This is a genomic window from Sphingomonas olei, assembly GCF_045369765.1.
Classification (GTDB): Bacteria; Pseudomonadota; Alphaproteobacteria; order Sphingomonadales; family Sphingomonadaceae; genus Sphingomonas; species Sphingomonas panaciterrae.
The window spans coordinates 1-109,782 of record NZ_JBIQEU010000008.1 but is presented as its reverse complement, the minus strand read 5'-3'; the positions used below and the strand labels follow the sequence as shown (position 1 = coordinate 109,782).

Here is a 109,782-nt window from a genome sequence, read left to right as displayed (position 1 = left end):
GGTGCCGATGAAGTTCTGCACGTCCTTGTTGAAGAAGCCGACCGAGATGTAGCTTTCGCGGTTGTAATACCACTCGGCCGACACATCGATATTCTTCGACTTGAACGGGATCAGGTTCGGGTTGCCGTTGGTGCCGGTGCCGCCGCCGATGCGCGGGTTCGACGCCAGCTCAAGCCCGCCCTGCAGCACGCCATAGTCGGGACGCGTGATGGTGTGGCTGTACGACGCACGCAGCTTCACGTTGCGGATTGGCTCCATGTCGAAGTCGATCGCTGGCAACCAGTTCTGGTAGCTGCCCTTGGACGTGATGAACGAGCGCTCCGGCGCATAGACCAGCGCGAATTCGTTCGCTGCCGTCCAGCGGGTTCCCGTCGGCACCTGCACCAGCGCGTTGGAGGTAACGGTGGTCTGGTCGTAGCGTACACCAGCGATGATGTGCGCCGAGCCGGCCAGCAGGTCGAAGCTCGAGTTCACCTGGACGTATGGCGAGATCGTCTTTTCGCGCAGGCGACGGTCCGTGGTGAAGTCGGCAAGGCAGGTACCCGGCTGGGCCGTACCAACCTGCGGCGCACCGCAGATGTTGTACTGGCCACGCAGCAGCTCTGCCATGCGTTCGAAGTTGAAGCCCAGGATTTGCTGCGGCAGCGCCGCGTCGCCGGCGCCCGGCACGCCGCGGAACTTGTCCGGCAGGCTGATCAGGCTGAACAGATCGTCCGGCGTCGCTGCCGCACCGAAGCTGGCGCCGCGCGGGTCGATGCCGCCCCAGGTGTCGTTCTGGATGAAGCCATAGGCCGACCGCACTTCGTTATCGATGTACGAGAAGCCGAAGTCGACCGAGTCGAGGAACGCGCCCTCATGCTCGTACCGGCCCTTCAGCTGGAACTGGTTGATCTCGTCACGGAAATACGCGTTGCGGAACGAATTGCCGGTCGGCGTGACCAAAGATGCGTTCAGCGGGTCGATGCCGGGCTGCATCGAATAGGAAATGATCGGCAGCGCGTTGCGGAAATCGATCGTCTGGCGCGCCACACCGAACACGGCGCTGCCAATGTTGGTGCTGGTGCCATAACCGTTCGTCGGGCGCGATTCCGCGGTCGAGTGATGCGCGTCGAACGACACGGTGACGCCACCCGGCGCTTCCCAGTTCAGGTTGAAGCCGAGCGACTTGTTCTCGCTGACATTGGCGCTCAGCGCGCCGCTGTACGACAGGTCCTTACCCGGGCCGAAAGCCTCGCTGTAGAACACCGGACCGGCGACCGGGCCGTCGGTCCACTCGCTCGACACGTCGCCGAAGTTGAACCACACGCCAACGCTGTTGGAGCGCACTTCAACCTTGTTGCGCGAATAGGTGAAGTCGGCCGTCGCGGTCAGCGTGTCGGTCGGCTTGATCTGCAAGACGGCCTGGCCGTTGATACGCTCACGGTCGATGTCGCGGACGTTGTACGATGCTTCCTGGGGAATCTCGTAGACGTCATTGCCGGAGGGGCGGTTCACCTGCGCCGGATTACGCGGCAGCGAGCCCCAGTCGTCCTGCGAGCCGAGGAAGCCGTCGCGGAAGCCGACGAACGCCTCGTTCGCGCTCGCCTTGCGGCGCTGGTACACGCCGTTGACCATGATGCCGATGCGATCGTCAGCGAAGGTGGTGGAGAAGATGCCGGAAACTTCCGGCAGGATCTGGTTCTTGCCGTTCTGCGAGGAGTCTAGAACGCCGCGCGCGGCAATGCTGCCACGCATGCCCGGCTTGTCGAGTGGGCGCGGGGTGCGGATGTTGATCGACGAACCGATGCCGCCCGACGGAACAGCCGCGCGGCCGGTCTTGTACACCTCGACGCCAGCGATGCCCTCGGAGGCGAGGTTCGCAAAGTCGAACGAACGCGAGGCCGGCGCGCTGGCACCATCGCCCAGCGTCGACGTCGGCATCTGACGGCCGTTCAGCGTGACGAGATTATATTCCGGGCCGAAGCCACGGACGGTGACGAACGAACCTTCACCGTTCGACCGATCGATCGACACGCCGGTGATGCGCTGAAGCGACTCGGCGAGGTTGGTGTCCGGGAACTTGCCGATGTCCTCGGCCGAGATCGCATCAACGACGCCCTGTGCGTCGCGCTTGATGTCGATCGCCTGGCGCAGCGAGGCACGGATGCCGGTGACGACGATATCGTCCTCGCCCTGCGTCGGCTCGGAAGCCGTGGCGGGCGTTTCGGCAGGGCCGGTGCTGCCGACCGTTGCTGCCGCGTCCTGCGCCCAGGCCATGCCCGGGGCGGTCGCCAGTGCCGCAACCGATGCGCCAATCACCAGGCGCGAAAGCGAGCGAGCCGCAAAGCTCCCCATCAGAAAGTCCTCCCCTGTACCCTGCGTACGTCGAACGGTCCGCAAAATGCGGACTGTGAACGTTCACTTCTACCGCGCTCCATGCGGTGTCAAGAAGTCGCGGCCGAAACTTGTGAACGTTCCCAAATTGTGTTGTTGGCGTGCCACAAGGGGCCTTTCCGGACAGCATCAGGGGGATATCGACATGTTCAGGAACAAGCGTACTTGGCTCGGCGCCTCCGCTATCGCGATGCTGGCTCTTCAGCCGCTTGCCGCGCAGAGCGGAACGCCCAAGGCGGGCAGTGCGCGATCCACGAGCACTGCCGATGCGCGGCAGCGAGCGCAGTCGATCGTTGATCGCATGACGCTCGATGAGAAGATCCAGCTGCTGCACAGCCTGTTCCCGCCGATGGCCGCGGGCAAGACCACCAACGAACTGATCCCGTCAGCCGGCCATATCGATGGCATTCCGCGCCTCGGCGTGCCGCTGGTTCGTGAAAGCGATGCGTCGCTCGGCGTCGCCAATCAGGTCGAACAGCGCAAGGGCGATGTCGCCACCGCCCTTCCCTCCGCACTCGCCACCGCCGCCAGCTTTTCAACCGATATTGCGCGGGCGGGCGGCGCGATGATCGGCGCCGAGGCGCGGGCGAAGCGGTTCAACGTCCTTCTCGCCGGTGGCGTCAATTTGACGCGCGACCCGTGGAACGGCCGGAACTTCGAATATCTCGGTGAGGACCCCCTCGTGTCGGGCCTGCTGGGCGGCGCGCATATTGCTGGCGTCCAGTCGAACAAGATCGTGTCGACGGTGAAGCATTTCGCGCTCAACTCGCAGGAAACCGGGCGCATGATCCTCGACGCGCGGATCGCGGAGGCCCCGCTGCGCATGAGCGACCTCCTCGCCTTCCAGATCGCCATCGAACAGGGCAAGCCGGGCTCCGTCATGTGCGCCTATAACAAGGTCAATGGCGACTGGGCGTGCGAGAACGACTTCCTGCTCAACAAGGTGCTGAAGCAGGACTGGGGCTATCGTGGCTGGGTGATGAGCGACTGGGGCGGCGTACACTCGACCGTGAAGGCGGCCAACGCCGGCCTCGACCAGCAATCGGGCCAGGAACTCGACAAGGCGATCTTCTTCGGGGAGCCGCTGAAGGAAGCGGTGCAGGAGAACGCCGTGTCGCAGGCGCGCGTCGACGACATGGTCGTCCGGTACCTGACCGGCCTGATCGAAACCGGCACCTATGATGCATCGATGCCTGCGACCGCACAGACGCCGCCGTACAGCCGCAACGCGGACGTGGCGCAGCGCACTGCCGAGGCGGGGATCGTCCTGCTGAAGAACGACCGCGACGTCCTGCCGATTGCCCGGACTGCGAAGAAAATCGTCGTCATCGGCGGGGCGGCTGATCTCGGCGTCCTGTCGGGCGGGGGGTCCAGTCAGGTGCGCTCCGTCGGCGGTGCACCGATCGAAATCCCGCTATCCGAAGGACCTGCTTCGTCGTTCGTCCGCATCACCTACCATGCGTCCTCACCGCTGGCGGCACTGCGCAAGGCGCTGCCGGGGGCGCAGATCTCGTTCCTCGACGGCCGTAACCACAATGCCAACATTGCTGCGGCAAAGCAGGCCGACCTCGCCATCGTGTTCGCCACCCAATGGACAACCGAGGCGGAGGACGTGCCCAACATCAAGCTGCCCGACAATCAGGACGCGCTGATCGCCACCGTTGCCGACGCGAACCCGAACACGGTGGTGGTGCTCGAAACAGGCGGCCCGGTGCTGATGCCGTGGATCGACAAGGTGCCCGCCGTCGTCGAGGCCTGGTACCCGGGCCAGCGCGGCGGCGAGGCGATTGCTGCCATCCTGACGGGAGCCGTTAACCCGTCCGGGCGCCTGCCCATCACCTTCCCGGCCTCGATCGGCCAGCCGCCGCGGCCCGCGCCGGTGGGCCTCGACATGTTCAATGCGGCGGAGCTTGCCGCCGCGGCCAATTCAGCAGCGACGCCGGTGCCGGCGCCAAAGAGCTTCCCGGTCGATTATCAGGAAGGCGCAGACGTCGGCTACCGCTGGTACGAGAAGAAGGGATTGAAGCCGCTCTTCCCGTTCGGACACGGGCTCAGCTACACCAGCTTTGCCTATCGCAACCCGGTGGTCAGCGGTGGTGACACGTTGCGCGTGACCGTCGACGTCGTGAACACCGGCAAGCGCGCCGGCGCCGACGTGCCGCAACTGTACGTCGCGCGCGAAGGTGCGGGGCCGATGCGCCTCGCCGCGTTCCAGCGGGTCGAGCTGAAGCCTGGTGAGATGCGTCGAGTCACCCTGACGGCGGAGCCGCGCGTGGTGGCCGATTATGACACCAAGTTGCCGGGCTGGCGCATCGCTGCCGGCACCTATCGCGTGGCGATCGCACGCGACGCGACCGATCGCACGCTGGTCCGCACCACCACGCTGAACGCCCGTACGATGCGGCCCTGATCAGCTGCCCTCCCTCTCCCCGCGGCGCGGGGAGAGGGAAGTAGCGATTATCCCGCCATGCGGTGCATCGCACACAGCTTGTTGCCGTCCGGATCGCGCAGATAGGCAAGGTAGAGGTTGGCAAAGCCACCCTCGCGAACGCCGGGTGCGTCCTCGATCGCGGTGCCACCATTTTCGACACCCGCCTGGTGCCATGCGTTCGCCTGCTCCGGCGATTCCATCGCGAACCCGATCGTGCCGCCATTGGCGTGCGTCGCGGGCTGCCCATCGATCGGCTTGGTGACCAGGAACAGGCCGCCATTGTGCATGTAGATCAGGCGGCCCTTGTCGTCCTGCATCGCCGGCTTGCCGCCGACCGCGCCGAACAGCGCGTCATAGAATTTTTTCGACCGATCAATGTCGTTCGATCCCACCATCATGTGGCTGTACATTCACCCTCTCCCCTAGAACGCCGGTCATGCGCCGGCACGAACCCCATAGTCCGCGCCGGCGCCAGCGTCATCCCGGCTCAGTAAACCACGACGCTGCGGATGCTCTCGCCCGCATGCATCAGGTCGAAGCCCTTGTTGATCTCGTCCAGCGTCAGGCGGTGCGTGATCATCGGATCGATCTCGATCAGGCCATTCATATACCAGTCGACGATCTTCGGCACGTCGGTACGGCCGCGTGCGCCGCCGAATGCCGTGCCCTTCCAGACGCGTCCAGTAACAAGCTGGAACGGCCGCGTCGCGATCTCCTTACCGGCCTCGGCGACGCCGATGATGATCGATTCGCCCCAGCCGCGGTGCGCCGCCTCCAGCGCCTGGCGCATCACCACCGTGTTGCCGGTGCAGTCGAACGTATAGTCGCCGCCACCATCGGTCATGGCGATCAGGTGCTGGACGATATCGCCGACGTCCTTCGGGTTCACGAAGTCGGTCATGCCGAACTTGCGGCCCCATTCCTCACGATCGGGGTTGATGTCGACGCCGACGATACGCGCGGCGCCAGCGAATTTCGCACCCTGGATCACGTTGAGGCCGATGCCGCCCAGGCCGAATACGATCACCGTCGCGCCCGGCTCCACCTTCGCGGTGTTCACCACCGCGCCAACGCCGGTAGTGACGCCGCAACCGATGTAGCAGCTGGTGTCGAACGGCGCGTCGGGACGGATCTTGGCGACCGCAATTTCCGGCAGGACGGTGAAGTTCGAGAAGGTCGAGCACCCCATGTAATGGAAGATCTGCTGGCCCTTGTAGCTGAAGCGGCTGGTACCGTCGGGCATCAGCCCCTTGCCCTGCGTTGCGCGGATCGCGGTGCACAGGTTGGTCTTCTGGCTGAGGCACGACTTACACTGGCGGCATTCCGGCGTGTACAGCGGGATGACGTGATCGTCGGGCGCGACGCTGGTGACGCCGGGGCCGACCTCGCGCACGATGCCGCAGCCCTCGTGGCCGAGGATCGAGGGGAAGATGCCCTCACCGTCCAGGCCGTCCAGTGTATAGGCGTCGGTATGGCAGATGCCGGTCGCCATGATCTCGACCAGGACTTCGCCGGCCTTGGGCCCTTCGAGATCGAGCTCGACGATCTCCAGCGGTTTCTTCGCCTCGAACGCGACGGCGGCACGGGTCTTCATGGAGCGCTCCTTTGCTGATGCGCCGCCCTTTAGAGAAAAGCCCTAGCCCCCGTCACCCCGCGACAGCCGCAATCCAATGTACGATCAGGCGAGCGCCGCGCGAAGGACGGCGCGGGTGCCGCGATGGGCGACGTCATATTCCACCGTCGTCTGCAGGCTCTGCGCCATCGCGCGGATCAGCTTGGTGCCAACGCCCGTGCCGCCCGGCGAAATTCCGCCCGACATGCCGACGCCGTCATCCTCCACCGCCAGCAGAAATACGTCGTCGCCGTCACGATGGAGCGCCACGCGCACCTCGCCGCTGCCGCTGGGATAGGCATATTTGCAGGCGTTGCTGACCAATTCGGTCACGATCACACCGAGCGATACCGCGCGATCGGTGGGCAGCTGGATCGGATCAGCGACGAGGCGCAGCGCGCGCGGCTGTTCCGCGGTTGACCAGGTCTGGCCCAGTTCGTCGACCAGCGCGCCGAGATATTCGCGCATGTCGACATGCTCGACATCGCCGCCGGTATAGAGGCGTCGGTGGACCTGGGCGATCGCGCTGATTCGCCGCTGCGTGTCTTCGAGGGCCGCGCGGGCGGCCGGATCGGAGAGCGCGCCGGCCTGCAACCGGACCATGGCGGAGACCAGCTGGAGAGAATTGGCCACGCGGTGATTGACCTCGGCCAGCAACGCCTCGAGCCGGCGATTGGACAGGCGCAGCTCCTCTTCGGCCGCCGCCTTCTGCCGTTCGAGCTGCGCGCGGGCGACCACCGCCTTGAACGACGCGTCGAGCAGATCGAAGAAATCGTCGCCGACCGACTTCACGACATATTCCGACGCGCCGGCGCGCAGCGCGGCGACGGCAACGCGCTGTTCCTCCGAGCCGGTCACATAGACGACGCTGGGCGGGTCGGGCAGCTCGCGCAGACGGGCGAGAGTTTCCAGCCCGTCGATGCCGGGCATGTAGTGATCGACCGCGACCAGATTGAACTTCTGCTCGGCAGCGAGGCGCACGCCGAGCTCACCGCCATCGGCGGTCGTCACGTCCCATCCACGACGCGCAAGGGCACGCGACGCCAGCCGCCGAATGCCCTCGTCATCGTCGATGTAGAGAATCCGGTTCATCAGTCGGCGACGTCGGGAACCTGGATCACCGACAGGAACAGGCCGAGCTGACGGATCGCCTGGGCGAAGCTCTCATAGTTCACCGGCTTAGTGATATAGACGTTGGCGCCCAGATCGTAGCAGCGCTGGATCTCGCGGCTGTCGTCCGTGGTGGTCAGCACCACCACCGGCGTGCGCTTCACCGGGCCGTCGGAGCCCTTGATCTTCGCCAGGATGTCGGTCCCGCTCATGTCGGGCAGGTTGAGATCGAGCAGCACCAGCGCCGGGCCGTTCAGCATCGGCCCCTCGGGCGAGTTGAACAGATAGTCGAGCGCCGACGTGCCATCGAGGAAATGCTTGATGTCATTGAGGATGCCGGCACGACGGATGTTCTTTTCGATCAGCCGGGCGTGACCCTCATCGTCCTCGATCATCACGATGCTGACGGATTGATGTGCGTTCATGGTTTTTCCTGCAGGGTCAGCGTCTTTGGAAGCGATACGCGGAAGGTGGCCCCTTCGCCAAGCGCGGACCGCAAGGTGATCGTGCCGCCCAGGCGATAGGCCAGGGCGCGGACATGTGCCAGACCAATGCCCTCGCCGGGCTGATCCTGGATGCCGGAGCGCCGGAAGAGATCGAACACGCGTTCATGGTCGCGCGGGTCGATGCCGCGGCCATTGTCCGCGACCTCGATCCAGATCCGGTCGCCAACCGTCCCGCCGCTGACGTCGACCTCAACGGGTCGATCGGGGCTGCGGTACTTCACGGCGTTTTCGATCAGGTTGGACAGGATCTGCTCCACCGCCACCCGGTCGCAGACGATGCTGGGCAAGGTGCCGCGGATCGTCAGCGTCGCACCGGTTTCATCCAACTTGTGCGCCATCGAATCGCGGATGCTGTCCACCAGCCGCGTCAGATCGAGCGGCTCGGGCGCGAGGACGCGGCGCCCCTGACGAGACAGCGCCAGGATCGCATTGATCAGGCGATCCATCTTCTGCGTCGAGGTGCGGATGAAGTTGATCGATTCCGGCAGATCCTCGCGCGCGGCGAGCCTTGCGTCCTCGGTCAGAAGCTCGGGCGCCTCGGCCTCCACGCTGTCGACCAGCGCGCCCAGCGCAGTGGTGGCCGCCTCCAGCTCCGAGGTGAAGCCCATGACGTTGACCAACGGCGAGCGCAGGTCGTGGCTGACGATATAGGCGAACCGCTGAATCTCGTCGTTCGCGCGCGAAAGGTCCGCCGTGCGATCGACCACGATCGCCTCCAGGCTTTCGTTCAGCTGCTGAAGCTGTTCGCGCGACTGCGTCAGATCACTGGTATAGCGGACGACGACCAGCAGCGAGGCGATCGCAACGGCCAGCAACAGCAACCCGGCGACGGTGAGCACCGAGTAGAACAGGTTGATGCCGCGTTCCTGCTGGCGATCACGCTCAATCAGGAGGACGCGTTCCTCCTTCGACATGGTGTCGAAGATGTCGCGTATTTCGCGCAGCCGTGCCGCGCTCATCTCCTCGCGGAATTCCGCGTTCGCCTGCGCGACCTCGCCATTGGCGACCAGATCGACCGAGCGTGCGCGCAGATCGAGCAGCTGCGACAACTCGCCTTCCAGGCGCGTGATGTTCGCCTGCTGCTTGGGATTGTCATAGGTCAGCTGGCGCAGCCGCTTCGCGGACCTCGGCAGCGCATTGGCAGCCTCGCGATAGGCCTGCAGGAAGCCGGGGGTCTCGGGCGCCAGGATATAGCCGCGACGGGTGGTTTCCCCCTGCTCGATCAGCCGCCGCATGTCAGCGATCGCCAGTTCCACCTCATAGGTGTGCGACACGGCCGCGCTGTGCCGGGAGAATTCGCGCGTCATCCAGGCGGCGGCAATGCCCGCGGCGATCAGCGCAACGAAGCCCACCGCCATGAAGGCGATGAGCACGCGTCCGATCCGCCCTTCGCCGACGGCGAAGCCTTGCCCCTTTTCCGCTACCATCGTTGATGCGTCTAGGGACGTGCCGCCAGGAACACCAGAGCCGCTGCCCTATGATGGATCAAAGAAGGAGGTCCTGCGCGCTCATCCGACCGACCATCCCGCCGCCCCGGCGCCGCGCCAGTTCGGTTTCCGCGGTGAAGCGGACATCGGGATCGCGATCGGTGAGGAACTTCACGAGGCTTTCCTCCTCGATCTCGTTCCACGGCTTGCCGCGATCGGCACCGAAGCGAACGCGCGGCAGGAGCGCGGGGATGCTCGACCATTCGATCAGCTGGGCAACGCTCGTCTCGTTCAGCTGATCGCGCAGATGATGGGCGGTGACATAGGCGTCGGGAAAGGCACGGTGCGCCGGCAGCCCGCGTTCATGCTCCAGCCCGTCGGGCTTGCGCCAATAGCGCAGCACCTGGTTGGAGAAACTGGGGCTGTCGGGCCACAGACGCAGCGCGCATTTCCAGGTGCAGATCCATTGTGCGCCGTGAGTCATCGCCGGGGTGCAGAATTGCTGTTCGAAATCCGCCCGGTGCGCCGCCAGCGCGACGCGCCGGGGATAGGGATCAAGCACCGCGCGCGCGACATCGTGCCACCAGGGCGCGTCGGCGACATCCTCGTCACGGATATGGTGGATCGCCTGGGTGATCGGGGGCATCGAGCGGCCCGGATTGACCAGCCGGCTGCCGCCCTCCCCGTACAATTCCCAGCGGCCGTCGGCGCCCAGCGCGACATCCTGCCAGCCGATCTCGCACACGCCATGGGTGGGTGGGGCGTTGCCGGTGGTCTCCAGGTCGATGACGCGAATGATGCTGGGTTGCTGACGCATGGACCCCATGTGGAGATTGCGAGGGTTCCTGTCATCACCTGCGTGTCAGCCGCGCCGACGCCGGGCCGGGCGGCGCGCCCTGCGGCGTCACGCTGTGAGGCGGTGCGGGGCTGAACTCAGGCGCGCGACACGCCGCTTTGCGCCAGTTGCGCGTCGATCGCCGCGATCAGTCGGCCGAGCGCCTCCTCGTCGCGTGCCTCGGCCCGCGCGGTCAGCATCGCCTGGGTATTGGAGGCACGCAGCAGCCACCATCCGTCCGGCGTCGTCACGCGTGCGCCATCGGTGCGGTCGACCTGCGCGCCTGCGGCGGCGAGCCGGGCAAGTACCTCCTCGACGACCGCCTCGCGGCGATCCTCCGCCACCGGGAAGCGCAGTTCCGGGGTGGAGACAAGATCGGGCAAGGCATCGCGCATCGCGCTGAGCGACACGCCGCTTTCGGCGACGGCGCCGATCAGCGCGACTGCCGCGTAGAGCGCATCGTCATGCCCGCCCAGTTCGGCGAAGAAGATATGCCCGCTCATCTCCCCGGCGAGCGGGGCGCCGACCTCATGCATCATGGTCTTGATGTTGCTGTGGCCGCTTTTCCACATCACCGGCCGGCCACCGAGTTCGGCAATCCGGTCGAACACCGTCGCACTGGCCTTTACATCGGCGACGATCGGCGCGCCGGGCGCGGTGCGCAGTACCGATTCCGCCAGGATCGACAGCAATTGGTCGCCCGCGATCACCCGCCCGTGCCCGTCCACCACGCCGATGCGATCACCGTCGCCATCAAAGGCGAGGCCGACGTCGAGGCCCTTGTCCGCCACCAGCGCGCGCAGGGCGGCGAGGTTTTCCTCCTCCGTCGGGTCGGGATGATGATGGGGGAAGCGGCCATCGACGGCGGTGAACAGCAGATGATGCTCGCCCGGCAGTGCCGCCGTCAGCCGCTCGATCGCCGGCCCGGCCGCGCCATTGCCCGCGTCCCAGCCGATGCGGAACGACGGCAGGTCGCGGCCGCGGGCCAGCAGGATCGCGACATAATCGTCCAGCACGTCGGCCTCATCGACCGTGCCGCTGCCGCTCGCCAAGTCACCCTCCGCCGACAGAAGCGCCAGCGCCTCGATATCGCGGCCGAAAAAGGGGCGATGGCCGAGGACCATCTTGAAACCATTGTCGTCGCCGGGATTGTGGCTGCCCGTCACCTGAATGCCGCCGTCGACCGCGGCGTGGCGCTCTGCATGATAGAGCATCGGTGACGGGCCGATGCCGATGCGCAGCACATGGATGCCGCTTTGCGTCAGGCCACGGACCAGGGCCTCCTCGAGCATGGGGGAGGACAATCGGCCGTCGCGCCCGACCGCGATGCGGGTGCCGCCGCGCTGGGCGACGATCGTTCCGAACGCCCGGCCGATCGCGGCTGCATCGTCGGCGCCGAGATTGCGGCCGACCGTGCCCCGGATGTCATATTCCCGCAGGATGGAGGGGCACAGGCGATGGTTCATCGCGCCAGCCTAGAGAGGGGCGACCCGGACCGCCATGGCCCGTCGCCACGGACGGTCCCAAGATTGGGCACGTTCCGGCGCGCCGGCGTCAAGGCGCGCCACATGGGGGCCGGGCGGGCGGGCATTTCGCTATGCCGCCCGGCGGGGGTGTCCGGCGCGACCTGCACGCCGGCCCTTCCCTTATCGGCCGGTCTGCTTCTGCGCAGCCGGATCGACCGACGGCGCGCCGCTTGCCGGCGTCGCGGCATTGGCGATGTCACCGGTTTCGCCGCGCACGTCGGTGGCGACCGCGTCGACCGCATTGGCCGCTTCCGGCGCAGCGCCGCCAGCGCCCTCGACCGCATTGCCGCCGTCGGTGGCCGGTGCCTCGCCCGCCGCCGGTGCTGCCGGCAGCGGCAGGTTCGAGCCCTGCTGGTTCATGTACAGGATCAGATTGGCGCGATCCTGCGGGTTCGACAGGCCGGCAAAGGTCATCTTGGTGCCCGGCGCGAACTTACGCGGGCTGGTGAGCCACGCGTTCATCTTGTCGAAGTCCCAGTTGCCGCCGACCTTCTTCAGCGCATCGGTGAAGGCAAAGCCGCCGCGGCCATGCGCGACCGGATCGCCCATGATGGCGTACAGGTTCGGCCCGATGCCGTTGGCGCCACCCTGGTTGATGGTGTGGCAGGCAGCGCACTTCTTGAAAACGTCGGCGCCCTTGGCGGCATCCGCGCTCGCCAGCAGGGTCGCGATCGGAACCTCGGCCGCGCCGCCGCCGCCAGCCTCCTCGGCTGCTTCGATCGGGTAGCCCTGCTTCTCCACTTCGCCCGAATGGAAGATCATGCCACCGGCGATCGACAGCCCCAGCGCGGCGCCACAGGCAGCAAGAACCCAGCCTGCAATCGTGTTGGTGCGATCATCCATTGTCTAAGGTCACCCCTCCAAAGTCGTGCGTCCATAGAAAAGCCCTTGGCGAACGGCAAGCGCTTGAGACGAACAAGATCGTCGCTTAGCGGTCAGAACGATGGAAAACTTCGCAGCGCCAGCCCGTCCGATCGTCGCCAGCATGATCGCGGCCGCCGAAAACGCGCCCGAACGAACGGTGGCTTTTCAGGGAGCTCCGGGCGCAAACAGCCATGTCGCGGTGCGCGAAGCCTTTCCCGACGCGCTGCCGCTGCCGTGCTTTTCGTTCGAGGATGCGATCGACGCGGTGAAGCGCGGGATCGCCGATCGCGCGATGATCCCGATCGAGAATTCGCTGCACGGGCGCGTCGCGGACATCCACTTCCTGCTGCCCGAATCCGGGCTGGTCATCACGGGCGAGCATTTCCTGCCGATTCGCCACGCGCTGATGGGGGTGGGCGAGCGGGCCGATGTGCGCGAGGCGATGAGCCATCCGCAGGCGCTGGGGCAATGCCGCCACTGGCTGAAGGCGCATGATATCCGCCCCGTGGCCTATCCGGATACGGCGGGCGCCGCCGCCGAGGTGGCGGAGCGCAACGTGCCGTCGATCGCCGCGCTCGCCCCGCCCGCGGCCGCCGACATCTACGGGCTGAACCTCCTCGCCACCGACATTGCCGACGCGGATCACAACATGACCCGTTTCGTGGTGCTGGCGCGTGGCGGCAAGCCGCCGGTCGGCGACGGGCCGTGGATGACGACGTTCATCTTCGAGGTGAAGAACGTGCCTGCCGCGCTCTACAAGGCGCTGGGCGGCTTTGCCACCAACGGCGTCAACATGACCAAGCTGGAAAGCTACCAGCGCGGCGGGACCTTTGCCGCGTCGGATTTCTACGCCGATGTGGAAGGGAAGCCCGGTGACCTGAACTTCGACCGCGCGATGGAGGAACTGGGCTTCCACACCAAATGGGTGCGCGTGCTGGGCACCTATCGGCAGGCGCGCAAGCGCGGCTGAGCCGGGCGGCTTGCGTCCTGCCGCGCCTGTCGTATCACAAGCAACGACATGGCGTGGGGGTTGATGATGCGGAAGATGTTGCTTGCTGGCGTGGCCTTCACTGTGGCGGCCAGCGCCGCTGCGCAGATGCCGGCCCCGCCGCGGCCGGCGAAGAAGCCGCATCAGGTCACCTCGCCCAATGGCACGCGGACCGACGAATATTACTGGCTGCGCGACGACACCCGGAAGAACCCGGAAATGCTCGCCTATCTGAACGCCGAGAACGGCTACACCGATGCCGCGCTCGCGTCGCTGAAGCCGCTGCAGGACCGGTTGTACCAGGAGACGGTCAGCCACATCAAACAGGACGACAGCAGCGTCCCCTATCGCAAGAACGGCTATTGGTATCAGACGCGGTTCGAGACCGGTGCCAATTACCCGATCATCGAGCGCCGCAAGGGCGAGAAGACGGCGCCGGCCGAGATCCTGTTCGACCAGCCGGCGATGGCGAAGGACCGCAGCTTCTTCGCGCTGAGCGACTGGCAGGTCAGCCCGGACAATCGCCTGGTCGCCTATGCCGAAGATACCGTCGGCCGCCGTCAGTACACGCTGAAGGTGAAGGACCTCGCCACCGGGCAATTGCTCAGCGACACGATCACCAACGCGGAGCCCAACATCGTCTGGGCCGGTGACAATCGCACGATCCTGTATGTCGCCAAGGTTCCGACCACGCTGCGCGGCTACAAGGTGATGGCGCACGTCCTGGGCACGCCGGTGGCGCAGGACAGGCTGCTCTACGAGGAGAAGGACGACACGTTCCAGATGGGCATCGGCCGCACCACGGACGATCGCTTCATCTGCGTCTTCGTCCAGTCGACCGTCAGCAACGAGCAGCGTTGCGCGCCCGCTGCGACCGCGCCGGCCAGTTTCCAGACGATCGCGCCGCGCAAGCGCGATCTGCGCTATTCGGCCGATCACATGGACGGCCGCTGGATCATCCGCACCAACCTCAACCACAAGAATTATACGCTGATGACGGTGGCCGACGATGCGGTCGCCGGCGGAACGGCGGCGTGGAAGGCGCTGACGCCGGCCAGCGACACCGTCTTCATCGAGGATTTCAAGCCGTTCGCCGGCTTCATCGCGATCAACCAGCGCGAGGGCGGCAACCGAATGATCCGCCTGCTCGATGCCGCGGGCACCTCAATCCCGGTCAAGGCGGACGAACCCGCCTATCGCATGACGCTGGACGTCAATGAGGAGCCGGACACGCCGTGGGTGCGCTACACCTACGGATCGCTCGTCACACCGACGACCACCTATGAGGTGAATGCGAAGACGGGCGAGCGCCGCGTGCTGAAGGTAGCGCCCGTTCCCGGCTATGATCCGGCCAATTATGTCACCGAGCGGGTCTGGGCGACGGCGCGGGACGGCACCAAGATCCCGGTCAGCCTGGTGTACAAGAAGGGCGTGAAGCGCGACGGCACCGCCCCGCTCTTCCAATATGCCTATGGCAGCTACGGATCCTCGACCGATCCGTCGGTCGATCCGGGCCGCATCGGCCTGCTCGATCGCGGTGTCGTCTATGCCATCGCGCACATCCGCGGCGGGCAGGAAAAGGGCCGCCAATGGTATGACGACGGCCATCTGCTGAAGAAAAAGAACAGCTTCACCGACTTCATCGACGTGACGCGCCATCTCGTCGCGCAGAAATATGCCGCCAAGGACCGTGTCGCGGCGATGGGTGGTTCGGCCGGCGGCCTGCTGATGGGCGCGGTCGCGAACATGGCGCCCGAGGATTACAAGGTGATCGTCGCTCAGGTGCCGTTCGTCGACGTGGTGACGACGATGCTCGACGCCTCGATCCCGCTCACCACCTTCGAATATGACGAATGGGGCAATCCGGCGCAGAAGCAATATTACGATTATATGCTGAGCTATTCGCCCTATGATCAGGTGGCGGCGAAGAATTATCCGTCGATGTACGTCGGCACCGGGCTGTGGGACAGCCAGGTGCAATATTACGAGCCGGCCAAATGGGTCGCCCGCCTGCGCGAGAAGAAGACCGACAGCAATCCGTTGCTGTTCCGCGTCAACATGGAGGCGGGCCACGGCGGCAAGTCCGGCCGCTTCGAACGCTATCGCCAGAACGCCGAATGGGGCGCGTTCGTGCTGCAGCAGCTGGGCGCCGCGGAATAACGGCGCCGTTCCTGCCATCATCCCGGGCCAGCCCCGGGGTGATGGCCGGGCATCATCCCTACGCTGCCCAGCGGGTCAGCAGCGTATGGGCGATCGCGTAGTTCGGCGGCGCCACGAACGGTCCGTCGCCGGCAAGCGCGGCGCGCACCTCGTCACGGGTGAACCATCCCGCCGTTTCCAGCTCATTGTCGTCCAGCGTGATCGCGTCATCGTCGGCGATCCCGATGCAGGCGATCATCAGCTGTGAGGGGAAGGGCCAAGGCTGGCTGGCGACATAGCGCACGCCGGAGACGCTGACGCCGGCCTCCTCCTGAATCTCGCGCGCGACCGCTTCCTCGATCGATTCGCCCGGTTCGAGAAAGCCCGCCAGCGCCGAATAGCGCCCTGCCGGCCAGCTCGGCTGGCGCCCCAGCAGCGCGCGGCCGTCATGTTCCGCGATCATGATCACCACCGGGTCGACGCGCGGGAAATGCTCGGTCGCGCAATTGCCGCACTTGCGCCCCCAGCCGGCGCGGAAGGATTCGGTCAGCGTGCCGCAATTGGCGCAGAAGCGATGCCGCGCGTTCCAGTCGAGCACCGAACGCGCCATGGCATAGGTCGCGGCCTCACCCGCCTCCAGTTGGTCGAGCGCGCGGAACAGCGCGGGGGAGCGGAGCGGCGGCGCCGGCACGCCCTCGGGCGCGGCGGCAAAGCGCGGCCGGCCCTCGTCGAAGCCGAGAAGCACGATATGGGCGTCGTCGGGCGCCTCGGTCACCATCGTCCAGCCGAGGCGGCCATCCTCGGTGATCTCCGGGTCGTAACCATCGAGCTTCAGCAGCCGCGCGCGCCAGTCGCCCATCGCGGCGGCGAATGCCTCGGCGTCGTTGCGATGGTCGGCGACTCGGCTCAGCGTGCCGCCGGTAAAGCCCGGCATTGCCTGTGCCCCGCTCACTTCGCGCGCATCCGCATCGTGTCGCGGGCAAGCGCCGCAGGGATGCTCTGCCGCAGGCCCCATTTCTCGGCCGGAAAATATTGCACCATCACCGTGCCGCGCATCTTTCGCGCCGGATCGACCCAGGCGATCGTGCCCGCCGCGCCGCCCCAGCCGTAGGTGCCCTTCGACGGACCACCGTTGGGCGCGTCCTCCAGATAGACCGATCCGCCAGCGCCAAAGCCCATCTTGGCCGACATGGCGCCGCCGGTGCCGCCGCCGATGCCACCAAAGGCAACGCCCGCCGGCAACAGGTTGGACATCGCCAGCGCCGCCGTCTCCTGCTTCATCACCTGCTTGCCGTCCAGCGTGCCGTCGTTGCTGAGCATGTGGAGGAAGCGGTCATAATCGCGCGCGCTCGATACCAGGCCCGCGCCGCCATAGGGAAAGCTCGGCGGCTGGAGGTAGACCGAGGTCGCACCCGGATCGATCGGGGTGCGATTGTCGCCAACGAACACGTAATTGGTCGACAACCGCCCCATCTCGCTCGCCGGCACGCTCCAATAGGTGGAGGTCATGCCGAGCGGATCGAGCAGCCGCGTCTGGACGAAGCGGTCGAACGGCATGCCGCTCGCTTTCTCGATCACCGCGCCCATCACGTCGAGGCCGATCGAATAGACCCATTTGGTGCCCGGCTCCGCGATCAGTGGCACGCTGGCGACGCGGTTCGCGAACTCCGCCAGCGTGGCGGGGCGCGTGGTGCGTGCCTTCGCCTCCAGCTGCGTGTTCACCTGCGCCGGCAGGATGCCGAGCCGCTCATATTCCTTCAGCAGCGGGCCCTTGGCCGAGATATTGTAGCCGAGGCCCGCCGTGTGGGTGAGGAGGTTGCGGATCAGGATCGGGTTCTTTGCCGGCACGCTGTCCAGCGACGTGTCGGGGCTGGTCAGCACCCGCATGTTGGCAAAGCCGGGAATGTATTTGCTGACCGGATCGTCTAGGCTGATCTTGCCGTCCTCCACCAGCAGCGTCGCGGCGATGCCGGTGATCGGCTTCGTCATCGAATAGATGCGCCACAGGCTGTCCGGGCCGGCGGCGGGCGCATTGGCGCCGTCCGCGATCTTCCCGGCTGAGACGAACTGCGTGGGGAAATCACCAATGCCGAACGCGCCGACGATGCCGGGCATCTTGTTCGATTGGACCAGGCCATCGAACAGCGCCTGCGTTTCGGTCAGCAGCGGATTGCCGCGCTGTGCGCCGGTTGCGGGTGCGGGTTGCGGGCTGGGCTGCGGGGCAGGCTGGGCTTGCCGGGCGGAGCCGACTCCCGCCGCCAGCGCCACTGCCGCCACTGTTCCGAACAGCCACTTGCCCCTCATCATTCCCTCCCTATCGCCGCCGCCGCTTTGGCGAACACCGTCGGCAATCCAGCGCCGGCGAGTTCATCCACCGGCCACCATTCGCCATCGGCCGACGCTGAATGCGCGTCCAGCCGCGCGACGGCAAGCGCGAGTTCCAACGTGAAGTGGGTGAATCCATGGGCGACACTTTGGTTCAGCATCACCCAATCGGTCGCCGCCGGCGCACCGTTGAGCCCGGGCTGGCTGTCCTCCCACGGCCCGGTCGGCAGCGCCCGCATGCCGCCGAGCAGGCCCTTGGCCGGGCGGCGCACCAGCAACACCTCGCGGCTGCCGCCTGCGCCCTCGCGCTCCAGCCAGAAGATCGTGCCGAACCGCGCCGGTCGCGCCTTCTTCGCCGGCTTCACCGGGAACGCTTCTTCCTCGCCCGCGGCATGGGCGGCGCAATCCGTCGCCAGCGGGCAGAGCAGGCATTTCGGGCGCCTGGGCGTGCAGATCGCCGAGCCGAGGTCCATCATGGCCTGCGCGAAATCACCCGCCCGGGCGTCTGGCGTCACCGTCTCCGCCGCGGCGCGCACGGCGGGCTTCCCGGCGGTGCGGAACAGCCGCGCCACCACCCGTTCGACATTGGCGTCCACCACCACCGCGCGGCGGCCAAAAGCGATCGCCGCCACCGCCGCCGCGGTATAATCGCCCAGCCCCGGCAGCGCGCGCAGCGCCTCCTCGGTATCGGGCAGCGCGCCGCCATGATCGGTCGCGATCGCGCGGGCCGCACGCACCAGGTTGCGGGCGCGGGCATAATAGCCGAGCCCCGCCCAGGCGGCCATCACCTCCGCCTCGTCCGCCGCCGCGAGGCTCGCCGCATCCGGCCAGCGCGCCACCCACGCCTCGAATCGCGGGCGCACCGTTGCCACCGTCGTCTGCTGCAGCATCACTTCGGACAGCCACACGCGATAAGGGTCGGGCCGCTCGCCCGGCGCCGCGCGCCACGGCAGCGTGCGGCGATGACGATCGTACCAATCGAGCAACTTGTCGGCGATCGAGCGCTTGGCGTCCACGTACCGGCTATGGCATGGGACGCGGGATGAGCAAGCGGGTCCGCGCCTCCGAAGCCGAACCGGCACGATCCAACCGTTCGCGCCAGGTTTCCGAACTGCTGCCCGCCGTCGGCGGCGCGGCGTTCCGTCGCTTCGGCTTCGTCCAGTCGTCGATCGTCACGCGGTGGCCGGAAATCGTCGGCGAGAAGCTGGCCGCGGCAAGCGCCCCCGAATCGATCAAATTCCCCGTCGGCAAGAAGCAGGACGGCACACTGACGCTGGTGGCGCGCAGCGCCCATGCGGTGATGATCCAGCACGTGACCCCCGAAATCATGGAGCGGGTGAACCTATTCTTCGGCTATCCCGCCGTTGCCAAGGTCGCGATCCGCCAGGGCGACGTGGCCGCCCGGCCGAAGCCGCGCGCGGTGCCCGAACCGCGGCCGGTGCCGGCGGAACTGGGCAACAGCCTGAAGACGATCGAAGATCCTGAATTGAAGGCCGTACTGGAGGCGCTTGCCGCCGGGATCGGCGCCACTAGTGGATTGCCCAGCATCAGATGAAGAAGCTTGCCCTGCTCGCCGCCATCGCCGTCACCGCGCCCCTTTCCGCCGCCACCCAGCGCCCTTGGGCCAATGTGGCCACCCCGGCGCCGCAGGGAAGCTATGTGATCGGCAATCCCGCCGCGAAGGTGAAGCTGATCGAATATGTCAGCTACACCTGCCCGCATTGCGGCCATTTCACCCGCGGTTCGGCCAAGGTGCTGAAGGGGCAGATGATCGCATCCGGCTCCACCAGCGTGGAGATCCGCAGTTCGGTGCATGATCGCTACGATCTGGTCGCCGCGACGCTGGCGCGCTGTTCGGGCCCCCGGCTGTTCCCCAAGATGCACGAGATGCTGTTCGACCGGCAGGAGGAATGGCTGAACAAGGCGGTCTCCTTCGATCCGGTCGGCGGGCAGAATCCGACCGGCAACACGCAGGGCGAAAAGATGCGCACCCTGGCCAAGGGCGCCGGGCTGATCGACATCGCCAAGGCGGCCGGGATGACCGATCCTGCGATCAACGCCTGTTTCAGCAACGAGGCGAACGTCAACGCCACGCTGAAGGTGGCGCAGGCGATGCAGGGCAAGATCAAGGGCACGCCGACCTTTGAACTGAACGGCAAGCTGATCGAGAACGCCGATTGGGCGGCGCTCGAACCGATGCTGCGCAAAGCGGGCGCCAAGTGACGCCCGACACCCGAACCATCTGTTCAACGGAGTAAAAGCATGAACCTGCGTCTTGCCGCCACCGCGCCGATCATGGGCGCCATGCTGGCGCTGCTCGCTGCCTGTGGCGACGGCAACACCACCAACACCGCAGCGCCCAATTCGATCGCCGCCGCGCCGGCGCCGGCCGGGCAGGACTGGACCCAGACGGTGTCGAAGACGGCGGACGGCGGCTATGTGATGGGCAATCCCAACGCGCCGCTGAAGCTGGTCGAATATGGTTCGCGTACCTGCCCGACCTGCGGCAATTTCGGCCGGACCGCGACTCGCCCGCTGGAAGACAATTACATCAAGAGCGGCAAGGTTTCGTACGAGTTCCGCGACTTCCTGGTCCATGCGCCGGACCTTGGCGTCGCGCTGCTCGGCCAGTGCGCCGGCCCGGCACCGTTCTTCGGCATGCTGGAGCAGATGTTCGTCGACCAGGACCAGTTCCTGTCCAAGCTGGAAAGCGTGCCGCAGGACTTCCAGCAGCGCCTGCAGAGCATGACGCCGGCGCAGCAGGCCGCGGCCTGGGTCGAGCATCTCGGCTATCTCGATTTCGTGAAGCAGCGCGGGCTGACCGAGGCGCAGGCGCGCCAGTGCCTGGCCGACACCAAGGGGATCGAGGATCTGGCCAAGGTTTCCGAAGTCGCGATGCGCGACAAGCAGGTCACCGGCACGCCGACCTTCTTCCTGAACGGCGAGAAGATCGACGGCGCGTCCTGGCCGCAGGTCGAGCAGGCGCTGAAGGCCGCCGGCGCTTAACCCATCATCGCTCCCGCTGCCGCCCGCGGGGCGGCGGCGGGATCAGATGCGCGCCCAGGCGTCGATCTCGTCCGCCCGGCGCTCCGTGACGATCAGGTCGCGTGCGCGGCCGTCCTCTACCGTCACCGACCCCGACCATTCGAAGGTCGCATTGCCGCTGAGCGTGACCATGCCGTCCGCCGAGGCGGAGGCGCGGACCAGCCCGCCGCGGTTGCGCACGGTGATCGGCTGGTCGAACGGCAGACGACCGGTGAGCCCCGCGACAAAGGTCGACGCGCCCATCGCGCTGCCGCAGGCGTTGGTGAGGCCGACGCCGCGTTCGAAGGTGCGAACGTAAACTTCCCGATCATTGCGCATGTGAACGAACGAGACGTTGGCGCGGTTGGGCAGCCAGTCGGGCGCGGCCTCGCAGATCGCGCCGATACGGACCAGCTCCGCCTCGTCCACCTCGTCGACGAAGGCGATGAGGTGCGGATTGGGGATGGCGACGGCGGTGAAGGCGAGCGTCGGCGACAGGCGCGTGATGGGGCGGTCGATGATCTGTTCCCCCTCGCCATGAAGCGGCCAATCCGCCACGGCGAGCGTCGCGGGGCCGGCGGTTTCGCGCACGGTATAGACGCCGGGCGCCAGATCGGCGTCGCGCGCGACCTCGGCCTCGCTGGTCTTCAGACGGACGGTCGCCGTATCCAGCCCAAGCGCTTCCAGCCCCGCACGCGCGACGCAGCGCAGGCCGTTGAGGCAGGTTTCGGGCTCCGACCCGTCAGCGTTGAAGATCCGCATGCCGAAGGCAGCCGCGCCGGCGCCGTCGGTCAGCAGGAGGATACCGTCGCCGCCGACCGGCCCCGCGCGATCGGCGAGCGCACGGGCGACATCCGCCCAGGCGGTGTCGGGGAGGTCCAGGCCACGCGCGTCGATCAACGCGAAATCGTTACCCGAGCCGTGGCATTTGATGATGTCGAAGCGCATGGCGGCGGCATATCGGCCGCCTGCTTCCGGTACGCAAGCAGCGGCGGGGGACACACCGCAGGTGCCGGGCGCTGCGACTATGGCAGCCGATAATGATCGGCGAGGCGATCGAGCGCCATGGTGAGCACCAGCCGGCCCGAGCGCGCCGGCCAGCCGAGCGCCTTTTCGGCGACCGGCAGCCCCTCGCCTGCGCACACCACCCGCCACAGCACGTCGGAGAGGCCGCGTCCGACGCCGGCCATCGCCGCATCGAACCGCCCGCGCGCGGCGAGATGCGCGCTGGTCGGATCGAGCCCCGTCCCTGCCCCGCCATCGACGCGCGCGGACCAGCGCATGGTGACCGATGGCGCGATCGCAGCCCGCTCATAATCAGTGCGCAACCGCTCCCCCGCCTCCACCTGCCGCGCATCGACGAGGCCGCGCGCGCTGAGCCAGGACAGCGGCGATTCGGCGACATTGACGGTGACGCTTCGCCCGCCGCGGCGCCGCGCCAACAGCCGCCCGTCCGGCGCGATCCCGCGCTCCTCCAGCATCCGCATCGGCAATGTTCTCCTTGTGTTCCGCACAAGCTCGTGCCACGGGGCGGCGCCTGTAGGACAGCGGAGACGATCGGCGCACGCGATACGCCGGGAACGGCGTCAGGCGTGGCGGCGCAGCCGCAGCCAGGAACCCAGCGCCCACCAGGCGAGCGCCCACAGCGCGCCCGCGCCCCATCCGGCCAGCACGTCGCTGGGCCAGTGCACCCCCAGATAGACGCGGCTGAACCCGATCAGGCCGACGAGCAGGATCGCGGCGCCAAAGATGTACCAGCGCGCGGCCGGGCGCGAGACGATCTGCATCACCATCAGCGCAATGGTGAAATAGACGATCGCGCTGTTCCCGGCATGGCCGCTGGGGAAGCTGGCGGAGGCGACCTCCACCAGATGATCGACCAGCGCCGGCCGGTCGCGCCCGACCACTGCCTTACCGAGCGAGATGGCGAGCGAGCCCGAGATGGTGCCGCCCAGGACGAGCGCGGCGGTGAGGAAATGGCGGCAGGCGAGGAGCAAGCCGATGGTGAGCGCTACAAGCAACGTCAGCACCGTGCCGCCGCCCAGCGCCGTGATGTCGATCATCGACCCCTGCAGCCACGACGGGCCGATCGGAATTGACTGGTCGCCCGCGGTACGCAGCGCGAGCATGATCGCATGGTCGAAATCGAACTGCGTGCCGCGCGCGATCGTCCCGCCGAGCAGCGCGACGATCAGCACCGCCCCCGCCAGCGCCGCAAGCGCGATAAAGGCATAGGGTGGATGGGTGATCCCCTGCGGCGCGGTCTGATCCGGCGTGGCGGGCGTGTCGGCAAGATGCGCGAGCGGGGATTCGGGAGCCATGCCGGGGGGTGTAGCAGGGAAAGGCGGGTGCGCAGTCCCCTTGTTAGGGGGGCGGGCGGCGGCGGGTCGTTGAGCCTTGGGCGGCGTGTTGCTATATTGGTATAGCAGGAGGCTCAGATGCTGGCAGTACGATTGCCCGACGAAACTGAACGGCGGCTCGAAGCGCTGGCGCGGCGGACTGGCCGAACCAAGACCTTCTATGCGCGCGAGGCGATCGAGGCGCACCTGGATGACCTCGAGGATTTCTACCTCGCCGAGGAGCGGATGAAGGATTTCCGTTCTGCCGACGCGATTCCGCTCGCTGCGCTGAAGGCCGAGCTTGGCCTGGACGATTGAGTTCGTTCCGGCCGCGGCAAAGGAACTCAAGGCGCTCGACCGGCAGGCCGCCCGGCGGATTGTCAAAACGCTGGAAGAGCGGATCGCGGCCGCCGACGATCCCCGCACGATCGGCAGCGCATTGGTTGGGGAGCACGCGGGCTATTGGCGGTGGCGGGTCGGTGACTATCGCGTGATCGCGCAGATCGAGGATGAGCGGGTGACGATCCTCGTCGTGCGGGTGGCGCATCGCCGGGAGGTTTATCGGTGAGGCAAGTGACCCCGCCTGCGACGGTCGAGCCATTCTGCGAGATTTGATGTATCTGCTGAAACGGCGACGATCGGCGGGGGCTGGGACGCGTCAATGTGCTGATCAAGGAATGCCAGCGTGACGTGTTTCGCGGCACCGGGAAGCCCGAGCCGCTCGGCGGGAACCTGACCGGCTGGTGGTCCCGCCGGATCAATCGCGAACATCGGCTGGTGTACCGGGTGAGCGGCAGTGGCGACGCGCAGACGCTGGAGATCGCGCAGTGCCGGTATCATTATTGAGGATGGCGCGGGGCCGCGGCGCGGGCAGCGGCCCTTCTGCACCTCCGATCGGCAGACAGCTGGCGTCTTATTCGACGTAGATGCCGGCGACCTTCCAGGTCCCGCCTTCGCGATTGAGCGCAACCGTTTCGATGGCGCCTTTCCTGTTGGCGAAATCGGTGCGGAACTGGACGGTGCGATTGCCATTGGGCGGCGCGGGCGTGTCGATATCGCTGATCAAGGTGCGGGACACGACCTTGCCGAGCGGCAGGCGCACCTTCTGCGCGGCGGATTGCCAGTTTTCGAGTGTGTTGGCGGTGCGGAAGGACTGGGCGGTGGCGGCATAGCTGTCCCGCCAGTTGGCAGCGTCACCAAGCTCCAGCCATTCCCGTGCGGCCTTCGCGCCCTCGCTTTCGGTCAGGGGCACGGTGGCGGCTGACGGGGATTGGTCGGCGGGCTGGGTGATGGGACTGGTCAAGGCCAGCAGGGCAGCGGCGATGGTGATCATGGCAACTCCTCCGATCGCCCAGCCAGTCGCTCGCGACGATCGCGGCGTTGGTGGGGATAGAGGCTCATGGTGTTGATCGTGGCCGGGCTGCGCACCCCGTAATCCGGTGTCCCCGAGGATTTCGGGGGTCGTGCCTTCCGCCTCGCGGAGCAGCCGTGCGGCTTCCTTGCTGCTGGAGACGGCGAGCTTTCGGCGTGCGTCGCGCAACCGCTCGTTGATCGTATGGACCGACAGATCGAAGTGCCGCGCCATCGACTTGGCGTCGTGCCCGACGAGGAGCAGGCGAAGCGTCTCCTTCTCCTTTTCCGTCAGCGCCTCAACTCCGGGAGCCATCAAACCTCACGCTGTCCCACCTGATCCTGACACTGAGGCTAGCGGAGCGACCGGCAAGCGTGACCCCCAAAACGATTGTACCCGCGGCTGGTGGGCCGCGGGTGCGGGAGAAACAATCGCGCGTGCGGCGTCAGTCGTGTTCGCGGTCACCGGCGCCCATGTAGAGCTCGCGGCCGGTTTCCTCGTAGACGCCGCTCATCTTGACCATGCCGGCTTCCGCCTCTTCGGTGGCGATGAAGCCTTCGCTGCCCTGGTTCTGCAGCCGGGCGAAATCGCGCACTTCCTGCGTGATCTTCATCGAGCAGAACTTGGGCCCGCACATCGAGCAGAAATGCGCGGTCTTGGCGCCTTCGGCCGGCAGCGTCTGATCGTGATACTTTTCCGCGGTGTCGGGATCGAGGCTCAAGTTGAACTGATCGCGCCAGCGGAATTCGAAGCGCGCGCGCGACAGGGCATCGTCGCGCATCTTGGCCGCGGGATGCCCCTTGGCGAGATCGGCGGCGTGGGCGGCGAGCTTGTAGGTGACGACGCCGACCTTCACGTCGTCGCGATCCGGCAGGCCGAGATGCTCCTTGGGCGTGACGTAGCAGAGCATCGCCGTGCCGTACCAACCGATCATCGCCGCGCCGATGCCGCTGGTGATATGGTCGTAGCCCGGCGCGATGTCGGTGGTGAGCGGCCCGAGCGTGTAGAAGGGTGCCTCACCGCACGCCTCCAGCTGCTTGTCCATATTCTCCTTGATCTTGTGCATCGGCACGTGGCCGGGCCCCTCGATCATCACCTGAACGTCCTGCGCCCAGGCGCGCTTGGTCAGTTCGCCCAGCGTGTAGAGTTCGGCGAACTGCGCCTCGTCATTGGCGTCGGCGATCGAGCCGGGGCGCAGGCCATCGCCCAGCGAATAGGCGATGTCATAGGCCTTCATGATCTCGGTGATCTCGTCGAAGCGCTCGTAGAGGAAGCTCTCCTTGTGGTGCGCGAGGCACCATTTCGCCATGATCGAGCCGCCGCGGCTGACGATGCCGGTGACGCGCTTGGCGGTGAGCGGCACGTAGGGCAGGCGGACGCCGGCGTGGATGGTGAAATAGTCGACCCCCTGCTCGGCCTGCTCGATCAGCGTGTCGCGGAAGATCTCCCATGTCAGATCCTCGGCGATGCCGCCGACCTTCTCCAGCGCCTGGTAGATCGGCACGGTGCCGATCGGCACGGGCGAGTTGCGGATGATCCATTCGCGCGTGTCGTGGATGTTGCGCCCAGTGCTGAGGTCCATCACCGTGTCCGCGCCCCAGCGGATCGCCCAGACGAGCTTGTCGACCTCGGTCGCCACGTTGCTGGCGACGGCGCTGTTGCCGATGTTGGCGTTGATCTTGACCAGGAAGTTGCGGCCGATCGCCATCGGCTCGGATTCGGGATGGTTGATGTTGTTGGGAATGATCGCGCGGCCGCGGGCGACCTCGTCACGGACGAACTCGGGCGTCACGTAATCGGGGATCGCGGCGCCGAAGCTCTCGCCGTCGCGGTGGTACTCACGCAGCATCTCGCGGCCGAGATTCTCGCGGGTGGCGACATATTCCATCTCGGGCGTGATGATGCCGCGGCGGGCGTAGTGCATCTGGCTGACGTTCTGGCCGGGCTTTGCGCGCAGCGGGCGCTTCACGACGTTGGGGAAGGGCTGGACCCCGCCCGAGCGGTCGGGCCCGAGCTGGCCGTTATCCTCCGGGCGGATCTCGCGCGCCTCATAGGCCTCGACGTCGCCGCGGGCCATGATCCACTCGCGGCGCAGCGGCGCGAGGCCGGCGTTGATGTCGATGCGGACGGTCGGGTCGGTGTAGGGGCCCGACGTGTCATAGACGTTGAGCGGGGGTTCCCCGCAGCCCGGCTCCAGATCGATCGCGCGCATCGCGACCTGCACCTTCGGGTTTCCGGGGACCGCAACGTGGATCTTGCGGCTGCCGCGGATCGGGCCGGTGGTGACGCCGATGGCGCCGCGTGCTGCTTCGATGGGGGAATCTACGTCGGCCATGTCTCACTCTCCAATAGCCGAAGAGCGAAAGACGGATTGCCGGTGGTGGCGCGCCGCTCCCTCCCTCCGCCGGTGTCAACCGGATCAGGTTCAGCGGGTCGGGGGCTCGTGCCCCCCTCTCAACCGCCGTCAGCGGTCCCCCGGGGATATGGCCGTTCTACGCGCCTGCGCCGGCGCGGTAAAGCCGGGCGCGATCGGTGCCGCGCCCGGGAGCAGGTCAATTGGCCGCGCTGGTCTTCACGTCGCCGTTCAGCCCGGCGGGGAAGAAGCCGCCCGACGAGACCGCGGCCTTGTTGAGGTAGAGCACGTTCAGCACCTGCGGCGCCGAGCGGCTGAAGGTGATGCCGTTGCCGTCCGCCGGCGTGATGTTCGCCGCGCCGTTCGCGCCGACCACGCCCTGGTCGAGATCGGCCCCGCCATCGAGCGAGTCGCGATAGTTGCTGAGCGTCACGGTCTGTGCGCGGATCGCGGGCCGTTCGTAGATCGCGGTGCGGATGAAGCCGGCATGATAGGCCTGCGCGCCGGCGATTCCCGTGAACGCCTCACGCGTGGCGTTGAGGTTGGCGAGCGCGACCAGCCCCTTGTAGGCGGTGACGATCACGTCCTGCAGGAAGAAGGCGCCGAGGAGGAAATTGTCCTCATTGGCATAAGGGTTGAACAGCTCCCCTGCGCCGACCGTGGTGGCATTGCGCGCCGCGGTGGTGAAGGCGCCGTCGGCAGCGCCGGAAATGTTGATCGCCGGCTGAGCAACCCCCTCCGCCGCGATCAGGGTGCGCAGCGCCACGACGCGGGCGCGGGCATCCTGGGCGATCTCGCGCGCGCAGGCGGCGATCACGGCATCGGTGAAGGGCACGGTCGACCCGCCGGTGACGGCGCCCGGCGTGCCGGTGCCGGTCAGCAGCGCCGCATCAAGGCCCGCCCCGGTGGTCGCATAGGAGAAATATTGCGCCTGGAGATATTCGAGCTGCAGCGCGAAGTTTAGCGCGGCGCGATCGGCGTTGCTGGTCGGGGTCGGCGTCGGGCTGGGCGACGGATTGGGCGCGGGGCCGTTGTCGTCGTCGTCATCGCCGCCGCAGGCCGACAGCAGCGCAAGCCCGCCTGCGGCGATCGACGCGCCCCCGGCAAGCTGGAGGAAACGGCGGCGTTCGGCGCGGCGCGCGGCGGCAGCGTCGAACAGCGGGGGAATGGTGTCCTGATCGGTCATGGCGATGGGATCCTGGAATCGAATACAGACGGGCGCGGCGCGCGCGGCCTCAGCCAGCGGTCGGCGAGGCCGAGGGCGTCGGGGTCGGAGTCGGGGTCGGCGCGGCCGTCGTCTTGATCGTGCCGTTCAGCCCGGCCGGGAAGAACCCGCCGGTGGAGATCGACGTGGCGGCGTTGAGATACAGGATGTTGAGCACCTGCGACGGGGTGCGCACAAACACCTGCCCCTTGCCGTTGAGCGGCGCCACATTGGCAACCGTCGCGCCGGAGGCGTTGGTGGTCGGGCGGACTCCCTGGTCGAAATCGCTGGTCGTGCCGTCCAGCGTGTCGCGATAATTGGAGATCGCCTCCGTCGCGTCGATCAGCGACGGCAGCGTCAGCCCGCGACGATAAAGGGCGAGGCGCACGGTGGCGGCATGTTCCGCCTCCACCTGCAGGATGCCGGCCACTGCCTCCGCCGTGGTCGGGGTGCCGAGGAAGCCGAGCACGCCGGCATAAGCGGTGACGCTGACGTCCTTCAGCATGTAGAGGCCGAGCAGGAAATCATTGTCGGTGCCATAGGGATCGAAGCCTGCCCCGGCGCCGACGAGGCCGGCCGCGCGCGCGAGCGTGCTGAACGCGCTGGTCGCCCCGGTGCCAAGGTCGATCGCCGGCTGCGCGACGGCATAGACCGTGCTGGCCTGCGCGCGCAGGAATTTCACATGCGCCAGCGCATCGGCGGCCATTTCCTGCGCGATGGAGCCGAGCGCGGGATCGGCAAAGGTCTTCTGCCGGCCGCCGTTCGCGGCGCCCGCCGTGCCGGTGCCCGAGGTATCGGCCGCCACCAGCGTCTTGCCGGTGGTGGCGACGGAGAGGAAATTGGCCTGCAGATATTCGAGGTTCAGCGCAAAGTTGACCGGATCGACCTCTCCCAGCGACTGGGCGCTCGCCTTGGTGCCGAGCGCCAGCGCGCCCGCCCCGACCGCGGCGGCGCCGGCCACGGCAGTGAAGAAACCGCGGCGGTGCACCCCCGCAGCGCCGGACGCCTGCGGCGCCTCAATCAACGGATCGGTCTGCGACATCGCGGCTTCCTTCTTCCTGTGCGCGCGCACCGGCAGGCGCGTCACCGCCGGTGCGTAACTTCGTTCGCTGTCGGGTTCCTGAACGGATCGACAGCTTATCCTGTATCGCTAGCGGGAAACGCGGCGGAGGGGAATGACTTACGCATCGACCGGGCGCGTCCGCGCGCCCGCTACGGCTGGCCAGATGGCGCGATCAGGCGTCGGCCCAGCGGCGCAGCAGGTTGTGATAGACGCCGGTCAGCTGAATCACCGCCGGGTCCCCCTGCCCCCGGTCGGCCCCGATCGTCTGCACCGCGCGGTCGAGATCGAACAGGATCCGCCGGTCGCCATCGTCGCGCACCATGGATTGCAGCCAGAAGAAGGACGCGACCCGCGTGCCGCGCGTGACCGGCGTCACGTGATGGAGGCTGGACGAGGGATAGACCACCGCATGGCCGGCGGGCAGCTTCACCCGCTGCACCCCGAACAGATCCTCGATCACCAGCTCGCCGCCGTCATAGTCGGCCGGATCCGCCAGGAAGAGGGTGCAGGAAATGTCGGCGCGGATGCGGAAATCGGTGCCGCGCTGAATACGAATCGCATTGTCGACATGCGTGCCGAACGTCTGGCCGATGCCGTAGCGGTTGAACAGCGGCGGAAATACTTTCAGCGGCAGCGTCGCAGCGAAGAACAAGGGCGAGCGGCCGAGCGCGTCGAGCACCATCTGCCCGGCCTCGCGCGCCGCCGCGCTGTCCTCCGGCAATTGCTCGTTGCGCTTGGCCAGCGCCGACTGATGGCCTGACGTCACATTGCCATCGACCCATTGCGCGGCGTCGATGATGCCGCGCAGCCGCGCGACCGCGGCGGCATCGAGCAGGTCGGGGATCGCGATCAGCATGGCGTGGCGTTCATCCTTGGCGGTCGGCGGGCGGAGGAAGGACGCGCCCTCCCCCCGCCCGCGCGATCAATAGCGGTAGGCGACGGTCAGCACCGCCGAGCGCGCGTCGCCCGGCGTCGCCCAGCCATTGTTGCGGATCCGCGTGAAATACAGTTCGTCACCAATGTTCTTCACGTTCAGCTGCGCGGTCAGCCTGGGCGAGATGTCATAGGCCAGATAGCCGTTGTGCACCCAATAATCGTCCGAGCGATAGATCGTCGGCGCGGTCGCGGTCGGCAGGTTGAACGCGAACGTCCCCTGATAGGTGACGCCATAGCCGATCGTCAGCCCGAACGGCAGGCGATAGGTGGTGAACAGGCTGCCCGAATGATCGGGCGTGTTCTGCAGCGGCGCACCGCGCGCAGGGTCGGGATTGGCGGGCGTGTTGCCACATGCCGCGCCGGGATTGGCAAGGCAGTAATCGGACACCGACTGGAGCAGCTTGGGCTTCAGATAGGTGTAATTGGCGGTGATATCCCAGGCGGGCGTGATCTTGCCGGTCGCACCGAGCGCGATACCATCGACGCGTGAGCGGCCGTCCAGCGCCTGATCGGGTACGGTCGGATCGTTGGAGGCGACACGATATTTGTCGCGTTCGTTGCGGAACGCCGCCGCGGTCAGCAGCAGCCGGCCGCCGAACAGCTCCGCCTTGGCGCCGATCTCGTAATTCTTGGCGGTTTCGGGATCGACGTTGCAGGTCGCGATGGTGCAGGCGCCGTTCACGGCGTTCTGCGACGGCGTCATCGCATTGCCATAAGCGGCGTAAAGGCTGACCGCCTCGACCGGCTTGTACACCAGCCCGACGCGATAGGAGAACAAGGTCGCATTGTTGGTGAGGCGCGGGCCGGGGATGATCGGCCCTTGCGGTGTCGTCGCCGTTGCGCCGGTGTTCGCGGCCAGCGCGTCGGTCCGGTAATTGCCGCGATTGTCCTCCAGCCGCAGCCCGCCGTTCAGCTCGACCTTGCCGAGCTTCATCGTGTCGAAGAGGTAGACCGCCCAGTTGCTGAGCTCACCCCGCTGGCGGCCCGATTCCAGCCGATTGATCGGACCGGTATAGACGTTGCTGCCGTATACGCGGCCGGCGGGACCGGGCACCACGACATTGGGATTGGTGTAGTTGATCAGCGGAAAGGAGGCATAGGCCGCGGTGCCGTTCGGATTGCGGTACACGTTGCCGGTCGACAGCGTGAACTCCTCCCAGCTGTACGATCCGCCGAGCACCAGCGTATGTTCGATCGCGCCGGTGCTGACCGTCGCGCGCAGATCGAGCTGGTCATACATCAACAGGTTGGTGACATCGCGGTAATTGCCGCGCGGGCCGCCGATCAGATAATAGCCGACGGGTGTCGTCGTCGGGCAGGCCGCGCCGGTCGGCTGGACGTTGCCCGGCAGGCAATAGGTGCCCTGCGGCGGGCCGACGATCGAGAGCTGCTGCACATTCTGCCACCGCGCGAGGTTGCGCAGCGAGACCCGGTCGCTGAATTCATGTTCGAAGATCAGCGTCGCACGGTCGATCGTGATGTCCTGCGTATCGACGTTGCGATAGCCGAAATAGTCGCTGCGATCGACGCCGGGCAATGGCCCGTTGTTGAAGGCGTTCTTGTAATAAGGAACGCCATATTGCGGGATATTGTCGTCTTCCTCGTGGAAGTAATGCACCGTCAGCCGCGTCGGCCCGCCCAGGCCGAGCGTGGCGGACGGCGCGATGCCCCAGCGCTTGTTGTATTCGACATCGCGGCCCGGCACGTCATTGCGATGTGCCATGGCGTTCAACCGCAACGCCAGCGTGTCGGTGGCGCGCACGTTCGCGTCGATCGTGGTGCGGTAATAATCGTCGGTGCCGATCCCGCCATCGACGCGGATCGCGGTCTCCGCCTGCGGCAGCTTCGTGACGAGGTTGATCGAGCCGCCGACCGAACCGGCACCCGAATAGACCGAATTGGCACCGTTCACGACCTCCACCTGTTCGATCACGAACGGGTCGCCGCGCGTATATTGCCCGCTGTCGCGCACGTTATCGACGGTGATGTCGCTCGACGCCGAATAGCCGCGCAGCGTGATCTGGTCGGACGGCGCCACGCCGCCTTCCGCCGCGCCAAAGGTGATCCCCGGCACCGTCGACAGCACGTCGCGCAGGGTGAGCAGGTTCTGCTCCTCGATCGTCTTGTTGGTGAGGATGGTGACGGTCTGCGGCGTGTCGCGCACCGGGCGCGTCGCCTTGGCGCTGGCCTGTTCGGAGGTCACCTGCTGCCCGGTGACGATGATGTCGTCGCGGCGGCGATCCTCGGTCGTCACCTGCTGCGGTGCGGGCGTGCCTGCGCCCGGTGCCGCCGTGCCCGCTGCCGCCTGCGCCGGCGCGCTGGCAATGAAGCCGACCGCTGCCAGTGCGAGGAATGACGGCGCCCCCGCCGAACCCACCCGTTCCATCATCTCTCATGCCCCCTGAACTGTATCAAATTGTGTCCGGGCAGCTATTGAGAGTCGTTCGCACTGTCAACGATAATGCGAGTGATTATTACTTATTGTCTGCTTCCGACAGGATCCAGCTACGCAGCGCGCTGGCGAGGTTGGGGGGATCGTCGGCCGCGATGCGCAATGCATCGACCTGCGCCACGAGTGCCGACAGGGGCAACGCGCGGCGGACGGCGGCGCGCTCCAGCGCCTGCCAGAACATCGGTTCCAGGCTTATCGACGTGGCATGGCCGGCGATGGTGATCGATCGCTTGACCGGGCCCGCAAAGCCGCCCGCGGGCGCGCTAATATTGGTCATGGCTGGATTGCATCGTGCGCGGGCAGGTGCTCGGGGCGGAGGGGCATCGCACGACCGTACAGCGAGGCGGTGGCGCAGCCTAGCCGCGCCACCGCCGGGAACGCCGCGCTATTCGAGGTCCGCTTCGCTGACGACGATCGGGTTGGCGTCGGAATTGCGCGACAGCGCCGACAGCGCAGCGTCGCTCACCTGGTCGATGAAGCGATTGAGCATCTCCACCCCGTCGCCATCCGGCCGGTCGCCGCTCAGCGCCTCGAGCAGGTCATATTGCACGGCGAACTCGTAATCGTCGCCGTCGACCTCCGCGGTGAATTCCACCAGTTCGGCATCGATGTTGTCGAGAATGCTGTTGTTGTCGATTTCAATCTGGCCTTGCGCCATCCTAGTCCATCCTTCCGTGGGTCGATGTCCATGTCCGTTGCGGGCACGCGGTCAGGCCGGCAGCACCCGCACCAGATCGCCGATGCCATCCCCTTCGAACCTGTCCAGCGGCATTTCGGGGATCAGCCACACCGGACGCTCCAGCTTCAGCACCGCGTCGGCGCGCATTGCTGGGTCGAGATCCTGCCAGGCACGCACCGCCGTCTCGAGGCTGGTGACTTCGGGCACCGCCGCGTCGCCGCGCGGCACATTTTCCAGCGAGGCGCTCATCTTCCAGTCGATCGGCGGGGGTGTCGCCTCGCCCCAGGTTGCTTCGGCCATTCCAGTCTCCGGCTCGCTGCGGTTTCTTTCCAATTGCCTTATCGCCGGAGACGGCGGCACGGTTCCCGCGCGGTCGCACTGGAGATGGCAACGCGCATCGACTAGGGCGCGATCGAAACCGCCCGGCAGGCGTTGACGGCCAGGCGCGCAAGAGAGGATCGATCATGACGCGGCATCTTCCCTGGATTGCGCTGGCCATCGTCGGTGCCGTCAGCCTGGGCGTGGTCGCCACCGTCCGGGGCGAGCCGATCAACGCGCTGTGGATCGTCGCGGCAGCGATTTCCGTCTATCTCATCGCCTATCGTTATTATGCGCTGTTCATCGCGCGCGCAGTGGTCGGGATCGACCCGTCGCGCCCGACCCCGGCGGAGCGGCGCGCGGACGGGCTGGATTTCATCCCCACCGACCGGCGCGTCCTGTTCGGCCATCATTTCGCGGCCATCGCGGGCGCCGGGCCATTGGTCGGCCCGGTGCTGGCGGCGCAGATGGGCTATCTGCCCGGCACCTTGTGGATCCTCGCCGGCGTGGTGATTGCCGGGGCGGTGCAGGATTTCATGATCCTGTTCATCTCCATGCGGCGCGACGGCCGCTCGCTCGGCGAACTGGTGCGGATGGAGATGGGCGCGATTCCGGGCACGATCGCGCTGGTCGGCGCCTTCATGATCATGGTCATCATCCTTGCCGTGCTGGCATTGATCGTGGTGCGCGCGCTGGCCGAAAGTCCCTGGGGGCTGTTCACCGTGGTCGCCACCGTGCCGCTCGCGATGCTGATGGGCGCCTATACCCGCTGGATCCGCCCCGGCGCGATCGGCGAGGTATCGGTGATCGGCCTCCTTGGCCTCATCGCGGCGATTATCCTCGGCCAGTCGGTCGCGGAAAGCGCCGTCTGGGGCCCGATCTTCACGCTGACGCCGGTGCAATTGTGCTTCGGCCTCATCGCTTATGGCGCCATCGCCTCGTTGCTGCCGGTGTGGCTGCTGCTCGCGCCGCGCGACTACCTGTCGACCTTTTTGAAAATCGGCGCGATCGCCGCGCTGGCGATCGGCATCGTCGTGCTCGCCCCGCCGCTGCGCATGCCGGCGCTGACCGAGTTCGCCTTCTCCGGGACCGGCCCGGTCTGGGCCGGGCCGCTGTTCCCGTTCCTGTTCATCACCATCGCCTGCGGGGCCGTCTCCGGCTTCCACGCGCTGATTTCCAGCGGCACCACGCCCAAGCTGATCGCCAATGAGCGTGACGCGCCCTTCATCGGCTATGGCGCGATGCTGATGGAAAGCGCGGTCGCGATCATGGCGCTGATCGCCGCGTCGATCCTTGATCCCGGCATCTATTTCGCGATGAACGCGCCGACCGCGATCACTGGCGGCGACCCCGTCACCGCAGCCGCCGCGGTAACGGCGATGGGCTTCCCCGTGTCGGCGGAGACGCTGGCGAACACCGCACGCGAAGTCGGAGAGACGACGATCGTCAGCCGCGCGGGCGGCGCGCCGACGCTGGCGGTCGCGATGGCGGAAATCTTCAGCGCGATCCTCGGCGGGCCGGGCATGAAGGCCTTCTGGTACCATTTCGCCATCCTGTTCGAGGCGCTGTTCATCCTGACCGCGGTCGATGCGGGGACGCGCGCCGGCCGCTTCATGCTTCAGGACCTGCTCGGCCTCGCCGCGCCGCGCTTCAAGGAAACCTCCAGCTTCCTGCCCGGGCTTATCGCCACCCTGCTGTGCGTCGGTGCCTGGGGCTTCTTCCTCTATCAGGGGGTCACCGACCCGCTGGGCGGGGTGAACACGCTGTGGCCGCTGTTCGGTATCTCCAACCAGATGCTGGCGGCCGTTGCGCTGATGCTGGCGACGGTGGTGCTGTTCCGTATGAAGCGCGATCGCTTCGCCTGGGTGACGATCGTTCCCGCCGGATGGCTGGTGCTGTGCACCGGCACGGCGGGGCTGATGAAGCTGTTCCACCCCGATCCCAAGATCGGCTTCCTCGCGCACGCTCAGGTCTTTTCGGACGCGATCGCGCGCGGCGAGGTGCTGAAGCCGGCGGCGTCGATGGCGGAGATGGGGCGGATCGTGTTCAACGACCGGATCGACGCGGCATTGTGCGCGCTGTTCCTCGTCGTGGTGGCGGCGATCCTGTTCTACACCGTGCGCACCTGCGCGGCGGCGCGGCGCATCGCCTCCCCAAGCGTGAGCGAAATCCCGCCCGCGCTGGAGATCGCACGATGAGCTTCCTCGGGCGCGTAGCCGAGACCGCACGGCTGATGGTCGGCCTACCCGACTATGACACCTATTGCCGGCACATGGCCGATCGCCACCCGGAGCGCAAACCGATGACCCACGCGGAATTCTTCCGCGACCGGCAGCAGGCGCGGTACGGCAGCGGCGGCGGGCGCTGCTGCTGACCCGCCCGCCCGAACAGAACGTCTAGCTGAGGTTCGGCCGCAGCCAGCGTTCGACCTCATCCTTCGGCCGGCCACGACGCGCGGCATAATCGGCCACCTGGTCCTGCCCGATCTGCGCCACGCCAAAGTAAGCTGCGTCGGGATGGCCGAAGTAGAAGCCGGAGACTGCCGCGGTCGGCAGCATCGCCATGCTTTCGGTCAGCGTGATTCCCGCGACATCGCCCGACCCGTCAGCCAGCATTGCGAACAATTCCGGCTTCAGCGTGTGATCGGGGCAGGCGGGATAGCCCGGCGCCGGGCGGATGCCGCGATATTGCTCACGGATCAGCGCCTCGTTGGTCAGCTGCTCGTCGGGCGCATAACCCCATAGGGTGGTGCGGACATGCTGGTGCAGCCGCTCAGCAAAGGCCTCGGCAAAACGGTCGGCCAGCGCCTTCAGCAGGATGTCGTTGTAATCGTCGGTATCGGCCTTGAACCGCGCCAGATGCGGATCGATGCCGTGGATGGCGACCGCGAAGCCGCCCATCCAGTCGCCATGCGTATCGATGAAATCGGCGAGGCACATGTTGGCGCGCCCTTCCCGCTTCGCGACCTGCTGGCGAAGGAAGCACAGCCGGCGGCTGTCCTCGTTGCTGCGATTGAGGTCAGGCACGCGGATATATTCGGGCACGCTGCCGCCATCGGGGGTGCGATGGTCGTCCGAATGGCGATGCTGTACGAACACGTCGTCACCATGGCGGTGGCACGGCCACAGGCCGACGACGCCGCGCGCGGTGAGCCACTTCTCCGCGATGATCGTGTCGAGCATCGCCTGCGCATCGGCGTAGAGCGAGCGCGCGCTCTCGCCGACGATGGCGTCATCCAGGATAGCGGGGAAATTGCCCGCCAGTTCCCACGAGCGGAAGAAGGGCGTCCAGTCGATCACCTCGCGCAGGTCGGCGAGATCCCAGTCGTCGAACCGGTGCACGCCGGGGTGGAGCGGTGCGGCAGGCTTCAGCGCCATGTCCGCCACGAACGCATTCTCGCGCGCCTTCTCCAGCGACACCAGGTTCGATCCGCTGGCGTTGGCGCGCTTGACGCGCACCTCGTCATATTCGGCCTTCGTCTTGGCGACGAACTCGGTCGATTGCGTGTCGGAGACCAATTGCGTGCACACGCCGACCGCACGGCTGGCGTCGAGCACATGGACCACCGCGCCCTTGTAGGCGGGGTCGATCTTCAGCGCGGTATGGACGCGGCTGGTCGTCGCGCCGCCGATCAGGAGCGGCATCGTCATGCCGGCGCGCTGCATTTCCTCCGCCACCGTCACCATCTCGTCGAGCGAGGGGGTGATGAGGCCGGACAGCCCGATCATGTCGGCATCATGCTCCACCGCCGCCTCGAGGATCCGGGTCCACGGCACCATCACGCCAAGGTCGACGATCTCGAAGCCGTTGCACTGGAGCACCACGCCGACGATGTTCTTGCCGATATCGTGGACGTCGCCCTTCACGGTCGCGAGCACAATCTTGCCCTTGCCCTTGGCCCCCGGCTCCTTCGACGCCTCGATATACGGCAACAGATGCGCCACCGCCTTCTTCATCACGCGGGCGGATTTCACCACCTGCGGCAGGAACATCTTGCCCGATCCGAACAGGTCGCCGACGACGTTCATGCCGTCCATCAGCGGGCCTTCGATCACCTCGATCGGCTTTGCCGCCTGCTGCCGCGCCTCCTCGGTATCCTCGACCACGAAGGCGTCGATGCCGCGCACCAGCGCATGCTCCAGCCGCTTGGCGACCGGCCAGCTGCGCCATTCCAGCGCGGCGCTATCGTCGGCGACGGCGCCCTTCTGCCCGCGGAACCGCTCTGCGATCGCGATCAGCCGCTCGGTCGGCGTCTCGTCCGCCGAGCGCGCCGGACGGTTAAGGATCACATCCTCGCACGCCTCGCGCAATTCGGGGTCGATCTGGTCATAGACGTCGAGCTGGCCGGCGTTGACGATCGCCATGTCGAGGCCCGCGGGTATCGCATGATAGAGGAACACCGAATGCATCGCGCGGCGCACCGGCTCGTTGCCGCGGAAACTGAACGACAGGTTGGAGAGCCCGCCCGAGAAATGGACGTGCGGGCAGCTCGCCTTGATCCGCTTCACCGCATTGATGAAATCGACGCCGTAATTGTTGTGCTCCTCGATCCCGGTCGCCACCGCGAACACATTGGGGTCGAAGATGATGTCCTCCGGCGGGAAGCCGATGCCGGTCAGCAGCTTGTAGGCGCGTTGGCAAATCTCGACCTTGCGGTCCTCGGTATCGGCCTGCCCCACCTCGTCGAACGCCATGACGACGACGGCGGCGCCATAGGCCATGCACTTCCTGGCCTCGGCGAGGAATTTCTCCTCGCCCTCCTTCATGCTGATCGAATTGACGATCGGCTTGCCCGACACGCATTTTAGGCCAGCCTCGATCACCTCCCATTTGGAGCTGTCGATCATCACCGGCACGCGCGCGATGTCCGGTTCGGCCGCGATCCGCTTCAGGAAGGTGGTCATCGCCTCGACCGCGTCGAGCAGGCCTTCGTCCATGTTGACGTCGATGATCTGGGCGCCGTTCTCGACCTGGTTGAGCGCGACGGTGACGGCGGCGTCATAGTCGCCGGCCATGATCAGCTTCTTGAACGCCGCCGATCCGGTGACGTTGGTCCGCTCACCGATGTTGACGAACTGGGTGGAGGAGGTGGGTTGGGAGGCCATGATATCCAGTATTTTCCGTGCGTGCCGGGCGTGCCCGCGACACGGCCGCGCGGGGGCGGCCGGCAACAGGGAAGCCGCGCCTACGCGGCCATGGTGAACGGTTCGAGCCCGGCGAGCCGCGTGCGCACCGGCGGCACCGGGATCGCCCGCGGGGCCAGACCGCGCACGGCGTCGGCAATCGCCTTGATATGCGCCGGCGTCGAACCGCAGCAGCCGCCCAGCACGTTGACCTGCCCCGCGTCGGCCCATTCCCGGACCAGCCCGGCGGTCGTCTCCGGCGCCTCGTCATAGGCACCCAGTTCGTTGGGCAGGCCGGCGTTGGGATAGACCATGATCAGCGTGTCGCAGATCTCGCTCAGCGTCTTCACATGCGGGCGAAGCTGCTGCGCGCCGAACGAGCAATTCAGCCCGATCGTCACTGGCTTCGCATGGCGCACGGCGTGCCAGAACGCCTCCACCGTATGGCCCGACAGATTGCGACCCGACAGATCGGTCAGCGTCATCGACAGCATGATCGGCACGTCGCGCCCGATCGCGGCGCCCGCCTCCTGCGCGGCCATCACGCCGGCCTTGGCGTTCAGCGTGTCGAACACCGTCTCGATCAGGATGAAGTCCGCCCCGCCCTCGATCAGCGCATCGGCCTGTTCGCGATACACCTGCTTCAGATAGTCGAAGTCGATCTCGCGAAAGCCGGGGTCGTTGACGTCGGGCGACAGCGACAGCGTCTTGTTGGTCGGCCCGATCGCGCCGGCGACGAAGCGGCGGCGGCCGTCACGCGCGGCATATTCGTCAGCGATACGGCGCGCCATGGCGGCGCTTTCGACGTTGATCTCGCGCACCAGATTCTCGGCGCCATAATCGGCCTGGCTGATGCGATTGGCCGAGAAGGTGTTGGTTTCCGCGATATCGGCCCCCGCCTCGAAATAGGCGCGGTGGATCGATTCGGGCACCTCCGGCTTGGTCAGCGCGAGGATGTCGTTGTTGCCCTTCTGGTCATGGCCAAGGCCAAGCGTGCCGGCATAATCCGCCTCCGACAGCTTCCAGTTCTGGATCTCGGTGCCGAATGCCCCGTCGGTGACGAGGATACGCTCGCGCGCGGCATCGAGCAGGGCTTCGCGGGCGCCCTCGGGCGCAAGACTGGCGTGGCTGGGCATGAAGCGCAGCATATAAAGATATCTTTATATGTTCAAGCCAGGTGGTCAGAGCCTTTCATCAGGCACGATCACGCGGCGGCCGTCGGCGCGTGCGAGCACCTCCACCCCAACCCCATAAGCCGCGGCGAGGTGCGCATGCGTCATCACCCTGTCGGTGGCGCCATGCGCGAGCACGCGGCCGTCCTTCAGCAGCAGCACCTCGTCGGCGATCGCGGCGGCCTGGGTCAGGTCGTGCAGCACGACGACGACGCCCATCCCGCGCGTCGCCGCATCCCGCAGCAGCGCCAGCGTCTCGAGTTGGTGCAGCGGATCGAGGCTGGCGAGCGGCTCATCGGCGAGCAGCCAGCGCGGCTCGCCGGCCAGCACCCGCGCGAGCAATACACGCGCGCGTTCCCCACCCGACAGGCTGCGCACCGCGCACTCGGCCAGATCGATGGTGTGCGTGGCCGCAAGCGCCCGCTCCACGGCCGCCGCGTCGCCGTCGCCGTGCGGCAGGCGGCCGAGCGCGACCAGATCGCGCACACGCATGTCCCAATGCACCACCGAATCCTGCGGCAGGTAGCCGATCGCCTTGGCGCGCTCGCGCGGCGACAGCGCGGCGACATCGACGCCGTCGATGCTGACCGCGCCACCCTCCACCTGCACCAGCGCGGCGGCGGCGCGCAGCAGCGTGCTCTTGCCCGCGCCATTGGCGCCCAGCACCACCGTCACCCGGCCGAACGCGAAGGCAGCGTCGACGCCGTGAAGGATTCGCCGCCGCCCGAGCGTAACGGCCAGATCGCGGGAGATCAGCCCCATGACCGCCCCCGCTCACCCAGCAGTAGGGCGAGGAAGAAAGGCGCGCCGATCAGCGCCATGGCGACGCCCAGCCGCACCTCACCCGCACCGGGCACCAGCCGGCAGAGCGTATCCGCACCGAGCACCAGCGCCGCCCCCCCCAATGCGCTCGGCACCAGCAGCGCAGAGGGCCGCGCCCCGACCAGCGGGCGCAGCAGATGCGGCACGACCAGCCCGACGAAGCCGATCACGCCGGTCACTGCGACACCGGCGCCGACCGCCAGCCCCGTTCCCGCGATGACCAGCGCCTGCAAGCGCCTGAGGTCCACCCCCAGCGATCGCGCGGCATCGCTGCCCAGCGTGAGCGCGTCGAGGCTGCGCCCGGTCAGGAGCAGCAGCACCGCGCCGGCCAGCATGAAGGGTGCGGCATGGGCCAGATCGGCGAAGCTGCGATCGGTCAGCGCGCCCATCAGCCAGTCGAGCACCTCGGCCACGACATAAGGATTGGGCGCGATCGAGATGAGAAAGGCGGTAAGCGCCGCAGCGAGGCTGGCCAGCACCGATCCCGCCAGCACGAAGGCGGCCGGGCTCTCGGCGCGCCAGGTGAGCGCGGCGAGCAACGCCATCGCCCCGATCGCCGCCGCCATTGCCGCAGCGAACACGCCCCATTGGCTCGCCACCCCCAGCACCAGCGCGGCGACCGCGCCCAGCGCCGCGGCGGAGGACACGCCCAGCACGCCGGGGTCGGCGAGCGGGTTGCGCAGCCATCCCTGAAGCACCGCGCCCGACAGGCCAAGCACCGCGCCAAGCACCGTCGCCAGCAACGCGCGCGGCAGCCGCAGTTCGGCGATGATCATCCAGCGCGGATCGCCCGACCACCAGGCGTCCAGCGGCACCCACGCCTTGCCCGCCATCAGCGAGCCGGCGAACAGCAAGAGGACGAGCAGCAGCAGGGCGGCGTTCAGCGGCACGCGGCTCATGCGCCAAGGCTCCGGCGGATTGCGGCAAGCCGCTCCAGCGCAGGCGCGATCGTCGGCCCGCCGCAATTGACGAGCGTGCGGGGGAAGGACGCCTCGCGGGTCGCTGCGCCGCTCGCCGCGAGCAACCGGCGACGCATCGTCGCGGTGCGCCCGCCAGCGTCGGGGGACAGGATCGCCGCGGGTGGATCGGCAACGATCGTCTCCACCGGCAACCGCCCGGTCATCGCCAGGCCGTAATCGGCGGCGGCATCGCGCAGCCCGACGTGGCCCATCATCTCGTGCAGCAGCGTGCCGTCACCATTGGCAAGGTCGCCGCCGATGAACAGCAAGGCGGACGGGCCGGGCCCGTCGCCACGTGTCGCTGCCAGCGCGCCGGCGATTCGCGCGTCGAGCGCTCCGCCCCGCCGCGTTGCGCCGACAGCGGCGGCGACCTCGGCGATCTGCGCGCGGCTGGCGGCGATCGTCGTGGGGGAATCGAGGTACAGGGTCCGCAGCCCCGCGCGCTCAAACGCCGCGCGGGTCGCGGGCGGCGTGAAGCTGCTCGCGATGACCAGATCGGGCGCGAGCGCGATCACCTCCTCCGCCGTTCCTGCGGTGGCGCGAAACTGGCGCGCCACGTCGAGCGGGAGCGAGGTGGCGCGGGGATCCTGCGAATAATGGCTGATCGCGGCGATCCGCTGCGGCGGCACCAGCGCGAGCAGCAACTGGTCCGCGCACGGGTTGAGCGAGACGATCCCGCCACCCCGCTCGCCAACGCGCGCCGGCGCCGCGCCGGAACAGCCGGCGAGCAACAGCGCAAGGAGCAGGATCAGCCGCATCGATCGTCAGCCTACCGCCCCCGTCCCCGCCCCGTCGCGATCAAAATGAGCGCGATGGGGCGGGAGCGGGCGCGGTGACGCCTCAGTCCAGCTTCACGCGCAGGCCGCCATAGGCCGCGCGCCCGATCGTGCCGTAATTGGCGACCACGCGGTAATCGGCGTCGAACACATTCTCGACCCGGCCATAGATCGACAGGCGGTCATTCAGCGGCAGCTCGACCCGCAGGTTCGCCAGCGTATAGCCGTCGAGCCGAACGCGATTGGCCGCATCGTCGAAACTGTCGCCTACGGTCAGCACGGTCGCGCCCAGCGCCAGCCCGAAGGGGAAACGATAATCGGCCGACACGCTGACGCTGTCCGCCGGCCGGCGCGCCAGATCGTTGCCGACCAGCCCGGCGCTGCGGTTCTCGCTGTCGACATGGGTATAGGCGGCGTTGATGGTGAAGCGATCGACCGGGCGCATCAGCAGCGCGAACTCGGCGCCCTTGGCGCGCGTGCGCGCGATGTTGCTGTAGGTGAAGGTCAGCGCGTCGAAATCGATCTGGTTGCGCGTGTGGCGATTGAAATAGGTCGCGCTGGCAACCAGCCGGTCGTCGATCAGCCGCTGCTCGATCCCTGCGTCCCAGCTCTTCGCGGTTTCCGGGTCGAGCGTCGGCGTGCCGTAGAAGGGCGCATACAGCTGGTACAAGGTCGGCGCCTTGAACCCCTCGGCATAGCTGGCGCGCAGCGTCGTGCCGGTGGGCAGCGTATAGGCGGCATTGGCGGCAAAGGTGGTGCGCCCGCCAAAGGCATCGTCATCGTCGTGGCGCACGCCCCCGGTGATGGCGAGTCCCGCGACCGGCGTCAGGATCACTTCGCCCCACACGCTCGTCGTGCCGCGGCTGAACCGGTCGGTGGCATCGGCAAGGCGGGTCGTCTCATGCTCCGCGCCCAGCACGACGCGGATCTGGTCCGTCGCCTGCAGATCGCCCTTGTAGGTGTAGCGTTCGCTGCGCCCGCGCGACAGGAACAATGGCGCGGCGCCGACATCGGGGTCGTAATTGTCGCGGTCGATATCGGCGATCTGGAACGCCAGCACGTTGCGGAACCGGCCGTCGAGGAAATCGGCGTTCAGCCCGGCATAGCCGTACAATTCCTGCGCCGTGGAATATTCGCGCGTATCGGCAAAGGCGAAGGCGGGCGCGGGAAAGCCGTCGAGGTCGGTACGGCTGTCCGCCCAATACCCACGCAGGTCGAGCCGGATGTTGGGCGCGAACGCCACTTCCACCCGGCCACTGGCGCCATATTGGCGATAGCCGTCCCGCTCGATGCCGCGATCATAAGCGGAAATGCCGTCAGTGCGCAGGTACCCGCCGGTGAGCGCACCGGAGACGATCCCGCTGCCGCCCGAAATGCCGCCGCTGGCGAACAGCGTATCCATCGCGCCATATTCGACATTGCCGCGCGCGCGCAGCTGCTGCGTCGGCGCCTGGGTGATCACGTTGACGACACCGCCGATCGCCTGGCTGCCCCAGGGCACCGAATTGGGCCCGCGCACCACCTCGACCCGCTCGACCGAGGCGGTGAGCAGATTGGCGAAATCGAACGCACCGCCGGGCGAGGAGGGGTCGTTGACGCGTACGCCGTCGATCAGCGTCAGCGTCTGGTCGGCCTCCGCGCCGCGGATGCGCACGTAATTGACCGTGCCCACCCCGCCGTTGCGAGTCATCGTCACGCCCGGCGTCGTCTGCAACAGGTCGCTCAGCACCACCGTCTGCCGCTGTTCGATCGTCTCGCGGTCGATGATCGTCACCGCCTGGCCGGTGGTGTCGACATCCTGCGGCACGCCGCTGGCCGTCACCACGATATCGCCGCGCGGCGGCGCTTCCTGTGGCCCCTCCTGCGCCAACGCAGGTGCGGCGATCAGGGTGGCGGATGCCGCCAGCCAATGCATGGTCTTCATTGTTCTTGCCCCAACAAAAGGGCTGCGGCCGGCGCCTTGCACAGCGCCGCCGGTCAGCCGATCCCTCTTGTCGTTCGCTCGAGGGTTTCGGCCTCGTCCGCCCGGCACACCCCGTCCGCGCGATGGATCGACGTGCGACCGGCAGGTCTCCTGGCTCTCGGTTCACCGTGCCGCCCGGCCTTCCCGGAAGCCTCAAGCCTCCAGTGGCGCGGATGGGCGACACTCGCCGATCACAGTTGCGGGGGCAGCGCGGGATCAGGCTGTTGGCCCTTCCCGACTTCCCTTTTCATCCCGTCTCCGGGAACCGTTCGCGGCCGCGCCCCTAGGATCAGCGGCCGGGGCGCGTCAATATTCGACGCCCTTTTGCGCGTTGAAGCCGGCGTTGAACGGGTGCTTCACCTCCCCGAATTCGGTGACCAGATCGGCGATTTCGACCAGCTCTGCCCGCGCGCCGCGCCCGGTGATGCAGATATGCTTGGTCAGCGGCCGCTCCTTCAGGAACGCCAGCACCTCCGCCGACGGCAGCGTATCGTCGGCAAGCACGATGTTGAGTTCGTCGAGGATCACGAAGTCGATCTCGGGATCGAGGATCAGTTCCTTCGCCCGCTCCCAGCCGCGGCGCGCCGCGGCGATGTCGCGCGCACGATCCTGCGTGTCCCAGGTGAACCCCTCCCCCATGCTTTCGAAGCTGACGAGGTCGGACGGGTGGTCGGTGAAGAAGTTGCGCTCGCCGGTTTCCCACGTGCCCTTCACGAACTGCAGGATCGCCACGCGCATCCCCCAGCCGACCGAGCGGATCGCCATGCCGAAGGCGGCGGAGGACTTCCCCTTGCCGTTGCCGGTGTGGACGATCAGCAGCCCGCGCTCCAGCGTGCGGCGCGCCTGCATCTTGTCGCGCGCCACCTTCATGCGGCGCATCCGTTCATTGTGCCGGGCGTGATCGTCGGGTGCGTCGGTCATCCGCGCGCTATCGTCATGTGCCGCGCAGCTGGCAACCGCCGGCTCATTTCGCCGCGGCAGGCGCCTTCTTGTAGGGCACGAAATCGCCGAGCACGACGAAGCCGCGCGGGATGCGCGACGTGCGATCGAGCAGCTGGAGCGAATCGGTCCGGCACAATTGCGGGCCGGCCCAGCGGTTCAGCAGCGCGTCGAAATCGTTGAGCTGGTCAGCGCCGGTCTGCGGCTCGTTGAGATACAGGGTGCTGCCGACGCGGTAGATGATCGCTTTCTTGTCGATGATCTGCGTTGACGTGATCGCGGTGGTGCTGATGCAGCGCACCGGCTCCCCAGCGACGCGCCCGGCGAGCGCCTTTTGCAATTGCACCTCCGGCGTGTCGCGCGGGGCTGCGGTGGCGGGAGCGGCCAGCACGGCCGCGGCGAGAAGGGCGGGTGCAAACATCTTCATGCGACAAGGCTGCGCCCGGCTTGCTGAACGCACGCTGACCATCGACAGGCCGGCGGCAGCGCGATCAGCAGCGTGCGCAGACCTGTTTCGCCATCGGCGGCACGCCCTCGCCGTCCAGCGTCACCAGCGCGGCATTCAGGTGAAGGCTGGTGGTCGACAGCCCCAGCATGTCCGCCATGCGCAGCGCCTCGCGGACGACATCGATCAACGGCCGGCCGGCATCGGCATATAGGTCAGGGGAGCACAGGTCGGATTGCATGGCGCGCGCCCTAGCCGCGTCGGCACGGCGCGGGAACCCCGCGGGCGGTAAATACCGCCGGGCGGAACGTTCCACCGGCCAGGCTGCTCGATCGCCCGCACAGCAAAGCCCTCCCCTCACGGATGCGGATGACGGATAACCTGCATTGCACTCGCTCGGGCGCTGCCCCACATAGCCGGGTAACACACCAACGGGGCAACAATGGCTGATCCATATTCGACGCTCGGCGTAGCGCGTGGCGCCTCCGAGGCCGAGATCAAGAAAGCATATCGCAAGCTCGCAAAGGAGCTGCATCCCGACCGTAATCAGGACAATCCCAAGGCGGCGGAACGCTTCAGCCAGGTCACCAATGCCTATGACCTGCTGAGCGACAAGGACAAGCGCGCCCGGTTCGACCGCGGCGAGATCGATGCCGATGGCAATCCCACCTCGCCCTTCGGGGCGGGCTTTGGCGGCGGCGGCTTTGCCGGCGGGCGCTCCGCCGGCGGCGGTTTCCGCAGCGAGGATTTCGGCGGCGCCGAGGGCGTCGACATGTCCGACATCTTCGAAGGGCTGTTCGGCGGCCGCGCCGGCGGGGCTGGCGGCGGCTTTTCCAGCGGCTTCGGCCGGCGGCAGCGCACCGCGCCGCGTGGCGAGAATGTCGCCTATCGGCTGCGCGTCCCCTTCGTCGATGCCGCCGCGCTGGAGCCGCAGCGGATCACGCTGGCCGATGGCAAGACAATCGACCTGAAACTGCCGCCCGGCGTCGAGACGGGGACGCAGATGCGCCTGTCGGGCAAGGGTGAGCAGGGTCCGGGCGGCGCCGGCGATGCGATCGTCACGATCGACATCCAGCCGCACCGCTTCTTCACCCGCGATGGCGACGACGTTCGCCTCGACCTGCCGATCACCCTGGCGGAGGCGGTGAACGGCGGCCCGGTCAAGGTGCCGACGGTGCAGAAGCCGGTGATGCTGACCGTGCCCAAGGGATCGTCCTCGGGCCGCACGCTGCGGCTGAAGGGCAAGGGCTTTCACCGCAAGGACGGCACGCGCGGCGATCAGCTCGTCACGCTGATGATCCAGATTCCGGCCGACGATGCCGCGCTCGCGAGCTTCGTCGAGGGCTGGTCCGGCGGCGGGAACCCGCGCGCCGACATGGGCGTCTGACCTTTCCTACAGGATCGGGTCGTACAGCAACGGGGGCGATAGGTTGAGCGAGGAAGCGGGATCACTGACGCCGGAAGATCGCAAGCATCACGGCGCCGCCCGCACCAAGCTCGACCATCAGCTCGCCAAGGTCCGGCCCGGCAGCTACGCCTATGAAGTGGTGAAGCGCGCCTGCGTGGGCGTCTACAATGACGGGTTCATCCACGCTGGCAACCTTGCCTATCTGGCGCTGATGACGGTGTTCCCGTTCTTCATCGTCGCCGCCGCCGTGCTCGGCGCGCTGGGGCAGGATCAGGGCACGCGGCAGGCGGTGGAATCCTTCCTCCATGTCCTGCCGCCAGACGTCGCGAGCATCCTGCGCAAGCCGATAGCCGATGTGCTGGCGGCGCGCACCGGCGCCTTGCTGTGGCTGGGCGCGCTGATCGGCCTGTGGACGGTGGGCAGCTTCGTCGAGGCGATCCGCGAGATCTTCCGCCGCGCCTATGGCACGCGCAGTTCGCAGTCGCTGTGGCGGTCGCGCCTTGGCCTCACCTTCGGCATCGTCGTATCCGTCCTGCTCGCGCTGATCTCCTTCCTGGTGCAGGGCATCCTGACCGCGACGGAACAGTTCATCTACAATCTGCTGCCCTTCGCGCAGGACATTGCCCGCTGGGTCGGGCTCAGCCGCGCGATCCCGGGGGTCGTGATGTTCGGCGCCTTGTGGATGCTGTTCTACTTCGTGACGCCGTCCAAATATCGGTATTCGGGCAATCGCGTGTGGCCCGGCGCGCTGTTCACCACCGCCTGGTGGGTGGGCATGACGGCGGGCCTGCCCTTGGTCTTGTCCAACCTTGGCGGTTATGACCTGACCTACGGCAGCCTGGCGGGGGTGGTAGTCATGCTGCTGTTCTTCTATCTGATCGGTCTTGGTCTCGTCTTTGGCGCCCATCTCAACGCGGCGCTGGCGGAACCACCGGAGAACGGGCTAGAGGGAGTCCCCCCGGTTTCGGAAGCAAGGGCAACGACGTGAATGGATTGATGGCGGGCAAGCGTGGGCTCATCATGGGCCTGGCCAATGATAAGTCGCTTGCCTGGGGGATTGCGCAGAAGCTGGCGCAGGCAGGCGCGGACCTTGCCTTTTCCTACCAGGGTGAATCGCTGGCGAAGCGGGTGCGCCCGCTCGCCGAGCAGCTCGGCTCCAGCCGGCTGATCGATTGCGACGTGTCCGACATGGCCGCGCTCGACGCGGCGTTCGATGAACTGGCGCAGGACTGGCCGACGATCGATTTCGTCGTCCATGCGATCGGCTTTTCGGACAAGAACGAGCTGCGCGGCAAATATGTCGACACCAGCCTCGAAAACTTCCTGATGACCATGAACATCTCCGCCTACAGCTTCGTCGCGGTGGCGAAGCGTGCACGCGCGATGATGCCCGAGGGCGGCAGCCTGCTGACGCTGAGCTATTATGGCGCGGAAAAGGTCGTCCCCCATTATAACGTGATGGGCGTGGCCAAGGCGGCGCTGGAAACGAGCGTGAAATATCTCGCCACCGATCTCGGGCCGGAGAACATCCGCGTCAACGCGATCAGCGCCGGCCCGATCAAGACGCTGGCGGCCAGCGGGATCGGCGATTTCCGCTACATCCTGAAGTGGAACGAGCTGAATTCCCCGATGCGTCGCAACGTCACAATCGACGACGTCGGCGGCGCCGGCCTCTACCTACTGTCCGATCTGGCGAGCGGCGTGACGGGCGAGATCCACCATGTCGACGCCGGCTATAATGTGATCGGCATGAAGGCCGAGGACGCGCCCGACATCGCGCTGTCGTAACGCCGTGACCATCGCGATCCGCCCGGCCGCCGGCGGCGATGTCGCCGCGATCGATGCACTGCTGCGCACCAGCTTCCCCTATCCGGAGGAGGCCGATCTGGTGCGTGACCTGTGCATCGCGGGCGACATGGTGCTGACGCTGATCGCGCATGACGAGGATGCCGACGCGCTGGCCGGCGCGATCGTATTCAGCCGGATGGACGTGACGGTCGCGGGCAAGCAGGTGCCCGCCGTTGCCCTCGCCCCGCTCGCCGTTGCGCCCGCCTACCGCCGGCAGGGCGTGGCGGAGGCGCTGGTCCAGGCAGCGCATGAACAGCTGGAAAGCGCGGGCGTGGTGCTGAGCTTCGCGCTGGGCGATCCCGCCTTCTACAACCGATTCGGCTATGACGCCGCGGTCGCGCGCAATTTCGATTCCCCTTACGCAGGGGACAATTTCATGGCGCTGCCGCTGCAGGGCGGGCTGACGCCGTGCGGCGTGCGCGAGGCGGCGCACCATGCCCCCGCCTTTGCGCGACTGGGGGCGCAATGAGCTTCAACACCTTTGGCCGGATGTTCCGCTTCACCACCTGGGGCGAATCGCACGGGCCGGCGCTGGGCGCGGTGGTCGACGGCTGCCCGCCGGGTATCGGCTTGAGCGAAGCCGATATCCAGCCGTGGCTCGACAAGCGGCGCCCCGGCACCTCGCGCTTCACCACCCAGCGGCGCGAGCCCGATCAGGTCCGTATCCTCTCGGGCGTGTTCGAGGGCCGCACCACCGGCACCCCGATCAGCCTGATGATCGAGAATGTCGACCAGCGGTCGAAGGATTATTCGGAGGTCGCGCTCGCCTATCGTCCGGGTCACGCCGATTACGCCTATGACGCAAAATACGGCTTTCGCGATTATCGCGGCGGCGGTCGGTCCTCGGCGCGCGAGACGGCGGCGCGGGTAGCGGCGGGCGCAGTGGCGCGCGCGGTGATCCCCGGCGTTCGGATCCGCGCCTGGGTCGAGGCGATCGGCGGCGATGCGATCGACCCCGCCGCATTCGATGATGCGCAGATCGATGCCAATCCGTTCTTCTGTCCCGATGCCGCCGCCGCGGCGCGCTGGGAGCAGAAGGTTGATGCCGCGCGCAAGGCTGGCTCCTCGCTGGGCGCGGTGGTGGCGTGCGAGGCAACGGGCGTTCCCGCCGGCTGGGGCGCGCCACTTTATGCCAAGCTCGACAGCGAGCTTGCCGCCGCGATCATGTCGATCAACGCGGTAAAGGGCGTGGAAATCGGTGACGGCTTCGCGGCCGCCGCTCTGTCGGGCGAGGAAAACGCGGATCCGATGCGTCCCGGTGAGGGCGGGCCCTTGTTCCTGGCCAATCATGCGGGCGGCATCGCCGGCGGGATCGCCACTGGCCAGCCGATCCGGGTACGCGCCGCGTTCAAGCCGACCAGTTCGATCCTCACCCCCGTGGATACGATCAACCGCGACGGCGAAGCCGCGCAGATCGCCACCCGCGGCCGCCATGATCCATGCGTCGGCATTCGCGGCGTACCGGTGGTGGAGGCGATGGTGACACTGGTCCTCGCCGACCAGTTCCTGATGCATCGGGGACAAACAGGCGCCGACATCTGAGTTTAGTTTTCAGCACCGACAATGGTCGCCCAACGCCGTTATTCGGCGCCTCCGGGATGAATTGAGCCGAATCCTGCGACGACTCGAAGAACTTTCCGTGATCCCGTGCATTCTACTCTCAGCACTTAAGAACAGCAGGAGAGTATGACATGAAGTATTTTGGCCTCGTTGCCGCTGCTGCGCTTGTCGTCCCCACGGTCGCCGTGGCGCAGACCGCCCCCACCGCGCCGCAGTCGGCGCCGGGCAGCACGACCACGCAGGGTGACACCACCGGCACGACAATGACCGAAGACAGCACGACGACGCCGTCGACCCGAACGCCGACGTCGCCATCGACCACGCAGTCGACGATGGATCCGAATGATCCGACGGGCACGACGACCAGCCCGACCGCTGATCCGTCGACCACCCAACCCACGGTGCCGCCGCGCGGCTAATCGCCCCACGGCGCATTACGGACGGGGCCCGGCAGCAACCCTGCCGGGCCCCAGTCGTTTGGGGCTTCCGCCCTTTGTCTCCCCCTCCCCCGCGAGATCATCGTTCATGCGTCTTGCCGCGACCGTCAGTGTCACGCTGATCGCCCTTTCCACCGCCGCTCTGGCCCAGATGATCGACCCGGCGCGCCAGCATGCTTCCAGCCCGGCCGTCACTGCGCCGCGCACCGCAGCGCTACCGGTCCCCGCGCCACTGCATGGCCAAGCCGCCGGGGAACGCCGCACCCAGCCGCGTTAACCAATAAGTGTTCGATCATCGGACACTGACTCCGATCGCGCACTGAATCAGCAGGCGCGCACGACCACCTGATCCGGTACAGCCCGCGCATGGCGTTCCCCCGTCGGACCGGACAAGACTGATCATGACCGTCGCGCTGCACCCGAGCGAGCGCGCGGCGCTGCGCCGTCGGCGCGCACCCGATCCATGGCGCCTGTGGCGAGAGGCGGCGGTGATCGCCGTGCCGATCACGCTGGTCCTGGCAGCACTGATGGCGGCGGCACTCGCCTGGTCGGGGGCGTTCGCGCTGGGGGGTGGCACACCGCCCCAGACACGCACCGCTGGCAGCCCCGCACAGTCCTCCCCCGGCAGCGGGACGACCGGCACGGCGCCGCTTCCCGCCGAACCCGCCGGCCGCCTGATGCCCGCCTCCACGGCTGCCACCGGGGTCACCCCCGCCGCGCCGTTCAGCCTGCGCAGCGCCAGCGCGCTTGACCGCGCGCGCGCCACCGAATGCCTCACCGCCGCGCTTTATTACGAGGCGGTGTCGGAGCCGGATGACGGGCTGCGCGCCGTCGCGCAGGTGGTGCTGAACCGGGTGCGTCACCCCGCCTTCCCGGCCAGCGTGTGCGGCGTCGTCTATCAGGGCGTCGAGCGGGGCCAGGGCGGCTGCCAGTTCAGCTTCGCCTGCGACGGCGCAACGACGCGCGTGCCGGTGCGGTCCGGCTGGGCGCGCGCGGCGCGGGTCGCGGCGGCGGCGCTCGGCGGCTATGTCTATGCGCCGGTTGGCCTGGCGACGCATTACCACACCTATGCCGTGACCCCGGCGTGGAACCGGACGCTGGTGATGACCGACGTGGTCGGCGCGCATTTCTTTCACCGCTGGAAGGGGTTCTGGGGCACCGCCGCGGCCTTTCACCAGCGTTATGCCGGGTCCGAGCCGGCGCTGGGCCCTGCCCCCAGGCTCGCGACGCCGGTGATCGCGCTCAACCATCCGGTGGCGGTGGCCCCGCTCACACCGGCGGCGATCCCGGCAACGCAGGTGCAGCCCGCCTTTCGCGACAGCGGCACGCCGCTGAAGCCTGAGGCGGCGCCGGCGCCCGCGCCCGAATCGCAGATCCTCGACCGGTGGAAGAACAGCGGCAAGCCGCTGCGCTGAGCGGCAGCCCGCTTATTCCATGCCGATGCGGATCGCCGCGGCCGCCACGAAGGGCGCACCGGCAACCAGCAGCAGGCTGACCGCGCCGAGCAGCTTCAGCCCGCCCGCCCCGCCATCGATCGCCCCCGCGCCAAAGATCAGCAGCGGAATGGCGAGCGGCAGCAGCACCAGCCCGGAGATCGCCCCCGCGCCGCGCAGCCCCGCCGTCAGAGCACCCGTCGCCACCGCCAGCGCGGCCAGCCCCGGCGTGCCGATCACCAGCCCCGCCTCCACCAGCAACAACGTCTCACCGTCCACCCCCATCAGCCCGGCGACGATCAGCGCGGCGACCATCACCGTCGGCGCAAAGGCGAGCCAATGCCCCAGCATCTTCGCCGCCGCTGCCGCCGCCAGCGACTGACCGCGCACCGCGAGCTGATCGAATATGCCGGCCTCCAGATCGGGCGCGATCAGGCGGTCGACCGGCAGCAGCGCCGCCAGCAGCGCCGCCGCCCAGATCACCCCGCCGCCGATGCGCGACAGCAATGCAGCGTCCGGCCCGATGGCGAAGGGGAAAAGGATCGCGACCAGCAGGAAGAAACCCACCGTCATCGCCGCCCCCCCGCCGGCATAGCCCCGCCGCGCCTCGCGCAGCACCAGCGCGATCACGCCGCCATCTCGCAATGGGCGGCGAGGTCGAGCATGGCGGCATGGGCAAGGTCGAGCGGCTGGTGAGTCGCGACCACCACGATCCCGCCGCCCGCGCGATGGAGTGCCATCGCGGTTTCGAGCAGCGCGATCGATCTTGTGTCGAGGCCGGTAGCGGGCTCATCGAGCAGCCAGATCGGTGCCTGCGTGGCGATCACTCGCGCCAGCGCCGCGCGCCGTCGCTGGCCGGTCGACAGCATCCGCACCGGAATGTCCGCCAGGTCATCAAGTGCCACCATCGCCAGCGCCTGCGCGACCCGCTCGCCAGGCGCGGGCAAGGCATCGAGCCGCGCCCACAGCAACAGCGCCTCGCTCAGCCGGCGCTCGGGATCGAGCGCACTCGCCTCGCCCAGCAGCGCCAGCCGACCGCCAGCCGCAACCGATCCGGCAAAGGGCGGGAGCAGGCCGGCGGCGAGCCGCAGCAGGCTGGATTTGCCACAGCCATTAGCCCCCGTCACCAGCGCCGCGCCGCCTGCCGCAAGGCTCAGCGATACGCCCGCGAACAACAGCCGCCCGCCGCGGCGACAGGCGACATCCTCCAGCGCCAGCGACGCGCTCAATCGCTCACCGCGTCCTCGAGCGCGTGCATGTCATCGTCGCTGAGGCCGAAATGATGTCCGATCTCATGGATCGTGACATGCGCCACCAGATCGTCGAGCCGCACGCCCGTCTCGCACCATTCCGCCAGGATCGCATGGCGGTAGAGGTGGATGCGATCGGGCGCCGCGCCGCTGTCGAACGCCGATTTCTCGCCGACCGGCCGCCCATGGTACACACCGGTCAGCTCCAGCGGATGCTCCAGCCCCAGGCTTGCGAGCGTCTCCTCATCCGCCTCCTCCTCGACCAGCAGCACCACGTCGCCCAGATGCGCGCGAAAGGCAGGGGGCAGCCGGTCGATCACGCCAAGGGCATGGTGTTCGATCGCTGCCAGCGAGGGCGGTTCGCCCGGAAGCTCTTGTCCGCTCATGCCGCCCGCCATAGGCGTTGCGCCTTGGATGCGACAAGCTTTTGGGAGCGCAGCGATGGTCGATCAATTGAGCGAAGCCGAACGCGCAGAGGCGCTCGATGCCCTGCCCGACTGGGATTATGACGAGGGTCGCGATGCGATCAGCCGGTCGATCGTGTTCACCGATTTCGCCGAGGCGTTCGGATTCATGACCCAGGTCGCGCTGATCGCGGAGCGCGCGGATCACCATCCCGAATGGACCAACGTTTGGAACCGCGTCGAAATCACGCTGACCACGCATGATGCGGGCGGCCTGTCGGCGCGCGACGTCGACCTCGCCACCGCGATCGATTCGATCCTGGACGGCTGATCCATGATCCTTCTCGCCATCACGCTTCAGGCCGCCTCGCTCGGCGCCACCAACTATGCCGCCGACGCGCCGATGACGGTGCCGACCAGCCAGCCCAGCTTCGCGGACGAATTCGACGGCAAGACGGTCGATTCCGCCAAATGGTCCTATGACACCTCGTACAATGCCAGGGGCTGGTTCAACAACGAGCTGCAATATTATGCCGCCGATCGCTCGAAAAACGCGCGGATCGAGGATGGCGCGTTGGTGATCGAGGCACATGCCGAAGTGGCGGACAAGGCGCGCTTCCCCGATACCGGCGGGCAGCGCTACACCTCGACAAAGCTGATCGCGAAGAAGCGGCTCGGCTATGGCTTCTACGAGATCCGCGCAAAACTGCCGTGCGGGCGCGGGGCGTGGCCGGCGATCTGGATGCTGCCGATCGGCGACAAATGGCCCGATGGCGGTGAGATCGACATCATGGAGATGGTCGGCTGGGATCCCAATGTGATCCACGCCACGCTCCACACCGGCGCGTTCAATCACAACAAGGGCACGCAGCGCGGCGCGCAGCGGACCGTGCCCGACGCCTGCACCGCCTTTCACAATTACCAGCTCGATTGGCAGCCTGACACGATCACCATCGGCATCGACGGCCGCGCGGTGATGCAGGTGCGCAACGACCAGCCCGGCGGCGCGGCGGCATGGCCCTTCACCACGCCGTACGACCTGATCCTGAACCTTGCGGTCGGCGGCGACTGGGGCGGCAAGATGGGCGTCGACGACGCGGTGTTTCCGCAGCGCATGACCGTGGATTACGTGCGCCACTGGGCGCGACAATAGGCTCCGGCGGCTGGGGCGAGCGCCAGCCTCGCCTCAGCGGCGGCTGCGCACGCCCAGCATCGCCAGCCCGCCGGCAAGCGTCAGCGCCGCCAGCACCAGCAGCACCGCGCTGAAATCGCGCGGGGTGGCGAGCATCCAGGCGAGCAGCGGCCCGAGCAGCGCGGGAAGCGTGTTGGTGAGGTTGAGCAGCCCCAGGTCACGCCCGCGATGCGCCGGGGTGGGCAGCAACTGCATGGCAAAGGCGGCGTGCAGCGCCAGGAACACCGCGGACCCGATCGCATAAGCGACAAAGGCGATCGCCGCCCAGCGCCAGTCGGGCGCCACCGCCATGCCGGCAAGCCCGATCGCCGCCAGCACCGCGCCGCCCACCAGCGCCGGCTTGCGCCGCGCCGACCGGTCCGACGCACGGCCCGCAAGCAACGCCACCGGCAGCGACAGGACGAAGCCCACCGTCAGCAATTGCCCGACGCCCGGCGCCAGCGCCGCGGCGGGGACCGTCGGCATGATGCTCTGGAAGTAGTAAAGGAGGTAAAGCGACAGCGCGTTGCCGGCGACCTGCACCAGCAGCCGCGCGGCAAAGGAAATGACGATGTCCTGTCGCCGCATCATGACCACGCCGACCGGCGGTGGCGGCTGCGCGGCGATCCGCGCCCGGGTCACCAGCAGCGGGGTGACCGCCGCGCCGGTGATCGCTGCGACGATCGCCAGCCGCATCCCCTCGCTCGCCCACGCCAGCCCGACCAGCATCGCCGACACGGCGGACGCGGTCGGCACCGCCGCCGCCAGCAGGCCGCCCGCAACTCCCTTTTGCGCGTCGGGCACCTCGTCCGCCATGATCGCCAGCAGCGGCCCGAGCAGCGCGTTGACCGCTGCCTGGAACAATCCCACCGCCAGCATGATCGCCCACGGCGTCTGGGCCAGCACGATGCCGGCGAAGGATGCCGGCGTCGCGACCAGCCCGAAGGCAATCCAGCGCCGCCGCCCGCCGCCGCGCGCCACGGAGCGGTCGCTCAGCCAGCCGAACAGGATGTTGGAGGCGCTGGCGACGATCGCGCCGACGATCACGATGGCACTGAACAGCCCGATCCGCGCCTCGCCCGCGATCAGTTCGATCTTCAGCGGCAGCAGCAGCGCGAGCAGCGGCTGGTACGCGATGACGCCGCCCGCATTGGCCAGCGCAAACACCAGCAGGAAGCCGGCCGATCGCCGTTCCCCCGGCGTCAAGATGCGCGTTTGAATCATCAGATCCGCACGATTGTGCGCTTCTCCAAAAAACCGGGGCAATTGCGCCACAGGATCGCGACCCGAAAACAACGACGTGCACATTAAGCACGATCGCAGACAAACAAACCTTGCAGTGCGCGCGGAACGGACCATGTAGCGTCCAATCATGACATTTGACACACTTCCCGCGCCGCTCGCTGGCGCGCTCGCCGAGCGCGGCTATCAGGCGCCCACGCCGGTTCAGGCCGCCGTAATCGAACCGGAGGCCGCTGGCCGCGACCTCATCGTTTCCGCCCGGACGGGTTCCGGCAAGACCGTCGCCTTCGGCATGGCGATGGCATCCGAGCTGCTGGGCGAGGACGATCGCATCATTCCCTCGCGTGAGCCGCACGCGCTCGTCATCGCGCCGACTCGCGAACTCGCGCTTCAGGTCAGCCGCGAGCTGATCTGGCTCTACGGTCCGACCGGCGCGCGCATCGTCACCTGCGTCGGCGGCATGGACGCGTCCAAGGAGCGCCGGAACCTCAATCACGGCGCGCATATCGTCGTCGGCACGCCCGGCCGCCTGCGCGACCATCTCGAGCGCGGCGCGCTGGAGCTTTCCGCACTCAAGGTCGCGGTGCTCGACGAGGCGGACGAGATGCTCGACATGGGCTTCCGCGAGGATCTCGAGGAAATCCTCGACGCGACGCCCGAGACGCGCCGCACGCTCCTGTTCTCGGCCACCATGCCCAAGCCGATCGTTCAGCTGGCCAAGCGCTACCAGAAGGACGCGCTGCGCATCTCCACGGTCGAGGAAGACCGCGGCCATGGCGACATCAGCTACCAGGCCGTCGCGGTCAGCCCGTCGGACATCGAACATGCGGTGATCAACCTCCTTCGCCTGTACGAGGCGGAGACGGCGATCCTGTTCTGCGCCACGCGCGACAATGTCCGCCACCTTCACGCCAGCCTTGTCGAGCGCGGCTTTGCCGCCGTGGCGCTGTCGGGCGAGCACAGCCAGAATGAGCGTAACGCCGCGCTTCAGGCGCTGCGCGATCGCCGCGCCCGCGTCTGCGTCGCGACCGACGTCGCCGCGCGCGGCATCGATCTGCCGAGCCTCAGCCTCGTCATTCACGTCGAGCTGCCGCGCGACGGCGAGACGCTGCAGCACCGCTCGGGGCGCACCGGGCGCGCGGGGAAAAAGGGCACCGCGGTGCTCATCGTCCCCTATCAGCGCCGCCGCTGGGCCGAATCGATGCTGCGTAACGCCAAGATCCCGGTCGAATGGGTGCCGGCGCCGACGCCAGAGGACGTGCGCGCCAAGGATCGCGAGCGGCTGCTCGAACAACTGCTCGCCCCGGTCGAGGTGGAGGAAGAGGATCAGGCGCTCGCCGAGCGGTTGATGGCCGAGAAGACGCCGGAGGAAATCGCCGGCGCCCTCGTCCGTGCCTATCGCGCCGCCATGCCCGCGCCGGAGGAGATCGTCGCCGCGACGCCGGAGGCGCATCGCGCCGCCCAGCGCGAGAAGCACCGCCCGGGCTTTGATGACGTGGTGTGGTTCCGCATGAACCTTGGCCGTCGCCAGAACGCCGATCCGCGCTGGATCCTGCCGCTGATCTGCCGCCGCGGCAATCTGACGAAGAACGATGTCGGCGCAATCCGCATCGGGCCGAACGAAACCGCCTTCCAGATCCCGCGGGCGCTGGCCGCGAAGTTCCAGTCGGCCGTGGCAAAGACCGCGAGCCCCGAGGACGACGTGCTGTTCGAGGTGTCGGACCAGGCACCCTCCTCGCGCGGGGCCTCCGGGCCGCGTACCGGCAGCGCGGATCGTGTCGACGGTCGGGCGGGACCGGGCCGTGGCCCCGCGCGCGGTGGCCCGGATCGTGGTGGGCTGGGTCGTGGCAGCGCGGGCCAGGGCGGCCCGGCGCGTTATTCCGCGACGCGCACCAAGCCGTCGGGCGGCGGTCCGCGCCGCCCCTGACCGGCGCGCGCATCGCCGCACTTTAAGCGCATCGACTTAAATCTCGTTGCACCCGTCAGCGGTGCCCATTACCCCCGGCGCAACGGCCAGGAGCGCCGGGGGAGAGATTGATGCGCACCATAAAGTTACAGAAGCCCGGCGGGCTCGACCGCCTGCAGGTCGCCGATAGTGAGCGGGTGGCGCCCGGCCATGGCGAGATCGTCGTGCGCATCGGCGCCAGCTCGCTCAACTTCCACGATTATGCCGTCGTCACGGGGATGATCCCGACGCCGGACGGCCGCATCCCGATGTCGGACGGCGCGGGCGAAGTGGTCGAGGTGGGCGAAGGCGTCCGCGAGTTCGCGGTCGGCGACAAGGTCGTCTCCACCTTCTTCCCGCACTGGATGGATGGCGAGCCGGCGCTTGAGTTCATGCTCGACGTCCCCGGCGACGGTGCCGATGGCTTCGCGCGCGAATATGTGACCGCGCCCGCCACCTCCTTCACCCGCGCGCCGCAGGGCTATTCGGATGCCGAGGCGGCGACGCTGACCTGCGCCGGGCTCACCGCGTGGCGCGCATTGGTCGTCAACGGCCAGGTCAAGGCCGGCGATACCGTGCTGGTGCAGGGCACCGGCGGCGTGTCGATCTTCGCGCTGCAATTCGCCAAGGCGGCCGGTGCGCGCGTCATTGCCACCTCCTCCTCGGACGAGAAGCTTGAGCGGCTGCGCAGCATGGGCGCCGACCACCTCATCAATTACAAGAGCCAGGAGAATTGGGGCGAGGTCGCGCGGGGCCTGACCGGCGGGCGCGGCGTTGACCATGTCGTCGAGATCGGCGGGTCGGGCACCATGCCGCAATCGATCGCCGCGACGCGGATCGGCGGCCATATCGCGCTGATCGGCGTGCTCGCGGGCATCGTCGGCAATGTGCCGACGATGTATGTGATGCAGGGCAATCAGCGGATCATCGGCCTGACGGTCGGAGCGCGCCGCCACCAGCAGGACATGGTCCGCGCGATCGAGGCGAACGGCATCCGCCCGATCATCGACAAGCACTTCCCGCTGGAACAGATCGCCGACGCCTTCCGCCACCAGGAATCGGGCAAGCATTTCGGCAAGATCGTGCTCGACATCTGACCGGCATGGGTGCGCGCGGGGATTGCTCCTGCGCGCACCTAAGCCATTGCACCCGGACGCCTTCGCGCATTAGGTGCGGCAATCTTATTGTCGCAATCCGGGGACATCATGAAATTCACGGCGGCTTCGCTCGTCTCTCTCGTCGCGCTTGTTGCGCACAGCGCATCCGCCCAGGTTCCGGCCGCCAAGCCCAAGTGGGACGTGAACGCCCCCGCCGGCGCCACCATTCGCGAGGTACCGATCCGCACCAGCGAGGGCAGCTGGATGGACGTGGACGTCAGCCCCGACGGCCGCACGCTCGCCTTCTCGCTGCTGGGCGACATCTACACCATGCCGATCGCCGGCGGCACGCCGACGCGCATCGCCGATGGCCTCGCCTATGAAGTGCAGCCGCGCTTCTCGCCCGATGGCCGGCGCATCGCCTTCACCTCCGATCGTGGCGGTGGCGACAACATCTGGGTGATGAACGTCGACGGCAGCGACAAGCGGCAGGTGACCAGGGAGGATTTCCGCCTCCTCAACCAGCCGAGCTGGAGCAAGGATGGCCGCTTCATCGTCGCCAAGAAGCATTTCACCACCGGGCGCTCGCTCGGCACCGGCGAAGTGTGGATGTACCACGTCTCCGGCGGCAGCGGGGTCCTGCTGGTCAAGCGCCCCAACGAAACCCACCAGAAGGAACTGGGCGAGCCGGTATATGCGGCGGACGGCAAGTCGGTGTTCTACACCCGCAACGTCACGCCCGGCCCGATCTTCGAATATGCGCAGGATTCGAACACCAACCTGTTCGATATCGAGCGTTATGACCTCGATACCGGCGAGGTGACCAAGGCAGTCACCGGCGCCGGCGGCGCGGTGCGCCCGACGCCGTCCCCCGATGGCAAGAAGATCGCCTTTGTCCGGCGCGAGGCGACCCGCTCCAAATTGTACGTGAAGGATCTCGCTTCGGGCGAGGAGCGCAAGATCTACGACGATCTCGACCAGGATTCGCAGGAAACCTGGGCCGTCACCGGCGTCTATCCCAACATGGCGTGGCTCCCCGACAATTCGGGCCTCGTCTTCTGGGCCAAGGGCAAGATCCGCCGCATCAACGCCGATGGCAGCAACGCGCGCGAAATCCCGTTCACGATCAACGACACGCGCGGCATCCTCGATGCCCCGCACCCGGAAATCGCGGTCGCGCCTGATCGCTTCACCACCGCCATGCCGCGCTTCGCCAGCGTCTCGCCCGACGGGCGGCAGGTGGTGTTCGAAACGCTCGGCAAATTGTGGGTGAAGCCGGTTGCCGGCGGCGCCGCCCGCCGCCTGACGCGCGACAATGACGCCTTCGAACTGTTCCCCAGCTGGTCGCGCGACGGCAAGTCGCTGGTCTATGTCAGCTGGACCGACGACGGCCTCGGCCGGCTGCGCGTGATCGGCGCCAGCGGCGGCACCGCGCGCGACGTGACCGGCCAGCCGGGCCATTACGCGCGCCCGCGCTTCTCGCCCGACGGCAAGACGATCGTGTTCGAGCGCAGCGGCCATGGCGGGCTGACCAGCCCGAAATGGACCGAGGATTCGGGCGTGTACCGTGTTGCGACCACCGGCGGCGCGGTCAGCCGCGTGCTGCGCGGCGCCGCCTCGCCGCAATTCGGCGCGGCCAACGACCGCATCTTCATGCTGGAGGATGAGCGCAAGGACGGAAAGTCGGTGCGCCAGCTCGTCAGCACCGACCTGTCGGGGCAGGACAAGCGCGTTCACGCCAATGGCGAACTCGCGACCGATTACATCGTCTCGCCGACCGGCGAATATGTCGCCTTCCGCCAGAATTACGCCGCCTATGTCGTCCCCCTGATGCCGGGCGGGCAGACGGTGTCGCTCTCACCCGACAGCAAGACGCTGCCGGTGACGAAGGTCAGCGCGGGCGGCGCCGATTATATCAACTGGTCGACCGACGGCACGCAGCTGCACTGGAGCCTGGGCCCGACGCTCTACACCGCGTCGACCGCCAGCCTGTTCCCCGCCGCGCCGCGCGGCGAAGGAACGCCCGGCTTCACCCCGCCGACCAGCGGCATCAGCCTCGCCATGGAGCAGGCGGCGGCCAAGCCGACCGGCACCGTCGCGATCACCGGTGCGCGGCTCGTCACCATGGCGGGCGAGGATGGCGGCATCATCGACGATGGCGTGGTGGTGATCCGCGGCGATCGCATCGTCGCGGTCGGCCCGCGCGCCTCCACCGCCATCCCCGCCGGCGCGACCACCGTCGATGCCGCGGGCAAGACGATCATCCCCGGTCTCATCGATGCGCACGCGCACGGTCCGGCCGGCACGGATGAGCTGGTGCCGCAGCGCAACTGGTCGATGATGCAGAACCTGGCGCTTGGCACCACCACGCTGCACGATCCGTCCAACCGCTCGAGCGAGATCTTCGCCGCGGCGGAGATGCAGCGCGCCGGCCTGATCCTCGCGCCGCGCATCTTCTCCACCGGCGAGATCGTCTATGGCGCGAAGGCCGCCGATGTGTACGCGCAGATCGACAGCCTCGACGATGCGCTGGCGCACGTCCGCCGGCTGAAGGCGCAGGGCGGCCACAGCGTGAAGAACTACAACCAGCCGCGCCGTGACCAGCGGCAGCAGGTGGTGGAAGCATCGCGGCGTGAGAACATGCAGGTCGTGGCGGAGGGCGGCTCGCTCTTCGGCCTCGACATGACTCACATCGCCGACGGCAATTCGACGCTGGAACACAATATCCCGCTCGAAACCTTCTACGATGACGTGCTTCAGTTCTTCTCGGCGTCGAAGACCAATTACACGCCGACGCTGGTGGTCAGCTACGGCGGCCTCGCCGGCGATCCGTACTGGCGCCAGGCGACGGATGTGTTCGCGCATCCGCTGCTGAAGGCGCATACCCCGCCGACGCGGCTGCTCGCCGACAACGCCCGCCGCATCAAGGCGCCCGACAACAATTTCGTCGACGACGACAATGCGCGCGAGGCGCACAAGCTGGCCAAACGCGGCGTGCTCGTGTCGATCGGCGCGCATGGCCAGCAGGCCGGCATCGGCGCGCATTGGGAATTGTGGTCGTTCGTGCGCGGCGGGATGACCCCGCTCGAGGCGCTTCGTGCCGGCACGATCGTCTCGGCCCAGTCGCTCGGCATGGCGAAGGACATCGGCTCGCTGGAGGTGGGGAAGCTCGCCGATCTGGTGGTGCTCGATGCCGATCCCACGGCCGACATCCGCAACAGCGACAAGGTCCGCCAGGTGATGCTCGGCGGGCGGCTGTACGATGCGGCGACGCTCAACGAGGTCGCCACCGGCACGGCAAAGCGCGGCCGCTATTTCTGGGAGAATGGCGCCGCCGAGTAACCCCGGCGCCCTCCTCCACCCCATCCGCAACCCCTTGTGTTCGCCGCCCACCGGCGGCGAACGTCCGTCCCCCAGGAGTATGATCATGGATCGTCGCACCTTCCTCGGCAGCACCGGCGCTGCCGCACTGGCGACTGCCGTTCCCGCCGCCGCGCAAAAGGCCGCCGCCCCCGCCGCCGCCGGCACCAACGACCAGCAGCTGCGCACCTTGCTCGACCGTATCTTCTACGAGCGGATCGACGAGAACCCGGAGGGCGCCACTGCGCTCGGCCTCGACACTGGTGAGCGTGCGGCGCTGAAGTCGCAGCTGAACGACGGCTCGGCCGCCGGCGCGCAGAAGGATCTGGCGCGCGCGAAGCGTGAACTGGCCGCGCTGCGCCAGATCAACCCCGCCTCGCTCTCCCCCGCCGCCCGGCTGGATTACGAGGTCGTCTCCTACCAGCTCCAGCGCGGCATCGCCGGTGCCGAGAAGTTCACCTACGGCGCCAGCATGGGCCGGTTCACGCCCTACGTCCTCACCCATCTGACCGGCGCCTATCGCGAGGTGCCCGATTTCCTCGATGCGCAGCACCGTATCAAGGATGCCGCCGACGCCGACGCCTATGTCGCGCGCGTCGCCGCCTTCGCCACGGCGATCGATCAGGATAGCGAGCGGCAGCGCGCCGACGCCGCGCGCGGTGTGTTCGCGCCCGATTATGTCCTCGACACCACGCTGAAGCTGATGGGCGGGCTGCGCGATCAGCCGGCCGCCTCGACCGTCCCGGTGACGGCGCTGGCGGGCAAGCTGAAGGCTGCGAACCTCCCCGACGCGCGCGTCGCCGAAGCGACGAAGATCATGAATGAGCAGGTGTTCCCGGCGCTCGATCGCCAGCGCGCCTTGATTACCCAACTGCGCGGTCGTGCGGTCCACGACGCGGGCGCATGGCGCCTGCCCGATGGCGAGGCCTATTACGCTGCGGCGGTCGAGGCCGCGACCACCGTCGCCATGTCGGGCGAGGAAGTGCATCGCCTCGGCCTTGCCCAGGTGGCCGAGATCAGCAACCGGATCGACGGCATCCTGAAGGCACAGGGCATGACGCAGGGCAGCGTCGGTGAGCGGCTGGTCGCGCTCAACAAGCGCCCGGATCAGGTCTATCCCAACACCGATGCCGGCAAGGAGCAGCTGGTCGCTCAGCTCAGCGCGCAGGTCGTCGCGATGCAGAAGCGCCTGCCCGAGCAATTCTCCTTCATCCCGAAGGCGCCGGTCGAGGTCCGCCGCGTGCCCAAGTCGATCGAGGCGGGCGCTCCGGGCGGCTATTACCAGAACGCCTCGCTCGATGGGTCGCGCCCGGGCATCTATTACATCAACCTGCGCGACAGCTTCGATCGCCCCAAGTTCGGCCTCGCCACCCTGTCCTATCACGAGGCGGTGCCGGGCCATCACCTGCAGGTGATGACCGCGCTCGAATCGCAGGACATTCCGCTCATCCGCCGCCGCGGCGGGTTCAGCGGCTATACCGAGGGCTGGGCGCTCTATTCGGAGCAGCTGGCAGACGAAATGGGCATGTACGAGGGCGATCCCCTCGGCCAGGTCGGCTATCTCCAGTCGCTGCTGTTCCGCGCGACGCGCCTCGTCGTCGACTCCGGCATGCATCACAAGCGCTGGAGCCGCGAGAAGGCGACCGATTACTTCATCGCCACCACCGGCATCGCGCGCGGCCGCAGCCAGAATGAGATCGACCGCTACACCGTCTGGCCGGGCCAGGCGTGCAGCTACAAGATCGGCCACACCGTCTGGGCGCGCCTGCGCGATGCGGTGAAGCAGAAGCAGGGCGCCGCCTTCGACCCGCGCAAGTTCCACGCGGTGCTGCTCGACGGCGCGATGCCGCTCACCATCCTGGAACGCATGGTGACGGAGCGGATGCTGAAGGCGTAACGCCGCCGCGCCTTTCCGCGCCGCCACCTGCGCCGCCACCTACGCCACCCTCGCTAAGGAGGCAGGATCCCGTCGATCCTGCGCCTTTGCGGCGGTGGCGTTTGTGTTAGGGGTCGGGGCAAATACGGGAGAGGCATCAATGCAGACCTATGACGACGTCGTGAACGGCCGCCGCAGCATCCGCGGGTTCAAGCCCGATCCCGTCCCCCGCGCGCTGATCGAGGAAGTGCTGGCGCTCGCCATGCGCTCCCCCTCCTCGCTCAACACGCAGCCGTGGAACTTCACCGTCGTCACCGGCGAACCGCTCGACCGCATCCGTCAGGGCAATACCGAGCGCAACCTCGCCGGCGTGCCCCATTCGCGCGAATTCCGGCTGGGCGAGGATTATGGCGGCGTCCACCGCGAGCGGCAGATCGAAATCGCCAAGCAATTGTTCGGCGCGATGGACATCGCGCGCGAGGACAAGGCGAAGCGGCACGATTGGGTGCTGCGCGGCTTCCGCCAGTTCGACGCCCCCGTCTCGATCGTCATCACCTATGATCGCGTGCTGCTGGGCAGTGACATCGCGCCGTTCGATTGCGGCGCGGTCACCACCGCATTGGTCAACGCCGCCTGGTCGCGCGGGCTGGGCTGCGTCATCAACAGCCAGGGGATCATGCAATCGCCGGTGGTGCGCGAACATGCCGGCATCCCCGACGATCAGGTGATCCAGACCTGTGTCGCCATGGGCTGGCCCGATGACAGCTTCCCCGCCAATGCGGTCGTGTCGCGCCGCAAGCCGGTGAGCGAGGCGGCCCGCTTCGTCGGCTTCGCCGACTGACGCTCAGACGCGCGGTCAGAACCGGGCGCAAAACAAGAAAGAGCCTGCCGGCGATCCGAACCGACGTGGAGTGCCGCGGTTCGGCGCCGACAGGCCCAGATGAACGGGCGGGAGCCCCTCCTCCCGCCGTCGTTCAGCGCGGAAAGCGCTTGTCCATCCAGCCCAGGATCGCGCGGTTCACCTCGTCGGGATATTCCTGCTGCGTCCAATGGCCCGATTTCTCGACCAGCACCTTGTCCAGATCCGGCACGTAGCGTTCCATCCCCTCGGCCATCGCCGGGCTCAGCACCACGTCATTTTCCGCCATCACCATCAATGACGGCACCTCGACCTTCTCGACGAGGTTCGCTGACGCCTGCCAGTTGCGGGTGAAATTGCGGTACCAGTTGATCCCGCCGGTGAAGCCGGTCGCGGCAAAGGTCTGCGCAAAGGCCGCAATCTCGTCATCGCTCAGGAATTGCTGCTGGTCGGTCGCCGGGTCGTACAGCTTCAGCCCCTCGCCCAGCGCTAGCGTGCGCTGCTCCGCCGGCAGCTTCTCATATTCCTTCAGCGTCACCATCGGCTTGCGCATGAAATAGCGCATCGACCGTTCCGGGTCGGCGCCCAGCGCGGCATCCGCCTCGCCCGGCTTCTGGAACCAGACGATGTACATGTCCTCGCCATAGACGTGGCGCATCGCGGCGATCGGATCATTCTCGCCGCGCGGCAGGAACGGCGTGTTGACCCCGATCACCCCCGCGCACCGCTCCGGATAACGCAGCGCGAATTGCCATACGACCATCCCGCCCCAGTCATGGCCGCAGGGAATCGCCTTTTCGATGCCCAGCGCGTCCATCAACCCGGCGATGTCGGCGGTCAGATGCTCGAGGTCATAATCCTCGACCTTCTCCGGCCGGCTGGTCAGGCCATAGCCGCGCTGGTCGGGCGCGATCGCCCAGCGCCCCGCCTTCTCGAACGCCGCCAGCTGGTGCCGCCACGAAAAGGCCAGTTCGGGAAAGCCGTGGCAGAAGATGACGGGCACGCCCTCGCCCCGTGGCCCCACCTCATAATAGGCCATGCGGATGCCGTTGGTGTCGGCATATTGCACCGGCGGCATTGCCTCGGCGAGCGCGCGCGGCGCTTCCATCGCATCGTTCATCGCGGCGCTCATGCCCGCAACTCCGGCCGGACGACGACCTTGCACTGTTTTTCCGGGTCGGCCAGCGCGGCAAAGGCGGCAGCGACATCATCCAGCCCGACCTCGTCAGTGATCGCTGGCAGCACGTCGATCTTGCCATCCGCGATATTGACCAGCGTCGCGGCGAATTCACCCGCGGTGTAGCCAAGCACGAAGCGGAAATCGATCTGCTTGTTGATGCACAGGAACGGCTCGATCTTGTCGGTTTCCATGCACACGCCGACCACGATCACCTGCGTGCCCACCGGCACCGATTCGATGATGTTCTGCAGCACGCCGGGCACGCCGACGCATTCGAACACGATCGCCTTCTTGCCGGCCTGACCGCTCATCATCGCCGCCATCCGCTCGGACGAGGTGCGCGGCACGCCCAGCTCGCTCCACTTGGTATGCGGCGACTCCTTTGCCGGATCGACGATGATGTCGGCGCCCATCTTCTCCGCCACGGCGCGCCGCGCGGGCGAGAAATCGGCCGCCACCACCGGGCCCAGCCCGCGCGATTTCAGCGCCGCGATCACCGCCAGGCCCACCGGCCCGCACCCGATGACGAGGTTGACCGTGTCCGGTCCCGCCGCCGACATAGCGACGGCATGTTCGCCCACCGCGAACGGCTCGGTCATCGCGGCCTGCACGTCGCTGAGCCCGTTGGGCACCTCGATCAGCATCGCCTCGCTCAGCACCATCTGCTCGCTGTAGCCGCCGGGATAATTGTTCGAATAACCGATCGCCTCATAGCCCTGCGGCTTCATCGCGATCGGCATGGAAACGACGCGAGTCCCCGCCTTCAGCGTCTTCGCCGATCCCGGGCCATGGTCGAGGATCTCGGCGGAGAATTCATGGCCGAAGATCATGTCCTTCGACGGGTCGGTACGCGATTTCTCGCCCGTCCGCTCGCCCAGTTCCAGCATGTTCTCGAACGAATGGACGGCGTGAAGGTCGGAACCGCAGATGCCGCAGGCCAGCGTCTTGACCAGCACCTCGCCCTGACCGGGCGTCGGATCGGGTACCTCGTCACACACCAATTGCTTGTTGCGTCTCACCACTGCGCGCATCGCGAGCCACCCTCTCCTGTCGTCCGGCCTGTTCCGGCGGATCATGCGTCGCATGGTGGCGCGCGCCCTCGTCCGGCGCAACCCTTATAATCATAACATGTTCGTATTTATTGCACGTGATCGGTATTTGGCGTATCCGGCCGTCAATCATGGTCGGAGGGACGAATGGTCGGCAACAGCGTGCCCGGCAGGCTGCAGGAACAGGTTATTGTGGTCGGCGCGGGGATTGCGGGGCTGTGCACTGCGCTGCGGCTGGGCGGCGGCACGCGCCGGCTGCTGCTGCTGGAACGTGACGACGCCCCGCCGGAGGGTGGCCCTGATGTGGCGTTCGATCAGTGGCAGCGCCGCGGCGTCGGCCAGCTGCGGCAGAGCCACGCCTTCCTCGCCCGGCTACGCAACATCATCCGCGACGAACATCCCCAGCTGCTCGCCGATCTCTACGCCGCCGGGTGCCGCGACATCGCCTTCCCGGACATGCTGCCGCCCGCACTGCGCACGCGCTACGTGCCCGCGCCGGGGGATGAGGATCTGACCATCATCACCAGCCGGCGCACCACGATCGAACTCGTCATCCGCCGCTATGTGGAGCAGCTTCCCGGCGTCACGATCCGCAGCGGGGTGAAGGTGCGCGAGCTGATCCAGGATCGCGACGCCTCGGGCCTGATCCACGTCACCGGGGTAATCGCCGATACCGTCAACGGGCGCGAGGAAATCCGCGCCGACGTTGTGGTCGACGCGGGCGGCAAGGCGGCCAATCTGATCGAGCAGTTGATCAAGGCCGGCGCACCGATCGGCGAGGCGGCGGAGACCGCGGGCGTGCTCTATTTCACGCGCCACTACCGCCTCCACGACGGGCAGGAGGAGCCGCCGCGCGGCGAGATCGCCGCCTCGGGCGACCTTGGCTATCTGAAGTTCGGCGTCTTTCCGGCCGACAACCATCGTTTCTCGATCACGCTGTGCGTGCCGGAGATCGAACACGGCCTGCGCCGCGCGGTGATGGACGGCGACATGTTCCAGCGCATCTGCATGGCGATGCCGGGCATGGCGCCCTGGGTCGATCCGGCGAAATCGGAACCGGTCGGCAAGGTCATCGGCATGGGCGACCTGCACAGCCGGTGGCGCAGCCTCGTCACGGACGGGCGACCGGCCGTGCTCGGCTATTTCGCGATTGGCGACGCCTTGGTACGCACCAACCCGCTCTACGGCCGCGGCTGTTCGCTCGCCGCGGTGAGCGCTGGCGTGCTGCGCCGCGCGCTCGATTCGGGCAGCGATCCGGCGGCGCGCCTGCTGGTCTATGACGGCGGCATCCGGGCGGAGGTGAAGCCCTATTACGACCTGATGCTGAAACAGGATCGCTCCGCCATCCGCCGCGCGCGCGCGACGCTCACCCCCGGCCATCGCCCGCGGGTAAAGGCGCGCCTCGCCAAGAGCTTCGTCGACGACGGCATCACCATCGCGGCGCGATCCGACATCAATCTGATGCGCGCGATGATGCGCGGCTTCCACATGCTCGAACATCCCGAGGCATGGCTGAAACGGCCCGCCAACCTCAGCAAGGTACTGAGCTATTGGGCGCGCGGGCGACGGCGCAATGCCGCGGCCTATGCGCCCATCCCCGGCCCGGACCGCCCCGAACTGATGGCGCGGCTCGGGCTCGATCCACAGGCGGACATGCTCGCCGCCTGACGGCAGCACGGGCGCGCGGCCTGCCCGCGCGCCCCACGCCTCATCCGGCGGTGGCGCCGATCGGGATCGGTGTCGCGGCAGCAACCTCGGCGTCGACCGTCGCAAACAATTTGCCCGCCGCCATCTCGTCGCGCGTCCGCTCCGGCTGCAGCGTCGCCATATGATCCAGCCGCACCAGCTCTCGCGGCACGTACCAGTGCAATGTGTCGCTGTGATACGCCTCCCACACCGTCTCGGCGACCTCGCGTGGCGGAATGGCGCGGAACACGCCGGCCTTGGGCGCGCTCGCCGCCGCGCCTTCCGGCAGGATCGGCGTATCGATCAGCGCCGGCAACACGTCGGCGACGCGCACGCCATAGGGCTTCAGCTCGATCGCCAGCGCCTCGGTCAGCCCCTTCACCGCATGCTTCGTCGCCGAATAGACCGCGATCATCGGCATGCCATAGGTCGCCGACGAGGAGGATGTGGTGAAGCACAGCGACCCCGGCGTCGCCTTCAGCAGCGGGATCGCCAGATGGATGCCGGTCAGCACGCCAATGAAATTGACCTGTACCACCGCCAGCACATCATCCCACGGCTGGTCGGCGAACGGCCCGCCCCGCCCGATCCCGGCATTGTTGTAGAGCAGGTCGAGCTTGCCGTCGGTGCACGCGGCAAAGGCGTCGAGCGCCGCGCGATACGCCGCGCGATCAGTGACATCGAGCCGCTGGACAAGGCAATTGTCCGCGCCCAGCTCTTCCTTCAGCCGCGCCAGCCCCGCCTCGTTGACGTCCACCCCGCCGACGAACCAGCCTTCGCGGGCGAACAGCCGCGCGGTCTCCAGCCCCATGCCCGATGCCGCCCCGGTGATGAAGATCGCCTTGCGCCCGTTGGCGCGCACGCTGCCGTCCACGCCGCTCATTCCGCTGCCTCCGATTTCTTGTCGAGGCCCATCGCGGCCAGGATTTCGGGGCGGATATTCTCCGTCCCCTTCTTCTGGATATGGTTGGCCAGCCGCGCGCCGACCGCCGCCTGCGCCTCGCCGATGAAGCGGGGGCGGTTCGCCGCCGCCCATTCGATCGACGCCTCGCGATTGGCATTCACCCCGTTCACCGCCGGCATGACGTAGCGCGCGATCAGCTCATAGGATTTCTTCTTATTGTCCCATTCGGCCCAATTGTGGTCCATCATCAGGAACGCGCCGAACCCGCCCGATTGCTCGCGCAGCCGCTCGATCTGCTTCACCGCATCCTCGGGCGTGCCGATCACCGCCATGCCCGAATTGACCAAGGCGTCGACCGGGTCGCTGCCATCCGCCGGGGCGAGCGGCAGCGCCGCCACCTCACGGAAATAGTACAGCCATTTGTCGAGGCCGAAGCGCACCTGCGCACGCGCCTCATCGCGCGTCGCGGCGACATGCATCGGCCCGACCAGCCGCCACTGGCTGCGCTCGACGCGCGTGCCGCTATCGGCCGCCTGCTGCTCGGCGATCGCCCAGTTGGACGCCAGCGCATTGAACCCGCCGCTTTGCGTGGCGCCGATCGACAGCAGCCCCAGGCCGTGCCGCCCCGCCGCCGTCGCGCCCGATGGCGACACCTGGCTCGCCACGCTGATCTCCACCGAGGGGCGGCTGTACGGCAGCATCTGCAACCGCGCCTCGTTCAGCTCGAACCAGTCGGTCTTCTTCGTCACCTGCTCACCGCGCAGCAGCGGGACGAGCACGTCGATCGCCTCGTCCATCCGGTCGCGCTGCTTGGCGACGGGAATGCCCATCATGAACGCGTCCGACGGCAGCGCGCCCGGCCCGACGCCGAACATCACGCGCCCGCGGGTGATATGGTCCAGCTGGTTGATCCGGTCCGCCAGCATCAACGGGTGGTGGTACGGCAGCGACGACACGCCGGTCCCCAGCCGGATGTGCCGCGTCCGCTCCGCCACGGTGGCGATGAACAATTCGGGGCTGGCGATCAGTTCGTAGCCGGCCGAATGATGCTCGCCGAGCCACGCCTCATCATAACCCAGTTTGTCCATGTGGACGACGAGATCCAGGTCGCGCTCCAGCGCCAGCGTCGGGTTCTCGTTCAACGGGTGGAAGGGCGCAATGAACGCCCCGAAGCGAATCCTCTCTCCCGCCATCTCTTCTCTCCTCCTGCCCTGTTTGGCGGCGATGCTACGCCGCACCACCGGCGGAGGCCATATGGATTCTGCAACATGTTATGATAATTTGCCCCGGCGCGGCGTTGCGGCTAAGGGACGGGGTGCCTAGGGTCCATGCCATGCAGAGGAATTACGGATGAGCCGCCGCGAGGAGGCGAAGGCTGAGCGTCGCCACCGCATCATCGCGGCCGCCCGCGATCTGATCAAGGAAACCGGCGACACCGGGCTGTCGATGCGCGCCATCGCGGCGCGCGCCGGCGTGTCGCTCACCACGCCCTACAATCTGTTCGGCTCGAAACGCGCGATCGTCATCGCCTTGCTGGAGGATGTGCGCGAATTCCACGAACGCTTCTCGCAATTGCGCAGCGTCGGCCCGGTCGACCGCATCTTCCAGGCAGTGTCGATCACCATCGCCTATCTCGCCGACGACCCCGATTTCTACCGCACCCTGTGGACCGAGGCGCTGCGCTTCGACAGCAAGGAATTGCGCGGTGAGCTTCAGTCGCCGCAGCGCTACGGCTTCTGGTTCTCGCTCCTGGGGGAGGCGCGCAACGAAGGCGCGCTGCTGCCGGGGCTGGAGCTTGATCCGCTGCTCCACGCGCTCGACGGCGTCTATGTCGCCGCGATGCTCGCCTGGGTGCTGGGCGCGATCGACGTGCAGGAGATCGAGGCGCATGTCAGCTACGGCTATGCGCTGGTGCTGCGCGGCGCGGCGACGCCCGAATATAGCGCCGCGATCGAGGAAAAGCTGATGGGCTATCAGCGCGATCTGATGACGCTGCGCCCGGCCGTCGTCGCCGCCTAGGGCCATTCGGGCGCCGCCCCGGCACGCGGCCGGGGCGGCGCCCTTCTGCATTACGCCTTGATCGCGGCCAGTGCCTGGTCGAAATCGGCGATCAGGTCATCGGCATCCTCGACGCCGATCGAGATGCGCACCAGATTGTCGGTAATGCCCAGCGCCGCCTTGCGATCATCGGCGACCGACAGGTGAGTCATCCCGGCCGGGTGGCTCGCCAGCGTCTCGGTGCCGCCCAGGCTCACCGCCAGCTTGGCGATCTTCAGCGCGTCGAGGAACGCGAACGCCTCCGGCTCGCCGCCCTTCAGGTACAGCGAGAAGGTCGAACCCGCGCCGCTGCAATGGCGGCGATAGATGTCGGCCTGCCTTTTGTCCTCGCCCCGCTCCAGGAAGCCGAGGTAGCCGACTTTCTCCACCTTGGGATGCGCGGCCAGGAATTCGCACACCTTGGCGGCATTCTCGCCCGCGCGGCTCATGCGCAGTTCCAGCGTCTCGAGGCTGCGCAGCAGCATCCACGCCGTGTTCGGGTCGCAGATCGTGCCGATCGTGTTGCGCATCAGCCGGATGGTGTTGATGTGCTCCTTCGATCCCAGCACGCCGCCCGCCACCAGGTCCGAATGGCCGCCGGCATATTTGGTCAGCGAATAGACGACGATGTCCGCGCCCTGCTGCAGCGGCTTGGCCCACAGCGGCCCCAGGAACGTGTTGTCGATCGCGATCGGCGGCTTGTTCTCGCCGGTGAAGATCGCGTCACGGCTCGCCGCGACCGCTTCCACGTCAACCAGCGCGTTGGTCGGGTTGGCCGGGCTTTCGAGATAGATCAGCGCGACATTGCCGGTCGCCGCCTCGGTCAGCACCGCGTCGATCTCCTCGCGCGTCGCACCGGCCGGGAAGTCGAGCCACTTCACGCCGAACTTGCCCAGGATGCGCGCGATCAGCGTCTCGGTCGCCGCATAAAGCGGGCCGGAATGGACGATCGTGTCGCCCGGCTTGGTCATCGACAGGAACAGCGTGGCGATGGCGGACATGCCGCTGGAGAAGGTCAGCGCATCCTCGGCATCTTCCCACACGCTCAGCCGGTCTTCCAGGATCTCCTGGTTCGGCCCGTTGAAGCGCGAATAGACAAGGCCCTCGGCCCCGCCCGGCCGCTTGCCCGTCACGCCCTCGAAATGGCGCTTGCCGGCGGCGGCATTGGGGAAGACGAAGGTGGAGGTGAGGAAGATCGGCGGCTTCAGCGCGCCTTCGGACAGCGCCGGGTCATAGCCGTGGCCCATCATCAGCGTCGCCGGCTTCAGCTTGCGCCCGCCGATCTCCTCGACCGCCGATTTGGGGGAGACGCGCGGGGCGACGCCGGTCAGGTCGGCTTCGGTTTCCTTGGTCATTCAGTAACTCCGGTCGGTGGCAGGTTGATCGCCACCTTGCCGGCAGTCTTACGGCCGGTGGCCTCGCACCGCCATCATTTGGCGACATAAGGGGTGAAGGCACCGATGACGCAGCTGCCGGTCGGGAAACCCGCCGTGCGGTCGACCGTTTCCGCAATGTCACCGCGGCACAGCCGGGGACCGAACTGGCGCGTGACCAGCATGTCGCCGCGCGCCACGCCCTCGCACCCGCCGTTGGTATTGCTGACATAGATGCGGTTGCGCCCTTCGCGATAGACCAGCTTGTCGCCGATCGCGCGCAGCGAGATGGTGCGGAACCGCGTGTCGATGCAATCGACCTGCGGCTGCGGGGTCAGCCGCGCGAGGTCGCGTTCCAGCTGCATCCGGTCGCGCTCCTGCGGGCCGGGCCGGTCGGTGCCCGCGCCGCTCGCACAGCCAGTGGCGGCAACGGCGGCGGCCCCGGCCATCGCGGCAAGCGCAAAGGTTGTCAGCACCCTGGCCATCATCATCCCTCCATGCTCGCGCGCAGGTTTGTCCTGTCGCGCCACCAACGTTTCTACCCGCGAAAACTATCCTTCGCCGCTCGTAGTTCACCCAGTCGGGCGGCGCTGTCGGCGCGCAGGAAGGGATTGGTCGCCAGCTCCTCGCCGATGGTGGTCGGGATCGTCGCCTCGCCCGCAGCGCGCGCCGCATCCACGCGGCCCATCCGTTCACGGATTGCCTCATTGCCGGGCTCGGCGACCAGCGCATAGCGGCCGTTCGACTGGGTATATTCATGCCCGCAATAGACGCGCGTCGCCGGCGGCAGCGTGGCATAACGCTGCATGTTGCCGAACATGTCGTCCGGGGTGCCCTCGAACAACCGGCCACAGCCCATCGCGAACAATGTGTCGCCAGTGAAGATCGCAGCGTCATCGGCAAAGTGGAAGGCGACATGCCCCTGCGTATGGCCGGGCACCCGCATCACCGCCGCGCGATGCGCGCCCAGCGACACCACATCGCCCTCGCCGACGCCATGGTCGATCTGCCCGATCTTCTCGCGCTCCGCCTCCGGCCCGGTGATCCGCGCGCCCGTCGCCGCGACGATCGCGCCATTGCCGCCGACATGATCGGGGTGCCAGTGCGTGTTCCAGATGTCGGTGATCGTCCATCCTCGCGCCGCTGCCGCATCCAGCACCGGCTGCGCCTCGCCCGGATCGATCACCATCGTCGCGCCCGATGCGGGGTCGTGGACCAGCCAGCTGTAATTGTCGCTCAGCACCGGCACGCGCACGATTTCCAGCGCCCCCGTCGCTGCTTCAGCCGGCACCCTCTCCTGTGACAATGGCATCATAGCCCCTTTCATTGAATTCGATCAGGCAGAAACCGTGGCCGAACGGATCGGCAAAGCCCGCGATCCGGCCATAGGGTGCCGCACGCACCCCCGTCTCGTCCACCGCCCCCGCCGCGATGGCGGCCGCGCGCGCCGTGTCGAGGTCATCCACCGCAATGTCGAAATGCACCGGCGTCCAGTGCCGGCGATAATCGCGGCGCGCTGGCGAGGCATCGCTCGCCACGCTGCCGTCGGCCTGTTCCAGCAGATAGAGCGGCGCTTCCAGCCCGAGCAGCTCGACCGCGCCTGCCCCGATCCGCCGCCCGACCCGAAGGCCGAGCGCGCGGCAATAGAAAGCCTCTGCCCGCGCGAGATCGGGAACGTCGAGGTTCACGATCAGTCGCGCGGGCGCGGGCATCACCAGGTCCCGGTATTCGGCATCGACGCCCAGGGTTCCTGCGGCGGCTTCGGCCCGTTCAGCTGCAGCAGCTCGATCGAGATGCCGTCGGGCGTCTTCACGAACGCCATGTAACCGTCCCTCGGGGGGCGGTGGACGGTATAGCCGGCGTCGAGCACCGCCTGGCACGTCGCGTAGATATCGTCGCAATCATAGGCGAGGTGCCCGAAATTGCGCCCGCCGGTATATTCCTCCGGCGCGCTGCCATCCTCGGGGGGCCAGTTATAGGTCAGCTCCACCTCGGCATGGGCGCGCTCGCCCGGCCCGCGCATGTCGTCCGGCGTGGCAAGGAAGATCAGCGTGAATCGCCCTGCCTCGCTCTCGGTACGGCGCACTTCCTTCAGGCCCAGCACCTCAAAGAATTTGATCGTCTCTTCCGGGTTGGTGACCCGGATCATGGTGTGCAGATAGCGCATCAATCCTCCATGCTCATTTCTGTTCGCCGCCTTTCTGTTCGTCAGCGCCGAACTGTGCCAGCGCGCGCGCCGCCGATTGTCCCGCGGGCCGATCGGGCGCCAGCCGCACCGCTTCCCCCCACGCCGCCTTGGCGCCGGCCTCGTCGCCCGCCGCGGCGGCGATATTGCCCGCTTCCAACTGCACCTGCGCGTCATCGGCCGATCGGCGCAGCGCCTGCGCGATATCGGCGCGCGCCCGGCCCAGGTCGCCGTCACGCCGCGCCAGCGTCGCCGACAGGAGCCAGGCGAGCGGATCGTCCGCCGCATCCTTCACCGCCATGTCGAGGTCAGCGCGCGCCGCCTTGCTGTCGCCGATCGCCACCAAGGCACGGGCGCGGTCGAGCGCAGCCTCGCCGCGCTCCATGCCGGTCAGCGTGCCCGCCGCCAGCGCCGCGTCGAGCGCGGATCGCGCCTTGGCCGCCTCCTGCCCGGCGAGCCAGGCATTGCCGGCCTGCGCCCAGTAACGCGCCGCCGCCTCGTCCTGCGCCAGTTCCGCCGCCCGCGCCGCTTCCTCGAACGCGGCGGCCGCCGCCGGAAAACGGTTCTGCCCGGCCAGCGCCAGGCCCAGGCAGCCGCGTCCGGCCGCGCTGCGATCAAGCGACGCTCGCCGCTCCGCCGCAACCGGATCCTCCGCAGCCAGCGCGACACAGCTCGTCGCGGATGGCGCCGCGACCGATGGCGCAGCAACCGGAGGCGCCGCCACCGACGGGGTCGCGACCTGAAGCGCGGTAAGAAGCAGGATCATGGCAGCAGGTCCCCGACGATTCGGGTCAGCAGCGCAATGTCCGCCTCGCGCGACAGGCGATGATCGCCGTCCTTCACCAAAATCAACTGCACGTCGTCGGACCGGATCAGCTCGGCCAGCCGCACCGATTGCGCCCAGGGCACGTCGGGGTCACGCTGGCCATGGATCAGCCGCACCGGGCAATCGATCGCGATCGGCCCGTGCATCAGCCGGCTCGCCTCGCCCGCCTGCCAGAAACGGCGGGTATAGACGGTCGGCGCCGGGCCATAGGGGTTGGCCCGCTCCAGCTTGTTATATTGCAGGATGTAGAGCTTTTCGGGCTGGCTGAATCCCCAGTCGGTGAAATCGGGCGCGGCGGCGATACCGACCATGCCGACCACGCGATCGGGCCGTGCCAGCGCCGCCAGCAGCATGATCCACCCGCCCATCGACGATCCCACCAGCACCACCGGGCCCTCGACGGCATGGTCGATCATCGCCAGCGCATCGTCGCGCCAGTCGGTCAGCGACTGATCCTCGAACTTGCCCTCGCTCTCGCCGCAGCCGGCATAGTCGAACCGCAGGAACGCCCGGCCGTTCTCGCGCGCCCAGGCCTCCAGCGCCAGCGCCTTGGTGCCGCTCATGTCGCTGGCATAGCCGGGAAGGAACACGATCGTCGGGCCGTCGCCCTCGGTCAGGTGATAGGCGAGGCGGGGGCGCTGGGCTTCGGTCATCGCGCGCGATGTAGGGGCGATCGCCCGATTGCGAAAGGCGACAGCATCGCGATGCGGTGGCGCGCCGCCGCGATCAGATCACATATTCGACCGTCTTCAACTGCGTTTCCGCATCGCGCTTCGCGGTGCGCTTGGCGACCATCTCGGCATGCAGCTCGGCGATCGTGCGGCTGCCGGTGGTCTTGAACGCGAACGGCAGCACGCCGTGGATCACTGCGCCCACGCCGCCCGCCAGCATCCGCATCCCGAACCGCGTCGCGACGCCGAAATGCTCGGCATAGCTTTCCCCGACGGACTCGGGGTGATCCAGGAACAGGCGGCGGAACAGGGTGGGATTGGTCGTGCGCATCATGAGACCTTATCACGCCTGTCGATCTGCGTCAGCATCTCCGCGGCGAGCAGCGGCAGCGTATCGTCGCGCGCGCCCATCACCACGATCCGATCACCCGGCCGGGCATTGGCCACCAGATGCGCCGCCGCCGCCGCCCGCTCGGCGATATGGCGCGCATTGCCGCCGCTGATCGTTATGTCATTGGCGATATCGGCGCTGGTCACCTCGCGGCTCACCGTCCCGCCCTGATAGACCGGGTCGGGCAGCACCAGCAGGTCATCGACCCCCAGCCCGTCGACGAACGTCTGCACCAGCTCGCGCCGCATCGTCTTCAACGGGCCATAGCCATGCGGCTGGAACAGGACGAGCAGCCGGCCCGGAAAGGCGTGGAGCGTGGCAAGCGTCGCGGCGATCTTATCGGGGTTGTGCCCGAAATCGTCGATCACCGTGACCCCGTCGGCAGTGCCGATGACATCGAACCGGCGCTTCAAACCGCTATAGGCCGAAATTCCCCGGAGAGCGGCCGGCAGCGTGACGCCCGTGGCCAAAGCTGCCCCGGTAGCGGCCAGCGCATTGGCGACATTATGCCGCCCCGGAACACCCAGGCGGACGCTTTCACCGTTCAGCGTGAAGGACACCGCGAACGGCTCCTCCACCACATCGCGCGCCACCAGATCCGCCTCGCCGCCCAGCGAGAATGTCGTCACCCGCTCGCGCGGCACCCGCATCGCCAGCGCCGCGGCATCGGGATTGTCGGCATTGACGATCGCGTGGCCCGCCTTGGCAATGAAGTCGCCGAACAGATTGTTCAATTCTTCCAGTGACTTGTGGTCAAGGCTGACGTTGTTCAGCACCGCGATCCGCGGCGTGTAGAGCGCGATCGACCCGTCGCTCTCATCCACCTCGCTGACGTACGGCGCCCCCTCGCCCACCAAGGCGCTGGCGAACGGCCGGTCGGCGCCGGCGAAATCCTTCATCACCGCGCCGTTCATCACCGTCGGATCCATCCCCGCATCGTGCAGGATCCGCGCGATCATCCCGGTGACGGTCGATTTCCCGCTCGTCCCCGCCACCCCGATCGGCAGCCGGCTGGCGTTGAACAGCGCCGCGTTGAGCTCGGCGCGGCTCATCCGCGGGCAGCCCAGCCGCGTCGCCGCGACAATATCCGCGACCGTATCCTCGACCGCGGCGGAGGCGACGACGATCTGCTCGGCCGAGGTAATCCCGCTGCCGTCCTGCGGGAACAGCGCGACGCCCTTCGCCTCCAGGTCGGCGAACTTGGCCGGCACCCGCCCTTGGTCGAGGCCCCGGTCCGATCCCGCCACGCTTGCGCCGCGCCCGGCGAGGATCATCGCCAGCGGCATCATCCCCGATCCGCCGACACCGACGAAGAAGAAGCGTTTTCCTGCGATGTTGCCGTCGTGCATGGCCGCGGGCTATCGCCGCCGCGGGGCTTGGGCAAGGCGAAGGCGACGAGGCACATGACATTGCGGCCGATACGAAGGGTGCAGGCGTGAGGATCGGCATCGTCGCGCCCGCGAACAGCGCCAGCCCCGAGATGGTCGCCCCGCTCACCGCTTATGCCGCGCTCGCCTATCCGGAGGTGGAGCTCGTCTTCCATCCGCAATGCTGGGAAAGCGACGGCCATTTCGCCGGCCCCGACGCGCGCCGCGCCGCCGCCTTCCTCGAATTCGCCAACGATCCCGGTTTCGCCGCGATCTGGTTCGCGCGCGGCGGCTATGGCTCCAACCGAATCCTCGACACCGTCATGCCGCAGCTGAACGAGGCGGCACGGCGCAAGAAATATGTCGGCTATTCGGACATGGGCTTCATGCTCGCCGCGCTTTACGCCCGCCGCATCGGCCAGGTCGCGCACGGGCCGATGCCGGTCGACGTGCTGCGCAGTTCGGGCGGCGGCGACGCCACGGTCGCCCGCTCGCTCGGCTGGATCGCGCGCGGCGAGCGGCAGGGGCTGGAGCCCGGCCTCGGCCGCCGCCCCGCTGCCGCCTTCAACCTCGCCATCCTCGGCGCACTGATCGGCACGCCCTGGCTGCCCGATCTCACCGACCACGAATTGCTGATCGAGGAAGTCGCGGAGCCGCTCTACAATGTCGACCGGCTGCTGTTCACCATGGCCAACGCGACGCAGCTGCGTGGCATCGCCGGTGTGCGCCTCGGCGCCGTCACCGCGATCAAGGACAATAATCCGCGCTGGGGCGAGACGCTGGACACGATGATCCGCCGCTGGTGCCGCGACATGGGCGTGCCGTTCCTCGGCCCGGCGGAGGTCGGCCATACCCAGACCAACCGCGTCGTGCCGTTCGGCCTCGCCTGAGCCGTTACCTGCCGGTCAGTCGGCCGGTGCCGTGGCGAGCGCGTCGGCCAGCCACGGCGGGATGATCGCATCGCCCAGCGACTCGAGCCGGCGATGCTCCACCATCAGCCCCAGTGCGGGATAGGTCGCTCGCGTCCGGTCCCCCGCTTCGGTCAGCGGCGCGACGACCAGCCGGCGATTGACCTTGGAGCGGTAATTCATCCGCGCGGTATTCTCCTGCCCGACATAACATCCCTTGCCGAAAGTGACGCCGTTCAGCTCGCGCGCATTGCATTCCAGCCACAATGTCTCGCCGCTGCCCAGTTCCCCCACCCCCTCGGTCACGCCCAGCGACAGGCGGTGGGCCAGCCAGCCCTCCGCCGCCTCGCCGGGCGCGGCGATCCACCGCTGCCCCAGCGCGGCGAGCCGCGGGTCGGGCACGCCCTCGCTGCCGTCCACGGCCCAATGCACCGCCAGCGAATCGTCGCGCGCGATCGCGATCTTGCGCCGCAGCCGATACAGCGTCAGCCGCTTGGCCAGCGCGTCGGCCTGCTCCCCCTCGCAATCGAGCAGCAGGTCCTCGCCATCGGCCCACACCAGGAAATCGAACAATGCCTTGCCTTGCGGGGTCAGCAGCGCCGTCCACACCGGCAGCGGCCCCGTGACATCATTGGTCACCAGCCCCTGCAGGAATCCGCGAACATCCTCCCCGCTGAGGCGTAGGACGGCGCGATCGATGAGCATGGTGGCGTTGGTCATGCCGACAAGCTAGGGCGTTCCGGCCCTATTCCAAGCTCCCGGATTGTCCGATGACCGACCGCCTCACCATCCGCCGCCCCGACGACTGGCACGTTCACCTGCGCGACGGCGCGATGCTTCAGCTGGTCGCGCCCTACACCGCGCGGCAGTTCGCCCGCGCGATCATCATGCCCAACCTGACCCCGCCGGTGACCACCGCCGACGCCGCGCGGGCCTATCGCGACCGGATCATGGCCGCGCTGCCCGCGGGCAGTGATTTCACGCCGCTGATGACCTGCTACCTCACCGACGGCGCCGATCCGGACGCGATCGCCGCCGCGCATGCCGAAGGCGTGTTCACCGCGTGCAAGCTCTATCCCGCGCACGCGACGACCAATTCGGCGCATGGCGTGACCGACATCTTCGCGCTCGCCCCGGTGCTGGAACGGATGCAGGCGATCGGCATGCCGCTGCTGATCCATGGCGAGGTGACCGACAAGGACATCGACATCTTCGATCGCGAGGCGGTGTTCATCGATCGCACCTTGCGCCGGCTGGTCGCCGATTTTCCCGCGCTCAAGATCGTGATGGAACATATCACCACGCGCGAGGCGGCGGACTATGTCGCGGAGGCGCCGGATACCGTCGCCGCGACGATCACCCCGCAGCATTTGCTGATCAACCGCAACGCGATCTTCGACGGCGGCATCCGCCCGCATGCTTATTGCCTGCCGGTGGCAAAGCGCGAGCAGCATCGCCTCGCCGTGCGCAAGGCGGCGGTGTCAGGCTCGGCCAAGTTCTTCCTGGGGACGGACAGCGCGCCGCACGTCGTCGCCGCGAAGGAAACCTCCTGCGGCTGCGCCGGCATCTTCAACGCGCCCTATGCGCTGGAAAGCTACATCCGCGTGTTCGACGAGGAAGGCGCGCTCGACCGGTTCGAGGCGTTCGTCAGCGAAAATGGGGCGCGCTTCTACGGCCTGCCGCTGAACGAAGGGACGATCACGCTGGAGCGTGTCGACCAGACGGTGCCCGACCAGATCGGCAACGATACCGAGTCGGTTGTGCCGTTCCATGCCGGCGAAACTCTGGGCTGGCGGGTCGTCGCCGGCTGATCGCCGGCGTCGGGAAAAGGCTCAGGCCTTTTCCAGCGTGCATTGCAGCGGATGCTGGTTGGCGCGGGCGAAATCCATCACCTGCCCGACCTTCGTCTCCGCCACTTCATAGCTGAAGGTACCGCACACGCCGACGCCCTTCTGGTGGACGTGGAGCATGACGCGGGTCGCCTCCTCCGCGTTCATGCGGAAGAACCGCTGCAGGCACAGAACGACGAATTCCATCGGGGTATAATCGTCGTTCAGCATCAGCACGCGGTACGGCGTCGGCTCCTTGATCTTGGCGCGCGTGCGGGTGGCCACGCCCACGCCGGTGCCCTCGCCGTCATTGTCTCGACGTTCTGCCATGGTCAGGATGCTGGTCATTGTTTCCGCCGAAATATGGCAAGCCTTGGATCAAGGGCAAGGGCCGAACATGCCCGCACCCGCGCCGCCCGCCCCTCACGCAAAGGCCGGTGCCTGCCGCAACTGCTGATAGGCCGCGATGACCTTCTGTAGCATTGCTTCATGGCTGCGGTCACCGCCGTTTCGGTCGGGGTGATAACGGCGCACCAATTCGCTGTAGCGCTTGCGCAGCGCCATGCGGTCCGCATCGGGGGCCAGCCCCAGCACCTTCAGGCTCGCGCGGTCCTGCCCCGACAATGGCTTGCCGTCGCTCCGCTCGGGCGCCCGTTCGCGGCGATAGCGCGCACCGATCGCGTCCAGCGGGTCGGAAAAATCGGCCCAGCGCGGCCCCTGGTCGCCGCCACCGGCACGGGCGAAGGCGCGAGTCTCGCGTTCCCACCCCGCCATCGGCCGCTGCGCATGGTGGATTTCCTCCGCGCTCATCCCGTCGAAATAATTGTAGCTCGAATTGAACGCGCGGACATGGTCGAGGCAGAACCAGCGGAACCGCGGCGGGCCATCGCGCGCTGGCCCGTCCAGCGGCGGCGCGCGAAATTCCCCGGCCGCATCGCAGCCCGGCGCCTCGCACGGCCGGTCCCCTTCGATCCTTCCATGAAACCGTGCGTTCGGCCGATCCTTCGCCAAAATCAGAACATCCCCAGCAAAACGGACTATATAGGCGGCATGACCCAGCCTGCCACCGGCCCGATCCAGCACGCAATCGCCGCTCGTCTGACCGACGCGCTCAGCCCGACGCACCTCGACGTGATCAACGAAAGCGCGCAGCATCGCGGCCATGCCGGCGACGACGGCTCGGGCGAATCGCACTTCCGCGTGGTGGTGGAAAGCCCCGCTTTCGCCGGCCTCACCCGCGTCGCGCGGCAGCGGCTGGTGAACCAGGCGCTGGCCGATCTGCTGCGCGATCACGTCCACGCACTGGCGATGAAGACGGTCGCCCCCGGGGAGCCACGATGACCTATCGCCTCTGGTACTGGCCCGGCCTGCAGGGCCGCGGCGAATTCGTCCGCCTGCCGCTGGAGGCGGCCGGGATCGCCTATGAGGATTGCGCCCGCACCCGTTCGGTCGATGCGCTGGTGGAAAATATGGCCGCCGGCGATCGCGCGCCCTTCGCCCCACCCTATCTGGAGCATGACGGCGTCCGCATCGCGCAGGTCGCCAACATCCTGCTCTATCTCGGCGATCGCCACGACCTCGCGCCCTCGGCACCCGCCGACCGCCACTGGATCCTGCAACTCCAACTGACCATCGCCGACATGATCGCCGAAGTGCACAACATCCACCATCCGGTGGAGCTCGGCGCCTATTATGAGGATCAGAAGCCGGAGGCCGCGCGCGCCGCGCAGCAATTCCGTACCGAGCGGCTGCCCAAGTTCCTCGACCATTTCGAACAGGCGGCCGGGACCAATCCGGGCGTCTGGCTGATCGACGATCGCTGGAGCTATGCCGACACCTCGCTGTTCCAGTTGGTCGAGGGGCTGCGCTACATGTTCCCGCGGCGCATGGCGGCGCTGGAGCGCGACTATCCCGGCGTCGTCGCCATCCGCGATGCGGTGGCCGCGCTGCCCGGTATCGCCGCCTATCTCGCGAGCGATCGTCGCGTGCCGTTCAACACCACCGGCATCTTCCGCCATTATCCCGAGCTCGACGGTGACTGAGGCGGCGACCGCCCGCATCGGCCGCGCGCTTCGCCCCGCCGCGCGCATCCTGCTGGTCGACCGCGAATCGCGCGTGCTGCTGTTCCGCTTCACGCCCGATGATCGCGCGCCCTTCTGGTGCACGCCCGGCGGCGCCTGCGATCCGGGCGAAAGCTACCCCGATGCCGCGCGCCGCGAATTGTTCGAGGAAACCGGCATCCGCGCCGATCCCGGCCCGGAAGTGGCGCAACGCTGGGTCGATTTCCTCACCATCGAACGGGTCGAGGTCACCGCCGACGAACGCTGGTTCCGCATCAACGTCGATGCGGACGCGGTCGACACCTCCGGCCACACCGATCTCGAACGCCGCGTGATGACGCAGTGGCGCTGGTTCCGCCGTGACGAGATCGCCGGCTGGCCCGAGACCATCTTCCCCGACGACCTTCTCCTTATGCTGGAAGCGACCGATGACGCGTGATGACCTGATCGAGCTGACCCTGCTGCCCGCCACCCACGATATCGGTGGGTTCAAGGTCCACCGCACCCTGCCGCATCGCGAGCGGACGATGGTGGGGCCGTTCCTGTTCTTCGACCAGATGGGCCCGGCGCACCTGCCGCCCGGCGAGGGGATGGACGTGCGCCCGCATCCGCACATCAACCTCGCCACCGTCACCTATCTGTTCGACGGCGCGATCGGCCACCGCGATTCGCTGGGCACGCAGACGGTGATCCGCCCCGGCGCGGTCAATCTGATGACCGCCGGGTGCGGCATCGTCCATTCGGAACGCTCGCCGGAGGAGGCGCGGCGCGACGGCCCGGCGCTGTCGGGCATCCAGACTTGGCTCGCGCTGCCCGACGGCCGGGAGGAAATCGATCCGGCCTTTGAGCATGTCCCCGCCGCCGACCTGCCCGTGATCGAGGGCGATGGCGTCACCGCCCGCGTCATCATGGGCGGCCTGTGGGGCAAGCGTGCGCCGACCACCACTTACGCCGGCACGATCTACGCCGACATCGCGCTCGCCCCCGGCGCCAGCGTGCCCATCGACGCCGCTGCCGACGAACGCGCCATCTATCTGGTCGAGGGGGAAGCCATGCTGGAGGGCGTGGCCCTCGAACCGCAGCGGCTCTACGTCCTGCGTCCCGGCATCGCCGCGACATTGCGCAGCACCAGCGGCGCGCGCGCGATGCTGGCGGGCGGCGACGCCTTCGCCACCCCGCGCCACGTGTGGTGGAATTTCGTCAGCTCCTCGCGCGAACGCATCCAGGAGGCGAAGCGCGCATGGATGGCGCGCGAATTCCCCGTCGTGCCTGGCGACGAGATCGAATGGATCCCGATCCCCGGCCAGCCCAAGACCGTCAGCTACCCCTGACGGCGCACGTCGCTAGCCGCGGGCGCGGTCACGCCCCGGCCAGGCGGCGCGTGGCCTCGTTCGCCCAATATCCCTCCCCGCCCTCGACGAAATCGCCGCCTTCAGGCGTCTCGGCGGGGTCGGTCGGCGCGACCCACGCACCATGCGCATGGGTCTGCGCGACTCGCACCGGCGTCGCCGCGCCCGGCCATGCCTGCACCCATACTTCCTGCACCGCGCTTTGCTTGTTGGGCTCCATCCGCACCCAGGCGAGCGGCCGCTCGTCATCCGCTGCCTGCGCTGCGGCCAGCATCGCCGCGCGAATCCGCGCCTGCCGCTCCGGCCCCAGATATTGCCACACCACCGAATGCATCAGCACGCGGGTCACGCCGCGCGGTTGCGGCTCGGCCAGCCGCTCCTCGATCCACGCCGCCGCGTCGCCAGCGTCCAGCCGCGGCGGATCGGCGGCAAACATCGCGAACGCCGCCTCCAGCCGCGCGGCACGCTCGGGCACATCGACCCAGCTATAGGCGATCAGCCGCTGCGCCGCCGCCGGATCACGCACGTCGATCGGGTTGATATCGACCCCCCGCACCGACGCAAAGCGCACCGCTTCGGGCGCCGGCGCCGCCCCGCGCCACTCGGGCCGGATCGTGACCGGCGACGCATCCGGCCCTACGATCGTCCCACCCAGGTCGAAACGATAGCGGTCGATCAGCAGGTTCAGCCCGGCGCTCGATCCGATCTCCAGCAGCTCGATCGGCTGGCCGAAGCGCTGCACGACCTGAAGCAGTCCCGTCATCAGCGCCGCCGATCGCCCCGGCTCGTTGGTCTGCGGCGGCCCGTCCAGCCACGGCAGCAGCGCCGCATCATGCGCCGCCAGCACTTGCGCGATGATCGCCGCCACCGCCCCCTCGTCCACCACCTCGCCGCGAAACACCCGCGTCAGCCCCGCGTCGGCACCGGCACGGTGCAGCGCATGCAATCCGCCCACCAGCCGCAGCGGCAGCGCGTCAACGGTCGGCTCGCCCGGCCAGTCCAGCACGCGGCGTCCCGCGGCGCTGTCGCGGGTGATCGCGGTGGCCAGCGCCCGGCACACGCGCGCCGTGATCGGCGCATCCATCGTGGTGCAATAATGGTGCTGGATCAGGAATGCGCCGCGGTTCGTCGCTTCGTCAGCCACCCGATTTCCCCTTTGCACAGGATATTGCGCGTGGCCGCGATGTTGCGCCTGCGCGGCGCGCTGGTAAAGCCGCGCGCATGGCCGAACCGCTCGTCATTGCCGTCCCCAAGGGGCGTATCCTAACCGAGGTGCAGCCGCTGCTCGCCAGCGCCGGCGTCGTGCCGGAGGCCGCCTTTTTCGATGAGGACAGCCGCGCGCTGCGTTTCGCGACCCAGGATCCGGACATCGCGCTCATTCGCGTGCGCGCCTTCGACGTCGCCACCTTCGTGGCGCATGGCGCGGCGCAGCTCGGCATCGTCGGCTCGGACGTGCTGGGGGAGTTTGCTTACCCGGAGCTTTATGCCCCGGTCGATCTCGGCATCGGCTATTGCCGCCTCTCGGTCGCCGAGCCGGCAGAACTGGCCGCGCACGATGATCCGCGCGGCTGGAGCCATGTGCGCGTCGCCACCAAATATCCGCACCTGACGGCGGAGCATTTCGCCCGCCGCGGCGTCCAGGCCGAGTGCATCAAGCTGAACGGCGCGATGGAGCTTGCCCCGATGCTCGGCCTCGCGCCGCGCATCGTCGACCTCGTCTCCTCCGGCCGCACGCTGAAGGAAAATGGCTTGGTCGAAGTGGAAACGATCGTTGAGGTATCCTCACGCCTGATCGTCAACCGGGCGGCGATGAAGATGCGCGCAGGCCGCGTCGTCCCGCTGGTGGAGGCGTTCCGCCGCGCCGTGGCCGAGGCGAAGGCGGCATGATTCGCCTGTCCACCCGCGACGCGTCCTTCACGCGCGATTTCGCCGCGCTGGTCGACGCGCGCCGCGAATCGGACGCCGATGTCACGCGCGACGTGTCCAACATCCTGCGCAGCGTGCGTGAGGAGGGCGACGCGGCACTGCGTGCCTTTACGCAGAAGCTCGACGGCCATGATCTCGATGACGGCGGCTGGTCGATCCCGCTCGCCGATTGCGCCGCCGCGTTCGACGCGCTCGATCCGGTGCTGCGCGACGCGCTCGAACTCGCCGCCACGCGCATCCGCGCCTATCACGAGAAACAGCGCCCGGCCGGCAGCGACTTCACCGATGAGGCGGGCGTCCGACTCGGCGCGCGCTGGCGCCCGGTCGATGCCGCCGGCATCTACGTCCCCGGCGGGCGCGCAGCTTACCCCTCGACGCTGCTGATGAACGCCATTCCCGCCAAGGTTGCGGGCGTGGAGCGGCTCGTCGTCGTGACGCCGACGCCCAAGGGTGCGATCAACCCGCTGGTCCTCGCCGCGGCGCATCTCGCCGGTGCTGACGAGGTGTGGCGGATCGGCGGCGCGCAGGCGATCGCCGCGCTCGCCTGGGGCACCGACCGGATCGCCCGCGTCGATGTCGTCACCGGCCCCGGCAACGCCTGGGTCGCGGAGGCCAAGCGGCAGGTCTATGGCGTGGTCGGCATCGACATGGTCGCCGGCCCCAGCGAGATCGTCGTCGTCGCCGATGGGGCCAATGATCCGGACTGGATCGCCGCCGACCTGCTCAGCCAGGCCGAACATGACGTGACGACCCAGTCGATCCTGTTCACCGATTCGGCCGACTTCGCCGATTCGGTCGTAGCGGCCGTGGAGCGCCAGTTGGTCGAGCTCCCGACACGCGACACCGCACGGATCGCTTGGGAGGCGAATGGCGCGATCGTGCTGGTCGACACGCTCGAACAGGCGATGCCGCTGGTCAATGCGCTCGCGCCCGAGCATGTCGAGATTGCGGTCGATGATCCGCAGCCGCTGTTCGACCTGATGCGCCACGCCGGCTCCGCTTTCCTGGGGCGCTACACGCCGGAGGCGATCGGCGATTATGTCGCGGGTCCGAACCACGTCCTCCCCACCGGTCGGCGCGCGCGCTTTGCCAGCGGGCTTGGCGTCACGGACTTCATGAAGCGCACCAGCTTCCTCCAGCTCGATGCCGCCGCGCTGGCGAAGCTTGGCCCGGCGACGGTCGCGCTGGCGGAGGCGGAGGGGCTGCCGGCGCACGCCCAGTCGGTCGCCCGCCGGCTCTGACCGCGCCGCCCCCGCACGCCGCGGGGGCTGGCCGTTCCGAGCCTATGCGCGTATGGGGCGCCGCCATGTCCCGTACCGCTGCTCGTACCAAGGCGCGCGCTGCCGCGCGTCTCGCCGCCACCCAGGCGCTTTATCAGCATGAGATGGAGGGCATTGCCATGTCCGCCCTCCTGCACGAATTTCACGCCCACCGTATTGGCGCGACGATCGAGGGTGCCGAATATGCCGAGGCGGATGTCGCCTTCTTCGACGATCTCGTCACCGGCGCGCATGCCCGCGCGGGCGAGATCGACCGCCTGATCGAAAGCAAGCTGGCCAGCGGCTGGACGCTCGACCGTCTCGACAAGCCGATGAAGGCGATCCTGCGCGCCGGCACCTACGAACTGCTGTCGCGTGTCGATGTGCCGAAGGGCGCGGTGATCAGCGAATATGTCGATGTCGCCCACGCCTTTTACGAACGGCGCGAGGCTGGCTTCGTCAACGGCCTGCTCGACGCGATCGCACGCGAGGTTCGCCCCTGAGACGGGGCCATTGACGTGGGCGACCTGATCAACCTCAACCGCGCACGCAAGGCGCGCGTACGGGCCGCCGCCGCCGAACAGGCGGCCGCCAACAGGCTGGCGTTCGGCCGCACCAGGGCCGAACGCGACGCGATCAAGGCCGAAACTGCCCGGCTGGAACGACATCTGGACGCAACCCGCCGCGAGGATTGATCCCCCGCGGCGCCGCGAATCGGCTCAGGCGCGCGGCGCCCCCTCGACCGGCACGATCGTCATCGAGCCGCTGCTGGTCCGCTCCACCGCGATTGCCAGCGCCCATCCGGCGAGGATCAGCGTGACGATCCACGTTACCACCGCCCCGCCTACCCGCAGCGGATTGGGCGCCGCCCGTGTCATGCCCAGCGGATGCGCCAGCCGCGCCAGCACGAACAATACCCCGATCACCCACAGCGCCACCAGGGATCCGCGCGCCAGCTCGATCAGCGCCATCAGGATGAGGACGATCGGCGCATATTCGCCGAAATTGGCGTGCGCGCGCATCCCCGCCAGCATGCCCGGATCGCCCCCGTCGCCGACCATCACCTTGCCCCTGACGCGCCCGCGCACCAGCCGGATCGCGAGCCAGATGTTGATCACCGCACAGGCCGCAGCAATCGTCAGTGTCACCGGCAGAACCATGGTTCCTCCCCCTTTTCGTTGATGGAGAAGCCTGCCAGCGCGCCATTCGGGTTGCAACGGCCGCCCGATCAGCTATAGGCGCGGGGCTTCGCGATGCGCCCGGCTACCCGGTGCGACCGGTGATCCGGTTCGCATCGATCGTCGTCGGGCTAATCGCATTTATTTCGAACAATAAAAGATCAAGGTGCCGCGATGGCCGTCCCCAAGCGAAAGACTTCCCCCTCCCGCCGTGGCATGCGCCGCGCACACGACGCTCTGTCGGTCGAGGCGTTCCAGGAATGCCCGAACTGCGGCGAACTGCGTCGCCCGCACAACCTGTGCACGGCATGCGGTCACTACAACGGCCGCGAAGTCCTTTCGGTCGAAGGCTGATTCAGCTGCCGGCACGGCGCGCGGACGCGCGCCGCTGCCGCTTCGGCATTGCAGATTAGGTTTACGGAGTCCGTCTTATCATGGCCGACAGTTCCTGGATCGCCGTCGATGCGATGGGCGGCGACGAGGGGCTGGCGGTCATGCTGGCGGGCGTCGCACGCGCGTGTCATCGCTTCGAGGGGATGAAATTCCTTCTCGTCGGTGACGAATCGGCGATTCGCGAAGGCCTGAAAAAGCATCCGAACCTCAGCCAGCATGCCGAGATCGTGCATGCGCCCGACGTCATCGCCGGCGACGAAAAGGCCGGCCAGGCGCTGCGCCGTGCCAAGACGACGTCGATGGGTATCGCCATCGATTGCGTGAAGCAGGGTCGTGCCGGCGCCGCCGTCTCGTCGGGCAACACCGGCGCCCTGATGGCGATGGCGAAGCTCGCGCTGCGCACCATGCCGGGCATCGATCGCCCTGCCCTTGCCGCGCTGCTGCCGACGCTTGGCACCAATGACGTCGTCGTGCTGGATCTCGGCGCCAATACCGAGGTCGAGGCCAAGAACCTCGTTCAGTTCGCGGTCATGGGCGCGGCTTATGCTCGCGTGGCCATGGATCTGGAAAATCCGCGCGTCGCGCTGCTCAACATCGGCAGCGAGGATCAGAAGGGCACCGAGGAGATCCGCGATGCCGCTGCCGCGCTGCGCGCTGCGCCGCACCTGCCGATGGAGTTCACCGGCTTCATCGAGGGCGACCGGCTCTCGCGCGGCGACCATGACGTGATCGTGTGCGACGGCTTCTCCGGCAATATCGCGCTCAAGACCGCCGAGGGCACCGCCCGATTCGTCGCCGACCTGTTGAAGCGCGCCTTCACCAGCTCGGTCCGCTCGAAAATCGGCTTCCTGATCTCGCGTCCGGCGACGCAGCTGCTGCGCGACCATCTTGATCCCAACAACCACAATGGCGCCGTATTCCTCGGCTTGAACGGCCTCGTGCTGAAGAGCCACGGCGGCGCCAACGAGGTCGGCGTCGCAACGGCGATTGGCGTTGCAGCAAAGATGGTGAAGGCGGATCTCGCGCGACGCATTGCGGATGATCTCACCCGGTTCGAGAGGGAGACGGCATGATTCGCAGCGTTATCACCGGCACCGGATCGGCGCTGCCGGCGCGGCGCGTGTCCAATGCCGAACTGGCCGAGATGGTCGACACCACCGATGAGTGGATCGTCGAGCGCACCGGCATCCGCTTCCGCCACATCGCCGGGCCGGAGGAAACCACCGCCACGCTCGCCCGTGACGCGGCCAAGGCGGCGCTGACTGCGGCCGACGTGTCGGCGCAGGACATCGACCTGATCGTGCTCGCCACCGCGACGCCTGACCAGACCTTCCCGTCCAGCGCCACCAAGGTGCAGGCGATGCTGGGCATCGACGATTGCGTCGCGTTCGACGTCGCCGCCGTCTGCTCGGGTTTCCTCTACGCGGTGCAGGTGGCGGACAGCATGATCCGCGCCGGCGCCCACCGCCGCGCGCTGGTGATCGGCGCCGAGACGTTCAGCCGAATCCTCGACTGGGAAGATCGCACCACCTGCGTTCTTTTCGGCGATGGTGCTGGCGCAATCGTACTAGAGGCGCAGGAAAGCGAGGGTCCTGAGGGCCGCGGCATCCTCGCGTCGAAGCTGCACGCCGACGGGCGTCACAACGAACTGCTCTATGTCGATGGCGGCCCGTCGACCACCGGCACGGTGGGCAAGCTGCGGATGAAGGGACGCGAGGTGTTTCGCCACGCGGTCGTCAACCTCGCCACCGTGATGCAGGAATCGCTGGAAACCGCCGGCCTCACCGCCGACCAGGTCGACTGGGTCGTGCCGCATCAGGCGAATGCCCGCATTCTCGATGCTACCGCGCGCAAGCTGGGCCTGCCGGCGGAGAAGGTCGTGCTGACCGTCGATCAGCATGCCAACACCTCCGCCGCATCGGTGCCGCTGGCGCTCGATGCCGCGGTGCGCGACGGGCGCATCCAGCGCGGGCAGATTGTCGTGCTGGAAGCGATGGGTGGCGGGTTCACCTGGGGCGCCGCCGTCGTCCGGTACTGAAACACGGCAAGCCGCCACATCAATCTTTCACCACGCCCTCGCGGATGCTAACCTGCAGCAATCGGAGTGGGGAGTTGTAGTGCAAATGAGTGATGCGGGGACGTTAACTAGGGCGGATTTGGCGGAATCGCTGCATCGCCAGGTAGGTCTGTCGCGGGCTGACTCGGCACGCCTGGTCGAGCAGATCCTGGAATCCCTGTGCGGCGCGCTTGCCCGCGGGGAGAATGTGAAGATCTCCGGCTTTGGCACCTTCGTCCTGCGCGACAAGGGCGAGCGGATCGGCCGCAATCCCAAGACCGGGGTCGAAGTGCCAATTGCACCGCGCCGTGTGCTCACCTTCCGCGCCAGCCAGATGATGCGCGATCGCATCGTCGCTGCCCAGGCGTGAGCAACTTCCAAAAGGCTGAGGGCGCGTTCCGCACGATCGGCGAGGTCGCCAGCGCGACCGGCGTCGCGCCGCATGTCCTGCGCTATTGGGAAACCCGTTTTCCGCAACTCCGCCCGGTCACACGTGCCGGTAACCGGCGCTACTACCGGCCGGCGGATGTTGCACTCGTCCAGCGGATCCAGCGCCTGCTGGGTACGGAGGGCTATACGGTGAAGGGCGTGCAGAAACTGCTCGCCAGCGAAACGCGCGGCGGCAGCGCCGAGCCTGCGGCGGCGGCGGCCCCGACACCAGCCGGCAAGAGCGTGTCGATGGGCGCCCTGCTGGCGATCCGCGACCATCTTCAGGATGCGCTGAACGCCTACTGACCGCCGCGGCAGGCCTGTCGCGGCGGTCAGTATGCCGCGTCAGACGCTCGGCCAGTTCTTGAGGCGCACCAGATGATGCCCCATCGGCCCGTGCCCGGCGCCCAGCCCCGGCGCCCTGGTCAAGGCCTCGCGAACGAACAGCCGCGCACGCTGAACCGCCGGCGGCAGCGCCAGCCCGCGACCCAGACCTTCCGCGATAGCGCTCGCCAGCGTGCACCCCGTGCCATGGGTATGCCGCGTCTCGATCCGTGTGCCGGACCATCGCGCAATCTCGCCGTCGGGGCCGATCAGCCGATCGGTGATGATATCGCCTTCCGCATGGCCGCCCTTGGCCAGCAGCGTCGCTCCGGTCGCCAGCACCGCCTGCTCGCCGCCCAGCGCCACCAGTTCGGGGCAATTGGGCGTGACCAGCGTGGCGAGCCGCATCAGCCGCCCGAACGCCGCCGTCGTATCATCGTCGGCGAGGACCGCCCCTGAACTCGCGATCATCACCGGATCGAACACGATCGGCACGTTGCGCAACGTCTCGATCACATCGGCGATGGCATGGGCGGTCGCAGCGCTGCCGATCATGCCGATCTTCACCGCATCGACGCCAATGTCGTCGATGCACACCTGCATCTGCTGCGCGACCATCTCCGGCGGGATCGGGTGGACACCCGACACGCCCAGCGTGTTCTGCGCGGTGATCGCGGTGATCGCGGTCATGGGATGGCCGCCCAGCATCGTGACGGTGCGGATATCCGCCTGAATGCCCGCGCCGCCGCCCGAATCGGACCCGGCCACGATTAGGATACGCGGGGTCATCGCCACCCAGCCGCCGCTGCGCCCGTCACTGCGCTTCAGCGCTTGGCATCGGACGGCACGAAATGCCGCCTGGTCGATGCGGGATGCTTCTTCAGCGCGTCTCCGACCCGCGCCGGACGGTCGAGCAACTCACCCCCGCAATTGGGGCAGCGCTCGTCCATCGCATCGGCGCAATCCGCGCAGAAGGTACATTCGAACGAGCAGATAAACGCCCCGCCCTCATCGGCGGGAAGATCGGTTCCGCAACGCTCGCAATCGGGGCGCATCTCCAGCATGGCCAATCCTTACGCCACGCGGTCCGGCTGCGCCACCATCAGCGCTTCCAGGAACTGGCGCACGTCGGTGGCGATCGGCACCGGGCGGCCGGTCGGCAGGTGAACGTTGACGCTGACCATGTCGATCACCGCGCACAGATCACCGTCCTGATTGGCCAGCTCGAACCGCTTGGTCAGGCTGGAATTGCCGATCCGCTCGATCCGCACCGATGCTTCCACGGTGTCGCCGAGCATCAGCGGCTTCAGATAGTCCACCGTCGCGCGGCGCACATGGAATTCCATGTCGAGCCATGCGTCCTTCAGCGCCTCGCCGATCCCGGTCCATTCCCAGAATTCGCTCACCGCAACATCGGCATATTCGAGATAGCGCGAGTTGAAGACGACCCGCTGGCCGTCAATCTCGGCGTAGCGGACCTTGAAGCTGGTGGAAAAACTGAAACCGGGACGAGTCACGTCGATGTCCTTGAACGCGGATGCACAAGCGACAGGCGCTTAGAATATCAGCTTCAGTCCGACTACCGCCAGCGTGGTGGCGAGGATCGGGGTCAACAGCCGGTCGGTCACGCGCGAGGCAATGATACTGCCCAGCACGATACCCGGGATCGATCCGGCCAGCAGCGAGGCGAGCAGGACCAGATCGACCGATCCCAGCCACCAATGCCCCATCCCCGCGATCAGTGTCAGCGGCACGGCGTGGGCAATGTCCGATCCGACCAGCCGGTTCACCGGTGTCAGTGGATACAGCACCAGCAGCGCCGTCATGCCGAGCGCCCCCGCCCCGACCGAGGTCAGCGAGACGAGCACGCCCAGGATTGCGCCTAATCCGACGGTGAGCAGCGCCAGCGTGCGCGGCCGCATCCCTTCGAAGAACGGCTCTACCCGCGCCACGATCCGCGCACGGAAGAAGGTGGCGATCGCGGTCGCCACCAGCGTCACGCCCAGCGCCAGCGCAATGCGCCCGCCGGTATCCGCGCCATGGACGCTCATGCGGCTGAGCGCGAGCAGCGTCACGAGCGCTGCGGGAATGCTGCCGAGCGCCAGCCGGCGCACCACCCGCCAGTCCACCGTTCCGCGCAGGCCGTGCACCGCGCCGCCCACCGTCTTGGTCGCCGATGCGTAGAGCAGGTCGGTGCCGACGGCGGTGGCGGGGTGGAAGCCGAACGCCAGCACCAGCAGCGGCGTCATCAGCGATCCGCCACCGACGCCGGTCAGGCCGACCAATATCCCCACCAGCACGCCGGCGAGCGAATAGAGCGGGTTATAGGCGTCCAACGAACACCCCCCGCGATGAACCGTGCGGCTGGTTCAACCAGCGTTCCGCGCCGGCACGTTCACACCCATGCTGGCCAGATACTTCTTCACGTTGCGCGCCGCCTGGCGCAGCCGCTGCTCGTTCTCGACCATGGCGATGCGCACATAGCCCTCGCCGTTTTCGCCATAGCCGACGCCCGGCGCGACCGCGACCTTGGCCTGGGTCAGCAATTGTTTGGAGAATTCCAGGCTCCCCAGATGCGCCAGCGCGGGGGGCAACGGTGCCCAGGCGAACATGCTGGCCTTGGGGCTCGGAATCTCCCACCCGGCACGGCCAAAGCTTTCGACCATCACGTCGCGGCGCTTGTGATACAGCTTCCGGTTCTGCTCGACGATGTCCTGCGGGCCGTTGAGCGCGGCGCACGCCGCCGCCTGGATCGGCGTGAAGGCGCCGTAATCCAGATAGGATTTCACCCGCGTCATCGCCGCGATCAACGTCTTGTTGCCGACCGCAAAGCCGATCCGCCATCCGGCCATCGAATAGGTCTTGCTGAGCGAGGTGAACTCGATCGCGACGTCCTTCGCGCCCTTCACCTGCATGATCGAGGGCGTCGGATTGCCGTCGTAATACAGCTCCGAATAGGCGAGGTCGGAGATGATCCAGACCTGGTTCTCGCGCGCCCAGGCGACCAACCGTTCGTAGAACGCAAGATCGACCGACTCCGCCGTCGGGTTGGACGGGTAATTGACGACGAGGATGCTCGGCCGCGGCACGGTGAACGCCATCGCCCGCTCCAGGCTCTCGAAATAGCGCTCGTCCGGCGTCGTCGGCACCGCGCGGATCGTCGCCCCGGCGATGATGAAGCCAAAGGTGTGGATGGGATAACTGGGATTGGGCGCCAGAATCACGTCGCCCGGCGCAGTGATCGCGGTGGCGAGGCTCGCCAGCCCTTCCTTCGACCCCATCGTCACGACGACTTCGGTCTCGGGATCGACCTCCACGCCGAAGCGCCGGCCGTAGTAATTGGCCTGCGCCCGGCGCAGCCCGGGGATGCCCTTGGACGCCGAATAGCCATGCGCATCGGGCTTCTTCGCCACCTCGACCAGCTTGTCGATGACGTGCGGCGGCGGCGGCAGGTCGGGGTTGCCCATGCCAAGGTCAATGATGTCCTCGCCGGCCGCGCGCGCCGCGGCCCGCATCGCATTCACCTCGGCGATGACATAGGGCGGCAGGCGCTTGATGCGGTAGAACTCTTCGGACATGCGAACCTCGATGGTGGAACGGCGCAACATAGACCGGGCGCGCACCCGGCGAAAGGCAGGCGGGGCTTTCGCGCGCCCATAGCCACGCTATGCTGACGGGCGGAGAGCGATGAATGACCGACAGTCCCCTGCCGCCAAGCCTGGCCGATCTGCAGCAATGGACGGCGATGATCGGTCGCGCCCAGCAGATGATGCTCGAACAGAGCGTAGCGGCGCTGGATGCCGGCAAGGAAAAGGGCACAGGGGCGACCCCCGGCACTGACGCCGCCCCGCGCGATCCGTGGGCCGAAGGACTGTCCGCCTGGCAGCAATTCATCGCCGCCACCCTGCCGCCCGAGCAGCAGCAGCCCTCGCAGGACAAGCGCTTCGCCGCCCCGGCGTGGCAGCAAAACCCCTTCTTCGCCGCGCTGCGCCAGGCCTATGAGTTCATCGGCGAACAGCTCATGCGCAGCGTGGAAACGATACCGGGCGTCGACGATCGCCAGCGCGCGCAATTCCGCTTCGCCATGCGCAATTTCGTCGACGCGCTCAGCCCGACCAATTTTGCCTTCACCAATCCGCAGGTGATCGAACGGACGCTCCAGACGCGCGGCGACAATCTGCGCAAGGGGCTGCAGCACATGCTCGACGACATGGCGCGCGGGCAGATGACCCACACACCGCTCGACGCGTTCGAGCTCGGCCGCAACCTCGCCACCACCCCCGGCAAGGTCGTGCTGCGCACCCCGCTCTTTGAATTGATCCACTATGCGCCGACGACGCCGCAGGTGCTGCAAACCCCGCTCGTCATCTTCCCGCCGTGGATCAACCGCTTCTACATCCTCGATCTGACCGCGGAGAAAAGCTTCATCCGCTGGTGCCTCGATCAGGGGATCAGCGTGTTCATGGTGTCGTGGAAGTCGGCCGACGCCAGCATGAAGGACATTGGCTGGCGCGATTACATCGCGGCGCAGGTCGAGGCGATCGACACCGTACGCGACCTGCTCGACGTGCCCGCTGTCCACGCCATCGGCTATTGCGTGGCGGGCACCACGCTGGCCGCGACGCTCGCCCTGCTCGCCGCGCGCGGCGAGGCGGAAAAGGTCGCCAGCGCCACCTTCTTCACCGCGCAGGTCGATTTCGCCCGCGCAGGCGATCTTTCCGCGCTGATCACCGACGAACTACTCGACCGGATCGACACACTGTCGCCCGAAGGGTTCCTCGACGGTCGCTACATGGCGGCGACCTTCAACATGCTGCGCAGCCGCGACCTTGTCTGGAATTACGTCACCAACAATTACCTGTTGGGGGAAGAATACACGCCGTTCGACCTCCTTCACTGGAACGGCGACGTCACCAACCTGCCGGCCGGCTGGCACCGCAGCTATCTGGCGGATCTTTACCGCGACAATCTGCTGGTGAAGCCCGGCGCCATCACCATCGACGGCGTTCCGCTCGATCTCGCCAGGGTGGAAACGCCCACCTTCGTCCAGGCTGGGCGGGAGGACCATATCGCGCCGGCAGAGAGCGTCTGGGAAATCACCCGCTACTTCCGCGGCCCGTTGCGCTTCGTGCTCGCCGGGTCGGGCCATATCGCGGGCGTCGTCAACCCGCCCGCGGCGCGCAAATATCGTCACTGGACGAATGATGCGCCGGCCGGATCCTTCGCCGAATTCGTGGCGGGCGCAACCGAGCATGAGGGCAGCTGGTGGCCGGACTGGCTCGCCTGGCTGCGCGGTCACGACGACACGATGGTCGAAGCGGCGGGTGCGCGCATCCCCGGCGCAGGCAAGCTGCCGGCACTTGACGATGCGCCCGGTCGTTATGTTCGCGCGCGATAAGGTAACAGCAGAGACCTTTTGCTGCGGCGCACAAAGTCCTTGCAACAGCCTACTGCGGCCCTTATTTTGCAGTGCAGCATAAGATGAGCATGCACCATGTCTGTGGATATGCCGTGCACCGCCAAGGAGCCGACGATGATCGACGCGATCTCTGCGATGACCGAAAAGACCCGCGCCCTGTTTGCCGAGGCGAACGACCATGCCCGCACGCAGTTTGAAAAGGGCTCCAAGGCGTTCGAGGACATGCACGTCTTTCAGCGCGACAATGTCGATGCCGTCGTGGAATCCTCGAAGATCGCTGCGGAGGGCCTGGAGCAGATGGGCCAGGACGCCGCGGCCTATGTGAAGTCGTCCTACGAACAGGCGACCGGCGCGGTCCGCTCGCTCGGTTCGGTGACCTCGCCGGCCGACTTCTTCAAGCTGCAGAACGAATTCGCGCGCACCTCGTTCGACGCGTTCATGGCGCATGCCTCGCGCTCGACCGAATCGGCGCTGAAGCTGGCTGGCGAGGTCGCCCAGCCGGTGTCGAACCGCATGGCGCTGGCGGTCGAAAAGGTGAAGGCCGCCGCCTGATCCATCCTGTTGGCGCCTGACGCGCCAGCCGCATCGATACGCGCCAGCAGCGCTGATCTACCGTCACCCCGGGGCCATGCTCCGGGGTGATGTCGTTTGGGGCACCGGGGACGATAGCGGCGGCTCCCTTACCGGCCATCCGCCCGCACGGACAAAGAGAAAGGGCCCCGGCATCACTGCCGGGGCCCTTCCTGTATCACCCGAAAGCGACGGATCGCTTAGTCGCGATCGCGGTCGTTCGTCAGGAACGCCGGGGCGAACTCGGGCGCGGGGCCGTCATCGTTGCCACCGCCGTTGCCGCCTTCCGGACGATCACGACGCGGGCCACGGTCGCGGCGCGGGCCGCGATCGCCACGGTCGCCGCCGCGGTCGCCACCACGGCCACCGCGATCACCGCCGCCGTCGCGACGCGGACCACGGTCACCACGCGGCTCGCGCGGTTCGCGGGCCGGACGGGTGTCCTCCAGCTCGGCGCCGGTCTCCTGGTCCACGACACGCATCGACAGGCGAACCTTGCCGCGCGGATCGATCTCGAGGACCTTGACCTTCACTTCCTGGCCTTCGGACACGACGTCGCCCGGCTTCTCGACCCGCTCGTTCTTCATTTCGGAGACGTGGACGAGGCCGTCCTTGCCACCCATGAAGTTCACGAACGCACCGAAGTCGACGATGTTGACGACCTTGCCGGTGTAGATCTTGCCGACTTCCGCCTCTTCGACGATGCCCTTGATCCAGTTGATCGCGGCTTCGATCTGCGAGTGATCGGACGAGCTGATCTTCACCACGCCCTCGTCGTCGATGTCGACCTTGGCGCCGGTGGTGGCGACGATCTCGCGGATCACCTTGCCGCCGGTGCCGATGATGTCGCGGATCTTCGACTTGTCGACCGTGATCGTCTCGATGCGCGGTGCGTGCGCGCTGAGCTCGGTGCGGGTTTCACCCAGCGCCTTGTTCATCTCGCCCAGGATGTGCGCACGGCCTTCCTTGGCCTGGTGCAGCGCCGCCTCGAAGATCTCCTTGGTGATGCCGGCGATCTTGATGTCCATCTGCATCGTGGTGATGCCTTCGGACGTGCCGGCCACCTTGAAGTCCATGTCGCCGAGGTGATCCTCGTCACCCAGGATGTCGGACAGGATCGCGAAATCCTTGCCTTCCAGGATCAGACCCATCGCGATGCCCGAGACCGGGCGCTTGATCGGCACGCCGGCGTCCATGAGCGCCAGCGAACCGCCGCACACCGACGCCATCGACGACGAACCGTTGGACTCGGTGATGTCGCTGGTCAGACGGATCGTGTAGGGGAACTCTTCCTTGGTCGGCAGCACCGGGTGCAGCGCACGCCACGCCAGCTTGCCATGGCCGACTTCGCGGCGGCCCGGCGCGCCGAAGCGGCCCACTTCACCGACCGAGTACGGCGGGAAGTTATAGTGCAGCATGAAGTGCTGGTACGACAGGCCGTTCAGGCCGTCGATCATCTGCTCCGCATCGCGGGTACCCAGCGTCGCGGTTGCGATCGTCTGCGTCTCGCCACGCGTGAACAGCGCCGAGCCATGCGCGCGCGGCAGGAAGTGCGTTTCCGCCTCGATCGGGCGGATCTGCGTGGTGCTGCGGCCGTCGATGCGCTTGCCGTCCTTCAGGATTGCCTGACGGACGATGTTCGCCTCCAGCTTCTTCACCAGCTTCAGCGTGCCGAGATACTGGGCGGGATCGCTTTCCTTCAGGTCAGCGAATGCCTCACGCGCCTTGGCGCGCGCCTCGTTCAGCGCATTCTGGCGCTGCTGCTTGTCGGTCAGCTTGTAGGCGGCGGCGATATCCTTGCCGATCGCCTTCTCGAGCTTCTTGAGCGTCGCCGACTTGTCGTCGACCGGCGCCAGCTCCCACGGATCCTTGGCGGCCTGCTCGGCGAGCTTGACGATCGCCTTGACGACCTCGCGGCAGGCGTCGTGCGCGAACAGCACGGCGCCCAGCATGATCTCTTCCGACAGCTCCTTGGCTTCGGATTCGACCATCATCACCGCGTCGTAGGTGGCGGCGACGACCAGGTCGAGCTGACCCTCTTCGACCTGCTTGTCGGTCGGGTTCAGGATATATTCGCCATCGACATAACCGACGCGCGCGGCGCCGATCGGGCCCATGAACGGCACGCCCGAGATGGTGAGCGCGGCCGACGCCGCAACCATCGCCAGGATGTCCGGCTCGTTCTCGCCGTCATAGCTCAGCACCTGAGCGATGGCGTTGATCTCGTTGTAGAAGCCTTCCGGGAACAGCGGGCGGATCGGGCGATCGATGAGACGAGAGACCAGCGTCTCCTTCTCGGTCGCGCCGCGCTCACGCTTGAAGAAGCCGCCCGGGATACGACCGGCGGCGGAGAACTTTTCCTGATAGTGGACGGTGAGCGGGAAGAAATCCTGCCCTTCCTTGACCGTCTTGGCCGCGGTGACGGCGCACAGCACCACCGTCTCGCCGAGCGTCGCGATCACCGCGCCGTCGGCCTGGCGGGCAACCTTGCCCGTCTCGAGCGTCAGGGTCTTGCCGCCCCACTCGATGCTTACCGTTTTCTTGTCGAACATTTCGTTTCCTTCACTCCGGCCGCCCTATGCAGCCGGGGCCTGCTTGAGCCAGTCTTGGCTCGTGCCAGTCGGGCCTTATTGCCCGCTGGCGTTGGACGCTCGCGTCACACGCGAAGCGCATATGCGAGAAGGGCGCCGCAAGGGCGCCCTTCCGTTATTACTTGCGAAGACCGAGCTTCGCGATGAGGGCGAGGTAGCGATCCCCGTCCTTCTTGCGGAGATAGTCGAGAAGCGAACGACGCTTGTTGACCATCATCAGCAGGCCGCGACGCGAATGGTTGTCCTTGGCGTGGCCCTTGAAGTGCTCGGTCAGGTTCCGGATCCGCTCGGTCAGGATCGCGACCTGAACTTCCGGCGAACCGGTGTCGCCTTCGGCGCGGGCGTGATCCTTGATGAGTTCCTGGCGGCGTTCCGCAGTGATCGACATGTGTTTTCCTTCGACATCTTTACAGGTTGAAGCCGCGGACGACACGACCCTCGCGGGCCTGGACCTCGATCAGCGCCACCGGCACATCGTGCAGGCAGGCAAAATACTGGCCATCGTCGGCAACGATCCCGGCCAGAACACGCCCTTGGCGGAGCGCCCCTGCCTGGTCGGGCGTGAGGGGTAGAGCCGGGATGTCGTCCAGCCCCGCCCTCAACGGCAGGAGAATATGTTCAAGGGTGCGCCCCTTAGCGGCTTCGCTCAAATTGTCCAGCGATATCGCCTGCGAAAGGCCGAACGGCCCCGCCTTCGTCCTTCTGAGATAGGTGACATGCCCCACCGATCCAAGGGCCAGCGCAATGTCCCGCGCGAGGCTGCGGATATAGGTGCCCTTGGAGACATGCGCGCTCAGCGTCGCCTCCTCCAGCGCGCCTGCGTCGGCCGCCTCGGTGACGCTCAGCGCGAATACCGTCACCGCGCGGGTCTTGAGCACTACCTCCTCGCCCGCCCGCGCCAGGTCATAGGCACGCTGCCCGTCGACCTTCAGCGCGGAGAAGGCCGGCGGCATCTGCTCGATAAGCCCGGTGAAGTCCGCCAGCACGGCGGCCAGCGCCTCGCGCGTCGGGCGCACCTCGCTGGTCGCGATCACCTTCCCCTCCGCGTCCAGCGTATCGGTCTGCGCCCCGAAGCGGATGGTGAAATCATACACCTTGTCGCTGTCGAGCATCCGCCCGGCGAGCTTCGTCGCCTCGCCCAGCGCGATTGGCAGCACGCCCGACGCCAGCGGGTCCAGCGTGCCGCCGTGCCCCACCTTCGCCTTGCCATATCCGCCCTCGCGCAGCGCCCGCTTCACCGCGCTCACGCCCTGCGTCGATCCAAGCCCCAGCGGCTTGTCGAGGATCAGCCATCCATGCATGTCAGGGGTCCTCAGGCGAACAGCTGCGCAAAGGCGAGATACTGGCGCACCAGCCAGTCGGCGGGCGGGCCGACGATCTTGCCCACGATGCTCGCGCTCGGCCAGATCATCGGCACCACCACCAGGAGGACGATGATCAGCGGAAAGCCGAAACGCGCCAGCTTCGCCCATTCCACCGCCAGCCGACGCGGCAGCACGCCTTCCACCACATGCCCGCCGTCAAACGGCGGCAGCGGCAGCAGGTTGAACACCGCGAGGAAGATGTTGATCAGCAGGAAGTTGACGAGATTCGCGAAGATGAACTGGCTGACGCCCTCCGGCGGCCCGCTCATCTGCCCGTAAAGAACACCGATCGCGATGGCCGCGACCGCCGCCAGCACGAAGTTCATCCCCGGCCCCGCCAGCGCCACCGCCACCATGCCCCAGCGCGGGTTGCGCAGCCGCCGCGCATCCACCGGCACCGGCTTGGCCCAGCCGAACACCGGCGCCTTGGCAAGCGCGAGGCCCAGCGGCAGGATCACGGTGCCGATCGGATCGACATGGCGAAGCGGATTGAACGACAGCCGCTTGAGCTGCGCCGCTGTCGGATCGCCCAGAGCGCGCGCCATCAGGCCATGCGCCACCTCGTGAAAGACGATCGCGATGATCAGCGGAATGATCCACACCGCCGCGGCGTAGATGGGATTGTCGGGTGTCATGATGCCGGCCAGATAGGGGGGCGGGCGAGCGAGCGCCAGCGCCCCCCGCGTGTCACGCCCGGCCCGCGGCGCCCAATTCCAGCGCGGCGGTGAAATGCCGCCGACACAGCGCGACATAGCGGTCGTTTCCGCCAATCACCGTCTGCGCCCCCGCCGCCACCGGCCGCCCCTCGGCGTCGACGCGCAGGTTCATCGTCGCCTTTCGCCCGCATTCACAGACCGACTTTATCTCGATCAGCGCATCGGCCAGCGCCAGCAGCCGCGCCGATCCCTCGAACAATGCCCCCCGGAAATCGGTGCGCAGGCCATAGGCCAGCACCGGAATGCCATCGACATCCGCCAGCCGCGCCAACTGGTCGACCTGCGCCGCGGTCAGGAACTGCGCCTCGTCCACCAGAACGCACGCCACCGTTTCCTCGGCATGGCGATCGAGCACGCAGGCGGCGATGTTGGTGCTCGCGTCGAACATCGTCGCCGGCGCCGACAGGCCGATACGCGAGGTAATCGTGCCCGCCGCAAAGCGATCGTCGATCGCCGCGGTGAACAGCATCGTCGCCATGCCGCGCTCGCGATAGTTGAAATCGGCCTGCAGCAGGTTGGTCGATTTCCCCGCATTCATGCTGGCATAATAGAAATAGAGCTTGGCCATCGCGTTGCTGTTCCCCATCGGCGCGCGCCGCGCCACTATTTTCCCGCGCTTCCTGTTTTACGGCCCCCGCGGGATACGAAGCCGCCCCCAACGATTGTTCGCGCGAACCACACGAGGAATTCGCCGATGCTTCGTTCCTACCTCATCGGGCTGGCCGCGGGTCAGCGCGGCATCGTGCCGCTCGCCGCGCTTGCCGCCGCTGGCCGTCGCGGCGCGCTGCCCGATGACATGCCGCTCGCCAAATTGTTCAAGAACCCGTTGATCGCCTGGGGCGCCGTCGCCTTCAGCGCCGCGGAAATGGCGGGCGACAAGCAGAAGACCGCACCCGACCGGATCGTGCCGATCGGCCTTGCCGTGCGCAGCGTCACCTCCGCCTATGCCGGCGCGGCGCTGGCGCCCAAGGGGCAGCGGGTGACCGGCGCCGCGGTTGCGCTCGGCACCGCGCTCGCCAGTTCCTACGTCGGCTGGCGCATCCGCATGGCCGCGCTTCGCCGCTACGGCCAGACCGCCACTGGCTTCGTCGAGGATGCGCTGGTGCTCGCCACGGGCGTCGCCGCCGCCGACCCGCGCCTCGTCAAGCGCGCCGCCTAAGCCGGATCGTAGCTCAGCTGAACCTTCGACGCCGCCTCGGCCGCAATGCGCCGGGCGTCGTCGGTGGTCGCGGCGCGCGCCAGCGCCACGCCCATGCGGCGATAGGGCCGCGTCGTCGGCTTGGCGAAAATCCGCACGTCCACGTCGCCCCCCGGTGTAGCCAGCGCCTCGGCGATGCCGTCATAGCGCACCGTGTCCGACGCGCGATCCGCCAGGATCACTGCGGAGGCGGACGGGCCGTAGCTGGTCAGCGTCGGGATCGGCAGGCCAAGGATCGCGCGGGCGTGCAGGTCGAACTCGCTCAGCGATTGCGAGATCAGCGTCACCATGCCCGTGTCATGCGGGCGCGGTGACAATTCGGAAAAGATCACCTCGTCATCCTTGACGAAGAACTCCACGCCGAACAGGCCATAACCGCCCAGATCGTCCACCACCTTGCGCGCCATGTCCTGCGCGTCAGCAATCGCCTTGTCCGACATGGCGGCCGGCTGCCAGCTTTCCTGATAATCGCCGCGTTCCTGCCGGTGCCCAATCGGCGGGCAAAACACGACGCCCTCGCGCGTGCGCACCGTCAGCAGCGTGATCTCATAGTCGAAATCGACGAACTCCTCGACGATCACCCGCGCCCGGTCACCGCGCATATTGGCCACCGCATAGTCCCACGCCGCCTCCAGCGCGCCCTCCTCGCGCACCGTGCTCTGCCCCTTGCCCGATGAGGACATGACCGGCTTGATCACGCACGGCAGCCCGGTGTGTGCCGCGCCCGCGCGCACCTCGTCCAGCGTCTCGGCATAGCGATAGCGCGACGTGCGCAGCCCCAGCTCGACCGCCGCCACTTCGCGGATGCCGTCGCGGTTCATCGTCATCATCGTCGCGCGCGCCGACGGGACGATCGTCGTCCCCGCCGCCTCCAGCTCGGCCAGCACTTCGGTACGGATCGCCTCCACCTCGGGCACGACGAAATCGGGCCGGTGCTTCTCCACCGCCGCCCGCAGCAGGTCGGCGTCGAGCATCGAGAATATCTCGCGCGCATCCGCCACCTGCATCGCCGGCGCGCCGTCATAGCTGTCGCAGGCGATGACGTAGCAGCCCAGCCGCTTGGCCGAGATCACGAACTCGCGCCCAAGCTCGCCCGAGCCGAGCAGAAGGATTGTTGCCGTGAACGCCATGCCGCACCGCCTTGCTGTTGCCGGCCGCGTGAGTGGCCCGATCAACGCGGCTTGTCCACGGGGGGCATCACTCGTAGCACCCGGCGAAACATACGGGAGGATGAATGGCCGGGTCCGATTTGCCGAAGGTGCTTGCGTTCGACGTGTTCGGAACGGTGGTCGACTGGCGCACCAGCATCACCGCCGAATCCGCCGATTTCCTCGCGCGCATCGGCCGCAGCGATCTCGATCCCGCCACCTTCACCGACAATTGGCGCCGCCGCTATCTCACCGGCATGGCGGCCTATGCCAAGTCTGGCCGCGACTTCACGATCCTTGATGTGCTCCACCGCGAGATGCTCGACGAAACGCTGACGGACGCTGGTGTCGATCCAGCCACGCTCGACGATGGCCTGCTGCAGGACTGGACCTTCGCCTGGCGCCGCCTTGCGCCGTGGCCCGACTCGGTCGAGGGGCTGACGCGCCTCAAGGGCCGCTTCCCGATCGTCACCTTGTCGAACGGCAATATCGCGCTGATGCTCGACATGGCGCGGCGCGGTCGTTTGCCCTGGGACGCGATCATGGGTGCCGAAGTCACTCGCGCCTACAAACCCGATCCGCGCGCCTATCTCGGCACTGCCAAGATCCTCGGCCTGTCGCCGCAGGAGGTGTGCCTCGTCGCTGCACACCACAGCGACCTCGCGGCCGCGCGCGCCTGCGGGCTCAAAACCGCCTTCGTGTCACGCCCGATGGAATATGGCGGCCGCCCCGCCCCCGATGCGAAGCTGGCGCAGGATTGGGAATGGTCCGCCGACAGCCTCACCGACCTGGCGGGAAAGCTCGGCTGCTGATTGGCAGCCGGCGGTTTATTCCCCGCCGGCGTCCAGATCGCGCGCCACGGTGGGCGATCGTAGCAGCTGGTCGATATGGCTGCCCTCGTCGAAGCTCTCGTCGCTCAGGAACTTCAGGCGCGCGGCATATTTCATCTTCACCCGCCGCGCGACCTCGCGCTGCAGATAGGCGGTGTTGGTACGCAGCGCCTTCAGCACCGCTTCCTCGTCCTTGCCCAGCAGCGGCTTCACGAACACCGTCGCATGGCGCAGGTCGGGGGACATGCGCACTTCGGTGATGCTCACCAGGTGAGTCGTCAGCACGTCGTCATGCACGTCGCCGCGTTGCAGGATCTCCGACAGGATATGACGCACCTGTTCGCCAACGCGCAGGGTACGGACGGATTTTTCTGGTTGATCGGTCATCGTGAGACTCTCCTCTCCCCGCATGGGGGAGAGGGTTCATGTCCTTACAGCGTGCGTTCGCGCAGCTCGACCTCGAACGTTTCGAGGAAGTCGCCCGGGCGGATGTCGGTGAAGTTCTGCGTGAACGTCACACCGCATTCCAGACCAGCGCGAACCTCCGGCACGTCGTCCTTGAAGCGTCGCAGCGACGCAATTTCGCCATTGTAGATAATGACGTCGTTGCGCGTGATGCGGGCCTTGAGCGCCTTGCGGATGACACCCTCGACCACCAGAAGACCGGCGGCCTTGCCGTGCTTGCCGGCCGAGAAGACCTCGCGGATTTCGGCGCGGCCAACGACCGTCTCGAACGCCTCGGGGCCAAGTTCGCCCGCCATGCCGGCGCGGATCTCGTCGATCAGGTCATAGATGACGTCGTAATATTTCAGCGCCACCTTGTGCCGCTCGGCGATCTCGCGCGCCTTGGCATTGGCACGGACGTGGAAGCCGATGATCGGCGCGCCCGAGGCCGCAGCCGCGTTCACGTCGCTCTCGGTGATGCCGCCGACGCCCGAATGCAGGATGCGCGCGCGGATGTCGTCGGTCGAGATCTTGTTGATCGCGGCGACGATCGCCTCGACGGTCCCTTGCGTATCCGCCTTCACCACCAGCGGATATTCGATCGCCTTGTTCGCTGCCAGCGCAGAGAACATGCTCTCGAGGCTCGCCGGCGCAGCCGTCGTGCGCTTCTGCGTCAGCACGCCCTGGCGATATTCCGCCACTTCGCGTGCCCGCGCTTCGCTCTCGACCACCTGCAGCTGGTCACCAGCCGACGGCGTGCCCGAAATGCCGAGCACCTCGACCGGCGTCGACGGGCCCGCTTCCTTCAGCTGGCGACCCTTGTCGTCGACCATCGCACGCACCTTGCCGCTTTCCGCGCCGACGACGAACACGTCGCCGACCTTCAGCGTGCCGCGCGTGACGAGCACGGTAGCAACCGGGCCACGGCCCTTGTCCAGCTTCGCCTCGATCACGCTGCCTTCGGCATCGCGGTCGGGGTTGGCCTTCAGGTCCATCAGCTCGGCCTGCAGCTGGATCTTCTCGATCAGCTCGTCGAGCCCGGTCTTCTTCAGCGCGGAGACCTCGACGTCCTGCGTCTCGCCGCCCATCGCCTCGACCTGGATGTCATGCTCCAGCAGGCGCTCGCGCACGCGCTGGGCATTGGCATCATGCTTGTCGATCTTGTTGATTGCCACGATCATCGGCTTGCCGGCCGCCTTGGTGTGATTGATCGCCTCGATCGTCTGCGGCATCAGCCCGTCGTCGGCGGCAACCACCAGCACCACGATGTCGGTGACGTCGGCACCACGCGCACGCATGGCGCTGAACGCCTCGTGGCCCGGCGTGTCGAGGAAGGTGATCTTCGACTTGTCCTTCAGCGTCACCTGATAGGCGCCGATATGCTGCGTGATGCCACCGGCCTCGCCGCGCACCACGTCGGTGCCGCGCAGCGCGTCGAGCAGGCTGGTCTTGCCATGGTCAACGTGGCCCATGATCGTCACGACCGGCGGACGCGGCTTCAGATCGGCCTCGGCGTCCGGCGCGGTATCCAGCACCAGATCGATGTCGCTGTCGCTGACGCGCACGACATTGTGGCCGAATTCGGTGACCAGCAGCTCGGCCGTATCCTGGTCGATCGTCTGCGTCATGGTGACGGGCGAACCCATCTTGAACAGCGCCTTCACCAGGTCAGCGCCGCGTTCCGCCATGCGGTTCGCCAGCTCCTGGACGGTGATCGCCTCCGGCACCTGAACGTCGCGGACCTGCTTGGCCTGCGGTTCGCGCGGGCCGGTCCAGCCACGCTTTTCCTTTTCGCGCGCACGCTTCAGCGCGGCGAGCGAGCGGGCGCGTGCGCCATCCTCGTTCAGCGCACGGGTGACGGTCAGCTTGCCGCCACGACGCTCGTCGCCCTTGCGGTCGCGCTGCTGCGGACGCGCCGGCGCCGCATTGTTGCGCGGCGTCGCCTGCCCCGACGGCAGGTTGCGCTGCTGCGGCGAGGACGATCCGGCCGACGATCCGCTGGCTGTCGAGGCTGCTGCCGCGACCGGCGCCGGCTTCGGCTCGGGCTTTGGCTGCGGCTTCGGAATCTCAGGACGTGCCACCGGCGAGAAGCGGCGCGGCGCCGGCATCGACGGGTCGCGGCCCAGCACCGGGGGTGCAGGCGGCGGCGCAGGGGTCGGCTTGGGCGCGGGCGGCGGC

At 67.6% G+C, this 109,782-nt stretch carries 113 protein-coding genes, 1 pseudogene and 2 riboswitches (1 of these 116 only partly in view); of the genes and pseudogenes, 46 read left to right on the top strand and 68 right to left on the bottom strand.

What is annotated here, in order from left to right; all coding sequences use genetic code 11:
- A protein-coding gene (locus tag ACH0BU_RS10930; protein ID WP_296218634.1) for a TonB-dependent receptor crosses the window boundary here: on the bottom strand, window positions 1-2,334 show its 5' portion. Its footprint begins 711 nt before the window's first position; only the first 2,334 of its 3,045 coding nucleotides appear in the window; the start codon lies at window positions 2,332-2,334; its stop codon lies beyond the left edge, outside the window.
- A 184-nt stretch (window positions 2,335-2,518) separates the two neighbouring features.
- On the opposite strand from ACH0BU_RS10930, the gene ACH0BU_RS10925 reads away from it, so the two are divergent.
- Window positions 2,519-4,783: a beta-glucosidase gene (locus tag ACH0BU_RS10925; protein ID WP_500264026.1), complete on the top strand. Its 2,265-nt coding sequence runs from the start codon at window positions 2,519-2,521 to the stop codon at window positions 4,781-4,783.
- A gap of 47 nt (window positions 4,784-4,830) precedes the next feature.
- Here the strand turns inward: ACH0BU_RS10925 and ACH0BU_RS10920 are convergent, their stop codons facing one another.
- The 8 genes from ACH0BU_RS10920 to ACH0BU_RS10885 form a co-directional block, all read right to left on the bottom strand.
- Entirely contained in the window at window positions 4,831-5,214 is a 384-nt protein-coding gene (locus ACH0BU_RS10920; RefSeq protein ID WP_046409852.1) for a VOC family protein, read from the bottom strand.
- Between the two features lie 77 nt (window positions 5,215-5,291).
- Window positions 5,292-6,398, bottom strand: a complete 1,107-nt coding sequence (locus ACH0BU_RS10915) for an S-(hydroxymethyl)glutathione dehydrogenase/class III alcohol dehydrogenase (RefSeq protein ID WP_136450829.1) — start codon at window positions 6,396-6,398, stop codon at window positions 5,292-5,294.
- 84 nt (window positions 6,399-6,482) lie between these two features.
- A complete protein-coding gene (locus ACH0BU_RS10910) occupies window positions 6,483-7,508 on the bottom strand; it encodes a sensor histidine kinase (protein ID WP_046409848.1) in 1,026 nt (341 codons plus the stop codon).
- Entirely contained in the window at window positions 7,508-7,951 is a 444-nt protein-coding gene (locus tag ACH0BU_RS10905; protein ID WP_125946616.1) for a response regulator, read from the bottom strand. The genes ACH0BU_RS10910 and ACH0BU_RS10905 overlap by 1 nt, the downstream gene beginning before the upstream one ends.
- Entirely contained in the window at window positions 7,948-9,459 is a 1,512-nt protein-coding gene (locus ACH0BU_RS10900; protein ID WP_125946615.1) for a sensor histidine kinase, read from the bottom strand. The genes ACH0BU_RS10905 and ACH0BU_RS10900 overlap by 4 nt, the downstream gene beginning before the upstream one ends.
- A 58-nt stretch (window positions 9,460-9,517) precedes the next feature.
- Window positions 9,518-10,276 carry an exonuclease domain-containing protein gene (locus ACH0BU_RS10895; protein ID WP_296218632.1) on the bottom strand — a complete coding sequence of 253 codons (759 nt, stop codon included), beginning with the start codon at window positions 10,274-10,276 and terminating at the stop codon, window positions 9,518-9,520.
- Between the two features lie 116 nt (window positions 10,277-10,392).
- Complete coding sequence (gene pgmG / locus ACH0BU_RS10890) at window positions 10,393-11,760, bottom strand: phosphoglucomutase/phosphomannomutase PgmG (RefSeq protein ID WP_046409841.1); 1,368 nt, start codon at window positions 11,758-11,760, stop codon at window positions 10,393-10,395.
- A 180-nt stretch (window positions 11,761-11,940) separates the two neighbouring features.
- Entirely contained in the window at window positions 11,941-12,663 is a 723-nt protein-coding gene (locus ACH0BU_RS10885) for a c-type cytochrome (RefSeq protein ID WP_125945931.1), read from the bottom strand.
- Window positions 12,664-12,763: 100 nt separating this feature from the next.
- On the opposite strand from ACH0BU_RS10885, the gene ACH0BU_RS10880 reads away from it, so the two are divergent.
- Together ACH0BU_RS10880 and ACH0BU_RS10875 are read left to right on the top strand one after the other, a co-directional pair.
- Window positions 12,764-13,654 (top strand): prephenate dehydratase, encoded by an 891-nt coding sequence (locus ACH0BU_RS10880; RefSeq protein ID WP_136452093.1) that lies wholly within the window; start codon window positions 12,764-12,766, stop codon window positions 13,652-13,654.
- 66 nt (window positions 13,655-13,720) lie between these two features.
- Window positions 13,721-15,832 (top strand): S9 family peptidase, encoded by a 2,112-nt coding sequence (locus ACH0BU_RS10875; protein WP_500264025.1) that lies wholly within the window; start codon window positions 13,721-13,723, stop codon window positions 15,830-15,832.
- 58 nt (window positions 15,833-15,890) lie between these two features.
- Here the strand turns inward: ACH0BU_RS10875 and nudC are convergent, their stop codons facing one another.
- From nudC to ACH0BU_RS10860, 3 genes are read right to left on the bottom strand one after another with little or no spacing between them, the layout of a single operon-like run.
- Window positions 15,891-16,745 carry an NAD(+) diphosphatase gene (nudC, locus tag ACH0BU_RS10870; RefSeq protein WP_046409833.1) on the bottom strand — a complete coding sequence of 285 codons (855 nt, stop codon included), beginning with the start codon at window positions 16,743-16,745 and terminating at the stop codon, window positions 15,891-15,893.
- A gap of 14 nt (window positions 16,746-16,759) precedes the next feature.
- Complete coding sequence (locus tag ACH0BU_RS10865; protein WP_500264024.1) at window positions 16,760-18,115, bottom strand: serine hydrolase domain-containing protein; 1,356 nt, start codon at window positions 18,113-18,115, stop codon at window positions 16,760-16,762.
- Entirely contained in the window at window positions 18,115-19,152 is a 1,038-nt protein-coding gene (locus ACH0BU_RS10860) for an A/G-specific adenine glycosylase (RefSeq protein WP_500264023.1), read from the bottom strand. The genes ACH0BU_RS10865 and ACH0BU_RS10860 overlap by 1 nt, the downstream gene beginning before the upstream one ends.
- Window positions 19,153-19,178: 26 nt before the next feature.
- Here ACH0BU_RS10860 and ACH0BU_RS10855 point away from each other — a divergent pair, with 26 nt between their 5' ends.
- The 3 genes from ACH0BU_RS10855 to ACH0BU_RS10845 are packed head-to-tail and all read left to right on the top strand — an operon-like array spanning window position 19,179 to window position 21,142.
- Window positions 19,179-19,691 carry a DUF721 domain-containing protein gene (locus ACH0BU_RS10855; protein WP_231621964.1) on the top strand — a complete coding sequence of 171 codons (513 nt, stop codon included), beginning with the start codon at window positions 19,179-19,181 and terminating at the stop codon, window positions 19,689-19,691.
- Window positions 19,688-20,359 carry a DsbA family protein gene (locus tag ACH0BU_RS10850; protein WP_500264022.1) on the top strand — a complete coding sequence of 224 codons (672 nt, stop codon included), beginning with the start codon at window positions 19,688-19,690 and terminating at the stop codon, window positions 20,357-20,359. The genes ACH0BU_RS10855 and ACH0BU_RS10850 overlap by 4 nt, the downstream gene beginning before the upstream one ends.
- 39 nt (window positions 20,360-20,398) lie before the next feature.
- On the top strand, window positions 20,399-21,142 hold the full coding sequence (locus tag ACH0BU_RS10845) for a thioredoxin domain-containing protein (RefSeq protein WP_046409825.1): 744 nt from the start codon (window positions 20,399-20,401) through the stop codon (window positions 21,140-21,142).
- A 42-nt stretch (window positions 21,143-21,184) separates the two neighbouring features.
- Here the strand turns inward: ACH0BU_RS10845 and dapF are convergent, their stop codons facing one another.
- The 3 genes from dapF to ACH0BU_RS10830 all read right to left on the bottom strand — a co-directional run bounded on the left by dapF (window position 21,185) and on the right by ACH0BU_RS10830 (window position 23,481).
- On the bottom strand, window positions 21,185-22,108 hold the full coding sequence (gene dapF, locus ACH0BU_RS10840) for a diaminopimelate epimerase (RefSeq protein ID WP_296218628.1): 924 nt from the start codon (window positions 22,106-22,108) through the stop codon (window positions 21,185-21,187).
- Between the two features lie 77 nt (window positions 22,109-22,185).
- Window positions 22,186-22,647 carry a DUF6456 domain-containing protein gene (locus ACH0BU_RS10835; protein WP_125945925.1) on the bottom strand — a complete coding sequence of 154 codons (462 nt, stop codon included), beginning with the start codon at window positions 22,645-22,647 and terminating at the stop codon, window positions 22,186-22,188.
- Between the two features lie 99 nt (window positions 22,648-22,746).
- A complete protein-coding gene (locus ACH0BU_RS10830; protein ID WP_296218627.1) occupies window positions 22,747-23,481 on the bottom strand; it encodes a phosphatase PAP2 family protein in 735 nt (244 codons plus the stop codon).
- A 117-nt stretch (window positions 23,482-23,598) separates the two neighbouring features.
- Between ACH0BU_RS10830 and relB the strand changes: the two genes are divergently transcribed.
- From relB to ACH0BU_RS10815, 3 genes and pseudogenes are all read left to right on the top strand, one after another.
- Window positions 23,599-23,817, top strand: a complete 219-nt coding sequence (gene relB, locus ACH0BU_RS10825) for a type II toxin-antitoxin system RelB family antitoxin (protein WP_046409818.1) — start codon at window positions 23,599-23,601, stop codon at window positions 23,815-23,817.
- Complete coding sequence (locus ACH0BU_RS10820; RefSeq protein ID WP_046409817.1) at window positions 23,801-24,067, top strand: type II toxin-antitoxin system RelE family toxin; 267 nt, start codon at window positions 23,801-23,803, stop codon at window positions 24,065-24,067. The genes relB and ACH0BU_RS10820 overlap by 17 nt, the downstream gene beginning before the upstream one ends.
- Before the next feature lie 77 nt (window positions 24,068-24,144).
- Window positions 24,145-24,345 (top strand): annotated as a pseudogene (locus ACH0BU_RS10815) (Txe/YoeB family addiction module toxin); the annotation flags it as partial.
- 67 nt (window positions 24,346-24,412) lie between these two features.
- Here the strand turns inward: ACH0BU_RS10815 and ACH0BU_RS10810 are convergent.
- The 9 genes from ACH0BU_RS10810 to ACH0BU_RS10770 all read right to left on the bottom strand — a co-directional run bounded on the left by ACH0BU_RS10810 (window position 24,413) and on the right by ACH0BU_RS10770 (window position 33,837).
- Complete coding sequence (locus tag ACH0BU_RS10810) at window positions 24,413-25,165, bottom strand: DUF4019 domain-containing protein (protein ID WP_145118049.1); 753 nt, start codon at window positions 25,163-25,165, stop codon at window positions 24,413-24,415.
- Between the two features lie 130 nt (window positions 25,166-25,295).
- On the bottom strand, window positions 25,296-27,185 hold the full coding sequence (gene thiC, locus ACH0BU_RS10805) for a phosphomethylpyrimidine synthase ThiC (protein WP_314471224.1): 1,890 nt from the start codon (window positions 27,183-27,185) through the stop codon (window positions 25,296-25,298).
- A gap of 44 nt (window positions 27,186-27,229) precedes the next feature.
- A riboswitch (TPP riboswitch) is annotated at window positions 27,230-27,338 on the bottom strand.
- A gap of 64 nt (window positions 27,339-27,402) precedes the next feature.
- Window positions 27,403-28,389: a ferritin-like domain-containing protein gene (locus tag ACH0BU_RS10800; RefSeq protein ID WP_500264021.1), complete on the bottom strand. Its 987-nt coding sequence runs from the start codon at window positions 28,387-28,389 to the stop codon at window positions 27,403-27,405.
- A gap of 49 nt (window positions 28,390-28,438) precedes the next feature.
- Window positions 28,439-29,449 (bottom strand): ferritin-like domain-containing protein, encoded by a 1,011-nt coding sequence (locus tag ACH0BU_RS10795; RefSeq protein WP_296218227.1) that lies wholly within the window; start codon window positions 29,447-29,449, stop codon window positions 28,439-28,441.
- A 193-nt stretch (window positions 29,450-29,642) separates the two neighbouring features.
- Window positions 29,643-30,326 (bottom strand): Fe2+-dependent dioxygenase, encoded by a 684-nt coding sequence (locus ACH0BU_RS10790; protein ID WP_046409812.1) that lies wholly within the window; start codon window positions 30,324-30,326, stop codon window positions 29,643-29,645.
- Window positions 30,327-30,392: 66 nt separating this feature from the next.
- Window positions 30,393-32,792, bottom strand: a complete 2,400-nt coding sequence (locus ACH0BU_RS10785; RefSeq protein WP_296218225.1) for a TonB-dependent receptor — start codon at window positions 32,790-32,792, stop codon at window positions 30,393-30,395.
- An 88-nt stretch (window positions 32,793-32,880) separates the two neighbouring features.
- On the bottom strand, window positions 32,881-33,135 hold the full coding sequence (locus ACH0BU_RS10780) for a ribbon-helix-helix domain-containing protein (protein WP_296218222.1): 255 nt from the start codon (window positions 33,133-33,135) through the stop codon (window positions 32,881-32,883).
- A 108-nt stretch (window positions 33,136-33,243) separates the two neighbouring features.
- Complete coding sequence (locus tag ACH0BU_RS10775) at window positions 33,244-33,516, bottom strand: hypothetical protein (protein WP_046409810.1); 273 nt, start codon at window positions 33,514-33,516, stop codon at window positions 33,244-33,246.
- A gap of 51 nt (window positions 33,517-33,567) precedes the next feature.
- On the bottom strand, window positions 33,568-33,837 hold the full coding sequence (locus tag ACH0BU_RS10770; RefSeq protein ID WP_046409809.1) for a hypothetical protein: 270 nt from the start codon (window positions 33,835-33,837) through the stop codon (window positions 33,568-33,570).
- 164 nt (window positions 33,838-34,001) lie between these two features.
- Here ACH0BU_RS10770 and ACH0BU_RS10765 point away from each other — a divergent pair, with 164 nt between their 5' ends.
- Both ACH0BU_RS10765 and ACH0BU_RS10760 read left to right on the top strand, forming a co-directional pair.
- Window positions 34,002-36,053, top strand: a complete 2,052-nt coding sequence (locus tag ACH0BU_RS10765; RefSeq protein ID WP_296218219.1) for a carbon starvation CstA family protein — start codon at window positions 34,002-34,004, stop codon at window positions 36,051-36,053.
- Window positions 36,050-36,229, top strand: a complete 180-nt coding sequence (locus ACH0BU_RS10760) for a YbdD/YjiX family protein (protein ID WP_296218217.1) — start codon at window positions 36,050-36,052, stop codon at window positions 36,227-36,229. The genes ACH0BU_RS10765 and ACH0BU_RS10760 overlap by 4 nt, the downstream gene beginning before the upstream one ends.
- Window positions 36,230-36,251: 22 nt before the next feature.
- Here ACH0BU_RS10760 and metH read toward each other — a convergent pair whose 3' ends face one another.
- The 9 genes from metH to ACH0BU_RS10715 all read right to left on the bottom strand — a co-directional run bounded on the left by metH (window position 36,252) and on the right by ACH0BU_RS10715 (window position 46,295).
- Complete coding sequence (metH, locus tag ACH0BU_RS10755) at window positions 36,252-38,960, bottom strand: methionine synthase (RefSeq protein ID WP_296218215.1); 2,709 nt, start codon at window positions 38,958-38,960, stop codon at window positions 36,252-36,254.
- An 80-nt stretch (window positions 38,961-39,040) separates the two neighbouring features.
- Window positions 39,041-40,114: a homocysteine S-methyltransferase family protein gene (locus tag ACH0BU_RS10750; protein WP_136452175.1), complete on the bottom strand. Its 1,074-nt coding sequence runs from the start codon at window positions 40,112-40,114 to the stop codon at window positions 39,041-39,043.
- Between the two features lie 45 nt (window positions 40,115-40,159).
- Entirely contained in the window at window positions 40,160-40,912 is a 753-nt protein-coding gene (locus ACH0BU_RS10745; protein WP_296218210.1) for an ABC transporter ATP-binding protein, read from the bottom strand.
- Window positions 40,903-41,871 (bottom strand): FecCD family ABC transporter permease, encoded by a 969-nt coding sequence (locus ACH0BU_RS10740; protein WP_046409802.1) that lies wholly within the window; start codon window positions 41,869-41,871, stop codon window positions 40,903-40,905. The genes ACH0BU_RS10745 and ACH0BU_RS10740 overlap by 10 nt, the downstream gene beginning before the upstream one ends.
- A complete protein-coding gene (locus ACH0BU_RS10735) occupies window positions 41,868-42,689 on the bottom strand; it encodes an ABC transporter substrate-binding protein (protein WP_296218206.1) in 822 nt (273 codons plus the stop codon). The genes ACH0BU_RS10740 and ACH0BU_RS10735 overlap by 4 nt, the downstream gene beginning before the upstream one ends.
- A gap of 82 nt (window positions 42,690-42,771) precedes the next feature.
- Window positions 42,772-44,631, bottom strand: a complete 1,860-nt coding sequence (locus tag ACH0BU_RS10730) for a TonB-dependent receptor plug domain-containing protein (RefSeq protein WP_296218204.1) — start codon at window positions 44,629-44,631, stop codon at window positions 42,772-42,774.
- 122 nt (window positions 44,632-44,753) lie between these two features.
- Window positions 44,754-44,955: riboswitch (cobalamin riboswitch) on the bottom strand.
- Window positions 44,956-44,976: 21 nt separating this feature from the next.
- On the bottom strand, window positions 44,977-45,591 hold the full coding sequence (gene cobO / locus ACH0BU_RS10725; RefSeq protein WP_296218201.1) for a cob(I)yrinic acid a,c-diamide adenosyltransferase: 615 nt from the start codon (window positions 45,589-45,591) through the stop codon (window positions 44,977-44,979).
- Between the two features lie 43 nt (window positions 45,592-45,634).
- On the bottom strand, window positions 45,635-46,036 hold the full coding sequence (locus tag ACH0BU_RS10720) for a hypothetical protein (protein WP_296218199.1): 402 nt from the start codon (window positions 46,034-46,036) through the stop codon (window positions 45,635-45,637).
- A gap of 64 nt (window positions 46,037-46,100) precedes the next feature.
- Entirely contained in the window at window positions 46,101-46,295 is a 195-nt protein-coding gene (locus tag ACH0BU_RS10715) for a hypothetical protein (protein WP_296218197.1), read from the bottom strand.
- Window positions 46,296-46,496: 201 nt separating this feature from the next.
- On the opposite strand from ACH0BU_RS10715, the gene ACH0BU_RS10710 reads away from it, so the two are divergent.
- The 7 genes from ACH0BU_RS10710 to ACH0BU_RS10680 all read left to right on the top strand — a co-directional run bounded on the left by ACH0BU_RS10710 (window position 46,497) and on the right by ACH0BU_RS10680 (window position 52,722).
- Complete coding sequence (locus tag ACH0BU_RS10710; protein ID WP_296218196.1) at window positions 46,497-47,441, top strand: DnaJ C-terminal domain-containing protein; 945 nt, start codon at window positions 46,497-46,499, stop codon at window positions 47,439-47,441.
- A 43-nt stretch (window positions 47,442-47,484) separates the two neighbouring features.
- A complete protein-coding gene (locus ACH0BU_RS10705; protein WP_046409791.1) occupies window positions 47,485-48,450 on the top strand; it encodes a YihY/virulence factor BrkB family protein in 966 nt (321 codons plus the stop codon).
- Entirely contained in the window at window positions 48,447-49,250 is an 804-nt protein-coding gene (fabI, locus tag ACH0BU_RS10700; RefSeq protein WP_296218192.1) for an enoyl-ACP reductase FabI, read from the top strand. Before ACH0BU_RS10705 ends, fabI begins: the two co-directional genes overlap by 4 nt.
- A 4-nt stretch (window positions 49,251-49,254) precedes the next feature.
- Complete coding sequence (locus tag ACH0BU_RS10695) at window positions 49,255-49,779, top strand: GNAT family N-acetyltransferase (protein ID WP_296218190.1); 525 nt, start codon at window positions 49,255-49,257, stop codon at window positions 49,777-49,779.
- Entirely contained in the window at window positions 49,776-50,852 is a 1,077-nt protein-coding gene (gene aroC, locus ACH0BU_RS10690; RefSeq protein ID WP_296218188.1) for a chorismate synthase, read from the top strand. The genes ACH0BU_RS10695 and aroC overlap by 4 nt, the downstream gene beginning before the upstream one ends.
- A gap of 149 nt (window positions 50,853-51,001) precedes the next feature.
- Window positions 51,002-51,289, top strand: a complete 288-nt coding sequence (locus ACH0BU_RS10685) for a hypothetical protein (protein ID WP_046409785.1) — start codon at window positions 51,002-51,004, stop codon at window positions 51,287-51,289.
- 419 nt (window positions 51,290-51,708) lie between these two features.
- Window positions 51,709-52,722 (top strand): cell wall hydrolase, encoded by a 1,014-nt coding sequence (locus ACH0BU_RS10680; RefSeq protein WP_125945904.1) that lies wholly within the window; start codon window positions 51,709-51,711, stop codon window positions 52,720-52,722.
- 12 nt (window positions 52,723-52,734) lie between these two features.
- Here the strand turns inward: ACH0BU_RS10680 and ACH0BU_RS10675 are convergent, their stop codons facing one another.
- From ACH0BU_RS10675 to ACH0BU_RS10665, 3 genes are read right to left on the bottom strand one after another with little or no spacing between them, the layout of a single operon-like run.
- Entirely contained in the window at window positions 52,735-53,370 is a 636-nt protein-coding gene (locus ACH0BU_RS10675; RefSeq protein WP_125945945.1) for a heme exporter protein CcmB, read from the bottom strand.
- The gene (gene ccmA / locus ACH0BU_RS10670) at window positions 53,367-53,969 is read right to left on the bottom strand and encodes a heme ABC exporter ATP-binding protein CcmA (RefSeq protein ID WP_296218183.1); all 603 of its coding nucleotides are present in this window, start codon (window positions 53,967-53,969) and stop codon (window positions 53,367-53,369) included. The genes ACH0BU_RS10675 and ccmA overlap by 4 nt, the downstream gene beginning before the upstream one ends.
- Window positions 53,966-54,376, bottom strand: coding sequence for a metallopeptidase family protein (locus ACH0BU_RS10665; RefSeq protein ID WP_296218180.1), 411 nt, complete (start codon window positions 54,374-54,376; stop codon window positions 53,966-53,968). Before ACH0BU_RS10665 ends, ccmA begins: the two co-directional genes overlap by 4 nt.
- 55 nt (window positions 54,377-54,431) lie before the next feature.
- On the opposite strand from ACH0BU_RS10665, the gene ACH0BU_RS10660 reads away from it, so the two are divergent.
- Both ACH0BU_RS10660 and ACH0BU_RS10655 read left to right on the top strand, forming a co-directional pair.
- Window positions 54,432-54,725 carry a 4a-hydroxytetrahydrobiopterin dehydratase gene (locus ACH0BU_RS10660; protein WP_046409773.1) on the top strand — a complete coding sequence of 98 codons (294 nt, stop codon included), beginning with the start codon at window positions 54,432-54,434 and terminating at the stop codon, window positions 54,723-54,725.
- Between the two features lie 3 nt (window positions 54,726-54,728).
- A complete protein-coding gene (locus ACH0BU_RS10655) occupies window positions 54,729-55,547 on the top strand; it encodes a glycoside hydrolase family 16 protein (protein WP_296218175.1) in 819 nt (272 codons plus the stop codon).
- Window positions 55,548-55,580: 33 nt separating this feature from the next.
- Here ACH0BU_RS10655 and ACH0BU_RS10650 read toward each other — a convergent pair whose 3' ends face one another.
- Complete coding sequence (locus ACH0BU_RS10650; RefSeq protein ID WP_296218173.1) at window positions 55,581-56,789, bottom strand: MFS transporter; 1,209 nt, start codon at window positions 56,787-56,789, stop codon at window positions 55,581-55,583.
- 148 nt (window positions 56,790-56,937) lie between these two features.
- Between ACH0BU_RS10650 and ACH0BU_RS10645 the strand changes: the two genes are divergently transcribed.
- From ACH0BU_RS10645 to ACH0BU_RS10625, 5 genes are all read left to right on the top strand, one after another.
- Window positions 56,938-58,734 carry a DEAD/DEAH box helicase gene (locus ACH0BU_RS10645; RefSeq protein WP_296218171.1) on the top strand — a complete coding sequence of 599 codons (1,797 nt, stop codon included), beginning with the start codon at window positions 56,938-56,940 and terminating at the stop codon, window positions 58,732-58,734.
- 110 nt (window positions 58,735-58,844) lie between these two features.
- Window positions 58,845-59,849 (top strand): zinc-dependent alcohol dehydrogenase family protein, encoded by a 1,005-nt coding sequence (locus ACH0BU_RS10640; RefSeq protein WP_296218169.1) that lies wholly within the window; start codon window positions 58,845-58,847, stop codon window positions 59,847-59,849.
- 108 nt (window positions 59,850-59,957) lie between these two features.
- On the top strand, window positions 59,958-63,191 hold the full coding sequence (locus tag ACH0BU_RS10635) for an amidohydrolase family protein (protein WP_296218167.1): 3,234 nt from the start codon (window positions 59,958-59,960) through the stop codon (window positions 63,189-63,191).
- Between the two features lie 85 nt (window positions 63,192-63,276).
- The gene (locus ACH0BU_RS10630; protein ID WP_296218164.1) at window positions 63,277-65,106 is read left to right on the top strand and encodes a DUF885 domain-containing protein; all 1,830 of its coding nucleotides are present in this window, start codon (window positions 63,277-63,279) and stop codon (window positions 65,104-65,106) included.
- A 139-nt stretch (window positions 65,107-65,245) separates the two neighbouring features.
- Window positions 65,246-65,926, top strand: coding sequence for a nitroreductase family protein (locus ACH0BU_RS10625; protein WP_136452126.1), 681 nt, complete (start codon window positions 65,246-65,248; stop codon window positions 65,924-65,926).
- A 133-nt stretch (window positions 65,927-66,059) separates the two neighbouring features.
- Here ACH0BU_RS10625 and ACH0BU_RS10620 read toward each other — a convergent pair whose 3' ends face one another.
- Together ACH0BU_RS10620 and ACH0BU_RS10615 are read right to left on the bottom strand one after the other, a co-directional pair.
- Window positions 66,060-67,076, bottom strand: a complete 1,017-nt coding sequence (locus tag ACH0BU_RS10620; protein WP_296218162.1) for an alpha/beta fold hydrolase — start codon at window positions 67,074-67,076, stop codon at window positions 66,060-66,062.
- The gene (locus ACH0BU_RS10615) at window positions 67,073-68,143 is read right to left on the bottom strand and encodes a zinc-binding dehydrogenase (protein WP_241212644.1); all 1,071 of its coding nucleotides are present in this window, start codon (window positions 68,141-68,143) and stop codon (window positions 67,073-67,075) included. The genes ACH0BU_RS10620 and ACH0BU_RS10615 overlap by 4 nt, the downstream gene beginning before the upstream one ends.
- 177 nt (window positions 68,144-68,320) lie before the next feature.
- On the opposite strand from ACH0BU_RS10615, the gene ACH0BU_RS10610 reads away from it, so the two are divergent.
- A complete protein-coding gene (locus ACH0BU_RS10610; protein ID WP_296218160.1) occupies window positions 68,321-69,841 on the top strand; it encodes an NAD(P)/FAD-dependent oxidoreductase in 1,521 nt (506 codons plus the stop codon).
- 40 nt (window positions 69,842-69,881) lie between these two features.
- Here the strand turns inward: ACH0BU_RS10610 and ACH0BU_RS10605 are convergent, their stop codons facing one another.
- Both ACH0BU_RS10605 and ACH0BU_RS10600 read right to left on the bottom strand, forming a co-directional pair.
- On the bottom strand, window positions 69,882-70,742 hold the full coding sequence (locus ACH0BU_RS10605) for an SDR family oxidoreductase (protein WP_314471250.1): 861 nt from the start codon (window positions 70,740-70,742) through the stop codon (window positions 69,882-69,884).
- Entirely contained in the window at window positions 70,739-71,956 is a 1,218-nt protein-coding gene (locus ACH0BU_RS10600) for an LLM class flavin-dependent oxidoreductase (RefSeq protein WP_500264020.1), read from the bottom strand. The genes ACH0BU_RS10605 and ACH0BU_RS10600 overlap by 4 nt, the downstream gene beginning before the upstream one ends.
- 157 nt (window positions 71,957-72,113) lie before the next feature.
- On the opposite strand from ACH0BU_RS10600, the gene ACH0BU_RS10595 reads away from it, so the two are divergent.
- Window positions 72,114-72,782, top strand: coding sequence for a TetR/AcrR family transcriptional regulator (locus ACH0BU_RS10595; protein ID WP_125945892.1), 669 nt, complete (start codon window positions 72,114-72,116; stop codon window positions 72,780-72,782).
- Window positions 72,783-72,832: 50 nt separating this feature from the next.
- Here ACH0BU_RS10595 and ACH0BU_RS10590 read toward each other — a convergent pair whose 3' ends face one another.
- From ACH0BU_RS10590 to ACH0BU_RS10550, 9 genes are all read right to left on the bottom strand, one after another.
- A complete protein-coding gene (locus ACH0BU_RS10590; RefSeq protein WP_314471252.1) occupies window positions 72,833-74,155 on the bottom strand; it encodes a cystathionine gamma-synthase family protein in 1,323 nt (440 codons plus the stop codon).
- 74 nt (window positions 74,156-74,229) lie between these two features.
- Window positions 74,230-74,661 (bottom strand): hypothetical protein, encoded by a 432-nt coding sequence (locus ACH0BU_RS10585; RefSeq protein WP_296222607.1) that lies wholly within the window; start codon window positions 74,659-74,661, stop codon window positions 74,230-74,232.
- 50 nt (window positions 74,662-74,711) lie between these two features.
- Entirely contained in the window at window positions 74,712-75,464 is a 753-nt protein-coding gene (gloB, locus tag ACH0BU_RS10580) for a hydroxyacylglutathione hydrolase (RefSeq protein WP_314471254.1), read from the bottom strand.
- Window positions 75,454-75,885 (bottom strand): VOC family protein, encoded by a 432-nt coding sequence (locus ACH0BU_RS10575; protein WP_046409745.1) that lies wholly within the window; start codon window positions 75,883-75,885, stop codon window positions 75,454-75,456. Before ACH0BU_RS10575 ends, gloB begins: the two co-directional genes overlap by 11 nt.
- A complete protein-coding gene (locus ACH0BU_RS10570) occupies window positions 75,885-76,343 on the bottom strand; it encodes a VOC family protein (RefSeq protein ID WP_046409743.1) in 459 nt (152 codons plus the stop codon). Before ACH0BU_RS10570 ends, ACH0BU_RS10575 begins: the two co-directional genes overlap by 1 nt.
- A gap of 10 nt (window positions 76,344-76,353) precedes the next feature.
- Window positions 76,354-77,124, bottom strand: coding sequence for a tetratricopeptide repeat protein (locus ACH0BU_RS10565; RefSeq protein ID WP_296222601.1), 771 nt, complete (start codon window positions 77,122-77,124; stop codon window positions 76,354-76,356).
- The gene (locus ACH0BU_RS10560; protein ID WP_296222599.1) at window positions 77,121-77,837 is read right to left on the bottom strand and encodes an alpha/beta fold hydrolase; all 717 of its coding nucleotides are present in this window, start codon (window positions 77,835-77,837) and stop codon (window positions 77,121-77,123) included. The genes ACH0BU_RS10565 and ACH0BU_RS10560 overlap by 4 nt, the downstream gene beginning before the upstream one ends.
- A gap of 73 nt (window positions 77,838-77,910) precedes the next feature.
- On the bottom strand, window positions 77,911-78,189 hold the full coding sequence (locus tag ACH0BU_RS10555) for a DUF6356 family protein (protein ID WP_241212642.1): 279 nt from the start codon (window positions 78,187-78,189) through the stop codon (window positions 77,911-77,913).
- Window positions 78,186-79,595 (bottom strand): glutamate ligase domain-containing protein, encoded by a 1,410-nt coding sequence (locus ACH0BU_RS10550; RefSeq protein ID WP_296222778.1) that lies wholly within the window; start codon window positions 79,593-79,595, stop codon window positions 78,186-78,188. Before ACH0BU_RS10550 ends, ACH0BU_RS10555 begins: the two co-directional genes overlap by 4 nt.
- 86 nt (window positions 79,596-79,681) lie before the next feature.
- Here ACH0BU_RS10550 and ACH0BU_RS10545 point away from each other — a divergent pair, with 86 nt between their 5' ends.
- A complete protein-coding gene (locus ACH0BU_RS10545) occupies window positions 79,682-80,503 on the top strand; it encodes an LD-carboxypeptidase (RefSeq protein WP_296222777.1) in 822 nt (273 codons plus the stop codon).
- 15 nt (window positions 80,504-80,518) lie between these two features.
- On the opposite strand, the gene ygfZ is transcribed toward ACH0BU_RS10545, so the two are convergent.
- Window positions 80,519-81,241 carry a CAF17-like 4Fe-4S cluster assembly/insertion protein YgfZ gene (ygfZ, locus tag ACH0BU_RS10540; protein WP_296222776.1) on the bottom strand — a complete coding sequence of 241 codons (723 nt, stop codon included), beginning with the start codon at window positions 81,239-81,241 and terminating at the stop codon, window positions 80,519-80,521.
- Window positions 81,242-81,291: 50 nt separating this feature from the next.
- Between ygfZ and pyrC the strand changes: the two genes are divergently transcribed.
- A complete protein-coding gene (pyrC, locus tag ACH0BU_RS10535) occupies window positions 81,292-82,332 on the top strand; it encodes a dihydroorotase (protein ID WP_314472332.1) in 1,041 nt (346 codons plus the stop codon).
- Window positions 82,333-82,353: 21 nt separating this feature from the next.
- On the opposite strand, the gene clpS is transcribed toward pyrC, so the two are convergent.
- Window positions 82,354-82,680: an ATP-dependent Clp protease adapter ClpS gene (clpS, locus tag ACH0BU_RS10530; protein WP_046409990.1), complete on the bottom strand. Its 327-nt coding sequence runs from the start codon at window positions 82,678-82,680 to the stop codon at window positions 82,354-82,356.
- Window positions 82,681-82,773: 93 nt separating this feature from the next.
- Window positions 82,774-83,361, bottom strand: a complete 588-nt coding sequence (locus ACH0BU_RS10525; RefSeq protein WP_417158933.1) for a DnaJ domain-containing protein — start codon at window positions 83,359-83,361, stop codon at window positions 82,774-82,776.
- A 39-nt stretch (window positions 83,362-83,400) separates the two neighbouring features.
- On the opposite strand from ACH0BU_RS10525, the gene ACH0BU_RS10520 reads away from it, so the two are divergent.
- Genes ACH0BU_RS10520 through ACH0BU_RS10505 form a run of 4 tightly spaced genes read left to right on the top strand, consistent with a single transcriptional unit; the run spans window position 83,401 to window position 85,741 of the window.
- Window positions 83,401-83,691, top strand: a complete 291-nt coding sequence (locus ACH0BU_RS10520) for a BolA family protein (protein WP_046409729.1) — start codon at window positions 83,401-83,403, stop codon at window positions 83,689-83,691.
- Window positions 83,688-84,392 carry a glutathione S-transferase gene (locus tag ACH0BU_RS10515; protein ID WP_296219736.1) on the top strand — a complete coding sequence of 235 codons (705 nt, stop codon included), beginning with the start codon at window positions 83,688-83,690 and terminating at the stop codon, window positions 84,390-84,392. The genes ACH0BU_RS10520 and ACH0BU_RS10515 overlap by 4 nt, the downstream gene beginning before the upstream one ends.
- A complete protein-coding gene (locus tag ACH0BU_RS10510) occupies window positions 84,385-84,849 on the top strand; it encodes an NUDIX hydrolase (protein WP_231621956.1) in 465 nt (154 codons plus the stop codon). The genes ACH0BU_RS10515 and ACH0BU_RS10510 overlap by 8 nt, the downstream gene beginning before the upstream one ends.
- Window positions 84,839-85,741 (top strand): pirin family protein, encoded by a 903-nt coding sequence (locus tag ACH0BU_RS10505; protein WP_500264019.1) that lies wholly within the window; start codon window positions 84,839-84,841, stop codon window positions 85,739-85,741. Before ACH0BU_RS10510 ends, ACH0BU_RS10505 begins: the two co-directional genes overlap by 11 nt.
- 28 nt (window positions 85,742-85,769) lie before the next feature.
- Here the strand turns inward: ACH0BU_RS10505 and ACH0BU_RS10500 are convergent, their stop codons facing one another.
- The gene (locus tag ACH0BU_RS10500) at window positions 85,770-86,903 is read right to left on the bottom strand and encodes a DUF2332 domain-containing protein (RefSeq protein WP_500264018.1); all 1,134 of its coding nucleotides are present in this window, start codon (window positions 86,901-86,903) and stop codon (window positions 85,770-85,772) included.
- A 77-nt stretch (window positions 86,904-86,980) separates the two neighbouring features.
- On the opposite strand from ACH0BU_RS10500, the gene hisG reads away from it, so the two are divergent.
- The 4 genes from hisG (at window position 86,981) to ACH0BU_RS10480 (ending at window position 89,639) form a co-directional block, all read left to right on the top strand.
- On the top strand, window positions 86,981-87,646 hold the full coding sequence (hisG, locus tag ACH0BU_RS10495) for an ATP phosphoribosyltransferase (protein WP_296219729.1): 666 nt from the start codon (window positions 86,981-86,983) through the stop codon (window positions 87,644-87,646).
- Window positions 87,643-88,926, top strand: coding sequence for a histidinol dehydrogenase (hisD, locus tag ACH0BU_RS10490; RefSeq protein ID WP_296219727.1), 1,284 nt, complete (start codon window positions 87,643-87,645; stop codon window positions 88,924-88,926). The genes hisG and hisD overlap by 4 nt, the downstream gene beginning before the upstream one ends.
- A gap of 65 nt (window positions 88,927-88,991) precedes the next feature.
- Window positions 88,992-89,447, top strand: coding sequence for a transcription antitermination factor NusB (gene nusB / locus ACH0BU_RS10485; protein ID WP_136452144.1), 456 nt, complete (start codon window positions 88,992-88,994; stop codon window positions 89,445-89,447).
- Between the two features lie 15 nt (window positions 89,448-89,462).
- Window positions 89,463-89,639 carry a DUF4169 family protein gene (locus ACH0BU_RS10480; RefSeq protein ID WP_125945877.1) on the top strand — a complete coding sequence of 59 codons (177 nt, stop codon included), beginning with the start codon at window positions 89,463-89,465 and terminating at the stop codon, window positions 89,637-89,639.
- A gap of 24 nt (window positions 89,640-89,663) precedes the next feature.
- Here ACH0BU_RS10480 and ACH0BU_RS10475 read toward each other — a convergent pair whose 3' ends face one another.
- Window positions 89,664-90,104 (bottom strand): MAPEG family protein, encoded by a 441-nt coding sequence (locus tag ACH0BU_RS10475; protein ID WP_296219721.1) that lies wholly within the window; start codon window positions 90,102-90,104, stop codon window positions 89,664-89,666.
- A 192-nt stretch (window positions 90,105-90,296) separates the two neighbouring features.
- Between ACH0BU_RS10475 and rpmF the strand changes: the two genes are divergently transcribed.
- From rpmF to ACH0BU_RS10450, 5 genes are all read left to right on the top strand, one after another.
- Complete coding sequence (gene rpmF, locus ACH0BU_RS10470) at window positions 90,297-90,476, top strand: 50S ribosomal protein L32 (RefSeq protein WP_046409716.1); 180 nt, start codon at window positions 90,297-90,299, stop codon at window positions 90,474-90,476.
- Window positions 90,477-90,556: 80 nt separating this feature from the next.
- Window positions 90,557-91,588 carry a phosphate acyltransferase PlsX gene (gene plsX / locus ACH0BU_RS10465; RefSeq protein WP_500264017.1) on the top strand — a complete coding sequence of 344 codons (1,032 nt, stop codon included), beginning with the start codon at window positions 90,557-90,559 and terminating at the stop codon, window positions 91,586-91,588.
- On the top strand, window positions 91,585-92,553 hold the full coding sequence (locus tag ACH0BU_RS10460; protein WP_046409712.1) for a beta-ketoacyl-ACP synthase III: 969 nt from the start codon (window positions 91,585-91,587) through the stop codon (window positions 92,551-92,553). Before plsX ends, ACH0BU_RS10460 begins: the two co-directional genes overlap by 4 nt.
- A gap of 85 nt (window positions 92,554-92,638) precedes the next feature.
- Entirely contained in the window at window positions 92,639-92,941 is a 303-nt protein-coding gene (locus ACH0BU_RS10455; protein ID WP_046409710.1) for an integration host factor subunit alpha, read from the top strand.
- Entirely contained in the window at window positions 92,938-93,306 is a 369-nt protein-coding gene (locus tag ACH0BU_RS10450) for a MerR family transcriptional regulator (protein ID WP_296219716.1), read from the top strand. Before ACH0BU_RS10455 ends, ACH0BU_RS10450 begins: the two co-directional genes overlap by 4 nt.
- A gap of 39 nt (window positions 93,307-93,345) precedes the next feature.
- Here the strand turns inward: ACH0BU_RS10450 and thiD are convergent, their stop codons facing one another.
- Genes thiD through ACH0BU_RS10425 form a run of 5 tightly spaced genes read right to left on the bottom strand, consistent with a single transcriptional unit; the run spans window position 93,346 to window position 96,902 of the window.
- The gene (gene thiD, locus ACH0BU_RS10445; protein WP_296219714.1) at window positions 93,346-94,113 is read right to left on the bottom strand and encodes a bifunctional hydroxymethylpyrimidine kinase/phosphomethylpyrimidine kinase; all 768 of its coding nucleotides are present in this window, start codon (window positions 94,111-94,113) and stop codon (window positions 93,346-93,348) included.
- Window positions 94,114-94,148: 35 nt separating this feature from the next.
- Window positions 94,149-94,388, bottom strand: a complete 240-nt coding sequence (locus ACH0BU_RS10440; protein ID WP_046409705.1) for a DUF1272 domain-containing protein — start codon at window positions 94,386-94,388, stop codon at window positions 94,149-94,151.
- Between the two features lie 9 nt (window positions 94,389-94,397).
- Window positions 94,398-94,841 (bottom strand): acyl-CoA thioesterase, encoded by a 444-nt coding sequence (locus ACH0BU_RS10435; protein WP_046409703.1) that lies wholly within the window; start codon window positions 94,839-94,841, stop codon window positions 94,398-94,400.
- Window positions 94,842-94,880: 39 nt separating this feature from the next.
- The gene (locus ACH0BU_RS10430) at window positions 94,881-95,660 is read right to left on the bottom strand and encodes a sulfite exporter TauE/SafE family protein (protein ID WP_296219710.1); all 780 of its coding nucleotides are present in this window, start codon (window positions 95,658-95,660) and stop codon (window positions 94,881-94,883) included.
- A 33-nt stretch (window positions 95,661-95,693) separates the two neighbouring features.
- A complete protein-coding gene (locus tag ACH0BU_RS10425) occupies window positions 95,694-96,902 on the bottom strand; it encodes an LL-diaminopimelate aminotransferase (RefSeq protein WP_125945938.1) in 1,209 nt (402 codons plus the stop codon).
- Window positions 96,903-97,015: 113 nt separating this feature from the next.
- On the opposite strand from ACH0BU_RS10425, the gene ACH0BU_RS10420 reads away from it, so the two are divergent.
- Window positions 97,016-98,722, top strand: a complete 1,707-nt coding sequence (locus tag ACH0BU_RS10420; RefSeq protein ID WP_296219707.1) for a PHA/PHB synthase family protein — start codon at window positions 97,016-97,018, stop codon at window positions 98,720-98,722.
- 135 nt (window positions 98,723-98,857) lie between these two features.
- A complete protein-coding gene (locus ACH0BU_RS10415; protein ID WP_296219705.1) occupies window positions 98,858-99,295 on the top strand; it encodes a phasin family protein in 438 nt (145 codons plus the stop codon).
- A gap of 218 nt (window positions 99,296-99,513) precedes the next feature.
- On the opposite strand, the gene pnp is transcribed toward ACH0BU_RS10415, so the two are convergent.
- The 5 genes from pnp to ACH0BU_RS10390 all read right to left on the bottom strand — a co-directional run bounded on the left by pnp (window position 99,514) and on the right by ACH0BU_RS10390 (window position 104,552).
- On the bottom strand, window positions 99,514-101,865 hold the full coding sequence (gene pnp / locus ACH0BU_RS10410) for a polyribonucleotide nucleotidyltransferase (protein ID WP_046409697.1): 2,352 nt from the start codon (window positions 101,863-101,865) through the stop codon (window positions 99,514-99,516).
- Window positions 101,866-102,022: 157 nt separating this feature from the next.
- Window positions 102,023-102,292, bottom strand: coding sequence for a 30S ribosomal protein S15 (gene rpsO / locus ACH0BU_RS10405; RefSeq protein WP_046409695.1), 270 nt, complete (start codon window positions 102,290-102,292; stop codon window positions 102,023-102,025).
- Between the two features lie 19 nt (window positions 102,293-102,311).
- A complete protein-coding gene (truB, locus tag ACH0BU_RS10400) occupies window positions 102,312-103,205 on the bottom strand; it encodes a tRNA pseudouridine(55) synthase TruB (protein ID WP_314472329.1) in 894 nt (297 codons plus the stop codon).
- Window positions 103,206-103,216: 11 nt separating this feature from the next.
- The gene (locus ACH0BU_RS10395; protein WP_314472334.1) at window positions 103,217-103,903 is read right to left on the bottom strand and encodes a site-2 protease family protein; all 687 of its coding nucleotides are present in this window, start codon (window positions 103,901-103,903) and stop codon (window positions 103,217-103,219) included.
- A gap of 52 nt (window positions 103,904-103,955) precedes the next feature.
- Entirely contained in the window at window positions 103,956-104,552 is a 597-nt protein-coding gene (locus tag ACH0BU_RS10390) for a thymidine kinase (RefSeq protein ID WP_314472333.1), read from the bottom strand.
- A 126-nt stretch (window positions 104,553-104,678) separates the two neighbouring features.
- Between ACH0BU_RS10390 and ACH0BU_RS10385 the strand changes: the two genes are divergently transcribed.
- Window positions 104,679-105,143: a DUF4126 domain-containing protein gene (locus ACH0BU_RS10385; protein WP_145117960.1), complete on the top strand. Its 465-nt coding sequence runs from the start codon at window positions 104,679-104,681 to the stop codon at window positions 105,141-105,143.
- Here the strand turns inward: ACH0BU_RS10385 and purT are convergent.
- Complete coding sequence (gene purT, locus ACH0BU_RS10380; RefSeq protein WP_136452153.1) at window positions 105,140-106,312, bottom strand: formate-dependent phosphoribosylglycinamide formyltransferase; 1,173 nt, start codon at window positions 106,310-106,312, stop codon at window positions 105,140-105,142. The two genes, ACH0BU_RS10385 and purT, sit on opposite strands and share 4 nt — an antisense overlap.
- Window positions 106,313-106,416: 104 nt before the next feature.
- Between purT and ACH0BU_RS10375 the strand changes: the two genes are divergently transcribed.
- A complete protein-coding gene (locus tag ACH0BU_RS10375) occupies window positions 106,417-107,142 on the top strand; it encodes a haloacid dehalogenase type II (protein WP_296222656.1) in 726 nt (241 codons plus the stop codon).
- Between the two features lie 15 nt (window positions 107,143-107,157).
- On the opposite strand, the gene rbfA is transcribed toward ACH0BU_RS10375, so the two are convergent.
- Complete coding sequence (gene rbfA / locus ACH0BU_RS10370) at window positions 107,158-107,547, bottom strand: 30S ribosome-binding factor RbfA (protein WP_136452155.1); 390 nt, start codon at window positions 107,545-107,547, stop codon at window positions 107,158-107,160.
- Between the two features lie 44 nt (window positions 107,548-107,591).
- On the bottom strand, window positions 107,592-109,782 hold a 2,191-nt coding region (gene infB / locus ACH0BU_RS10365; RefSeq protein ID WP_046409684.1), incomplete at its 5' end, for a translation initiation factor IF-2.

What these genes read in the sequence shown, in the direction of transcription:
- ACH0BU_RS10925 (WP_500264026.1), top strand. Translation starts at nt 2,519, where the DNA reads ATGTTCAGGAACAAGCGTACTTGGCTCGGCGCCTCCGCTATCGCGATG.
- ACH0BU_RS10920 (WP_046409852.1), bottom strand. Translation starts at nt 5,214, where the DNA reads ATGTACAGCCACATGATGGTGGGATCGAACGACATTGATCGGTCGAAA.
- ACH0BU_RS10915 (WP_136450829.1), bottom strand. Translation starts at nt 6,398, where the DNA reads ATGAAGACCCGTGCCGCCGTCGCGTTCGAGGCGAAGAAACCGCTGGAG.
- ACH0BU_RS10910 (WP_046409848.1), bottom strand. Translation starts at nt 7,508, where the DNA reads ATGAACCGGATTCTCTACATCGACGATGACGAGGGCATTCGGCGGCTG.
- ACH0BU_RS10905 (WP_125946616.1), bottom strand. Translation starts at nt 7,951, where the DNA reads ATGAACGCACATCAATCCGTCAGCATCGTGATGATCGAGGACGATGAG.
- ACH0BU_RS10900 (WP_125946615.1), bottom strand. Translation starts at nt 9,459, where the DNA reads ATGGTAGCGGAAAAGGGGCAAGGCTTCGCCGTCGGCGAAGGGCGGATC.
- ACH0BU_RS10895 (WP_296218632.1), bottom strand. Translation starts at nt 10,276, where the DNA reads ATGCGTCAGCAACCCAGCATCATTCGCGTCATCGACCTGGAGACCACC.
- pgmG (WP_046409841.1), bottom strand. Translation starts at nt 11,760, where the DNA reads ATGAACCATCGCCTGTGCCCCTCCATCCTGCGGGAATATGACATCCGG.
- ACH0BU_RS10885 (WP_125945931.1), bottom strand. Translation starts at nt 12,663, where the DNA reads ATGGATGATCGCACCAACACGATTGCAGGCTGGGTTCTTGCTGCCTGT.
- ACH0BU_RS10880 (WP_136452093.1), top strand. Translation starts at nt 12,764, where the DNA reads ATGGAAAACTTCGCAGCGCCAGCCCGTCCGATCGTCGCCAGCATGATC.
- ACH0BU_RS10875 (WP_500264025.1), top strand. Translation starts at nt 13,721, where the DNA reads ATGCGGAAGATGTTGCTTGCTGGCGTGGCCTTCACTGTGGCGGCCAGC.
- nudC (WP_046409833.1), bottom strand. Translation starts at nt 16,745, where the DNA reads ATGCCGGGCTTTACCGGCGGCACGCTGAGCCGAGTCGCCGACCATCGC.
- ACH0BU_RS10865 (WP_500264024.1), bottom strand. Translation starts at nt 18,115, where the DNA reads ATGAGGGGCAAGTGGCTGTTCGGAACAGTGGCGGCAGTGGCGCTGGCG.
- ACH0BU_RS10855 (WP_231621964.1), top strand. Translation starts at nt 19,179, where the DNA reads ATGAGCAAGCGGGTCCGCGCCTCCGAAGCCGAACCGGCACGATCCAAC.
- ACH0BU_RS10850 (WP_500264022.1), top strand. Translation starts at nt 19,688, where the DNA reads ATGAAGAAGCTTGCCCTGCTCGCCGCCATCGCCGTCACCGCGCCCCTT.
- ACH0BU_RS10845 (WP_046409825.1), top strand. Translation starts at nt 20,399, where the DNA reads ATGAACCTGCGTCTTGCCGCCACCGCGCCGATCATGGGCGCCATGCTG.
- dapF (WP_296218628.1), bottom strand. Translation starts at nt 22,108, where the DNA reads ATGCGCTTCGACATCATCAAATGCCACGGCTCGGGTAACGATTTCGCG.
- ACH0BU_RS10835 (WP_125945925.1), bottom strand. Translation starts at nt 22,647, where the DNA reads ATGCGGATGCTGGAGGAGCGCGGGATCGCGCCGGACGGGCGGCTGTTG.
- ACH0BU_RS10830 (WP_296218627.1), bottom strand. Translation starts at nt 23,481, where the DNA reads ATGGCTCCCGAATCCCCGCTCGCGCATCTTGCCGACACGCCCGCCACG.
- relB (WP_046409818.1), top strand. Translation starts at nt 23,599, where the DNA reads ATGCTGGCAGTACGATTGCCCGACGAAACTGAACGGCGGCTCGAAGCG.
- ACH0BU_RS10810 (WP_145118049.1), bottom strand. Translation starts at nt 25,165, where the DNA reads ATGGCTCCCGGAGTTGAGGCGCTGACGGAAAAGGAGAAGGAGACGCTT.
- thiC (WP_314471224.1), bottom strand. Translation starts at nt 27,185, where the DNA reads ATGGCCGACGTAGATTCCCCCATCGAAGCAGCACGCGGCGCCATCGGC.
- ACH0BU_RS10800 (WP_500264021.1), bottom strand. Translation starts at nt 28,389, where the DNA reads ATGACCGATCAGGACACCATTCCCCCGCTGTTCGACGCTGCCGCCGCG.
- ACH0BU_RS10795 (WP_296218227.1), bottom strand. Translation starts at nt 29,449, where the DNA reads ATGTCGCAGACCGATCCGTTGATTGAGGCGCCGCAGGCGTCCGGCGCT.
- ACH0BU_RS10790 (WP_046409812.1), bottom strand. Translation starts at nt 30,326, where the DNA reads ATGCTGATCGCGATCCCCGACCTGCTCGATGCCGCCGCGGTCGCGCGG.
- ACH0BU_RS10785 (WP_296218225.1), bottom strand. Translation starts at nt 32,792, where the DNA reads ATGGAACGGGTGGGTTCGGCGGGGGCGCCGTCATTCCTCGCACTGGCA.
- ACH0BU_RS10780 (WP_296218222.1), bottom strand. Translation starts at nt 33,135, where the DNA reads ATGACCAATATTAGCGCGCCCGCGGGCGGCTTTGCGGGCCCGGTCAAG.
- ACH0BU_RS10775 (WP_046409810.1), bottom strand. Translation starts at nt 33,516, where the DNA reads ATGGCGCAAGGCCAGATTGAAATCGACAACAACAGCATTCTCGACAAC.
- ACH0BU_RS10770 (WP_046409809.1), bottom strand. Translation starts at nt 33,837, where the DNA reads ATGGCCGAAGCAACCTGGGGCGAGGCGACACCCCCGCCGATCGACTGG.
- ACH0BU_RS10765 (WP_296218219.1), top strand. Translation starts at nt 34,002, where the DNA reads ATGACGCGGCATCTTCCCTGGATTGCGCTGGCCATCGTCGGTGCCGTC.
- ACH0BU_RS10760 (WP_296218217.1), top strand. Translation starts at nt 36,050, where the DNA reads ATGAGCTTCCTCGGGCGCGTAGCCGAGACCGCACGGCTGATGGTCGGC.
- metH (WP_296218215.1), bottom strand. Translation starts at nt 38,960, where the DNA reads ATGGCCTCCCAACCCACCTCCTCCACCCAGTTCGTCAACATCGGTGAG.
- ACH0BU_RS10750 (WP_136452175.1), bottom strand. Translation starts at nt 40,114, where the DNA reads ATGCCCAGCCACGCCAGTCTTGCGCCCGAGGGCGCCCGCGAAGCCCTG.
- ACH0BU_RS10745 (WP_296218210.1), bottom strand. Translation starts at nt 40,912, where the DNA reads ATGGGGCTGATCTCCCGCGATCTGGCCGTTACGCTCGGGCGGCGGCGA.
- ACH0BU_RS10740 (WP_046409802.1), bottom strand. Translation starts at nt 41,871, where the DNA reads ATGAGCCGCGTGCCGCTGAACGCCGCCCTGCTGCTGCTCGTCCTCTTG.
- ACH0BU_RS10735 (WP_296218206.1), bottom strand. Translation starts at nt 42,689, where the DNA reads ATGCGGCTGATCCTGCTCCTTGCGCTGTTGCTCGCCGGCTGTTCCGGC.
- ACH0BU_RS10730 (WP_296218204.1), bottom strand. Translation starts at nt 44,631, where the DNA reads ATGAAGACCATGCATTGGCTGGCGGCATCCGCCACCCTGATCGCCGCA.
- cobO (WP_296218201.1), bottom strand. Translation starts at nt 45,591, where the DNA reads ATGACCGACGCACCCGACGATCACGCCCGGCACAATGAACGGATGCGC.
- ACH0BU_RS10720 (WP_296218199.1), bottom strand. Translation starts at nt 46,036, where the DNA reads ATGAAGATGTTTGCACCCGCCCTTCTCGCCGCGGCCGTGCTGGCCGCT.
- ACH0BU_RS10715 (WP_296218197.1), bottom strand. Translation starts at nt 46,295, where the DNA reads ATGCAATCCGACCTGTGCTCCCCTGACCTATATGCCGATGCCGGCCGG.
- ACH0BU_RS10710 (WP_296218196.1), top strand. Translation starts at nt 46,497, where the DNA reads ATGGCTGATCCATATTCGACGCTCGGCGTAGCGCGTGGCGCCTCCGAG.
- aroC (WP_296218188.1), top strand. Translation starts at nt 49,776, where the DNA reads ATGAGCTTCAACACCTTTGGCCGGATGTTCCGCTTCACCACCTGGGGC.
- ACH0BU_RS10685 (WP_046409785.1), top strand. Translation starts at nt 51,002, where the DNA reads ATGAAGTATTTTGGCCTCGTTGCCGCTGCTGCGCTTGTCGTCCCCACG.
- ACH0BU_RS10680 (WP_125945904.1), top strand. Translation starts at nt 51,709, where the DNA reads ATGACCGTCGCGCTGCACCCGAGCGAGCGCGCGGCGCTGCGCCGTCGG.
- ACH0BU_RS10665 (WP_296218180.1), bottom strand. Translation starts at nt 54,376, where the DNA reads ATGAGCGGACAAGAGCTTCCGGGCGAACCGCCCTCGCTGGCAGCGATC.
- ACH0BU_RS10660 (WP_046409773.1), top strand. Translation starts at nt 54,432, where the DNA reads ATGGTCGATCAATTGAGCGAAGCCGAACGCGCAGAGGCGCTCGATGCC.
- ACH0BU_RS10655 (WP_296218175.1), top strand. Translation starts at nt 54,729, where the DNA reads ATGATCCTTCTCGCCATCACGCTTCAGGCCGCCTCGCTCGGCGCCACC.
- ACH0BU_RS10650 (WP_296218173.1), bottom strand. Translation starts at nt 56,789, where the DNA reads ATGATTCAAACGCGCATCTTGACGCCGGGGGAACGGCGATCGGCCGGC.
- ACH0BU_RS10645 (WP_296218171.1), top strand. Translation starts at nt 56,938, where the DNA reads ATGACATTTGACACACTTCCCGCGCCGCTCGCTGGCGCGCTCGCCGAG.
- ACH0BU_RS10640 (WP_296218169.1), top strand. Translation starts at nt 58,845, where the DNA reads ATGCGCACCATAAAGTTACAGAAGCCCGGCGGGCTCGACCGCCTGCAG.
- ACH0BU_RS10635 (WP_296218167.1), top strand. Translation starts at nt 59,958, where the DNA reads ATGAAATTCACGGCGGCTTCGCTCGTCTCTCTCGTCGCGCTTGTTGCG.
- ACH0BU_RS10630 (WP_296218164.1), top strand. Translation starts at nt 63,277, where the DNA reads ATGGATCGTCGCACCTTCCTCGGCAGCACCGGCGCTGCCGCACTGGCG.
- ACH0BU_RS10625 (WP_136452126.1), top strand. Translation starts at nt 65,246, where the DNA reads ATGCAGACCTATGACGACGTCGTGAACGGCCGCCGCAGCATCCGCGGG.
- ACH0BU_RS10620 (WP_296218162.1), bottom strand. Translation starts at nt 67,076, where the DNA reads ATGAGCGCCGCGATGAACGATGCGATGGAAGCGCCGCGCGCGCTCGCC.
- ACH0BU_RS10610 (WP_296218160.1), top strand. Translation starts at nt 68,321, where the DNA reads ATGGTCGGCAACAGCGTGCCCGGCAGGCTGCAGGAACAGGTTATTGTG.
- ACH0BU_RS10605 (WP_314471250.1), bottom strand. Translation starts at nt 70,742, where the DNA reads ATGAGCGGCGTGGACGGCAGCGTGCGCGCCAACGGGCGCAAGGCGATC.
- ACH0BU_RS10600 (WP_500264020.1), bottom strand. Translation starts at nt 71,956, where the DNA reads ATGGCGGGAGAGAGGATTCGCTTCGGGGCGTTCATTGCGCCCTTCCAC.
- ACH0BU_RS10595 (WP_125945892.1), top strand. Translation starts at nt 72,114, where the DNA reads ATGAGCCGCCGCGAGGAGGCGAAGGCTGAGCGTCGCCACCGCATCATC.
- ACH0BU_RS10590 (WP_314471252.1), bottom strand. Translation starts at nt 74,155, where the DNA reads ATGACCAAGGAAACCGAAGCCGACCTGACCGGCGTCGCCCCGCGCGTC.
- ACH0BU_RS10585 (WP_296222607.1), bottom strand. Translation starts at nt 74,661, where the DNA reads ATGATGGCCAGGGTGCTGACAACCTTTGCGCTTGCCGCGATGGCCGGG.
- ACH0BU_RS10575 (WP_046409745.1), bottom strand. Translation starts at nt 75,885, where the DNA reads ATGCCCGCGCCCGCGCGACTGATCGTGAACCTCGACGTTCCCGATCTC.
- ACH0BU_RS10565 (WP_296222601.1), bottom strand. Translation starts at nt 77,124, where the DNA reads ATGATCCTGCTTCTTACCGCGCTTCAGGTCGCGACCCCGTCGGTGGCG.
- ACH0BU_RS10560 (WP_296222599.1), bottom strand. Translation starts at nt 77,837, where the DNA reads ATGACCGAAGCCCAGCGCCCCCGCCTCGCCTATCACCTGACCGAGGGC.
- ACH0BU_RS10555 (WP_241212642.1), bottom strand. Translation starts at nt 78,189, where the DNA reads ATGATGCGCACGACCAATCCCACCCTGTTCCGCCGCCTGTTCCTGGAT.
- ACH0BU_RS10550 (WP_296222778.1), bottom strand. Translation starts at nt 79,595, where the DNA reads ATGCACGACGGCAACATCGCAGGAAAACGCTTCTTCTTCGTCGGTGTC.
- ygfZ (WP_296222776.1), bottom strand. Translation starts at nt 81,241, where the DNA reads ATGACCAACGCCACCATGCTCATCGATCGCGCCGTCCTACGCCTCAGC.
- pyrC (WP_314472332.1), top strand. Translation starts at nt 81,292, where the DNA reads ATGACCGACCGCCTCACCATCCGCCGCCCCGACGACTGGCACGTTCAC.
- clpS (WP_046409990.1), bottom strand. Translation starts at nt 82,680, where the DNA reads ATGGCAGAACGTCGAGACAATGACGGCGAGGGCACCGGCGTGGGCGTG.
- ACH0BU_RS10520 (WP_046409729.1), top strand. Translation starts at nt 83,401, where the DNA reads ATGACCCAGCCTGCCACCGGCCCGATCCAGCACGCAATCGCCGCTCGT.
- ACH0BU_RS10515 (WP_296219736.1), top strand. Translation starts at nt 83,688, where the DNA reads ATGACCTATCGCCTCTGGTACTGGCCCGGCCTGCAGGGCCGCGGCGAA.
- ACH0BU_RS10505 (WP_500264019.1), top strand. Translation starts at nt 84,839, where the DNA reads ATGACGCGTGATGACCTGATCGAGCTGACCCTGCTGCCCGCCACCCAC.
- hisG (WP_296219729.1), top strand. Translation starts at nt 86,981, where the DNA reads ATGGCCGAACCGCTCGTCATTGCCGTCCCCAAGGGGCGTATCCTAACC.
- hisD (WP_296219727.1), top strand. Translation starts at nt 87,643, where the DNA reads ATGATTCGCCTGTCCACCCGCGACGCGTCCTTCACGCGCGATTTCGCC.
- nusB (WP_136452144.1), top strand. Translation starts at nt 88,992, where the DNA reads ATGTCCCGTACCGCTGCTCGTACCAAGGCGCGCGCTGCCGCGCGTCTC.
- ACH0BU_RS10475 (WP_296219721.1), bottom strand. Translation starts at nt 90,104, where the DNA reads ATGGTTCTGCCGGTGACACTGACGATTGCTGCGGCCTGTGCGGTGATC.
- rpmF (WP_046409716.1), top strand. Translation starts at nt 90,297, where the DNA reads ATGGCCGTCCCCAAGCGAAAGACTTCCCCCTCCCGCCGTGGCATGCGC.
- plsX (WP_500264017.1), top strand. Translation starts at nt 90,557, where the DNA reads ATGGCCGACAGTTCCTGGATCGCCGTCGATGCGATGGGCGGCGACGAG.
- ACH0BU_RS10460 (WP_046409712.1), top strand. Translation starts at nt 91,585, where the DNA reads ATGATTCGCAGCGTTATCACCGGCACCGGATCGGCGCTGCCGGCGCGG.
- ACH0BU_RS10455 (WP_046409710.1), top strand. Translation starts at nt 92,639, where the DNA reads ATGAGTGATGCGGGGACGTTAACTAGGGCGGATTTGGCGGAATCGCTG.
- thiD (WP_296219714.1), bottom strand. Translation starts at nt 94,113, where the DNA reads ATGACCCCGCGTATCCTAATCGTGGCCGGGTCCGATTCGGGCGGCGGC.
- ACH0BU_RS10440 (WP_046409705.1), bottom strand. Translation starts at nt 94,388, where the DNA reads ATGCTGGAGATGCGCCCCGATTGCGAGCGTTGCGGAACCGATCTTCCC.
- ACH0BU_RS10425 (WP_125945938.1), bottom strand. Translation starts at nt 96,902, where the DNA reads ATGTCCGAAGAGTTCTACCGCATCAAGCGCCTGCCGCCCTATGTCATC.
- ACH0BU_RS10420 (WP_296219707.1), top strand. Translation starts at nt 97,016, where the DNA reads ATGACCGACAGTCCCCTGCCGCCAAGCCTGGCCGATCTGCAGCAATGG.
- ACH0BU_RS10415 (WP_296219705.1), top strand. Translation starts at nt 98,858, where the DNA reads ATGATCGACGCGATCTCTGCGATGACCGAAAAGACCCGCGCCCTGTTT.
- pnp (WP_046409697.1), bottom strand. Translation starts at nt 101,865, where the DNA reads ATGTTCGACAAGAAAACGGTAAGCATCGAGTGGGGCGGCAAGACCCTG.
- rpsO (WP_046409695.1), bottom strand. Translation starts at nt 102,292, where the DNA reads ATGTCGATCACTGCGGAACGCCGCCAGGAACTCATCAAGGATCACGCC.
- truB (WP_314472329.1), bottom strand. Translation starts at nt 103,205, where the DNA reads ATGCATGGATGGCTGATCCTCGACAAGCCGCTGGGGCTTGGATCGACG.
- ACH0BU_RS10395 (WP_314472334.1), bottom strand. Translation starts at nt 103,903, where the DNA reads ATGACACCCGACAATCCCATCTACGCCGCGGCGGTGTGGATCATTCCG.
- ACH0BU_RS10390 (WP_314472333.1), bottom strand. Translation starts at nt 104,552, where the DNA reads ATGGCCAAGCTCTATTTCTATTATGCCAGCATGAATGCGGGGAAATCG.
- ACH0BU_RS10385 (WP_145117960.1), top strand. Translation starts at nt 104,679, where the DNA reads ATGCTTCGTTCCTACCTCATCGGGCTGGCCGCGGGTCAGCGCGGCATC.
- purT (WP_136452153.1), bottom strand. Translation starts at nt 106,312, where the DNA reads ATGGCGTTCACGGCAACAATCCTTCTGCTCGGCTCGGGCGAGCTTGGG.
- ACH0BU_RS10375 (WP_296222656.1), top strand. Translation starts at nt 106,417, where the DNA reads ATGGCCGGGTCCGATTTGCCGAAGGTGCTTGCGTTCGACGTGTTCGGA.
- rbfA (WP_136452155.1), bottom strand. Translation starts at nt 107,547, where the DNA reads ATGACCGATCAACCAGAAAAATCCGTCCGTACCCTGCGCGTTGGCGAA.